This is a genomic window from Bacillus sp. FSL K6-0993 (assembly GCF_037977205.1).
Classification (GTDB): domain Bacteria; phylum Bacillota; class Bacilli; order Bacillales; family Bacillaceae; genus Bacillus; species Bacillus subtilis.
Window position 1 is genome coordinate 2,072,768 of record NZ_CP150275.1, and the last position, 112,503, is coordinate 2,185,270.

The 112,503-nt window shown below is 43.0% G+C and carries 131 protein-coding genes, 1 other RNA gene, 1 pseudogene and 1 riboswitch (1 of these 134 running past the window's edge); of the genes and pseudogenes, 37 read left to right on the forward strand and 96 right to left on the reverse strand.

All coding sequences use genetic code 11. The annotated features are described in order from the left end of the window. The 3 genes from dhaS to MHH79_RS10470 all read left to right on the forward strand — a co-directional run. On the forward strand, window positions 1-115 hold the end of the coding sequence (dhaS, locus tag MHH79_RS10460; RefSeq protein WP_100506383.1) for an aldehyde dehydrogenase DhaS. The gene continues 1,373 nt to the left of window position 1, outside the view; the window shows 115 of its 1,488 coding nt (coding positions 1,374-1,488); its start codon lies beyond the left edge, outside the window; its stop codon occupies window positions 113-115. A 100-nt stretch (window positions 116-215) separates the two neighbouring features. Next, window positions 216-2,114: a sporulenol synthase gene (gene sqhC, locus MHH79_RS10465; protein ID WP_181219366.1), complete on the forward strand. Its 1,899-nt coding sequence runs from the start codon at window positions 216-218 to the stop codon at window positions 2,112-2,114. Continuing rightward, complete coding sequence (locus MHH79_RS10470) at window positions 2,104-2,949, forward strand: superoxide dismutase (protein WP_063335168.1); 846 nt, start codon at window positions 2,104-2,106, stop codon at window positions 2,947-2,949. Before sqhC ends, MHH79_RS10470 begins: the two co-directional genes overlap by 11 nt. Before the next feature lie 32 nt (window positions 2,950-2,981). On the opposite strand, the gene MHH79_RS10475 is transcribed toward MHH79_RS10470, so the two are convergent. Continuing rightward, window positions 2,982-4,319, reverse strand: a complete 1,338-nt coding sequence (locus MHH79_RS10475) for a sodium-dependent transporter (RefSeq protein WP_015383868.1) — start codon at window positions 4,317-4,319, stop codon at window positions 2,982-2,984. A 218-nt stretch (window positions 4,320-4,537) separates the two neighbouring features. Between MHH79_RS10475 and MHH79_RS10480 the strand changes: the two genes are divergently transcribed. Further along, window positions 4,538-5,503, forward strand: a complete 966-nt coding sequence (locus tag MHH79_RS10480) for a bile acid:sodium symporter family protein (protein WP_340034337.1) — start codon at window positions 4,538-4,540, stop codon at window positions 5,501-5,503. 48 nt (window positions 5,504-5,551) lie between these two features. On the opposite strand, the gene odhB is transcribed toward MHH79_RS10480, so the two are convergent. From odhB to cdaS, 8 genes are all read right to left on the reverse strand, one after another. Beyond that, window positions 5,552-6,805 carry a 2-oxoglutarate dehydrogenase complex dihydrolipoyllysine-residue succinyltransferase gene (gene odhB / locus MHH79_RS10485; RefSeq protein WP_015383870.1) on the reverse strand — a complete coding sequence of 418 codons (1,254 nt, stop codon included), beginning with the start codon at window positions 6,803-6,805 and terminating at the stop codon, window positions 5,552-5,554. A 15-nt stretch (window positions 6,806-6,820) separates the two neighbouring features. After that, complete coding sequence (gene sucA / locus MHH79_RS10490) at window positions 6,821-9,655, reverse strand: 2-oxoglutarate dehydrogenase E1 component (RefSeq protein ID WP_340034338.1); 2,835 nt, start codon at window positions 9,653-9,655, stop codon at window positions 6,821-6,823. Window positions 9,656-9,883: 228 nt separating this feature from the next. Beyond that, window positions 9,884-11,800 (reverse strand): nitric oxide reductase activation protein NorD, encoded by a 1,917-nt coding sequence (locus MHH79_RS10495; RefSeq protein ID WP_015483338.1) that lies wholly within the window; start codon window positions 11,798-11,800, stop codon window positions 9,884-9,886. 10 nt (window positions 11,801-11,810) lie between these two features. Continuing rightward, window positions 11,811-12,725, reverse strand: a complete 915-nt coding sequence (locus tag MHH79_RS10500) for a MoxR family ATPase (RefSeq protein WP_100506380.1) — start codon at window positions 12,723-12,725, stop codon at window positions 11,811-11,813. A 63-nt stretch (window positions 12,726-12,788) separates the two neighbouring features. Beyond that, window positions 12,789-13,379 carry a superoxide dismutase family protein gene (locus tag MHH79_RS10505; RefSeq protein ID WP_100506379.1) on the reverse strand — a complete coding sequence of 197 codons (591 nt, stop codon included), beginning with the start codon at window positions 13,377-13,379 and terminating at the stop codon, window positions 12,789-12,791. Between the two features lie 92 nt (window positions 13,380-13,471). Next, on the reverse strand, window positions 13,472-14,716 hold the full coding sequence (cwlS, locus tag MHH79_RS10510; protein WP_004399265.1) for a D-gamma-glutamyl-meso-diaminopimelic acid endopeptidase CwlS: 1,245 nt from the start codon (window positions 14,714-14,716) through the stop codon (window positions 13,472-13,474). Between the two features lie 380 nt (window positions 14,717-15,096). Then, complete coding sequence (locus tag MHH79_RS10515) at window positions 15,097-16,314, reverse strand: macrolide family glycosyltransferase (RefSeq protein WP_327844575.1); 1,218 nt, start codon at window positions 16,312-16,314, stop codon at window positions 15,097-15,099. 236 nt (window positions 16,315-16,550) lie between these two features. Next, entirely contained in the window at window positions 16,551-17,174 is a 624-nt protein-coding gene (cdaS, locus tag MHH79_RS10520) for a cyclic di-AMP synthase CdaS (protein WP_080030734.1), read from the reverse strand. 265 nt (window positions 17,175-17,439) lie between these two features. Between cdaS and MHH79_RS10525 the strand changes: the two genes are divergently transcribed. After that, window positions 17,440-18,798, forward strand: coding sequence for an MATE family efflux transporter (locus MHH79_RS10525; protein ID WP_015714101.1), 1,359 nt, complete (start codon window positions 17,440-17,442; stop codon window positions 18,796-18,798). A 15-nt stretch (window positions 18,799-18,813) separates the two neighbouring features. Further along, window positions 18,814-19,662, forward strand: a complete 849-nt coding sequence (gene rsbRC / locus MHH79_RS10530) for an RsbT co-antagonist RsbRC (protein ID WP_014480032.1) — start codon at window positions 18,814-18,816, stop codon at window positions 19,660-19,662. Window positions 19,663-19,687: 25 nt separating this feature from the next. Here rsbRC and bshB2 read toward each other — a convergent pair whose 3' ends face one another. The 4 genes from bshB2 to rarD form a co-directional block, all read right to left on the reverse strand. Then, a complete protein-coding gene (gene bshB2 / locus MHH79_RS10535; protein ID WP_063335174.1) occupies window positions 19,688-20,353 on the reverse strand; it encodes a bacillithiol biosynthesis deacetylase BshB2 in 666 nt (221 codons plus the stop codon). Window positions 20,354-20,371: 18 nt separating this feature from the next. Beyond that, complete coding sequence (locus MHH79_RS10540; RefSeq protein WP_003231213.1) at window positions 20,372-20,722, reverse strand: YojF family protein; 351 nt, start codon at window positions 20,720-20,722, stop codon at window positions 20,372-20,374. Further along, entirely contained in the window at window positions 20,719-20,997 is a 279-nt protein-coding gene (locus MHH79_RS10545) for a hypothetical protein (protein ID WP_063335175.1), read from the reverse strand. Before MHH79_RS10545 ends, MHH79_RS10540 begins: the two co-directional genes overlap by 4 nt. A gap of 75 nt (window positions 20,998-21,072) precedes the next feature. Next, window positions 21,073-21,969 carry an EamA family transporter RarD gene (gene rarD / locus MHH79_RS10550; protein WP_340034343.1) on the reverse strand — a complete coding sequence of 299 codons (897 nt, stop codon included), beginning with the start codon at window positions 21,967-21,969 and terminating at the stop codon, window positions 21,073-21,075. A 98-nt stretch (window positions 21,970-22,067) separates the two neighbouring features. Between rarD and gerT the strand changes: the two genes are divergently transcribed. Then, window positions 22,068-22,541, forward strand: a complete 474-nt coding sequence (gene gerT / locus MHH79_RS10555) for a spore germination protein GerT (protein ID WP_015383878.1) — start codon at window positions 22,068-22,070, stop codon at window positions 22,539-22,541. A gap of 33 nt (window positions 22,542-22,574) precedes the next feature. On the opposite strand, the gene MHH79_RS10560 is transcribed toward gerT, so the two are convergent. Both MHH79_RS10560 and MHH79_RS10565 read right to left on the reverse strand, forming a co-directional pair. Then, complete coding sequence (locus MHH79_RS10560) at window positions 22,575-22,811, reverse strand: hypothetical protein (protein ID WP_015483340.1); 237 nt, start codon at window positions 22,809-22,811, stop codon at window positions 22,575-22,577. Window positions 22,812-22,895: 84 nt separating this feature from the next. Beyond that, window positions 22,896-24,229 (reverse strand): annotated as a pseudogene (locus MHH79_RS10565) (gluconate:H+ symporter). Window positions 24,230-24,594: 365 nt separating this feature from the next. Between MHH79_RS10565 and MHH79_RS10570 the strand changes: the two are divergent. Beyond that, window positions 24,595-24,984 carry a tautomerase family protein gene (locus MHH79_RS10570; protein ID WP_063335178.1) on the forward strand — a complete coding sequence of 130 codons (390 nt, stop codon included), beginning with the start codon at window positions 24,595-24,597 and terminating at the stop codon, window positions 24,982-24,984. Window positions 24,985-25,378: 394 nt separating this feature from the next. Here the strand turns inward: MHH79_RS10570 and yodB are convergent, their stop codons facing one another. Then, entirely contained in the window at window positions 25,379-25,717 is a 339-nt protein-coding gene (yodB, locus tag MHH79_RS10575) for a transcriptional regulator YodB (protein ID WP_004399427.1), read from the reverse strand. A gap of 129 nt (window positions 25,718-25,846) precedes the next feature. Between yodB and MHH79_RS10580 the strand changes: the two genes are divergently transcribed. Beyond that, window positions 25,847-26,455 carry a nitroreductase family protein gene (locus MHH79_RS10580; RefSeq protein WP_014477092.1) on the forward strand — a complete coding sequence of 203 codons (609 nt, stop codon included), beginning with the start codon at window positions 25,847-25,849 and terminating at the stop codon, window positions 26,453-26,455. A 42-nt stretch (window positions 26,456-26,497) separates the two neighbouring features. Here the strand turns inward: MHH79_RS10580 and MHH79_RS10585 are convergent, their stop codons facing one another. Together MHH79_RS10585 and MHH79_RS10590 are read right to left on the reverse strand one after the other, a co-directional pair. Continuing rightward, window positions 26,498-27,100, reverse strand: coding sequence for an alpha/beta hydrolase (locus tag MHH79_RS10585; protein WP_063335179.1), 603 nt, complete (start codon window positions 27,098-27,100; stop codon window positions 26,498-26,500). A 15-nt stretch (window positions 27,101-27,115) separates the two neighbouring features. Then, window positions 27,116-28,027, reverse strand: a complete 912-nt coding sequence (locus MHH79_RS10590; protein WP_340034347.1) for a ring-cleaving dioxygenase — start codon at window positions 28,025-28,027, stop codon at window positions 27,116-27,118. Between the two features lie 183 nt (window positions 28,028-28,210). Here MHH79_RS10590 and MHH79_RS10595 point away from each other — a divergent pair, with 183 nt between their 5' ends. Together MHH79_RS10595 and MHH79_RS10600 are read left to right on the forward strand one after the other, a co-directional pair. Then, a complete protein-coding gene (locus tag MHH79_RS10595; protein WP_014477095.1) occupies window positions 28,211-28,411 on the forward strand; it encodes a DUF3311 domain-containing protein in 201 nt (66 codons plus the stop codon). Beyond that, complete coding sequence (locus MHH79_RS10600) at window positions 28,411-29,901, forward strand: sodium:solute symporter (RefSeq protein WP_063335181.1); 1,491 nt, start codon at window positions 28,411-28,413, stop codon at window positions 29,899-29,901. Before MHH79_RS10595 ends, MHH79_RS10600 begins: the two co-directional genes overlap by 1 nt. A gap of 33 nt (window positions 29,902-29,934) precedes the next feature. Here MHH79_RS10600 and ctpA read toward each other — a convergent pair whose 3' ends face one another. Further along, window positions 29,935-31,335, reverse strand: coding sequence for a carboxy-terminal processing protease CtpA (ctpA, locus tag MHH79_RS10605; protein WP_063335182.1), 1,401 nt, complete (start codon window positions 31,333-31,335; stop codon window positions 29,935-29,937). Window positions 31,336-31,487: 152 nt separating this feature from the next. Between ctpA and MHH79_RS10610 the strand changes: the two genes are divergently transcribed. After that, window positions 31,488-32,189: a class I SAM-dependent methyltransferase gene (locus MHH79_RS10610; protein WP_015483344.1), complete on the forward strand. Its 702-nt coding sequence runs from the start codon at window positions 31,488-31,490 to the stop codon at window positions 32,187-32,189. 87 nt (window positions 32,190-32,276) lie between these two features. Next, a complete protein-coding gene (locus MHH79_RS10615) occupies window positions 32,277-32,528 on the forward strand; it encodes a hypothetical protein (protein WP_014477099.1) in 252 nt (83 codons plus the stop codon). Window positions 32,529-32,598: 70 nt separating this feature from the next. Here MHH79_RS10615 and ldcB read toward each other — a convergent pair whose 3' ends face one another. Together ldcB and deoD are read right to left on the reverse strand one after the other, a co-directional pair. Continuing rightward, on the reverse strand, window positions 32,599-33,420 hold the full coding sequence (ldcB, locus tag MHH79_RS10620) for an LD-carboxypeptidase LdcB (protein WP_100506373.1): 822 nt from the start codon (window positions 33,418-33,420) through the stop codon (window positions 32,599-32,601). 82 nt (window positions 33,421-33,502) lie between these two features. Continuing rightward, a complete protein-coding gene (deoD, locus tag MHH79_RS10625) occupies window positions 33,503-34,204 on the reverse strand; it encodes a purine-nucleoside phosphorylase (protein ID WP_003241589.1) in 702 nt (233 codons plus the stop codon). Between the two features lie 201 nt (window positions 34,205-34,405). On the opposite strand from deoD, the gene MHH79_RS10630 reads away from it, so the two are divergent. Beyond that, window positions 34,406-34,531 (forward strand): hypothetical protein, encoded by a 126-nt coding sequence (locus MHH79_RS10630; protein ID WP_003231174.1) that lies wholly within the window; start codon window positions 34,406-34,408, stop codon window positions 34,529-34,531. 39 nt (window positions 34,532-34,570) lie between these two features. Here MHH79_RS10630 and yodL read toward each other — a convergent pair whose 3' ends face one another. From yodL to MHH79_RS10645, 3 genes are all read right to left on the reverse strand, one after another. After that, window positions 34,571-34,885, reverse strand: a complete 315-nt coding sequence (gene yodL / locus MHH79_RS10635) for a shape determination protein YodL (protein WP_004399431.1) — start codon at window positions 34,883-34,885, stop codon at window positions 34,571-34,573. Window positions 34,886-34,945: 60 nt separating this feature from the next. Then, complete coding sequence (pgpB, locus tag MHH79_RS10640) at window positions 34,946-35,557, reverse strand: phosphatidylglycerophosphatase PgpB (protein ID WP_015483346.1); 612 nt, start codon at window positions 35,555-35,557, stop codon at window positions 34,946-34,948. 77 nt (window positions 35,558-35,634) lie between these two features. Continuing rightward, window positions 35,635-35,811, reverse strand: coding sequence for a YozD family protein (locus MHH79_RS10645; protein WP_003231166.1), 177 nt, complete (start codon window positions 35,809-35,811; stop codon window positions 35,635-35,637). Window positions 35,812-35,929: 118 nt separating this feature from the next. On the opposite strand from MHH79_RS10645, the gene MHH79_RS10650 reads away from it, so the two are divergent. Beyond that, on the forward strand, window positions 35,930-36,073 hold the full coding sequence (locus MHH79_RS10650; protein ID WP_003231164.1) for a hypothetical protein: 144 nt from the start codon (window positions 35,930-35,932) through the stop codon (window positions 36,071-36,073). Here MHH79_RS10650 and MHH79_RS10655 read toward each other — a convergent pair. The 14 genes from MHH79_RS10655 to cgeC all read right to left on the reverse strand — a co-directional run bounded on the left by MHH79_RS10655 (window position 36,070) and on the right by cgeC (window position 46,500). Continuing rightward, a complete protein-coding gene (locus tag MHH79_RS10655; RefSeq protein WP_014480050.1) occupies window positions 36,070-36,750 on the reverse strand; it encodes a hypothetical protein in 681 nt (226 codons plus the stop codon). The genes MHH79_RS10650 and MHH79_RS10655 overlap by 4 nt on opposite strands. Window positions 36,751-36,896: 146 nt before the next feature. Continuing rightward, window positions 36,897-37,121, reverse strand: a complete 225-nt coding sequence (locus MHH79_RS10660; RefSeq protein ID WP_003231160.1) for a YozE family protein — start codon at window positions 37,119-37,121, stop codon at window positions 36,897-36,899. A gap of 86 nt (window positions 37,122-37,207) precedes the next feature. Further along, a complete protein-coding gene (locus MHH79_RS10665) occupies window positions 37,208-37,486 on the reverse strand; it encodes a YokU family protein (protein ID WP_004399539.1) in 279 nt (92 codons plus the stop codon). Beyond that, window positions 37,483-38,898, reverse strand: a complete 1,416-nt coding sequence (gene ablA / locus MHH79_RS10670; protein ID WP_004399420.1) for a lysine 2,3-aminomutase — start codon at window positions 38,896-38,898, stop codon at window positions 37,483-37,485. The genes MHH79_RS10665 and ablA overlap by 4 nt, the downstream gene beginning before the upstream one ends. A 28-nt stretch (window positions 38,899-38,926) precedes the next feature. Then, window positions 38,927-39,754, reverse strand: coding sequence for a putative beta-lysine N-acetyltransferase (gene ablB, locus MHH79_RS10675; protein ID WP_174616710.1), 828 nt, complete (start codon window positions 39,752-39,754; stop codon window positions 38,927-38,929). Further along, window positions 39,732-41,042: a peptidase gene (locus MHH79_RS10680; protein ID WP_100506372.1), complete on the reverse strand. Its 1,311-nt coding sequence runs from the start codon at window positions 41,040-41,042 to the stop codon at window positions 39,732-39,734. Before MHH79_RS10680 ends, ablB begins: the two co-directional genes overlap by 23 nt. A gap of 8 nt (window positions 41,043-41,050) precedes the next feature. Continuing rightward, window positions 41,051-41,704 carry a 3-oxoacid CoA-transferase subunit B gene (locus MHH79_RS10685; RefSeq protein WP_100506371.1) on the reverse strand — a complete coding sequence of 218 codons (654 nt, stop codon included), beginning with the start codon at window positions 41,702-41,704 and terminating at the stop codon, window positions 41,051-41,053. Beyond that, entirely contained in the window at window positions 41,689-42,378 is a 690-nt protein-coding gene (locus MHH79_RS10690; protein WP_100506370.1) for a CoA transferase subunit A, read from the reverse strand. The genes MHH79_RS10685 and MHH79_RS10690 overlap by 16 nt, the downstream gene beginning before the upstream one ends. A 6-nt stretch (window positions 42,379-42,384) precedes the next feature. Then, window positions 42,385-43,719: an aspartate aminotransferase family protein gene (locus MHH79_RS10695; RefSeq protein WP_100506369.1), complete on the reverse strand. Its 1,335-nt coding sequence runs from the start codon at window positions 43,717-43,719 to the stop codon at window positions 42,385-42,387. Further along, a complete protein-coding gene (locus MHH79_RS10700; protein WP_015714119.1) occupies window positions 43,700-43,855 on the reverse strand; it encodes a hypothetical protein in 156 nt (51 codons plus the stop codon). The genes MHH79_RS10695 and MHH79_RS10700 overlap by 20 nt, the downstream gene beginning before the upstream one ends. Beyond that, entirely contained in the window at window positions 43,849-43,962 is a 114-nt protein-coding gene (yoyG, locus tag MHH79_RS10705) for a YhzE/YjcZ family sporulation protein YoyG (protein WP_003218179.1), read from the reverse strand. The genes MHH79_RS10700 and yoyG overlap by 7 nt, the downstream gene beginning before the upstream one ends. A gap of 79 nt (window positions 43,963-44,041) precedes the next feature. Continuing rightward, window positions 44,042-44,821, reverse strand: coding sequence for a spore maturation N-acetyltransferase CgeE (gene cgeE, locus MHH79_RS10710; RefSeq protein ID WP_063335190.1), 780 nt, complete (start codon window positions 44,819-44,821; stop codon window positions 44,042-44,044). Between the two features lie 28 nt (window positions 44,822-44,849). Then, entirely contained in the window at window positions 44,850-46,130 is a 1,281-nt protein-coding gene (gene cgeD, locus MHH79_RS10715) for a spore maturation glycosyltransferase CgeD (protein ID WP_309530275.1), read from the reverse strand. Between the two features lie 64 nt (window positions 46,131-46,194). Beyond that, the gene (cgeC, locus tag MHH79_RS10720; RefSeq protein ID WP_014477111.1) at window positions 46,195-46,500 is read right to left on the reverse strand and encodes a spore maturation protein CgeC; all 306 of its coding nucleotides are present in this window, start codon (window positions 46,498-46,500) and stop codon (window positions 46,195-46,197) included. A gap of 204 nt (window positions 46,501-46,704) precedes the next feature. Between cgeC and cgeA the strand changes: the two genes are divergently transcribed. Together cgeA and cgeB are read left to right on the forward strand one after the other, a co-directional pair. Further along, window positions 46,705-47,106, forward strand: a complete 402-nt coding sequence (cgeA, locus tag MHH79_RS10725; RefSeq protein WP_017697128.1) for a spore crust protein CgeA — start codon at window positions 46,705-46,707, stop codon at window positions 47,104-47,106. Window positions 47,107-47,112: 6 nt separating this feature from the next. Next, entirely contained in the window at window positions 47,113-48,066 is a 954-nt protein-coding gene (gene cgeB, locus MHH79_RS10730) for a spore maturation protein CgeB (protein WP_041517905.1), read from the forward strand. A 70-nt stretch (window positions 48,067-48,136) separates the two neighbouring features. On the opposite strand, the gene MHH79_RS10735 is transcribed toward cgeB, so the two are convergent. Then, complete coding sequence (locus MHH79_RS10735) at window positions 48,137-49,285, reverse strand: phytase (protein WP_340034364.1); 1,149 nt, start codon at window positions 49,283-49,285, stop codon at window positions 48,137-48,139. Window positions 49,286-49,655: 370 nt separating this feature from the next. Between MHH79_RS10735 and MHH79_RS10740 the strand changes: the two genes are divergently transcribed. Next, window positions 49,656-50,681, forward strand: coding sequence for a nucleoside-diphosphate sugar epimerase/dehydratase (locus MHH79_RS10740; protein WP_014477115.1), 1,026 nt, complete (start codon window positions 49,656-49,658; stop codon window positions 50,679-50,681). A 43-nt stretch (window positions 50,682-50,724) separates the two neighbouring features. On the opposite strand, the gene msrB is transcribed toward MHH79_RS10740, so the two are convergent. Both msrB and msrA read right to left on the reverse strand, forming a co-directional pair. Next, entirely contained in the window at window positions 50,725-51,159 is a 435-nt protein-coding gene (gene msrB, locus MHH79_RS10745; protein WP_021481498.1) for a peptide-methionine (R)-S-oxide reductase MsrB, read from the reverse strand. Continuing rightward, the gene (gene msrA / locus MHH79_RS10750) at window positions 51,160-51,693 is read right to left on the reverse strand and encodes a peptide-methionine (S)-S-oxide reductase MsrA (protein WP_063335194.1); all 534 of its coding nucleotides are present in this window, start codon (window positions 51,691-51,693) and stop codon (window positions 51,160-51,162) included. Between the two features lie 131 nt (window positions 51,694-51,824). Here msrA and MHH79_RS10755 point away from each other — a divergent pair, with 131 nt between their 5' ends. Then, on the forward strand, window positions 51,825-52,250 hold the full coding sequence (locus MHH79_RS10755; protein WP_004398634.1) for a MarR family transcriptional regulator: 426 nt from the start codon (window positions 51,825-51,827) through the stop codon (window positions 52,248-52,250). A 50-nt stretch (window positions 52,251-52,300) separates the two neighbouring features. Here MHH79_RS10755 and MHH79_RS10760 read toward each other — a convergent pair whose 3' ends face one another. The 7 genes from MHH79_RS10760 to ilvA form a co-directional block, all read right to left on the reverse strand. After that, window positions 52,301-53,638: an MATE family efflux transporter gene (locus MHH79_RS10760; protein WP_340034366.1), complete on the reverse strand. Its 1,338-nt coding sequence runs from the start codon at window positions 53,636-53,638 to the stop codon at window positions 52,301-52,303. Between the two features lie 71 nt (window positions 53,639-53,709). Continuing rightward, window positions 53,710-53,904 (reverse strand): protein YpmT, encoded by a 195-nt coding sequence (ypmT, locus tag MHH79_RS10765; protein WP_003230808.1) that lies wholly within the window; start codon window positions 53,902-53,904, stop codon window positions 53,710-53,712. Window positions 53,905-53,916: 12 nt separating this feature from the next. After that, window positions 53,917-54,480, reverse strand: a complete 564-nt coding sequence (locus MHH79_RS10770) for a YpmS family protein (RefSeq protein ID WP_015251867.1) — start codon at window positions 54,478-54,480, stop codon at window positions 53,917-53,919. Window positions 54,481-54,489: 9 nt separating this feature from the next. After that, a complete protein-coding gene (locus MHH79_RS10775) occupies window positions 54,490-55,257 on the reverse strand; it encodes an SGNH/GDSL hydrolase family protein (RefSeq protein ID WP_015383905.1) in 768 nt (255 codons plus the stop codon). 77 nt (window positions 55,258-55,334) lie between these two features. After that, window positions 55,335-55,916: a cytochrome c oxidase assembly accessory protein ScuA gene (gene scuA / locus MHH79_RS10780; protein ID WP_014477121.1), complete on the reverse strand. Its 582-nt coding sequence runs from the start codon at window positions 55,914-55,916 to the stop codon at window positions 55,335-55,337. 147 nt (window positions 55,917-56,063) lie between these two features. Beyond that, window positions 56,064-56,315: a DUF2535 family protein gene (locus tag MHH79_RS10785; RefSeq protein ID WP_004399020.1), complete on the reverse strand. Its 252-nt coding sequence runs from the start codon at window positions 56,313-56,315 to the stop codon at window positions 56,064-56,066. Between the two features lie 85 nt (window positions 56,316-56,400). After that, window positions 56,401-57,669: a threonine ammonia-lyase IlvA gene (gene ilvA / locus MHH79_RS10790; protein ID WP_063335196.1), complete on the reverse strand. Its 1,269-nt coding sequence runs from the start codon at window positions 57,667-57,669 to the stop codon at window positions 56,401-56,403. A gap of 248 nt (window positions 57,670-57,917) precedes the next feature. Between ilvA and MHH79_RS10795 the strand changes: the two genes are divergently transcribed. Together MHH79_RS10795 and MHH79_RS10800 are read left to right on the forward strand one after the other, a co-directional pair. After that, window positions 57,918-58,913: a sigma-54-dependent transcriptional regulator gene (locus MHH79_RS10795; RefSeq protein ID WP_015483351.1), complete on the forward strand. Its 996-nt coding sequence runs from the start codon at window positions 57,918-57,920 to the stop codon at window positions 58,911-58,913. 20 nt (window positions 58,914-58,933) lie between these two features. Then, the gene (locus tag MHH79_RS10800) at window positions 58,934-59,575 is read left to right on the forward strand and encodes a hemolysin III family protein (protein ID WP_004398522.1); all 642 of its coding nucleotides are present in this window, start codon (window positions 58,934-58,936) and stop codon (window positions 59,573-59,575) included. A 39-nt stretch (window positions 59,576-59,614) separates the two neighbouring features. On the opposite strand, the gene MHH79_RS10805 is transcribed toward MHH79_RS10800, so the two are convergent. From MHH79_RS10805 to MHH79_RS10855, 11 genes are all read right to left on the reverse strand, one after another. After that, entirely contained in the window at window positions 59,615-60,235 is a 621-nt protein-coding gene (locus tag MHH79_RS10805; protein ID WP_015483352.1) for a hypothetical protein, read from the reverse strand. Beyond that, on the reverse strand, window positions 60,236-60,742 hold the full coding sequence (gene dfrA, locus MHH79_RS10810; RefSeq protein ID WP_015383909.1) for a dihydrofolate reductase DfrA: 507 nt from the start codon (window positions 60,740-60,742) through the stop codon (window positions 60,236-60,238). Then, window positions 60,739-61,533: a thymidylate synthase gene (locus MHH79_RS10815; protein WP_327830765.1), complete on the reverse strand. Its 795-nt coding sequence runs from the start codon at window positions 61,531-61,533 to the stop codon at window positions 60,739-60,741. Before MHH79_RS10815 ends, dfrA begins: the two co-directional genes overlap by 4 nt. Before the next feature lie 83 nt (window positions 61,534-61,616). Then, entirely contained in the window at window positions 61,617-62,150 is a 534-nt protein-coding gene (locus tag MHH79_RS10820) for a phosphatidylglycerophosphatase A (RefSeq protein ID WP_014477126.1), read from the reverse strand. Between the two features lie 17 nt (window positions 62,151-62,167). After that, entirely contained in the window at window positions 62,168-62,779 is a 612-nt protein-coding gene (locus MHH79_RS10825; RefSeq protein WP_009967559.1) for a YpjP family protein, read from the reverse strand. Between the two features lie 260 nt (window positions 62,780-63,039). Further along, window positions 63,040-63,813, reverse strand: a complete 774-nt coding sequence (locus tag MHH79_RS10830; RefSeq protein WP_251217714.1) for a class I SAM-dependent methyltransferase — start codon at window positions 63,811-63,813, stop codon at window positions 63,040-63,042. Window positions 63,814-63,854: 41 nt separating this feature from the next. Beyond that, window positions 63,855-64,289 (reverse strand): bacilliredoxin BrxA, encoded by a 435-nt coding sequence (gene brxA, locus MHH79_RS10835; RefSeq protein WP_003230794.1) that lies wholly within the window; start codon window positions 64,287-64,289, stop codon window positions 63,855-63,857. Window positions 64,290-64,395: 106 nt separating this feature from the next. After that, on the reverse strand, window positions 64,396-66,072 hold the full coding sequence (ilvD, locus tag MHH79_RS10840; RefSeq protein WP_251217713.1) for a dihydroxy-acid dehydratase: 1,677 nt from the start codon (window positions 66,070-66,072) through the stop codon (window positions 64,396-64,398). A gap of 288 nt (window positions 66,073-66,360) precedes the next feature. Continuing rightward, window positions 66,361-67,494 carry a conserved virulence factor C family protein gene (locus tag MHH79_RS10845; RefSeq protein WP_063335201.1) on the reverse strand — a complete coding sequence of 378 codons (1,134 nt, stop codon included), beginning with the start codon at window positions 67,492-67,494 and terminating at the stop codon, window positions 66,361-66,363. Between the two features lie 59 nt (window positions 67,495-67,553). Then, window positions 67,554-68,171 carry an Mn(2+)-dependent (deoxy)ribonucleoside pyrophosphohydrolase gene (hdhQ, locus tag MHH79_RS10850; protein ID WP_063335202.1) on the reverse strand — a complete coding sequence of 206 codons (618 nt, stop codon included), beginning with the start codon at window positions 68,169-68,171 and terminating at the stop codon, window positions 67,554-67,556. A gap of 15 nt (window positions 68,172-68,186) precedes the next feature. Continuing rightward, on the reverse strand, window positions 68,187-68,669 hold the full coding sequence (locus MHH79_RS10855) for a glutathione peroxidase (protein WP_063335203.1): 483 nt from the start codon (window positions 68,667-68,669) through the stop codon (window positions 68,187-68,189). A gap of 342 nt (window positions 68,670-69,011) precedes the next feature. On the opposite strand from MHH79_RS10855, the gene metA reads away from it, so the two are divergent. The 4 genes from metA to cspD all read left to right on the forward strand — a co-directional run bounded on the left by metA (window position 69,012) and on the right by cspD (window position 71,739). Further along, a complete protein-coding gene (metA, locus tag MHH79_RS10860) occupies window positions 69,012-69,917 on the forward strand; it encodes a homoserine O-succinyltransferase (protein ID WP_004398721.1) in 906 nt (301 codons plus the stop codon). Between the two features lie 230 nt (window positions 69,918-70,147). After that, complete coding sequence (locus MHH79_RS10865) at window positions 70,148-71,296, forward strand: diglucosyl diacylglycerol synthase (RefSeq protein WP_015483359.1); 1,149 nt, start codon at window positions 70,148-70,150, stop codon at window positions 71,294-71,296. Window positions 71,297-71,376: 80 nt separating this feature from the next. Next, a complete protein-coding gene (locus MHH79_RS10870; protein ID WP_144052042.1) occupies window positions 71,377-71,523 on the forward strand; it encodes a hypothetical protein in 147 nt (48 codons plus the stop codon). A gap of 15 nt (window positions 71,524-71,538) precedes the next feature. After that, the gene (cspD, locus tag MHH79_RS10875) at window positions 71,539-71,739 is read left to right on the forward strand and encodes a cold-shock protein CspD (protein ID WP_003230776.1); all 201 of its coding nucleotides are present in this window, start codon (window positions 71,539-71,541) and stop codon (window positions 71,737-71,739) included. Between the two features lie 51 nt (window positions 71,740-71,790). On the opposite strand, the gene degR is transcribed toward cspD, so the two are convergent. Beyond that, window positions 71,791-71,973 (reverse strand): transcriptional regulator DegR, encoded by a 183-nt coding sequence (gene degR / locus MHH79_RS10880; protein ID WP_003230774.1) that lies wholly within the window; start codon window positions 71,971-71,973, stop codon window positions 71,791-71,793. Window positions 71,974-72,128: 155 nt separating this feature from the next. Here degR and MHH79_RS10885 point away from each other — a divergent pair, with 155 nt between their 5' ends. Next, complete coding sequence (locus MHH79_RS10885) at window positions 72,129-72,398, forward strand: DUF2564 family protein (RefSeq protein ID WP_015483360.1); 270 nt, start codon at window positions 72,129-72,131, stop codon at window positions 72,396-72,398. 27 nt (window positions 72,399-72,425) lie between these two features. Here the strand turns inward: MHH79_RS10885 and MHH79_RS10890 are convergent, their stop codons facing one another. Beyond that, window positions 72,426-72,608 carry a zinc-finger domain-containing protein gene (locus MHH79_RS10890; protein WP_004399003.1) on the reverse strand — a complete coding sequence of 61 codons (183 nt, stop codon included), beginning with the start codon at window positions 72,606-72,608 and terminating at the stop codon, window positions 72,426-72,428. Beyond that, window positions 72,601-73,281 (reverse strand): ribonuclease H family protein, encoded by a 681-nt coding sequence (locus MHH79_RS10895; RefSeq protein ID WP_100506365.1) that lies wholly within the window; start codon window positions 73,279-73,281, stop codon window positions 72,601-72,603. The genes MHH79_RS10890 and MHH79_RS10895 overlap by 8 nt, the downstream gene beginning before the upstream one ends. An 82-nt stretch (window positions 73,282-73,363) precedes the next feature. Between MHH79_RS10895 and MHH79_RS10900 the strand changes: the two genes are divergently transcribed. The 3 genes from MHH79_RS10900 to sspL are packed head-to-tail and all read left to right on the forward strand — an operon-like array spanning window position 73,364 to window position 74,621. Further along, complete coding sequence (locus MHH79_RS10900; RefSeq protein ID WP_047182776.1) at window positions 73,364-74,053, forward strand: queuosine precursor transporter; 690 nt, start codon at window positions 73,364-73,366, stop codon at window positions 74,051-74,053. Further along, window positions 74,053-74,451 (forward strand): reverse transcriptase-like protein, encoded by a 399-nt coding sequence (locus tag MHH79_RS10905; RefSeq protein ID WP_063335207.1) that lies wholly within the window; start codon window positions 74,053-74,055, stop codon window positions 74,449-74,451. The genes MHH79_RS10900 and MHH79_RS10905 overlap by 1 nt, the downstream gene beginning before the upstream one ends. Window positions 74,452-74,492: 41 nt before the next feature. Continuing rightward, window positions 74,493-74,621 carry a small, acid-soluble spore protein L gene (gene sspL / locus MHH79_RS10910; protein WP_003218255.1) on the forward strand — a complete coding sequence of 43 codons (129 nt, stop codon included), beginning with the start codon at window positions 74,493-74,495 and terminating at the stop codon, window positions 74,619-74,621. Between the two features lie 7 nt (window positions 74,622-74,628). On the opposite strand, the gene exnP is transcribed toward sspL, so the two are convergent. From exnP to kdgR, 14 genes are all read right to left on the reverse strand, one after another. Then, window positions 74,629-75,519, reverse strand: coding sequence for a 5'-3' exonuclease ExnP (exnP, locus tag MHH79_RS10915; RefSeq protein ID WP_100506364.1), 891 nt, complete (start codon window positions 75,517-75,519; stop codon window positions 74,629-74,631). A 100-nt stretch (window positions 75,520-75,619) separates the two neighbouring features. Then, window positions 75,620-75,766, reverse strand: coding sequence for a hypothetical protein (locus tag MHH79_RS10920; RefSeq protein WP_003230761.1), 147 nt, complete (start codon window positions 75,764-75,766; stop codon window positions 75,620-75,622). 74 nt (window positions 75,767-75,840) lie between these two features. Beyond that, entirely contained in the window at window positions 75,841-76,098 is a 258-nt protein-coding gene (locus MHH79_RS10925; protein WP_015383925.1) for a YpbS family protein, read from the reverse strand. Between the two features lie 64 nt (window positions 76,099-76,162). Next, window positions 76,163-79,744, reverse strand: a complete 3,582-nt coding sequence (dynA, locus tag MHH79_RS10930; RefSeq protein ID WP_340034378.1) for a dynamin GTPase — start codon at window positions 79,742-79,744, stop codon at window positions 76,163-76,165. A 175-nt stretch (window positions 79,745-79,919) separates the two neighbouring features. After that, window positions 79,920-80,009 carry a Fur-regulated basic protein FbpC gene (gene fbpC / locus MHH79_RS10935; RefSeq protein ID WP_100069434.1) on the reverse strand — a complete coding sequence of 30 codons (90 nt, stop codon included), beginning with the start codon at window positions 80,007-80,009 and terminating at the stop codon, window positions 79,920-79,922. 70 nt (window positions 80,010-80,079) lie between these two features. After that, window positions 80,080-80,586, reverse strand: a complete 507-nt coding sequence (gene bpsB, locus MHH79_RS10940; RefSeq protein ID WP_063335210.1) for an alkylpyrone methyltransferase — start codon at window positions 80,584-80,586, stop codon at window positions 80,080-80,082. Window positions 80,587-80,589: 3 nt separating this feature from the next. After that, window positions 80,590-81,687 carry a type III polyketide synthase BpsA gene (gene bpsA / locus MHH79_RS10945; protein ID WP_063335211.1) on the reverse strand — a complete coding sequence of 366 codons (1,098 nt, stop codon included), beginning with the start codon at window positions 81,685-81,687 and terminating at the stop codon, window positions 80,590-80,592. A 71-nt stretch (window positions 81,688-81,758) separates the two neighbouring features. Then, the gene (gene pbuX, locus MHH79_RS10950; protein ID WP_014477144.1) at window positions 81,759-83,075 is read right to left on the reverse strand and encodes a xanthine permease PbuX; all 1,317 of its coding nucleotides are present in this window, start codon (window positions 83,073-83,075) and stop codon (window positions 81,759-81,761) included. Further along, complete coding sequence (gene xpt / locus MHH79_RS10955; protein ID WP_046381132.1) at window positions 83,072-83,656, reverse strand: xanthine phosphoribosyltransferase; 585 nt, start codon at window positions 83,654-83,656, stop codon at window positions 83,072-83,074. Before xpt ends, pbuX begins: the two co-directional genes overlap by 4 nt. Window positions 83,657-83,746: 90 nt before the next feature. Further along, window positions 83,747-83,846: riboswitch (purine riboswitch) on the reverse strand. Window positions 83,847-83,987: 141 nt separating this feature from the next. Beyond that, entirely contained in the window at window positions 83,988-85,493 is a 1,506-nt protein-coding gene (gene ypwA, locus MHH79_RS10960; protein WP_340034380.1) for a carboxypeptidase, read from the reverse strand. Window positions 85,494-85,604: 111 nt separating this feature from the next. Continuing rightward, on the reverse strand, window positions 85,605-86,597 hold the full coding sequence (gene kdgT, locus MHH79_RS10965) for a 2-keto-3-deoxygluconate transporter (RefSeq protein ID WP_015483365.1): 993 nt from the start codon (window positions 86,595-86,597) through the stop codon (window positions 85,605-85,607). A 44-nt stretch (window positions 86,598-86,641) separates the two neighbouring features. Next, window positions 86,642-87,232 carry a bifunctional 4-hydroxy-2-oxoglutarate aldolase/2-dehydro-3-deoxy-phosphogluconate aldolase gene (gene eda / locus MHH79_RS10970; RefSeq protein ID WP_015383933.1) on the reverse strand — a complete coding sequence of 197 codons (591 nt, stop codon included), beginning with the start codon at window positions 87,230-87,232 and terminating at the stop codon, window positions 86,642-86,644. 1 nt (window position 87,233) lies between these two features. Then, the gene (gene kdgK, locus MHH79_RS10975) at window positions 87,234-88,208 is read right to left on the reverse strand and encodes a 2-dehydro-3-deoxygluconokinase (RefSeq protein ID WP_015383934.1); all 975 of its coding nucleotides are present in this window, start codon (window positions 88,206-88,208) and stop codon (window positions 87,234-87,236) included. A gap of 37 nt (window positions 88,209-88,245) precedes the next feature. Then, a complete protein-coding gene (gene kdgR, locus MHH79_RS10980) occupies window positions 88,246-89,265 on the reverse strand; it encodes a pectin utilization transcriptional regulator KdgR (RefSeq protein WP_063335213.1) in 1,020 nt (339 codons plus the stop codon). Between the two features lie 221 nt (window positions 89,266-89,486). Here kdgR and kduI point away from each other — a divergent pair, with 221 nt between their 5' ends. After that, window positions 89,487-90,314, forward strand: coding sequence for a 5-dehydro-4-deoxy-D-glucuronate isomerase (gene kduI, locus MHH79_RS10985; RefSeq protein WP_015251844.1), 828 nt, complete (start codon window positions 89,487-89,489; stop codon window positions 90,312-90,314). A gap of 1 nt (window position 90,315) precedes the next feature. Further along, window positions 90,316-91,080: a 2-dehydro-3-deoxy-D-gluconate 5-dehydrogenase KduD gene (gene kduD / locus MHH79_RS10990; RefSeq protein WP_063335214.1), complete on the forward strand. Its 765-nt coding sequence runs from the start codon at window positions 90,316-90,318 to the stop codon at window positions 91,078-91,080. Between the two features lie 41 nt (window positions 91,081-91,121). Here the strand turns inward: kduD and MHH79_RS10995 are convergent, their stop codons facing one another. After that, window positions 91,122-93,047 carry an ATP-dependent DNA helicase gene (locus MHH79_RS10995; RefSeq protein ID WP_063335215.1) on the reverse strand — a complete coding sequence of 642 codons (1,926 nt, stop codon included), beginning with the start codon at window positions 93,045-93,047 and terminating at the stop codon, window positions 91,122-91,124. Window positions 93,048-93,149: 102 nt separating this feature from the next. After that, complete coding sequence (locus MHH79_RS11000) at window positions 93,150-93,341, reverse strand: hypothetical protein (RefSeq protein WP_003246090.1); 192 nt, start codon at window positions 93,339-93,341, stop codon at window positions 93,150-93,152. Between the two features lie 163 nt (window positions 93,342-93,504). Here MHH79_RS11000 and MHH79_RS11005 point away from each other — a divergent pair, with 163 nt between their 5' ends. After that, entirely contained in the window at window positions 93,505-93,657 is a 153-nt protein-coding gene (locus MHH79_RS11005; protein WP_010327933.1) for a YpzG family protein, read from the forward strand. A gap of 52 nt (window positions 93,658-93,709) precedes the next feature. Here the strand turns inward: MHH79_RS11005 and MHH79_RS11010 are convergent, their stop codons facing one another. From MHH79_RS11010 to MHH79_RS11050, 9 genes are all read right to left on the reverse strand, one after another. Further along, on the reverse strand, window positions 93,710-94,867 hold the full coding sequence (locus MHH79_RS11010) for a class I SAM-dependent RNA methyltransferase (protein ID WP_063335216.1): 1,158 nt from the start codon (window positions 94,865-94,867) through the stop codon (window positions 93,710-93,712). Window positions 94,868-94,967: 100 nt separating this feature from the next. Then, window positions 94,968-95,349, reverse strand: an RNA gene (rnpB, locus tag MHH79_RS11015) — RNase P RNA component class B. 65 nt (window positions 95,350-95,414) lie between these two features. Beyond that, entirely contained in the window at window positions 95,415-95,711 is a 297-nt protein-coding gene (gpsB, locus tag MHH79_RS11020) for a cell division regulator GpsB (protein ID WP_003225629.1), read from the reverse strand. Window positions 95,712-95,786: 75 nt separating this feature from the next. Beyond that, the gene (locus MHH79_RS11025) at window positions 95,787-96,332 is read right to left on the reverse strand and encodes a DUF1273 domain-containing protein (RefSeq protein ID WP_063335302.1); all 546 of its coding nucleotides are present in this window, start codon (window positions 96,330-96,332) and stop codon (window positions 95,787-95,789) included. An 88-nt stretch (window positions 96,333-96,420) separates the two neighbouring features. Beyond that, window positions 96,421-96,648, reverse strand: coding sequence for a spore coat protein CotD (cotD, locus tag MHH79_RS11030; protein ID WP_010886551.1), 228 nt, complete (start codon window positions 96,646-96,648; stop codon window positions 96,421-96,423). Window positions 96,649-96,731: 83 nt separating this feature from the next. After that, complete coding sequence (locus MHH79_RS11035; RefSeq protein ID WP_003230707.1) at window positions 96,732-96,860, reverse strand: hypothetical protein; 129 nt, start codon at window positions 96,858-96,860, stop codon at window positions 96,732-96,734. Window positions 96,861-96,960: 100 nt separating this feature from the next. Beyond that, the gene (mrfB, locus tag MHH79_RS11040; RefSeq protein WP_340034384.1) at window positions 96,961-98,202 is read right to left on the reverse strand and encodes a metal-dependent exonucleaseMrfB; all 1,242 of its coding nucleotides are present in this window, start codon (window positions 98,200-98,202) and stop codon (window positions 96,961-96,963) included. 15 nt (window positions 98,203-98,217) lie between these two features. Further along, window positions 98,218-100,467, reverse strand: coding sequence for an ATP-dependent helicase MrfA (mrfA, locus tag MHH79_RS11045; RefSeq protein WP_100506352.1), 2,250 nt, complete (start codon window positions 100,465-100,467; stop codon window positions 98,218-98,220). A 102-nt stretch (window positions 100,468-100,569) separates the two neighbouring features. Next, window positions 100,570-101,076, reverse strand: a complete 507-nt coding sequence (locus tag MHH79_RS11050) for a PTS glucose transporter subunit IIA (RefSeq protein WP_100506402.1) — start codon at window positions 101,074-101,076, stop codon at window positions 100,570-100,572. 137 nt (window positions 101,077-101,213) lie between these two features. Here MHH79_RS11050 and MHH79_RS11055 point away from each other — a divergent pair, with 137 nt between their 5' ends. Beyond that, window positions 101,214-101,633, forward strand: coding sequence for an Hsp20/alpha crystallin family protein (locus MHH79_RS11055; protein WP_014477158.1), 420 nt, complete (start codon window positions 101,214-101,216; stop codon window positions 101,631-101,633). A gap of 20 nt (window positions 101,634-101,653) precedes the next feature. Here MHH79_RS11055 and MHH79_RS11060 read toward each other — a convergent pair whose 3' ends face one another. Then, complete coding sequence (locus MHH79_RS11060) at window positions 101,654-102,031, reverse strand: YppG family protein (RefSeq protein WP_340034385.1); 378 nt, start codon at window positions 102,029-102,031, stop codon at window positions 101,654-101,656. A gap of 187 nt (window positions 102,032-102,218) precedes the next feature. On the opposite strand from MHH79_RS11060, the gene MHH79_RS11065 reads away from it, so the two are divergent. Continuing rightward, a complete protein-coding gene (locus MHH79_RS11065; protein WP_003230690.1) occupies window positions 102,219-102,407 on the forward strand; it encodes a YppF family protein in 189 nt (62 codons plus the stop codon). A gap of 38 nt (window positions 102,408-102,445) precedes the next feature. On the opposite strand, the gene MHH79_RS11070 is transcribed toward MHH79_RS11065, so the two are convergent. Both MHH79_RS11070 and MHH79_RS11075 read right to left on the reverse strand, forming a co-directional pair. Further along, complete coding sequence (locus MHH79_RS11070) at window positions 102,446-102,817, reverse strand: YppE family protein (protein ID WP_063335219.1); 372 nt, start codon at window positions 102,815-102,817, stop codon at window positions 102,446-102,448. Between the two features lie 45 nt (window positions 102,818-102,862). Beyond that, entirely contained in the window at window positions 102,863-103,108 is a 246-nt protein-coding gene (locus MHH79_RS11075) for a YppD family protein (RefSeq protein ID WP_004398488.1), read from the reverse strand. A 197-nt stretch (window positions 103,109-103,305) separates the two neighbouring features. On the opposite strand from MHH79_RS11075, the gene sspM reads away from it, so the two are divergent. Next, the gene (gene sspM / locus MHH79_RS11080) at window positions 103,306-103,410 is read left to right on the forward strand and encodes an acid-soluble spore protein SspM (RefSeq protein ID WP_003225606.1); all 105 of its coding nucleotides are present in this window, start codon (window positions 103,306-103,308) and stop codon (window positions 103,408-103,410) included. Window positions 103,411-103,434: 24 nt separating this feature from the next. Here sspM and MHH79_RS11085 read toward each other — a convergent pair whose 3' ends face one another. Continuing rightward, complete coding sequence (locus MHH79_RS11085; protein ID WP_340034388.1) at window positions 103,435-104,397, reverse strand: DUF2515 domain-containing protein; 963 nt, start codon at window positions 104,395-104,397, stop codon at window positions 103,435-103,437. A gap of 40 nt (window positions 104,398-104,437) precedes the next feature. Here MHH79_RS11085 and recU point away from each other — a divergent pair, with 40 nt between their 5' ends. Both recU and MHH79_RS11095 read left to right on the forward strand, forming a co-directional pair. Further along, complete coding sequence (recU, locus tag MHH79_RS11090; protein WP_004399067.1) at window positions 104,438-105,058, forward strand: Holliday junction resolvase RecU; 621 nt, start codon at window positions 104,438-104,440, stop codon at window positions 105,056-105,058. 21 nt (window positions 105,059-105,079) lie between these two features. Then, a complete protein-coding gene (locus tag MHH79_RS11095) occupies window positions 105,080-107,836 on the forward strand; it encodes a PBP1A family penicillin-binding protein (protein WP_340034389.1) in 2,757 nt (918 codons plus the stop codon). Between the two features lie 74 nt (window positions 107,837-107,910). Here the strand turns inward: MHH79_RS11095 and MHH79_RS11100 are convergent, their stop codons facing one another. From MHH79_RS11100 to aspB, 5 genes are all read right to left on the reverse strand, one after another. Next, on the reverse strand, window positions 107,911-108,405 hold the full coding sequence (locus MHH79_RS11100; protein ID WP_340034391.1) for a YpoC family protein: 495 nt from the start codon (window positions 108,403-108,405) through the stop codon (window positions 107,911-107,913). Further along, window positions 108,402-109,061 carry an endonuclease III gene (gene nth, locus MHH79_RS11105; protein WP_340034393.1) on the reverse strand — a complete coding sequence of 220 codons (660 nt, stop codon included), beginning with the start codon at window positions 109,059-109,061 and terminating at the stop codon, window positions 108,402-108,404. Before nth ends, MHH79_RS11100 begins: the two co-directional genes overlap by 4 nt. 18 nt (window positions 109,062-109,079) lie before the next feature. Continuing rightward, window positions 109,080-109,778, reverse strand: a complete 699-nt coding sequence (gene dnaD / locus MHH79_RS11110; protein ID WP_004398499.1) for a DNA replication protein DnaD — start codon at window positions 109,776-109,778, stop codon at window positions 109,080-109,082. Between the two features lie 92 nt (window positions 109,779-109,870). Continuing rightward, window positions 109,871-111,163, reverse strand: coding sequence for an asparagine--tRNA ligase (gene asnS, locus MHH79_RS11115; protein WP_004398777.1), 1,293 nt, complete (start codon window positions 111,161-111,163; stop codon window positions 109,871-109,873). 143 nt (window positions 111,164-111,306) lie between these two features. After that, window positions 111,307-112,488, reverse strand: coding sequence for an aspartate transaminase AspB (aspB, locus tag MHH79_RS11120; RefSeq protein ID WP_015383950.1), 1,182 nt, complete (start codon window positions 112,486-112,488; stop codon window positions 111,307-111,309). Window positions 112,489-112,503: the final 15 nt, after the last annotated feature.

Below are 112,503 nucleotides of genomic sequence, written 5' to 3' on the forward strand. Positions count from 1 at the left end.
CGCGGCGTCTCCATTTGGCGGTTATAAACAGTCAGGACTCGGACGAGAAATGGGATCATATGCCTTGGATAATTACACAGAAGTCAAAAGTGTATGGATAAACCTTGAAGACTAACATGTATGTTTAAAAAACTGCTGCCTGCCAGCAGTTTTTTTCTTTCTGTAATGGCAGTAAAAGACGCTGAATATATATGCTTCTGAAGGAGTTGAGCGTGATGGGCACACTTCAGGAGAAAGTGAGGCGTTTTCAAAAGAAAACCATTACGGAGTTAAGAGACAGGCAAAATGCTGATGGTTCATGGACATTTTGCTTTGAAGGACCAATCATGACAAATTCCTTTTTTATTTTGCTCCTTACCTCACTAGATGAAGGCGAAAATGAAAAAGAACTGATATCATCCCTTGCAGCCGGCATTCATGCAAAACAGCAGCCAGACGGCACATTTATCAACTATCCCGATGAAACGCGCGGAAATCTAACGGCTACCGTCCAAGGTTATGTTGGGATGCTGGCTTCAGGATGTTTTCACAGATCTGAGCCGCACATGAAGAAAGCTGAACAATTTATCATCTCACATGGCGGTTTGAGACATGTTCATTTTATGACAAAATGGATGCTTGCCGCGAACGGGCTTTATCCTTGGCCTGCTTTGTATTTACCATTATCACTCATGGCGCTCCCCCCAACATTGCCGATTCATTTCTATCAGTTCAGCTCATATGCCCGTATTCATTTTGCTCCTATGGCTGTAACACTCAATCAGCGATTTGTCCTTATTAACCGCAATATTTCATCTCTTCACCATCTCGATCCGCATATGACAAAAAATCCTTTCACTTGGCTTCGGTCTGATGCTTTCGAAGAAAGAGATCTCACGTCTATTTTGTCACATTGGAAACGCGTTTTTCATGCACCATTTGCTTTTCAGCAGCTGGGCCTACAGACAGCTAAAACGTATATGCTGGACCGGATTGAAAAAGACGGAACATTATACAGCTATGCGAGCGCAACCATATTTATGGTTTACAGCCTTCTGTCACTTGGTGTGTCACGCTACTCTCCTGTTATCAGGAGGGCGATTACCGGCATTAAATCACTGGTGACTAAATGCAACGGGATTCCTTATCTGGAAAACTCTACTTCAACTGTTTGGGATACAGCTCTAATCAGCTATGCCCTTCAAAAAAATGGTGTGACCGAAACGGATGGCTCTGTTACAAAAGCAGCCGACTTTTTGCTAGAACGCCAGCATACCAAAATAGCAGATTGGTCTGTCAAAAATCCTAATTCAGTTTCTGGCGGCTGGGGGTTTTCAAACATTAATACAAATAACCCTGACTGTGACGACACAGCAGCCGTTTTAAAGGCAATTCCCCGCAATCATTCTCCTGCAGCATGGGAGCGAGGGGTATCTTGGCTTTTATCAATGCAAAACAATGACGGCGGATTTTCTGCTTTTGAAAAAAATGTGAACCATCCACTGATCCGCCTTCTGCCGATTGAATCCGCCGAGGACGCTGCAGTTGACCCTTCAACCGCCGACCTCACCGGACGTGTACTGCACTTTTTAGGCGAGAAAGTTGGCTTCACAGAAAAACATCAACATATTCAACGCGCAGTGAAGTGGCTTTTCGAACATCAGGAACAAAATGGGTCATGGTACGGCAGATGGGGTGTTTGCTACATTTACGGCACTTGGGCTGCTCTTACTGGTATGCATGCATGCGGGGTTGACCGAAAGCATCCCGGTATACAAAAGGCTCTGCGTTGGCTCAAATCCATACAAAATGATGAGGGAAGCTGGGGAGAATCCTGCAAAAGCGCCGAAATCAAAACATATGTACCGCTTCATAGAGGAACCATTGTACAAACGGCCTGGGCTTTAGACGCTTTGCTCACATATGAAAATTCCGAACACCCGTCAGTTGTGAAAGGCATGCAATACCTTACCGACAGCAGTTCGCATAGCGCCGATAGCCTCGCGTATCCAGCAGGGATCGGATTGCCGAAGCAATTTTATATTCGCTATCACAGTTATCCATATGTATTCTCTTTGCTGGCTGTCGGGAAGTATTTAGATTCTATTGAAAAGGAGACAGCAAATGAAACGTGAATCTTATCAAACGGAGATGTTCAATTGGTGTGAAGCCCTGAAAGATCAGATTCAAAAGCGAGGTCAGCTTGACCAGTTTGAAGATCAAATCGACAAGATGATTGAGGCTCTGGAAGATGACCAAACAACAGAAGAAGATTGGTATAAACAGGCCGCTGCCCTTTATCGGGATATTACAGAATCAGATGATACAAGTGAAAGACGCGCTTATGTTCCTATAGGGAAACACGTGCTGCCAAAGCTTCCTTACAAATACTCCGCCTTAGAACCTTATATTTCACGCGATATTATGGTCCTTCACCATACAAAACATCATCAAAGCTATGTCGATGGCCTGAACAAAGCAGAATCAGAGCTTAAAAAAGCGAGAACAACAAAGAATTATGACTTAATCACTCATTGGGAAAGAGAGCTTGCGTTCCATGGAGCAGGCCATTATTTGCATAGTATTTTTTGGTTTTCTATGCATCCAAACGGAAAACGGCGTCCTACAGGGGCATTGTTCCAAATGATAGACCTTTCATTTGGAAGCTATTCCGCTTTTAAAGAACATTTTACCCAAGCCGCTAAAAAAGTGGAAGGCGTCGGCTGGGCCATTCTGGTCTGGGCACCTCGATCAGGACGGCTGGAGATTTTAACGGCAGAAAAACACCAGCTCTTCAGCCAATGGGATGTGATCCCCCTTTTACCGCTTGACGTATGGGAGCATGCCTACTATTTGCAATACAAAAATGACCGGGCCAGCTATGTCGACCACTGGTGGAATGTCGTGGATTGGCGCGAGGCAGAAAAACGTTTTGAGCAGGCAAAAGAAGTCGTTTGGAAGCTCTATTAAAAAAAGCCCCCTTTCCCCGGGGGCTTCGTGTTTTAAAAAATCCCTACCACATGCAAAAACACGATGATGATGGCAACAGGAGATAGATATCTAATGAGCAGCAGCCAAACCGCAAACCACTTTCGTTTGAGATTGGAACCGCTTTTCAGCTCGTCAAACAAATCCTGTTTCGGTATTTTTAGCGGAACAAAAATCGAAATCAGTAACGCACCTAACGGCATTAAAATATTGCTCACAAGATAGTCGGCCGCATCAAAAATAGACAGATGAAATATAGTGACGTCACTTAAGACACCGTATGATAATGCAGACGGCACACCGACAATAAAAATCGCAATTCCGCCTAACCAAGCGAATCGTTTTCTCTTATTGACATCGCCTTTCGAAAGTACTGCGACCAAAATTTCCAGCATTGAAAAAGCAGATGTCAATGCAGCAAATAAAAATAGAAGTAAAAATGCTAATAAAAAGATAATTCCGAACGGCATTTGATTAAACACAGTCGGCAGCACGTTAAATAACAGAACCGGGCCTTGGTCTGGTTTGAGGCCGAATGAAAAGACAGCTGGAAAAATCGCAATTCCGGCCATTACAGCAACAAGCATGTTCATAACAGTTACAGATACAGCGGACTGTACCAGATTTTCCTGCTTCTCTAAATAAGCGCTATACGTTACCATGACAGATACACCGACACTTAATAAGAAAAAGGATTGTCCCATTGCATATAAAATGGTATTGGCATTAATTGCAGTTAAATCAGGCATCAGGAAAAATTTGATTCCTTCCATCGCGCCATCAAGTGTAACCGAACGCACCATTAAAATGATGAATAATAGAAAAAGCGCCGGCATTAATACTTGGCTTGCTTTTTCAATTCCGCTGCTTACCCCTTTTGCAACAACTAAAATTGTTACCACCATAAAGAGCAGTTGGCCTCCTACAGCCAAATAAGGATTTGAAATGGTACTTGCAAATATCGTATCAAAACCAGATGTTTGCGATAAACCGCCAGTGAAGCCTTTTATAATATAAATTAAAATCCATCCGCCGACGACACTGTAGAAAGATAGAAGAATAAAGCATGTCACCATGCCTAAATAACCGATCCAATGCCACTTCGTTCCTGGAGCAAGTGTTTTATAGGACTGAACGGCATCTTTCTGTGTTCTTCTGCCTATGATGAATTCACCTAACAATAAAGGCAGTCCGATTAAAACCGTAAATAAAATAAAAATAAGTAAAAATGCGCCTCCTCCGCTGGTTCCGGCAACATATGGGAATTTCCATATCGCACCAAGCCCGATAGCTGATCCTGCCGCGGCTAAAATAAAGCCGAGCTTCGAAGACCATTGATTTGCTTCCTTCACCGTATCACTCCTATTTGATCTAACCATTATAAAGGTTCATTGTAAGAATATCTTCCTATATAGTCAAGAACATTTTGATTAGTTTACATCATATATCTATAGACATCTGCCAAAAACTAATATTGAATTATTCAGAAAATTATTTATAATAAGAGAATGTTATGAAATTTGTAAGAATTTCTGCTGAAGTTCTTGATAAGTGTGTTAGGAGTGTTTTTATGGACATCATTAGAAAAATAAGTCATTTTGCAGGACAAACCTTTGGCATATGGGTCATTGTTTTTGCAGTGCTGGGATTTTCTTTCCCATCTTTATTTACGTGGATCAGTTCTTATATTACGATTTTTCTCGGCATTATCATGTTTGGGATGGGCCTTACACTGCAAGCCGATGATTTCAAAGAGCTAGTCAGAAAGCCTTGGCAAGTTATTATTGGAGTAATAGCTCAGTATACGATCATGCCGCTCGTTGCTTTCGGCCTCGCATTTGGGCTTCATCTTCCAGCTGAAATCGCAGTTGGAGTTATTCTTGTCGGCTGCTGTCCCGGGGGAACTGCATCTAATGTTATGACATTCTTAGCAAAAGGAAATACTGCCCTTTCTGTTGCGGTTACGACAATTTCTACCTTATTGGCACCAGTTATAACACCGTTGTTGATTATGCTGTTTGCCAAAGAATGGCTTCCTGTCTCACCGGGGTCTTTGTTTATCTCAATCTTACAGGCGGTTTTATTTCCGATCATTGCAGGTTTGATTGTCAAAATGTTTTTCAGAAAACAAGTGGCAAAAGCCGTACATGCCCTTCCGCTTGTTTCTGTCATTGGCATCGTTGCGATTGTCTCAGCTGTCGTCAGCGGCAATCAGGAAAATCTGCTTCAATCGGGGTTGCTCATTTTTTCAGTTGTTATCCTGCATAACGGTATCGGTTATTTACTTGGGTTTCTTTGTGCAAAGCTTTTAAAAATGGATTACCCGTCTCAAAAAGCGATTGCAATCGAAGTCGGCATGCAAAACTCCGGGCTTGGGGCTGCACTTGCCACGGCTCACTTCTCACCGCTATCTGCCGTACCAAGCGCAATATTCAGTGTGTGGCATAACCTTTCAGGTTCTATGCTTGCAACATATTGGTCAAAAAAAGTAAAAAAGAAACAAGCTGGATCCAAAAGCAGAAATCCATCACTTTAAATATGCATCAAAAAAGGTACATCACTTTATCGTGATGTACCCTTTTTATTATCCTTCTAATAAAAGCTGTTCAGGATCTTCCAGTAAATTTTTGATTGTCACGAGGAAACCAACCGCTTCTTTACCGTCTACAATTCGGTGATCATAAGATAAAGCGATATACATCATCGGACGGTTTTCGAAACGCTCTTCATCAATGGCTACAGGACGCAGCTGAATCTTATGCATGCCCAGTATACCGACTTGCGGGCTGTTTAAAATTGGAGTTGACATCAATGAACCGAAAGTCCCTCCGTTTGTAATCGTGAAGGAGCCTCCCTGAAGCTCGCTAAGGGTTAATTTATTGTTTCTTGCTTTTTTCGCAAGCTCGCCGATCTCTTTTTCGATTCCTGCAAATGTCAGGCGATCCGCATCCCGCACAACCGGAACGACAAGGCCTTCATCAGCAGCAACAGCGATTCCGATATCGTAGAATTTTTTAACGATCAACTCATCGCCTTGAATTTCTGCATTCAACAGCGGATATTTTTTCAATGCAGCCACGACCGCTTTCGTGAAGAAAGACATAAAGCCGAGCTTCACTTCATTTTGCTCAAAGAATTGATCTTTGCGGCGTTTTCTGAGATTCATGACAGCCGTCATGTCCACTTCATTAAATGTGGTCAGCATCGCTGATGTTTGCTGTACCTCTACAAGGCGTTTTGCAATCGTTTGTCTGCGGCGTGACATTTTTTGCACTTCAACAGGTTTGTCAAAGCTTTGCTGTGCTTTTTGAGCCTGAGGCTGCTGCTTTTGCTGAGGAGCCGGTTTTGATGCCGGTTTTTCGTACGCTTCGACATCCTGCTTGCGCACTCTTCCAAGCGGATCTCCAGTTGGAACTTGAGACAGGTCAATTCCTTTTTCTCTCGCCAGCTTACGGGCCGACGGAGAAGCAATCGTTCTTGATTTTGCTTCAGATTGTGCTTCCTCGCTCACCTCTTGTGCAGCTGGTTCAGCCTGTTTCTCTTCTTTTATGCTTTCCTTGCTTTCTGCTTTCTCTGTAGGAGCAGGGGCAGAACTTTCACCCGCGCCTTCTGAAATCGTACCGATAATTTCTCCGACCTGGACGGTATCACCCGAATCTTTCAATACCTCTTGAAGTACACCCGATTCTTCTGCTGTCAATTCAACATTCACTTTATCCGTTTCTAGTTCAAGCAGATATTCACCCTGTTCTACATAGTCACCAGGCTGCTTTAACCATTGGGCTATTGTTCCTTCTGAGATTGATTCTGCTAATTCAGGTACCTTAATTTCCGCCATTTTTTCATTTCCCCCTTAGTTTTTGCGAGTCAAGCTATCAGATACAATACGTTCCTGTTCTTTTTTATGAACTGTCGGATCTCCCTCTGCAGGGCTGGATCGTCTTCTTCGTCCAATATATTGAACGCTTACTCCCTCTGGTGCAATCTCTGTCAAATACGGGCTGATATAACCCCAAGCCCCCATGTTCTGCGGCTCTTCCTGCACCCAAACGATTTCTTTCAGGTTCGGAAGTTTTGTAAATAATTCTTTGACTCCTTTTGCCGGGAATGGATACAGCTGTTCGATTCTCGCAATGTGAAGCCACTCTTTACCGTCTTCTAACTTATTAAAATGATCGCTAATGTCTATAGACACTTTACCGCTGGATAATACAAGTCTGGTTACTTTTTCATAGTCATGAGAAAGTCCCGACTGTTCATAAACAGGCTGGAAGCGGCTTTCGCTGAGCTCCTGCACTTCCGACACCGTATTTGGGTTGCGAAGAAGGCTCTTCGGCGTCATAATGACAAGCGGTCTGATTTCTTCACGAAGCAGCATTTTAGCCTGCCTTCTTAAAATATGGAAATACTGTGCCGCGCTTGTCAGGTTGGCAACCGTCCAGTTGTTTTCCGCTGCAAGCTGCAGGAATCGCTCGATTCTTCCGCTTGAGTGCTCAGGCCCCTGTCCCTCGTAACCGTGCGGGAGCAGCATGACTAATCCGGATTTTTGGCCCCATTTCGCGCGTCCGGCAGAAATAAATTGGTCAAAATACACTTGAGCAGCGTTGGCAAAATCTCCGTACTGTGCTTCCCACAAAACAAGCGTTTCCGGTGAATGCACGTTATAGCCGTATTCAAAACCGAGAACCGATCCTTCAGACAGCGGGCTGTTATGAACAGCAAATGATGTGCTGCAGTCAGATAAGTGATGAAGCGGCACAAATTCTTTGCCCGTCTCACTGTCATGAAGCACAAGGTTTCTTTGGGCGAACGTTCCGCGCTCGGAATCCTGTCCTGTTAAACGAATCGGTGTTCCGTCTTTCAAAATTGAAGCAAACGCGAGTGATTCTGCCAAAGACCATTCCACTTTTCTGTCATCATCGAACGCCTTGGCGCGTCTTTCTAAAATGCGCTTTAGCTTGCCGAAAACATTAAATGACTCCGGCCAGTTGATCAATTCGCCATTCAGCTTGCGGAGCACATCAAAATCAATCGAAGTGTCCACATCTGGGAAACCGTTTGATACAGGCTCTGGAAGTTCAATTTCACAAGCAGTGTGTTCCTTTTTAGACGGAACTTTCTGATATGCATCCTCAATGCGCTTCGTTACCGATTTTTCGATGTTTTGAACAACTTCCTCGGTAAGCACGCCTTCTTTTACCAGCTTTTCAGCGAAAATTTGTTTGACGGTCGGATGCTTTCTGACAGCGTCATACAGCATTGGCTGAGTGGTTGACGGTTCATCCATTTCGTTGTGTCCATAGCGTCTGTACCCGATCAAATCAATCAGAAAATCCTTGTTGAATGTTTTTCGGTATTCGACCGCAAACTTAACTGCTGAAAGACAAGCTTCAGGATCGTCCGCATTCACGTGAACAATCGGAATTTCATAACCCTTGGCCAGGTCACTGGCATATTTTGTCGATCTGGATTCAGCGCTTTCTGTTGTGAATCCGATCATGTTATTGGCGATAATATGAATCGCACCGCCTACTTGATACCCTTTTAAAGAGCTTAAATTCAATGTTTCAGCTACAATTCCTTCCCCAGGGAATGCAGCGTCTCCATGGATTAAAATGGCCAGCGATTTTGTTTCATCTTGTACCGGGTATCCGCTTTGTGTTCGCGTTTCCTGTGCCGCTCTTGTGCTGCCTTCAACAATCGGATTGATAAATTCCAAGTGGCTCGGGTTGTTCGCTAACGTAATGCGCGCTGATTTTGTTTCAGCGTCTTGAAGCTCCCGATTCGCCCCCAAATGGTATTTGACATCCCCTGTCCATCCGTAGCTGATTCCAATTGATCCCTCAGACGGGACAAGATCTTTGTTCGGCGCATGCTGGAATTCAGAGAAGATGATTTCATACGGTTTGCCGAGCACATGTGCCAAGACATTCAGGCGTCCCCTGTGCGCCATCCCGATGTTGACGCTTGTCGTGCCTGATTTGACAGATTGTGCAATAATGTCATCAAGCACTGGAACAAGAGCGTCCAGACCCTCAATGGAAAAGCGCTTCTGCCCGACGAATGTGCGGTGCAAAAACTGCTCGAAGCCCTCTACTTCAGTCAGTCTTTCCAGCACAGCCGACAGCTTTTCAGCTGAGTTCTTCTGGAACAGCTCGCCAGATTCAATCTTTCTTGTCAGCCATTCGCGCTCTTTGAAGTCATGCACATGGTCAAATTCAAATGAGATGGTTCTTTTATACGTATTTCGTAAATACTGAATGGCTTCTAAACCGTTCGTAATGTTTTTAGGAGCGTCTTTGCAGATGACTGACGCAGGTATTGCTTTTATTTCCTCTTCTGTTAGCCCGTAATCGGATAATGGAAAAAGTTCGCTCTTTTTCTCATCCTTTCTGAGCGGATTGACGGAAGCGTTCAAATGGCCATAGGTTCGGATATCTTCTGCAAGTCTGACTGCTGATGCGATCTTTTGAATCAGATCGGCTGTAACACGTCCCTTTTCTTTTGTTCCCGAGGCCTCTTTTATATCGCTTGGCGGAGCACCGAGCTCGTCGAACATTTCCTTCAAATCCGGGTCAATGCTGTTCGGATCCTGGGTATACTGATCGTAAAGCTCCAGCGCATAGCCGAGGTTCGGACCGTAAAAATCTTCCCAATTCATTCGTTGTTTCATACTATTTTGAAACATTTGAATATTACCCCCAACTTAAATAATCAAGTGATTGATTCACTATCTTGAAATAACTTTCGAACGCTGTGTCCAAAATTATGTAATAAAAACGCTTCCAACGATATTTTACCACTGTTTGCAATTTGATTCTACCTTGATTGTTCACAAAATAGTAAAAAACCTTTATAAAAAACAAAAAATTTAATCATTCGAAAAAACAAACGCCAAAAAGCATAGGATTAAGGGCTATCCTATGCTTTTATGAAGCAGTTTTTTCAGCAGCGGATACAAAACATCCGGTAGCTGATCAACATCCGGGACAAATATACTGAATTTTCCGTACATATCCTGGATCGTCTTCATTTGCGATTCTTCTATTTCTGAGTTGGAGAGAAAAACATTTATCACTTCTATTCCTCTTTTTCGGGCTTCGATAACCGCCTCACTTGTATCGACGATCCCATTTTGTTCGTAGCCAAATGCGGCCGGCTCTCCATCTGAGAAAACAATTAAGAACTTTTGCGCCTCGCTGCGGTGCAGCATTTTTTTCGTCATCTGCCTAATTGCGTACCCGTCACGGTTATCTTCCTCTGGCTCAAGCTGCATAATCGCCGGTCCAGATTCTTGTCTTAATGATGATTGGAAGGGAATAACCGTATTGAAATAGTTTGGCTGGCTTGTTTCGGTCGCATCATTTGTGTCCTCCCAGAAACCGACAATCTGATGCGGAACCGCTACCGATTTCAACGCTTCGTGAAACAGCACGATTCCTCGTTTTGTTTCGTCCATTTTGTCGAACATGCTGGCGGAACAATCGACCAGCAATGTAAAAACTGCGTCAATTTCTGAAGACGGTTCTTGCTTTTTGTAGAATAGGCGCGGATTTCGCTCAGTGAAGTAACGAAGAAGCTTATTGTTCAGTCTCCCGGCATGAAGGTCTGTTCTCGGCAATGTTTTTTTATGCTCCAGCGTTTTTTGAATCATTTGTTTCAAACGCTTTTGATACGATTCAATCGTTTTTGCCTGCTGTTTATAAGAAAGCTCTTCTTCACTGGTTGCCGGCTGCGGTTCTTTATAAATTGGAAATGCATATTTATTTTCTTTGCCGTCAGCCATACCCGCTCCGTTCGGCTGGTCTTTTTGGGACTCCAGCGCTTCCAACTTGGAATAGTCTTTCCGTTTCGTTTGTCTGGCTGATCCTTGAACAGAGCCAAGGGCCTGATCTCCATCGTCGCCTTCCCTTGAAGCATCTTTTCCTAAATCTGATTTTGCGCCGTGTTCAATATCAAATTGAAGGAAGCTTTTAGACGGTGCTTCTGTTTCCCGGTGCCATGTCGGCATTTCTTCTTCATGGATATCCTCATCACCGTCTGATTGTTTTGGAAGCGTGATGTCATCACTCAGCTTCGGCGCTTTTTTCTCTTCTTCAAATAACGGCTGTTCTGCAGCTTTTGCGTAGTCAAGCTCAGGCAAAAAGAAGTAGGTGTTCAACATGTCTTTATCGAGCACCTCTTCAAGCCCATCCATGAGGTCCTCAACAATTTTCAGAACCTGCCGTGTCGAATCTGCTTCATACACACGCAAGAGCTGCTGCTCAATAAACGGGCGCATCAGATCGATATCTTCACGCATGGACGGAAGGGTCTCAAGCGGCGATTCCGCTGTGAGCTTGACATAGATCGCGCAAAAGAGCGCATCGGTAAAAATGCTTCGTTCCAAATTTAAGGTCAGCTGAGTTGAGAAATGTTTTCTGTACATGTCTTTTCGCTTCGCAAATACTTGTTTCGTACCCGGGCGCTCACGTTTGATGCATTCTTCGATTCTAATGTCTTCAAGCAGCATAAAGAGCTGCTTGGCAAAACTTTTAAACGTAAGATGGCGATGGATATCATTCAAAAAGTTCGAATACTCATGCAGCGAGCTATATCTTGTTCCGACTGAACGCAGGTAGACGTCGCTTTTCAGACCCGCTTCCATGTCCTCAGCTGCCCTGTCTTTCCAAAAGTGGCTCATATAGATTTTCTTTTCAAATGGATTGTAATAGGACTGAACGCCATACTCCACTTCTACCGCTTCACTCTTGGTGAGTGTTTTGGCCAAATCAGTCAGCATCATAAATAAAAATGAATCAATCGTGCTGTCGTTAAATTTGATAAATTTCATCGCAGCCCCCTCATTCAAACAGAGTTTCTGCAATATTTCGGACGGCCGCTTTTTCCCGATCATCATCAAGCTTTTCTACAATTCCCCGCTCAATGGCACGACGCGGCGGAATATAAGCAGCTAAATCACATGTATCGATTAAAGCTCTGATGGATGCCGCTTCTTCAGACACCTGTCCGTTATTGGCCTGAACGATCAAGTCAGAGGAAAGCGTGATAAATCTGTCAATCAATTTCTCGTCTTTCAAGGCTGACTGAGACATGAGCACTTGTTTCAGCAGCTCGCCTTTAATATAAGGCACATCAATGATGACAAAACGGTTTTTCAACGCTTCATTCAGAGGAACAGTTCCGACATAGCCTTCATTGATGGCTGCAATGACTCCGAAACCGCTTTTAGCCCGTATGACCTCGCCTGTAAACGGATTTGTCATCATTTTTCTGTAATCTAATACACCGTTTAAAATAGGCAGTGTTTCCGGCTTCGCCATATTGATTTCATCTATATAAAGAAAATGGCCTTCCTTCATTGCCTTTGTAACAGGTCCTGAAACAAACTCGATTGTCGCCTGGCCAGATTGATTTTCAATCGTTTTATAACCGACCAATGCCTCAGCGTCCAAGTCGACTGAACAGTTGACGCTGTGCATCGGTTTATGAAAATAGCTGGACAATGTTTCTGCCAGCTTTGTTTTTCCTGAACCTGTAGGCCCTTTCAGCAGGACATTTTTCCCCATGGCTAATGCAATAATGGCGTCAAATAAAATGGCTTCATCCTCCGCCTCATAGCCTGATGTTCCTATAAGCGATTGAAACTCTGGGGAAATAGGCTGCTCTTTATATGATAAAAGCTTTTGTTTTATATCTTCCGGCAATGTTAAGTGCTGTAGTTGAGTTGTCATAGACAGATTCCCTTTCCTATTCATATTCCATTAACGAGTATACTAAAAAAGCCCCTGTATGCTCAATACAAAAGGGCTTGGATGATATTACTGCTTCTCGTTATTTCCCAAAAGGGCTCCGCAGACAATACGCGCACCGGAATTGCCGCTTGGGTTTGTCAGATAATCGTCGGCTTGTTCATGAATAATAAATGCACTTCCGTCCTCATCGAGAATATTTAGTTTACTTCCTTTTTTCAGTGAAGTGTCAGGCGCATTCATAATGACATCTACCTTTCCATCAGCACCGACTTCAAGGTTCGGCAGATCTCCGGCATGATGCCCCATCGGATTGTTGAAGCCGTGTTCTTTGTTCAGTGGATTAAAGGGACCGCCCGCTGATTCAAAATCCGGCCTGACACAAGAACCTTTCTCATAAATATGAAAACCGAGAGAAGCACCTGGACGTAGGCTGTTTGCGGAAATATGAATATCGAGGCCTTCATCACCTGATTCTTTGATCTCTATAAAACCGACTGCTTTCCCTTCACGATTGACCAGTTGGACATGATGACCAAACGCTGACGTTTCAACCACTTTTTTTTCCGGCACCCGGTTAGGAGGGTCTGGAGGTTTTTTTTGTCCGCATCCGGCAACTCCCAGTGCCGTCAGCATCATCAACAGCAAGAGACGGTACATACTGTCTCCCCCTTGTTTTTTCTAACAGTGTGGTCAATCATTGTCTGGTATAAACAAAAAAGCCTATAAAAGGCTTTTTGTCATACTCATTTTTAAAAATAACTTCTTGCGCCCAAGTACCGCTGTTTCCAATACGAATTGCTGAGATTGGAAATGTCGACGCCCGATGAGCTTGCATGAATAAAATCACCGCCGCCTAGATAAATCCCCATGTGAGACGGGCCGGATTTATATGTGGTAAAGAAGACAAAGTCTCCTACTGACGGCTGGCTGACTTTCTGCATGACATTCCAATATCCTGCCGTACTCAATCTTGATATAGATGATACATTATTAATGAGGTAATAAATGAAGCCGCTGCAATCAAAACCGGCAGGCGTGTTTCCGCCCCATCGGTAAGGCACTCCGACATATTTTTTCGCTTCCGTTATCATTCTGTCAATCTTCGAACCTATTTGAATGTTTGACCCTGAGTTATCTTTTGGCTTTGTTGGCTTTGTCGGATTTGAAGGATTAGATTTTGATGCTCCCGAAATAGTCAGAACCTGCCCGATTTGCAGCACATCCGATGATAAATTGTTTTTATCACGGATGCTTTGGACAGTGACTCCGAGCCGATTTGCAATTTTCCACAGCGAATCGCCTGCTTTTACCTTGTACGTCGTTGTTTTTGAGGGATTGGAGTTTGACGGCTTTTTGGAACCGCTGTTTCCGTTCTTAGGTGAACTGCTTCCTTTTATTTTGAGCACTTGTTTAGGATAAAGTGTATCTGATGTTAAGCCATTTAAGGTTTTTAATTCAGCTACAGTCATATTTAAGCTGTTTGCGATTTTCCACAGTGAGTCACCAAGCTTAACCGTATATGTACTTTTTGAAGAACCTGAAGAATTGGAACCGCTGTTTTTCTTTGATCCATTTGATCCGCTTGAACTGCTTGTCCCTTTGATCTTAAGTTTTTGCCCCGGACGAATCAGGTCACTGCTCAGGCTGTTTAAGCTTTTAAGCTCAGAAACACTCATTTTATGATTTTTAGCAATCATCCATAGGGAATCACCATATGCAACTGTGTATGTTGATGTTTTGCTTGAGTTAGATGGGGATGTCGTGCTTTTTTTGCTGCTTTCAGGAACCTTAAGGCTTTGTCCGACATAAAGCACCGTTGATTTCAATTTGTTTTCGGATTTCAGAGCTGATATTGTCGTATCATACTGGCGGGAAAGTTTCCAAAGAGAGTCACCGCTTTTTACTTTTATCGTTTTTGCTTCCGCGGGTGCTGCGGCCATCGACGACCCAACAACTGCAGAAACAGCCAAACCGGCTACAATCTTCTTTTTCATTCATTCAACCTCCTAAACTGTTTTTTTTGCAAAAACAGCTAGTATTTTGTTTCCAAAAATGGCACACAACTGTTTTATCGTCAATTTTTCAGCAAGTTAAACCCTTTTCAAACATTTGGCAGCATTTTCAGCATCATTCGACCTTTTAACCTTTAAATAAACACCTCACATTTTACATAAGGAGGATATGTTTTTCGAAAGTCTAAGGAACTATTTAAGCGAGGGTAAAAATGATGGTTTTCTATTGATGAACGAAGCAGTTTCTCCTCCTTTCTTGTCTATTTTTCTAATCAATTCTCTATCGGCGTGTCAAATCCCTTCCTCTGCATTCTTATGAAATGGCAAAAAGCCTGTTCTTTCGATAAGAACAGGCTTTTACACTATGCATTTGCTGATTGAGTTTTTTGTTTTACAGCTTCAAGAATGCTATCGGCCGCTTTTTTAGAGCCGCCTGCCGCTTTCAGTGATTGTCCAATTTCTTTTGCCTTTTCAGCATACGAACGATTATTCATAACTTCTTGTATCGTCTCTTTCAGAAGGCTTTCAGATAATTCTTCTTTTTTTAACACTTTTCCTGCACCGACTTTCTCCACCTGATCTGCGACAACAAATTGGTCGCCTCCCATCGGAATGACAACGAGCGGGGTTTCAAAATACAAACCTTCACTTGTACTGTTCATTCCGCCGTGGGTCACAAATAAGCTGGCTCTTTTCAAGATCTCAAGCTGAGGGACATACGGGCGTACAATGAAATTCTCCGGAATGTCGTTTAACTCACTTGTTTTAATATGCTTGCCGATGGAGAGCACAACTTTACCGTCAAAGTCCTTACACACTTCAAGGCATTGATTAAAAAACTGCTTTTGATTATTAAAAATGGTTCCCATTGAAATAAACAGCACGTTTTCATTGTCAATCTGATCAAATGGGAATTCATTGTTTCCGGCTCTTTCTGTAATGGAAGGACCGACAAATACATATCGCTCGCCAAATCGCTCAGCCAGTGGCTGAAATCCCCTTGATGTAAAGACGATTGTCAAGTCACCATCAGCTAAAAAAACATCAAATGGCTTCTTGATCTCTGCTTGAAAATCAGCATTTAACGTTTCTGCAAGCTGCTGGTATGTTTCATAATGAGGCGAATCTTCAAGTGATCCTTTCATGTACGCTCCCATCATTTCCTTCGCAAATTCCTCATTCATCGCAAAGGTTGTACACAATGAAAATCTTGGCAGCTTCAGCATGTTGGCAATGACTTTACCCGCGAGAAGATGGTGATCATATATGACGTAATCATACGATTCATGTTTGACTTCCTCATAAATATGAGTCGCGATATCCTTACAGGCTTTCAAAAAAGCGCAGAGCATTTCTGTGAAATCTCTTTCTTCATCGCCGGTTGCGTTTTTCCCGAAGTAATCTCCCCTGAAATCATGATACTCACGAAACTCTATATCAAGGGCAGTGATTTTTTCTTTATATTCCTTCACTGCGTAGTACGTAATGTTTTCTCCCCGGGATTTCAGCTCCTTCATCACACCGATAGAGGGATTAATATGCCCTTCACCGGGGAAACCGATCATTAATACATTAGCCATGCGGCAGCCACCCTTCCTTTAAAAATTTATGTAATATTCTATACGGTACTATAAATACATAAACAGGTAAAGTATTTCACTTAATTAATATTCATCACATATAACTTTTCTACCAGTTTATATTTCCTGTCTTCAAGACAAAAAGCATTCAGCTTGAAGCGAATGCTTTAATAAAGATACGAATTCAGTCATTTTGTCTCATGATAGGATTCTTAATCAGGCCCTTTTTATTATTTTTACGTTCTTGGTGAAATTAACGGATATAATACACCGTCTTTGGCAAACGACATCTTCCCTGTTTCCTCTGAAACCACGAGCACCAGTGCATCCGTATATCCCGACATACCAAGAGCCGCCCGGTGCCGGGTTCCCAGATGGATATCCACTTCCTTCGTCGTCAAAGGGAGCACATTGGCTGCTGACACGAGTTTGTTTTCCCTCACTAACAAAGCGCCGTCATGAAGAGGGTTTCCGGGAAAAAAGATGCTTTCAATTAATGAAGAGCTGATCTCGGCGTGTAGGGAGGTGCCTTTTTGAATAAAATGTTCAACCGGGTCTGCTCTTTCAATCACAATTAAAGCTCCATGCTTATGTTCCGATAAGGCTTTAATCGCCTTGGCCAGCTCAATAAATGCCGGCGTAAATTCCTCAATGTATGATTGCAAATAAAAGGAGGATGCAATCCCCTGCATGTCCTGAAAAACGTGCCCCAAATCATCTAATTCACAAAGAAGGCACTGGTCTTTTTCGTGAAGCGTTTTCAAGATTAGAGATGCATCACCTAATATTTGCTCTAAGTACACCTGTATTTTCCCCTTGAACGCATTTTCTGATATCTGCTCATAGCGCATAGCCTTCATCTCCTGTTCAAATTTCCAACTTTTCACGAATGCTTATCTTATTGATGCACATTCTATTGGTAAAGGAGGGATGTAAAGAATGGAAATCGAAAGAATCATTCAGTATATTTGCACCTTTTTAGGCGTGATTTCGCTTTCTTTTATTTATGCCCAAATGTTTAGAAAAACGAAACCGACAAAAAAAGAATAGGCCCGGCGTTCATTGCTTTTTATACATAAAATGTTATAATTTCTCTCGTTATGAAAAAGAAACGGAGATCAATGTATGAAAGAAACTCAAAACGCCCGGGAAAAAATCAAACAGCTCTTGCACATTTTAATACCGATATTCATTACCCAAGCGGGGCTTTCTCTAATGACTTTTCTAGATACGGTGATGTCAGGGAAAGTCAGCCCCGCTGATTTAGCGGGTGTCGCGATTGGCTCAAGCCTTTGGACCCCTGTTTACACAGGACTGGCAGGTATATTAATGGCGGTCACCCCGATTGTCGCTCAGTTATTAGGCGCCGAGAAAAAACAGAAGATCCCCTTTACTGTTTTACAGGCTGTATACGTGGCCGCGCTACTTAGCATCGCCGTTTTAGTGATTGGATATGCTGCAGTTGACCTTATTCTTGGCCGATTGAACCTTGATATTCACGTGCATCAGATTGCTAAACACTTTTTAGGCTTTTTATCACTGGGAATTTTCCCTTTATTTGTTTACACCGTGTTGAGATCATTCATCGACTCATTAGGAAAAACGAGAGTCACCATGATGATTACACTCAGTTCTCTTCCGATCAATTTTGTATTGAATTATGTATTTATCTTCGGGAAGTTCGGAATGCCGGCACTTGGGGGTGTCGGCGCGGGGCTGGCATCCGCGTTAACTTATTGGTGTATCTGCATCATCAGTTTTTTCATTATTCATAAAAACGCACCGTTTTCTGAATACGGGATTTTCCTTACCATGTATAAGTTCTCTTGGAAAGCATGCAAAAATTTGCTCAAAATCGGGCTGCCTATTGGGTTCGCCGTGTTTTTTGAAACGAGCATCTTCGCAGCTGTCACGCTTCTCATGAGCCATTTTCATACAGTGACCATCGCGTCCCACCAGGCAGCCATGAATTTTGCGTCTCTTTTATATATGCTGCCGCTCAGCGTATCCATGGCTTTAACTATTGTTGTCGGGTTTGAAGCTGGTGCAGCCCGTTTTAAGGATGCACGCTCATATAGCTTAATCGGCATCATGATGGCGATCGGCTTTTCTTTGTTCACTGCCGCCTGTATCCTTTTATTCAGAGAGCAAATTGCGGGCATGTACACTTCTGACCCCGATGTGCTCCGGCTGACACAGCACTTTTTAATTTATGCGCTATTTTTTCAGCTTTCCGATGCTGTTGCCGCACCGATCCAGGGAGCACTCAGAGGGTACAAAGATGTGAACTATACGCTTGCGGCCGCTTTTGTCTCTTACTGGGTCATTGGCCTTCCGGTCGGTTATATGGTCGGTACGTTTACAAGCCTCGGTGCATTCGGCTATTGGATTGGATTAATAGCGGGACTCGCCGCCGGAGCAGTTGGGCTGTTTTTCAGGCTGGCAAAACTGCAAAAACGTTATTCGCAAAAACAACACATTTAAAAGAGGTGATCAATCATGGCAAAAAACAAAAAATTATTCGAGTATCTTTCCCAGCATGCGGAAACCATCAGTTCAACATGGTATGAAACAATCGAGGAGACTGATCCCAATTCCATTTATGCCTCAACAGACCCTGTTGTCATTCACAATTTAAAGAGCCAGAATCTTGCCTTTAACTATAAAATAAACCGTATTTTTATAGATGATGAGGACGTATACTTGCCTATACTGAAAGAATGGGCCTTTGAAGTCACACAGGATCAAGAGCATTTAAAAACTCCTATCCACTATATTATTCGGGAGTTTGTCAGAGTGAGAGATTTATATGTTTCCTATGTGAAAGAATTTGTCCATCTCAATCAGGATACTGTGAAAAGCGAAGAGGCCGAAGACCTGTATCACGCCCTTATAAAAGCGTTTGATCTTGTGATTCATATTTTTATAGAAGAAATGTACAAAAACACAAGCCTTCAGCTTCAGGCCCAAAAAGATATGATTACTGAATTGAGCGCTCCGGTCATCGTGCTGTTTCACAGCGTCGGACTGCTGCCTTTAATCGGAGATATTGATACAGTCCGCGCCAAGCTGATTATGGAAAACACACTGCATCAATGTGCGAAAAAAAAGGTGACACAACTGTATATTGATTTGTCAGGAGTAGCTGTGATTGATACGATGGTTGCCCATCAGCTGTTCAGTCTGATTGAGGCGCTTCGTTTAATCGGTGTTTCTTCAACTTTGTCTGGAATCCGTCCGGAAATCGCGCAAACAGCGGTTCAGCTAGGTTTGTCTTTCGAAGGTATTTCCTTGAGATCCACTCTCGCTTCAGCAATTGCATCGGACTTAAAATTAAAAAAGGTATAAGGCTTAAGGCCTTATACCTTTTTGATTAATCATTCCATTTATACGTCCAATATATTTCTTCTTCAAACCATGTTGCCATAACAGGTTCATTATTTTTCAATTTCTCTTCAAGCTCTCTGAGCATGCCTTCTGTTTGTGTGCGGTGAGCTCTTAACGCATTCATTTTAATATCAGCTACTTCTTTGATATCAAGTACGACATCAGCTTCGCCGAGAACCTCTTCTCTGTTGCGGGTAATGGCCATGCAGATTGTACGCGGACGGTCTTCTTTCTTTTTGCGATATAATGCACGGATAACCGCTTCCCCGCATGCATCATGGTCAGGGTGCACACCGTGTCCGGGATAAAATGTGACAATTAAACTTGGTTTTACATCATCTATGATCTCTTCCATGATATCAGCTAAATACTCATCATCTTCAAATTCGAGCGTTTTGTCACGGAGTCCAAGCATACGAAGGTCATTGATATCCATTTCTTTGCAAGCGTTGATGAGCTCTTGTTTTCTTAGCAGCGGCAACGTTTCACGATTCGCGAAAAATGGATCGCCCATATTTCTGCCCATTTCACCTAAAGTGGCGCAGGCATACGTAACGGGAATGTCTTTTTTTCTGTTTAAGGCAATTAGACCTGCCACTCCATATGATTCATCATCAGGGTGAGGCAGGATTACTAGTACATGTTCTTTCATTATTATTCACCCTTTTCTTTAAACTGTGAACGGTTTTTCGCTAATTTGCAGAGAAATAGCCAGTTTACCGCCCGGCAGGTGTCCCGCCATTAATAAACGGTTTTCTTCATCTACCGTGTATTCAGTCAAGCCTTCAGCATAAATCCAGCCTTCTTCTGTTTTCAAGCCAACGCGGTAAGGCCCGTTGCCTTTGATTTTTGCCTGATGATAAGTGACTTTTGCATTGCGGATATACGCAACAACCGTCATGTTCTTTTCATTTAAATGCGCTGAATAAGAACCTGTGGTGGTTTCTAAATGGATATATACAGGGCGGTCCGCATATCGTTCTAAAGATGCTTGCACATCTTCTTTTATGATCGCTTTCATGATTGCTCCCCTCTTTCTTCTTTTAAATACTTTGCACGTTCTGTATGTAATTTGACCAGCTGATATTTCACAGCCGGTTCGAGCTGTGAATTCACAATGCGCTGAATCGCGGCAAAATATTTTTCCAGCAGCGGTTTTCGGAGTCTTGGATGTGTTCGTCTATCCAAGAGCTCAAGATCAATCGCCTCTGCTACCGCTTCTGCGTCATCATGTGCGAGAGATCGGTTATTCCAAAGTGAAGCATAGGCTTTCACTATCTCTTTATCATTGTCCATCGTCTTGCTCCTTTATGTCTTACATACATGAAATGATTATACATAATATATGCATCAGCTGAAAAGCCAAAGGCCTCAATGGCTTTTTGACGCCCGTTTCCACTTCACTTGTGAAAACGTAAACAAGAGCAGCGCAGCCCATATACAGCTGAATGTAAAAGCCTTCGAGCTTGAAAATGGCTCATGGTAAACAAACAGCCCGATCAGAAGAGTAATGGTCGGCGCAATATATTGTAAGATACCGACTTGATACAGCGGCAGCCGTTTCGCTCCTTCCGCAAACAATAAGAGCGGCAAAGCCGTAAACACACCGGCTAAAAAGAGAAGCAGCCACGTCCCTCCGCTTTCTGCACCCGCTGGCTGAACATGTCCGCTGAACAGCAAATACCCCAATGCAATGGGCATAATCATGAATGTTTCCAGCGTTAAGCCGATGGCGCTCGGCAGGCTTGTTCTTTTTTTGCTTAACCCGTATAGCCCAAAACTGAATGCCAGCAGAAGCGCAACATAAGGAATGGAGCCGTATTGGAACGCCGAGATGATGACACCGGCTGCCGCAATCGAAACGGCCACTAATTGCAGGCGATTCAGTTTTTCCTTTAAAAATAAAATCCCAAGGAGCACTGATACAAGCGGATTAATGTAATAGCCAAGACTAGCCTCAAGCAAATAGCCATGGTTGACAGCCCATATGTATACAAACCAGTTGATCGAAATCAGGATAGAGGCAAGAAATAAAGAGAGGATCCCTCCGTTCTTTTTCAGAGAGCGCAGCTCCTGCCATCCTATTTTCCATTGCCGCAAGAAAAAAAGTACGATACACATAAAAACAAAAGACCATATAATACGATGAGCCAAAATATCAAGAGCCGGCAGCTGTTCGAGAAGCTTCCAATAGAGCGGAAACAGCCCCCACATGATAAAGGAAACGGCTGTGTAAATAACGCCTTTTTTTGTTTCTGAATATTGCATTTATATCCCTGCCTTTCTTTAGAGCATCTTATATTATATCACGTGAAAGATCTGGCGGGCATATACTATTTTGTCCGTGAAGAAAGGATGTGAAGACAATGTTTGAGTGGAACAAGTACTTTCCTTTCCACAATCAATTTTCTAAAGAGGCATTAAAAAAAGCTGATCCGAAAGAAGTTGAAACGTATGTCAATCGTGTGATGGAAAGTGTGTTCGGCAGTGATTATGCGGCTCAATTTCCTTTCCGCGATCCTCTCCCCCAAAAAGAACAGCCCGCCAAACCTGATGCAAAACCTGATGTCAAACCTGATATTGATATATTCGAAACTGCAGACCATGTGTTTGTAAAGGTGCCAATCAGCGAAGAATGGCTGGAACAAGTGAGAATCAAACACACATCTCACGAATTATGGTTGGAAAACTTCCCAAGAGCAGATCATCCGAAAAAAGTAAACCTTCCTTGTTTAGTCAAACGCAAAGGAACAAAAGCCGTCTATAAGGATGGCCTTCTGGAAGTCATGTTTCAAAAGCAGCAAGACTACAATATGTCCGAGGTAGAAATCATCCGATAAAAAACGGCCTGCAATCGATGCAGGCCGTTTTTATTAATAGAAGCCGGGATATCCCCCGTATGGCCCGCCGGCACCAAAACCGTACGGTCCGCCTCCGTATCCATAAGGGCCAGGAGGATAGGCATAGGGACGAGAATAGTTAAACAGCGCACTCCCGAGAAAACCGCCTAATAAACCGCCGACTAGAGGAGCGCCAAACAAAAAAGGACTACGCGCCGGATATCCGGCTGGACTTGGGATTCCGCGATAATACGAATGATGAGGGTACATGATTTTTTCCTCCTTTATGTCTGCCTATACGTAAAGTATTCAACAAGGAAGAAAAACGATTGGGCTACGGACTGTCTATGATTGTTACATCACAAGCCCTGCCAATAACACACAGCCTAGCCCTGTAACCGAAAGAACTGTTGTAAGCAGCGTCCAGGTTTGAAATGTTTCTTTCATGCTCAAGCCGAAAAATTCCTTTACCATCCAAAATCCTGCATCATTTACATGACACGCAATGACACTGCCGGCTCCTGTTGAAGCACCATTAACGCGGGGTTTACACTGCCAGCCTCCATAAGCGGAGCTGCCATTCCCGCGGTGGTAAGCGCAGCCACGGTAGCAGAGCCTAGACACAGACGCAGAACCGCGGCGATGGTCCATGCAACGAATAGCGGCGACATGTTTGTTTGACGGAAAAAATCAGCGACATAATCGCCGACCCCGCCGTCAATCAGCACCTGTTTAAACGCTCCTCCCCCTCCTATGATGAGCAGCATCATCGCAATTTTCGAAATTGATTCTGAAATAGATCTGCTGATTTCCTGCATAGATATTTTACGGGCATATCCCATCGTATAGAGTGCAAGCAACAGCGAAATGAGCATTGCCGTTCCCGGAGTGCCGATAAATTCTATAATGTCTTTTCCTTTTGAATGTTCATTCAATAATAAAGAAAAAACTGTTGCCATTGCCATAAAGATAACCGGGAATAAAGACGTGACAGCACTGATCGCAAAGCCCGGTGTTTCATCCAGCTGAAATTCTTTCCTCGGTCCTAACCCCGATAAGTTTCCATGCTTTTGATACGCACCAGGAAACCGTTTCATCGCAAATTTATTAAATAAAGGCCCGGCAATCACAGTTGTCGGAACAGCGATGATGATTCCAAAAAGCAGCACCTGGCCAATATGGGCACCGTATGCAACTGAGATAGCAGTTGGAGCAGGATGCGGGGGCAAAAATCCGTGAGTAACATTTAAGGCGGCGGCCATCGGGATTCCCAGATACAGAAAAGGCATTTTTAATTCTTTAGCAATCGCGTAAACAATCGGTATCAACAGAACAAGACCCACTTCAAAAAACAGCGCAATACCGATGATAAAAGAGGCAACCACAACCGCCGCCTGTATTCGTTCCTTCCCGAATTTATCAATCAGCGTAATGGCAATCCGGTAGCCGCCCCCAGCATCTGAGACAAGCCTCCCGAGCATCGCGCCAAGTCCAAACACTAAAGCTAAATGCCCCAGCTGCCCGCCAATTCCAGTCTCAATTGAAAGAACAATTTTATTGATATCCATTCCAAGTCCGATGGCTACTAAAAATGAAACGACAATCAGTGAGACAAAGGTATTTAATTTTACTTTAATAATGAGAAATAACAGAATCAGCACTCCGACAGCTACAATTAAAATCGGCATGGTACACCTCCAAAAGTGTTTTATATGATTCTCGCGACAATGTTTTGGCGCTTTTCATGCCTAGATGAACAGAAAACGCTTTCATTAATAACTAAAAAACGTCTTGGTTATATGATTGTTATCTTTTGATCAACTAATAAGTTCATACTAATCTCCTAATCAATGACTGTCAATCGTTTTTATGAGCTTGTCTCGATTATCTACCGCCTAACCCAATGATTCATTAGTTATATGTTGATTAACTTTTGGTTATATGTTATGTTTTTTAAAGTTGACTGCCAATCATTATATTTATCCATTGTCAGGAAGCAAATGAGACAATATGAGAACAGACGGATAACAACTTCACAAGAGGAGGAGTACACATGCCATTATTACGTTTTGATGTAATTGAGGGCCGTGATGAAAAATCGCTGCAATTGTTATTAGATACTGCTCACCAAACGATGGTTGAAGCGTTTGGTGTTCCGGAAAGAGACCGTTATCAAATTGTCCATCAGCATCCCGCAAACGAGCTTATAATCCAAGATACGGGATTAGGGTTTCAGAGAACCAAGGACCTGGTCATCATTAGCATGACAAGCAAAGCAAGAACCGAAAGCCAAAAGGAAAAATTGTATGCTCTGCTTGCTGAAAGGCTAGAAGAAAAATGCGGAATTTCCCCTGAAGACCTCATGGTATCTATTACTGAGAATGGTGACGCAGACTGGAGTTTCGGTCTCGGTGAGGCGCAATTTTTGAATGGAAAACTATAAGATTTCGTCTCCCCATAAAAAAGAAGAGAGAGCTCCAAAGAAGCTCTCTCTTCTTTTCATAAATGCGGAAGTCATCAGTATAGAAGCATCCAGCAATACGAAAAACCTGGATCTCCTTTTAGATCCGGTTTAAATGCCAATTGGAAGATGAATGGGTTTTGGCGTAAAATAAGATTTGCATAACAAGATAAATCATTATCCTCATTTACAACAGGCTGGATGCTATAACTTATTGATCATTTCCTATTTTATATATCCCCTTCATATGCACATGACACTTTTGCCAATCCGGAAATGTCAGTCTGTCAAATATAAAAAGTCATGTAAACGGGTGTGAACCGTACTTACATGACTCACCATGGAAACAAAGGCTCTTTTTCAGGTGCCGCTTTCCTTATTTCTCTTCTTCACACACTGTGTCACCAGGCTCGCAAAATTGATCGGCCCATGCCTGCATCTCTTGAAATACAGCTTGAAGCGCTGTTCCTTTTTCAGTTAGCGTGTAGATGACTTTGACCGGCGTTTCAGGGAGAACCTGCCGTTCGACAATCTCGTTTTGTTCAAGCTCCTTCAAGCGCTCTGCCAACATTTTTTGGCTGATCATCGGTATTGTTTCCGTTATCTCTTTAAACCGTTTCGGCCCATCCATTAGCACATGGATGATCAGACCGTTCCATCGCTTTCCCAGCAATGAAAATGCGGATTCCATTTTAGGGCACATCGTATTTCCCACAAGTCTTCATCCCTTCATCTATTGATTGACATGTATTCAATGATCCATTACAATAATCTTTCAAGTTACATTTAGTAAGCTTCTAACTTTTCTATTATCATACCACGTTTATCCGAAGGAGGAAACACTATGACGAATACTCTGGATGTTTTAAAAGCACGTGCATCTGTAAAGGAATATGATACAAATGCCCCGATCTCTAAGGAGGAGCTGACTGAGCTATTAGACCTTGCCGCTAAAGCGCCTTCCGCTTGGAACCTTCAGCATTGGCATTTTACAGTATTCCACAGCGATGAATCAAAGGCGGAGCTTCTTCCTGTAGCGTATAATCAAAAACAAATCGTTGAGTCTTCTGCTGTTGTTGCCATTTTAGGCGATTTAAAGGCAAATGAAAACGGTGAAGAAGTTTATGCTGAATTAGCAAGCCAAGGCTATATTACGGATGAAATCAAACAAACATTGCTCGGCCAAATCAACGGTGCTTACCAAAGCGAGCAATTCGCACGTGATTCCGCTTTCTTAAATGCTTCTTTAGCTGCTATGCAGCTTATGATTGCCGCAAAAGCAAAAGGTTATGACACTTGCGCAATCGGCGGATTTAACAAAGAGCAGTTCCAAAAGCAATTTGATATCAGTGAGCGCTATGTTCCGGTTATGCTAATTTCAATCGGCAAAGCAGTGAAGCCTGCGCATCAAAGCAACCGTCTGCCGCTTTCAAAAGTATCAACTTGGCTGTAAGAATATGAAAAACCTTAGTCCGAAATCCGGACTAAGGTTTTTTTATACAATCGCCTCTTTGTACCATTCACGAGCCTGTTCAGCTTCATGCTGAGTCAGCTGATGGCCCCCGTCCTGCCAGAAAACGGAGGCTGATGCCCCGCTGTCACGTAAATAGCGGTAAAGCTCTTCTGATTCTTCCTTCGTGCAAAGAGGATCGTATTTCCCGGCACCGATAAAAACAGGGAGCCCTGCCATATCAGGCAGCTCGATACCCCGAATCGGAACCATTGGATGATGCAGAATAGCCCCTTTTAACACATCTTTATAATGAAAAAGCAGGCTTGCCGCAATGTTTGCGCCGTTTGAATAACCGACTGCAATCACTCGGTCGCGATTAAACTGATGCGTTTCTGCAGCCTCGTCGATAAAATCTTTCAATTCTCTTGTCCGCACCACAAGATCCTTTTCATCAAAAACTCCTTCACTCAGACGTTTGAAAAATCGCGGCATTCCATTTTCAAGCACCGATCCTCTGACACCAAGCAAATGAGCATCAGGGTCTATAAACCGCCCCAATGAAAGCAGATCGTGTTCATTACCGCCCGTGCCATGCAACAGCAAAAGTACGTTGTCAGATGTTCCTTTTTCATAAATATGCTTCATTATAAATTCCCCCTTTTAAAGTTCAGGTAAAATGTCTGTAATTTGTTGTCTATGTTTCTCCAGCCATTCAGGCAGTTTTAAGGAAGTCCCTAGCTCAGCAAACGTTTCATCTGTCATAAAGCCCGGTTCATCTGTGGCAATTTCAAATAAGATACCGCCTTTCTCCCTGAAATAAACTGATGTAAAGTATTCCCTGTCGAGAATTTCTGACGAAGGCGGATGGTTTTCAGCAATAATCGGCAGCCATTTCGCCTGTTCCTTTTTCTTTGTCCGAAACGCTACATGGTGTACCGTACCATATCCTCCGACTCCTCTTTTTTCAGGGTGTAAATGGACATCAATGACACCGCCGACGGCCGCTGAGGTTGCCAGTCTGACAATCTGGTCTTCTTCGGCCACTTTGGTATATCCAAAGCTTTCCGTTAACAATTGTATGGTCGCCTGCGGGTCGTAGGAATATAGCAGCACACCTTTCATTCCCGTAATTGCTTCATTTGTTGTGATCCCGTCAGGCGTCCACTCGCTTTTGCCGCTTTTCGCATCCTCCATGATCGCCAGCGGAAGGTCTTCTGTATCATCAAAAATAAGACCTTTTTCACCAAACAACGTTTTTTCCTCTAGGCTCAGCCCGCTTTTCTCAAGACGCTCCTTCCAAAAAGACAGGGAGCCTGAGGGAACTGAAAAGTACACCCGGCCCGCTTGGCCTTTTCCTACCGTTCCCTGTCCGCTTCCTTGGAACGGAAAAAAGGTCATTATTGTACCGGGATCTCCGTTTTGATTCCCAAAGTAAAAATGATACGTTCCGGGATCATCAAAGTTTACTGTTTTTTTAACAAGCCTGAGTCCAAGCACTTCTGTATAAAATCGCAAGTTTTCTTGCGGATCTCTGGCGAATGCTGTGACATGGTGCAATCCTTCTGTTTTCATTTTCTCACTCCCATTTATCTCGATTTCAAGATATTTATTATTTTAAACCTTTATTCAAAAGGATGCAAACCATGTGTTTTGATTAAATAATTGAAAAAATCATTTTTTTCTAATAATTATCTTGTGATCTTTTCTTACAACTGCTATTATAGTGAGCATTATCATGTTTCAGGAGGAAAGTAAATGGTTAAAAAAGCACTTATTGTTATTCTCATTCTTTTGCCATTCGTTCAGCTTGCGCTTTTGCCGCTTGTGAATCGAATAGAACCGATTATGTTCGGCCTGCCGTTTTTCCACTTTTGGCTGCTGTTGTGGATTATTATTACGCCGTTATGCTCATTTGGCATTTATCAGATGCAAAAAAAAGATGGAGGACTTGAATAATGCAAGGGAATCTGACCGCACTTCTCATTACTGCTATTATTGTTTTAACCGTTGTCTGTATCGGCTTTCTCGCCGGAAGAGACAAATCCTCGCGCACTTCTGTGGAAGAATGGTCTGTCGGCGGCAGACGCTTCGGCGGTCTTCTCGTCTGGTTTTTAGTAGGCGCTGACCTTTATACGGCCTATACTTTCTTAGGGTTGACCAGTACTGCTTTTACAGGCGGAAGTGTTGCATTTTTCGCCATTCCTTATTCTGTGTTGGCCTACTTTATCGCCTACTTCTTCTTGCCAAAACTTTGGAAGGTTGCGAAAATTCATAAATTAACAACACTCGCGGATTATGCCCGGGAACGTTTTAACAGTAAGCTTTTGGCAAGCCTCGTTGCCATCGTCGGGGTACTCATGCTTATTCCGTACATATGCCTTCAGCTGAGCGGCATTCAAGACACGCTTCAGGTTGCCGGCACCGGATATATTAACGTAAAATTCGTTGTGATCATTTCATTTATTCTTGTTGCTCTTTACACATTCTTTAGCGGGATTAAAGGGCCCACATATACAGCCATCATTAAGGACATTTTAGTATGGGTCATTATGCTGTTTATGGTGGTGTCACTTCCTCTCATTCATTTTAACGGCTGGACGCCAATGATTGACACGTTAGTGAAGGAAGCGCCGCAAATGCTGACGATACCGGCAGAAGGACCAAAAGGCATTCCTTGGTTTATCACAGCATCTATTGTTTCCGCCCTGGCACTTTTTATGTGGGCACACGCCGCTACAGGAGTTTTTACAGCGAAAAGCGCCAATGCAGTAAGAAAAAACAGCATGTTTTTGCCGCTTTATAATATCGTGTTAATTTTGGTTATTTTTCTTGGCTTTATCGCCTTTCTTGTCCTGCCGGAAGATACAAATCCAAGGCTGGCGCTGCTGCATTTGATTCAAACATCTTACGGCGGCGTGGCACAAGGTTTTGCATATGCCACTATCGCTCTTGCTTCATTAATACCTTGTTCCATTATGGCAATCGGCGCATCGAATTTATTCGCCAACAACCTATACCGGGATTTGATTCATCCGAATGTGTCGCAAAGCAAGCTGACCCTCGTCACACGTTCAATGGTCTTTGTTGTCATCGGTCTTGCGCTGCTGTTTGGAATGCTGTTCCCGACTGCCTTAGTGACACTCCAGCTATTAGGTGTATCCGGTATGGTGCAAATCTTCCCGGCGATCGCTGTCAGCCTGTTCTGGAAAAACCAAACGAAAGAAGCGACAGTTATCGGATTATTAGTCGGCCTAGCGGTTACGTTTATTGTGTATACCACTCAATCCGCACATGGCATTTATGAAGGATTCTGGGGATTGGCCGCCAACATGATTGCTGTGGTGATCCTGAATCCGCTGTTCGTTAAAAACGCGGGATCCAATCCTGTCATTGAAGGTTTATTTGGCAAAAAACAAGACGCTAATCCAAATCAAAAGGGTGCATAAAAAAACCATACGCGGCAGCCGCGTATGGTTTTTTTACATTTCTTTTTTCAGTGTTTCAATTGCCTTTTCCATTTGCGTATCATTATCAGACAGCTTCTTTTGAAGTTCTATCATTAATCTCGTTGTTGTATCGCCAGTCAGTATGCCTGTTTCTTTCAGCTTCTCTTTTTTCTGGAACTGTTTGACGACAGATACAAAGTCCTGGTCATACGTACTGTTAATCTTTACCTTGTAACCAAGTGCTTTGAGCATTTTCTGAGCCACTTTGACGTTTGTGCCTGTATCACCTGATTTGTACGTTTTATCTGCGTCCAAATACGGCAGCTTCGCGTAATCAGGCAGCTCTGCTTTCACTTGAGGCTTGATGCCTTTTTTGTGAATCCATTCGCCGTCAGCAGTCAGCCATTTGGCAACTGTCAGTTTGACGGTAGAGCCATCATCATATTCTTTTGCCGTTTGTACTGTACCTTTGCCGAATGTCGTCTCGCCGATTAACGGTACGTTTGACGATTCATGAAGGGCAGCGGCCATAATTTCGGCTGCGCTTGCTGTACCGTCATTTACTAAAACGACGGTCGGCTTGGTCACTTTCCGTTCTTTTTCGGCCTTCATGACTTCTTTTGAACCGTTTTTGTATTCAACCTGCATGATGTTTTTCCCTTTATCAATGAACAGGTTGCTCATCGTAATCGCCTGTTCCATTAAGCCGCCCGGGTTGCCTCTCAAGTCTAAAATATAGCCTTTGGCGCCTTTTTTCTCTAAACTGTCAATCGCATCTGTCAGCTCTTTAGCTGTTGTTTCAGAGAAAGAAGTGATTTGAATTTCTCCGATGTTGTTGTCTTTCATCTCTGAATAGACAGTCTCTACAGGAATGGTATCGCGCTTAATGGAAAGATCGATATTCCCCACTCCCGCTCTGTTCAGTTCAAGCTTCACCTTTGTGCCCTTTTTGCCTCGGATTAAAGCGACGGCTTCATTTACATTCATGCCTTTTACGCTTTTTCCATTCACCTTAATGATTTGGTCCCTCGGTTTGATACCGGCTTTTTCAGCAGGTGAACCTTTAATTGGGGATACAATAAGGATTTCTCCGTCTTTCTCCTCTACTTGGGCTCCGATTCCTTCAAAAGATGCTGAAATCGTCTCGTCGAATGATTTCGCTTGCTCTTGATCCATATATGTAGAATACGGATCATCCAGTGATTGAATCATTCCTTTAATTGCTCCGTCTACTAATTTGTCATCATCTGTTTTTTGGTAATAATCACTTTTGATTTGCTCATACGCTTTATTTAATTTGTCGAACTTGCTGTCTCCTGTGCTTGCTGATTTTTGGCCCAGGATACTGGAATTGCCCGTAATAAATAAAGTAAGCGCCGAAGCGACAACTGCAGTGATCAGCACAATAAAAAACAGTTTTAATTGCCGTTTCAATTAAACACCACCTTTTTCTTCTTACATTATTATCATGGACGAATTCTTATTCGTCAACTCGGAGCAGAAATGAAAGAGAAACGCCCTTCTTTTGCTTTTCATAAACCTATGTCTTTATACGACATATGATAAGGAAAAAGGAGGATTCGATATTGAGCCGATATTTAGAAATGCTGTCCTTATTCGGTGTCGCAGGGGCGCACCCAGGCGGGCTGGCTTTTTCAAAAGCGGTCTTGCAAAAGGCTGCGCCCTCCCCGGATCAGCCGATTCTTGATGCCGGATGCGGAACAGGGCAAACGGCGGCTTATTTAGGACATTTGCTGTATCCTGTAACAGTCGTTGATAAAGATCCTATTATGCTTGAGAAAGCGAAAAAAAGATTTGCGAATGAAGGGCTTGCCATCCCTGCATATCAGGCGGAGCTGGAACATCTCCCGTTTTCTTCTGAGTCCTTTTCCTGCGTCCTGTCAGAATCGGTCCTCAGTTTTTCACGACTGACATCCTCTCTTCAAGAAATTTCAAGAGTTTTAAAACCCGTCGGGATGCTGATTGGTATCGAAGCTGCTTTAAAAAAACCGATGCCCCCTGCAGAAAAGAAGCAAATGATGGATTTTTACGGATTTACTTGCTTACATGAAGAAAGCGAATGGCATAAACTCCTAAGATCCTATGGCTTTCAAAAAACAGAAGCGATGACACTTCTTCCGGAAGACATGGAATTTGAACCAACCACAGAAATGGATTTATCGCAAACGATTGATCCCATCTATTACGATACGCTTCAAACACATTATCAGCTCATGCAGTTATATAGTGAGTACATGGGTCATTGTATTTTTATCGCGTACAAGTAAAACGGCGTATCGCCCCCTGTTTTCGTCCAACCTTTTTTTCCTATCTATCATATGCTGATAGAAAGTCAGGATAGGAGGGGAACAATATTGGAGAGATATTATCATCTTTGCAAAAACCATCAAGGTAAAGTCGTCAGAATTACAGAGAGAGGCGGGAGAGTTCACGTCGGCAGAATTACCCGTGTAACAAGAGACAGAGTTTTTATAGCTCCGACCGGCGGAGGGCCAAGAGGTTTCGGTTACGGATATTGGGGCGGTTATTGGGGATACGGAGCAGCTTACGGTATTTCCCTCGGTTTAATTACAGGGGTCGCTCTTGCTGGTTTATTCTTCTGGTAAGCATATAACAAATGCTAGATTCACCAGACACAATGAAGCCCGCTTATCTAGTATAAGCGGGCTTTTCATTTTAAATTTTCTTCACTTTTTCAAAGTACTCTTCAAGCGTTAAATCATTATCTTGGATGACCTTTGCGGCTTTTTTGCCTACATAGCGCAGATGCCATGGCTCATATTCATATTTCGTGATATCTTCTTTATTTTTCGGATAGCGAATGATAAAGCCATATTTATAAGCATTGTCCTGCACCCATTTCCCGTCTGCCGTGCTTCCGAACGCTTCATTTAGCTCAAAGCCATTGCTCCGGCTCGAAATGTCCATCGCAAGGCCTGTTTGGTGCTCGCTTTCACCCGGGTAAGCGACCGCTTCCTTTGCCTTCTTTTCCCCTTTTAGGCTTACTTCATTGTCAAAAATGACTTTCTGTCTGTCATACGAACGGTACCCTGAGACAGCTGCCAGTTCATAGCCTTCCTTTTTGGCAGCATTGAACATTGTTTTTAATGCGTCGGCCGCTTCTTTTCTGATGTAACGTTTTTGAATCTTTTCTTCAAAAGAAAACTCTACATCAGGTATGACAAGATCGCTAGGTTCATAGTTTCCGGGCAGTGCATATTGTTTATTGACAAGCGCGAGTACATTTTCTGGATTTTGAATGGTTTCCAGACCATCGACTTTTTTAATATCATTGAAATACTGGCTTTCCAATGAAAACTCACTGTTTTGAGTGTTTGATTTTTTGCTGTCAGCTGTTTTTTGTTCTGTTTGCTTTGTTTCTGCTGTGGTTTTCGTATCCTTTTGAGCATCTCCGTTCGACATGCTGCAGCCGGCTCCGACTATTGCCGTTACACTCAGAGCGGCAGCCAGTGAGAACCATTTACCGGACTTTTTCATATTACATTACCTTCCTTTTATCAATCGTTTCCGCATTCATAAAGAAGAGGCTGCCGGCACCCAGCACGCCTCTTGATATATTTTATTGTGATACGGAATGTAAAGCCACTTCTATCATATCATGAAATGTCGTTTGACGCTCTTCCGCTGTCGTTTCTTCTCCTGTTAATACGTGATCACTCACGGTGAGAATTGACAGGGCTTTTCTTCCGTGCTTCGCTGCTAATGTATACAATGCAGTTGTTTCCATTTCAACGCCAAGCACACCGTATTTTGCAAGTTTTTCAATTTGCGAATCGTCGTTGTAGAACTGGTCAGCTGTAAATACGCTTCCTACAGTCACCGGCACACCTTTATCCTTTGCGGCATCATAGGCATTTTTTAAAAGCTCGAAATCTGCGCAAGGCGCAAAATCAATGCTTCCAAAAGCGACTCTGTTCATTTGTGAATCAGTTGAGGAGGTCATCGCCAAAATGACGTCTCGCACTTTGACATCTTTTCGAATAGCGCCGCAAGAACCGACTCTTATTAGATTTTGCACATCGTAGCTTTGAATTAATTCATTCACATAAATTGAAATAGACGGAACGCCCATTCCCGTGCCTTGTACTGAGATTTTTTTACCTTTATATGTACCCGTAAATCCATACATGCCTCTGACTTCATTGTAGCATTCTACATTTTCAAGATACGTTTCTGCAATAAATTTTGCTCTGAGAGGATCTCCCGGCAAAAGCACTGTATCCGCAATTTGTCCTTTTTCAGCACCTATATGTACACTCATCTCATATCCTCCTGTAAATCTAAATTATCATCCAGCCCGTCCATTTTACAACGAATGTCATGATGAAACAAACTTCAGCATTGATTATAAAGGAATATGTCGAAAAAAGAAATGTTCGAGGATCTGTTAGGCACTTCCTCAGAAAAACGGATAATCGGGGTGTTAATTTGAAAACCTAACCGCAGGAAGGAGGGGTGGGACATGGGTAAAAAACATCGCAACCGGATCACCGGCCAAAAAAAGAACAATCATATACCTGAAAAAGATATCATTGCAGCTGAAGAAGCACACGGGAAAGAATATTCTGCTGCCAAACGCAAGCCTTAAAACTGCAGAAAACTGCGGGTTTCCGCAGTTTTCTTTTCATTATGTCGTTTGTACAATCAGACGATTGATTTTCCTCCAGCCGGCGGGAAGCAGTTGATAATATGTTTTCCCTTTTCTGCCTTCATCAATCAGGATCACGTCCCCTGTGGCCATGAATCTTGCATCATAATCACTCGGAACAGTGTCGAATACATTAAACAAAGAGAATGCTCTTTTCAGCACGTCTTGATGATCGCTCCCGTTCAGTTCAGTTCGATAGACGGCTCTGTAGCCCTTTTTTTCGCCAAACCGGGGTGTCTGAAATATTGTCACGTCATAGGAACAAGACTTCTTTTTAAACACGGATAACATCATCAAGATCCCCTCCCTTTTATTTCTTTAACATATTGGCGTTTTTGCTGTGTTTTCCTCTCTCTATTTTTGTCGAAACCGCTTAATCTTTTCGTCAAAACCTTTTACTAGGAAAAACAGAAGCAAGCCGAGACTAAAGCCTCCTAACACATCTGTCACAAAATGAACCCCCAGATACACTCTGCTTATGCCGACTAAAACAGTAATTACACCGGCTATGATATATACCATTTTTTTATGCTTGGACAAAAACGGGAGATGTTTCACTAAAAAGTAAGCAATAACAGGATAGACACAAGCAGCATTCATGGAATGGCCGCTCGGAAAACTGAAGGATGATTCATGAACCAGCGGTGCAAAATCAGGCCTCACTCTTTCGATCCATTCTTTTAAGACTTTGTTTAACAGCCGATCTGTGCCGAATACTAAGAGCATCAACAGGCCGTCCCATGTTTTTCTGTAGAAAAACAGGCCTGCTCCAATGATGACAATTAGAGGGAGCAGAAAAGAAGAAGCACCAAGATGCGTGATCCCCGTCATGACTTCATTAAGCCATGGCTGACGGATCAAAACAGCTGCCCTGCTTATTGCTTCATCTGCAGATTGAACAGCATTTGTATGAATGGCCGCAGCTAGAATGAGAAAGAAAAGAAACAAACTAACGGGCTTGTACAATTTTAACCACCTCAATTTTTTCAAAAGTCATAGAACATGAATAATAAAACCGGAGCTGACCGCTCCGGTTTTAAGCCTCACTCATCTTCATCCAGCTCTTCATCTATCATACATTTTTCTATCAAATAATCAAAGGTAATATCAGCGATTTCAAACAGCTCATCCTCACTCGGTATGTAGCCCCGTCTTGCAAGCTCTCTGTAAAAAAATTCAGCGATTTCTTCCGTATCAATCACAAGATCTATTTCTTTCATCTCCGTACCGCCTCCTTTTTTATGTTTTATGAAAAAACAGGCTGAATTATACCCGGTGTTCTAAACAATTCTTTCAGTCATATATTGAATAAAAAACGAGCCATGGGAGGCTGACGCTATGATTGCTAAAATGATGGAAGCACTGGACGGAGAAAGATTTGATATCATAATGGAAAAAACGCTCAAAGGAATGACGCGTGTGATGATTTGGGGCTGTCTGCCATATTTTTTATATGTCTTGATCCGTATGTTCACAAACTAACTGAAATGCTCTTTTAAACTTTCCAAAACAAACATCATCATGTCTTTATATTCTTCATCATGAAACATTTCGTACAGAATTTTGTAGTCATTATAAATATCCAGAAGCTCATCAACAATTGACACAGCAAGGATGTGAAGGGTATCTTGATCTTCATCATCGCCTTCAAACTGAAGAAGAGCAGACGATGCGATATCTTCGCCGATCTCATGGCCAGTTTCTCCGACATAATGGACAAACAACAGCTGATGCACAAACTGGTCCATTTCATATTTTCTAAGCACCAGCGTGAGATCCTCTTCCTCCGTTTCAAGCCACTCTCCATCCTTTAAACGGGTCAGCTCATAAATGATATCTTCCCAGCCATCTTCTAAATATCTCCAAATTTCTGTTCTATGGCCGATAATGCGAAAGAGTTCTTTTCCATAGTCTTTTACATAAACAACGTCCCCAATAAGGAATTCATACTCAATATCAAGCTTCTCCATGTCGACAATGACACCCTCATAATCTTTATAAAGCTGAATAGATGATTCAAAGTATAAAACTTCGTTATGATTGACTTCATAAAGATAGTGTTTATCAATTTGGTGTACTTTTGTGATGGTGCCGACTGTTCCATACATAATGACGACTACGATATCCCCTACTTGGAATTTCGGTTTATTTTGCTTCATGGTGTCTCCCCCTCGCCGCAACATTTCTCATACGCTATCGTATGCCGGGTGAAGCCAATTCGCATGGGCATGAAAACCAAAGGAAATATCCAATTATGGCATGGGAGACATAAAAAATCCGCAGTGATCTGCGGATGAAACAGCTATTATCTGCCGTGCACTTCAGACTCGTATTGATCCCAAGCTTCATCAAACGTCGCCATCGTGTGAAGGTAATCAGCATTCAGCTCCAAATATGAACTGATTTCATGATAATCGGTTGATGTTTTTGGAAAGCTGTGATCCTCATACGCCTGATTGGCAAATTCACTGATGCTGTCCTTCGGCTTAGGGTGTCTGTATTTCAATAAATAGTGATAAAAGGATTTCATGGGTTTCCCCTCCTGGTGTCTGTCTTTTGTTGTTCTATTATACAGTTCAAGTGTAAAATTACAACAAAAGAATACTGAAACATGACTCAGGAGAAGTCAAAATAGTTGCGTTTCAAAATTCTTTCTGTCTCCATGAGCTGCTGATATGTCAGGCTTTCAGGCAGTTTTTTTGTTTGAATTAAAAGCAGCTGATCCTCAATCTCCTTAACCGTGTTTTCCTCTTGATAGGTCATACCGCAGGAAGAACATACCATGGCAGGGGTGTCTGTCAGTTCTATAGCCCTCGTTCCATCAGGGAGCTCCCAGTACACCGTGTTCCTGCCGGGTACCGCTTCAAGCTCGCCGCACCATTCGCATGTTTTCATGAAGAATCCCCTCCGCATTCAGTCTCTTTCTGTTTTTTCTGCTGCGCCAAAAATTTCTTTTCTTTGAGCTGATCTCTTTTCTCACGCCGATCTTTTAATGTTTCATGCTCCGGATTTGCGATGTATGCCTCTCTCCTTTTGATTCTGTCTACATTTTCAGGTGTAAACGAAACTTCTTTGTCAGCAAAAATGGCACTCAGCCCGATCGGCTCCTTTTTGTCAGCGGTTTCAGGGAAAACGGACTCAAAATAGGCGTCTGCCTGATTGGGGATATAATTCTCTGGTTCCGGATATGACGTAATCACACCTTCAAAATTTCTTAAGATCACTTTGTCAGGACTTTGTGACAGGACATAGTTTGGCTGCAGGGCGATTTTACCGCCGCCGCCTGGTGCGTCAACGACAAAGGTAGGAACCGCATAGCCTGAGGTATGACCTCTCAGCCCTTCAATGATCTCCAAACCTTTGGAAACAGGAGCTCTGAAATGCCCGATTCCCTCTGACAGATCACATTGGTAAATATAATAAGGACGGACTCTGATTTTTACCAAGTCATGCATGAGCTTTTTCATAATTGGAACCGAATCATTAATACCTGCTAATACGACAGCCTGATTTCCGACCGGCACTCCCGCGTTCACCAGCTTTTCACATGCCTCAACGGATTCTTCTGTCATTTCGATGCTTGTGTTAAAATGGGTATTCAGCCAGACCGGATGATATTTTTTCAATATCTCGCACAGATGATCGGTAATGCGCTGCGGAAAGACGACGGGCGCTCTTGTTCCGATTCTGATGACTTCCAGATGCGGAATGCTGCGCAGCTCTTTTAAAATATATTCTAAAATTTGGTCGTTGATGAGCAGCCCATCACCGCCTGAAATTAAACAATCGCGGATTTCGGGTGTTTCCCGGATATAAGCAATTGCAGCATCAAGCTGTTTTTTTGGGACGCCCATTCCGATTTGTCCGGAAAAGCGCCTTCTTGTGCAGTAGCGGCAGTACATGGAACATTGATTCGTGACAAGAAACAGCACACGGTCGGGATAGCGGTGTGTCAGACCGGGTACCGGTGAATCTTCATCCTCATGAAGCGGGTCTTCCAGATCGTATTTTGTTTTGTGCATTTCTTCAGAAAGCGGCACAGACTGCATGCGTACCGGGCATCTCGGATTGTCGGGGTCCATTAAAGAAGCATAGTAAGGTGTAATATTTAAGGGGATCGTTTTGGTAGAAATTCTGACGCCTTCCTCTTCATCCTCGGTCAGATTGATGACTTTCTTTAAATCATCTAACGTTCTTACAGTGTGTGTCAGCTGCCAAAGCCAATCGTTCCATTTCTCTTCCGGAACGTCCTTCCATAACTCGATCTCCTTCCAATGCCGTTTCGGTTTATACCATTTGTTTTTCAAACGAACTCCTCCTCGCGCATATTTTGACTTACAGTTGCTTGCACCAAATATTCATGTTTTCAAGGCCTTCGGCTATAAAGCAATTATTGATCAGCCTTCCGCCATACTGATAACCTGAATGGTACAACACAGCATTCATCCCAAAAGACGAAGCACGGGCGAGAGAAAATACATGAAAGATATCCTTTCCAGCCATTTCTTTTTCTAACGCCTCGATTAAAAAGCTTGTTAACGAATGGCCGCGATATTCCGGCAGCACAGCGCAATCGGTTATTTCTGCATGCCCAAGCTCTGGATTGATTTCTGCGCTTGCTGCGCTGATCAGGCGGTCATGATCAAGCATGATATAATACACCGTATTTGCATTCATCGTCTTTTCAATATAAGCGGGGTCAAATACCGGGGTTGGGTACGTGCGGAATACTTTTTTATACAGCATCGATAGCTGGTACATGTCGTTTGTTTCTGCTTTTCTCATCGTAAAAACGGGTGTATTGTCGTTGCGAAGACGGGGCGCTGTGCGATATATGGCTTCGATGATCTCCTGTTCCTCTGTATAAGAATCTGTTTGTCTCCGGCTTTCTGAAAGGTAACGTACCATGACACAAGCCGAATAGCCGAGATAATAGCCCTTTAGATAGCCCTCCGGCGCAAATAATTGTTTGGCAAGGATCAGCTCATCATGCTGCTTCGCATAGACAATGATTTTTTCTGCATTCTCTTCTTTTGCCGCTGCCACGATATCCGGCAGGGCCTTCTCAATGGCTCCGTCATAACGGACCACTCTGATTCGTTTATTAAAGCCGTCATGGTCCAAAACTGCTGTGACACCGCTACTCTTTATTGACTTGAGCATCCGCATCCTCCCCATCTGTATGAAGCCCGCACCAATCCATGACAAAAAGTGCAATAATTTTAGCAGATTCTATCATGGCTTCAACCTCAATGTATTCATTGGCCTGATGAGCCGTTTTTGTTTCCCCCGGCCCGAAAACGATTACTGGTGTATCTCCTGCATGGTACAAAAGCCCCCCATCCGTTCCCCACGGGGAAGCCTCAATAATCGGCTCTGTCTGTTTCATTTTTTGATAGGCTGATTGCAGCACATAAATTAAAGGGTGATCATCAGGTAAATCGTTCGGCAGCCATTGAGCACCAAACCATTCGACTTGTACGGGATGGCGTTTAAACCATTCGTCATGGTATTCTAAATCCTTCAGCCAGTTTTCCAATTCAAGTTTTACAGCTTCTGGTTTCTCATGGGGAGCAATTCCGCATCTCCCTTCTATGACGACACGGTCTGCAACTGAAGATGGCCAGGCACCGCCTGAGATGGTGCCGATATTCACCGGTACCGGTATTGGGATATTGTCATACAGCGGATCTGAAATTCTCGCATTGCGGACTTTCTCCAGCTCTTGTATCGCTGTGATAACGTGCATGCTTTTTTCAATCGCGCTTACCCCTTCGTAGCGTGTGCCCCCATGTGCGGATAATCCCTTCACAGTGATCCGAAACCACATCGAACCCTGCTGCTTAATAAATAGTTTCATATTCGTCGGTTCAGGAATCAGCGCCCCGTCAGCACGATAGCCTCTCATGATGGCGGACAGTGTACCGGCGCCGCCGCACTCTTCATCTACAACACTCTGAAACAATACATCTCCCTTCAGTTTGACATCGCAGGCGTGCAGGGCTTCTAAAGCAAAAAGAAGGGCTGTATTGCCTCCCTTCATATCCGTTGAGCCGCGGCCGTATATTTTACCGTTTTCTTCGACAGCTTGATACGGTTCATACTTCCAATCCTTTACGCTTCCTTCAGGCACAACATCGATATGGCCGTTCAAAATCAGGGACCTGCCTCCGCCGGCTCCCGTTTTTTTAGCCACGATATTCGGGCTCTCATGAAAATCGGATCGGTTAGATTTAAAGTAGGGATGCTGTTTTAATTGCTTTATGCTTGGCTCCCATACATCAATGTCCATATGAAATTGCCGCAGCTTTTCAAGCACAACAGCTTGGGCGTTAAACTCTGACCCCAATGTGCTTTTTTCCCCAATCAGCCTTTTGAGAAGACGAATGGCTTTGGCCGAATGCTGATCAAGCCACCCGATTACTTTTCTTTCAATGTCTTGCATCCTCATTCCCCCTTTTAAGAAAAAGGCATATCTATTTTGATTTCAGCTTCTGTCAGCCTCGTCACCTCATCGATTGTCGAGCCATTCATCAGCTCTTTTAAAATGAAGTGATGGCTATCGACCTCAAGAACCGCTTTTTCGGTAATAATCAAATCTACACAGCCTGCAGCAGTTAATGGCAGCGTACATCTTTCTGTTAATTTAGGCCTTCCCTTTTGATCTGTATGACTCATGACGACAACCACTTTTTTCGCTTTTTGGGCAAGCTCCATCGCCCCGCCCATACCAGGCACCTTTTTTCCCGGAACAAGCCAATTTGCCAAATCTCCTGATTGGCTCACCTGCAGGGCGCCTAAAATCGTAATGTCAATTTTGCCTTTTCTGATCATCGCAAAAGACATGGTTGTATCAAAATAAGACGCCCCTTTTACAGCGCGGACAGGATATCCTGCGGCGTTGCATAAATGCGCATCCTCTCCTCCCTTTTCGGGACTTTCTCCAATGCCAAGGACACCGTTTTCCGCTTGAAACATGACCTGCATGTCAGGCGGCAAAAAGTTCGGTACCAAGGATGGGATACCGATACCGAGATTCACAATCATGCCCTGCTTAATTTCAGTAGCAGCCCGTTTTGCAATCTGTTCTCTTTCTGCTACTCCCAAGCCCATTTCCACTTCACTCCCTCGCTTCGTACAACCCCCTCAACAAAAACCCCCGGTGTGACAATCATTTCTTCAGAAATCTCACCTTTCGGAACGATACGCTCAGCTTCGGCAAAGGTTCTCCTGGCGGCCATTGCCATAAGCGGATTCATATTGCGCGCGGTTTTGTCATACGTTAGATTGCCGAATTCATCTGCAATGTAAGCATTGATGAAAGCAAAATCAGCCGTCAACGCCTCTTCAATCAAGTATCGTTTTCCCGCCACTGTTACGATGTCCTTTTTTTCGCAAACCATTGGATTATCAATGCCCACATCGGTTAAAATACCGCCAAGCCCCGCTCCGCCGGCGCGGATCCGTTCCGCAAGCGTTCCCTGAGGTGAAAATTGAACCTCTAACGTCCCCTCTGTCATCTGTTTTCCGGCTACAGGATTGGAACCGATATGCGAGGCGATCAGGGTTTTGACCCGTTGATTAACAATAAGCGGGCCGATCCCGATATCCGGGAAACCGGCGTCATTGCAAATCACAGTTAAATCCGTTACACCGCTGTCCAATATCGCTTCAATCAATGAAGGAGGCGACCCGACTCCCCCAAAACCGCCAAACATCAGAACCGATCCAACTCGAACATCTGCAATTGCTGTGTCAATGCTGATTGCTTTTTGAAATAGCGCCATTTAATGTCAATCCTTTTTTAAGTTTTTTTCTACCGCTGCAACTGTTTCTGAAAAAATAGAGATAAGCTCTTCCATTTCACCGTCTGAAATGGTAAAAGGAGGAGCAATAATGACAGCATCTCCTTCTCCACTGTCTATTCCAGCTTTGGAAGGATAAACAATCAGCCCGCGTTTTTTCGCCTCGCTGACAATAATCTGGGTTACCGCCTGCTCTGGCGGGAATACTTTCTTCGTTTTTTGGTCTGCTACAAATTCAACGCCTAATAGCAGTCCTTTTCCGCGCACATCACCTATAATGCCGCTTTGAGATGCCGCCTCATCAAGCTTTTTCTTCAACACAGCGCCCTTTTTTTCTGATTGTTTGATCAAGCCGTGCTTTAACACATATCGCAAAACTTCAAGAGCAGCTTTGGCTGAATAGGGATGTGCACTATATGTGTGACCGCTCATAATCACACCTGACCCTTGTTTTATCGTTTCAATAATAGAATCAGATACGACGGCAGCTGCAATAGGCGCATACCCCGCACCGAGTCCCTTCCCCAGTACAGCAATATCAGGTACGGTGTCCCAATGCTCTGTCGCGAGCATCCTTCCTGTTCTCCCAAGCCCCGTCATCACTTCATCTGCAATAAAAAGCACATCGTGTGTGCGGCATACCTCACTTAATCTCTCATAATATCCCGGAGGCGGAGTAATCGCTGCTCCTGCAGCACCAATAATAGGCTCAGCCACAAAGCCGGCGATGAATTGGCTTCCGATTCTTTTGATCATAGTGTCCAGTTCATCAGCTGCAGTCTGAACAAAGTCTTCTTCCGTCTCATGATTCAGCCGATAAATATGTGGAGCTGAGATAGCTGGATACCGCTCAATGAGATGGGTGAACCGGTATCTCCTTTCATAAAAACCAGACAATGAAAGCGCTCCCAAAGTTATTCCGTGGTAACTGCTCCATCGAGACAAAAAGATGGATTTTTGTGGTTGCTTTTTTTCCTGCCAATACTGAATGGCGATTTTCATAGCTGTTTCTATCGCTTCTGATCCGCTGTTGACAAAAAAAGACCAATTCACATCTCCGGGCAGCTCCTGTGCCAAGAGAGCGGCTAATTGCTCGGCGGGCTCACTCGTAAACTGTGAGCGGTAAGCAAAAGACACCTGATCAAGCTGTTCTTTCAGCTTCTCAGCCACATCACGAACTCCGTGGCCGATATTACATGTCACCGCACCTGACGAGCCGTCGAGATATTTTTTTCCGGTCTGATCATAAACATATGAACCCTTCGCATAACTGACAACCGGATAGGCCGAGCTAAGCTCTGGCTTAATCAAATAACTGCTCATGCTCCCACCTCAAAACCCCTTTTACCATATTGTATGAGTGTCCAAATGGCGGCATGACGTTCCCCGCAAAAACTTTTTCACATAAAAAGAGCCTTCCTAATAGGGAAGGCTCTTTTGGAATTTCAGCATCTAGCAAATAAAAGCGGCTCCAACAATAATTAATAAAATGAACAAGACAACAATTAACACAAATGTATTTGTCCCGCAGCCAAATCCGTAACCGTACCCAGAGTATCCATACATACTGTTTTCATCCTTTCTTATCACGATATACGGCATTTTATGCGGGCCAAGTCCCAAATGGTTTGTGCAAACGCCTATTTCATGTAAGGAAATAATGAAATACAGTATGCACCCGCTCATATTTTTTAAACGTCAGCTTTTCGTAAAACTGAGTTGCACCGTCAGTGCTTGCAGCCACTAAGTAGGCTGCTTCCATTCCTAGTGATTTGGCGATGGACAGCATTTCTTTCACTAAGATACTGCCGTAGCCCTTCCTTTGAAACTGATCTAAAATTGCCACTTCTTCGATTTTAGCCGTTTTCTCTTGATGATCGACAAACAGCTCGCCGCATCCAATGGGAACTTTCTGTGCCTGGTCGCTGTAACAAACAACAAGAATGATTATACCTGCTTCATAGAAAGGATATTTTCTTTTTAATTTTTGTTCAGCGATTGCTTCTCCAATATAAATGGAATCGTAAATTTTCATAATAGAAGATCCGTCGCTAAGACTTTTCGCCGTCCCCCATGCGGTTAAAGGATGTCCCATCTGCCTCTTCCAGTCACTAAGCTTCATGTCATATAGTAGCTCATCCTCGACGACAAAACCGCTTTTTACAAGCGACTGCTTCAAGCCGAGCGGAAAAACATGCTGCGGCGACGCTTTTAAATGGAGATAATTCGCATCAAGCAGCTTTGGTACGGAGGGTAAAAAGTTAAGTAACCGCTCCAATGGAAACGTATCATGGAGCTGAACAAAGTTATGAGAAAAAATTTGCGGAAGCTGCGGATCTCTGTATACGCTGTAATGATCAAACGATGCCGATTCAGACGTTAACAATATATATTGATGTTCCGTTTTTGAATAATGTCCTGTCATGAACGTCTCCTTTTTATGACCTATACCTTTACTCTGTTGCAATATTCAATTTCTTTATAATCTCATCGTACACCGGATAAAACGGCTTTCCAATTGGAAATTGCTGAATATTTCGGAAAGAAGCGGAGATTGGCTTCTGATGTAAAAAAAACTTCCTTGTTACTTGTTCACTAATCGGGTGAAAGACGCCATTTAGAAACAAAAACGGCTCGCGTTCGATGAAAAACAGACGTCGGCCAGGCGGATTTTTGATCAATTCAGATCGTTTCCACGTAATCGGCGGCCCTTCCGGAAGCGTCGCCATCTCTTCTTTTCCAATTGTCACTATGTCTTTTCTTTGAAATTGATAAAATTGCAACGCATACTGGTCCACAATTCGCCTTTTTTTTCCGGCCTCGATATAAAATATTGCAGGATGGTCAGCTTCCTTTACTAAAATATAATTCGGAATGTTTAAAATTTTGCCAATCCTATATTGGAATAAATAGGGGTCTGGAACAGCGACAGTCCGATTTAGATACAAAAAACCCCACTTTTCTCCAACAGGATGCCTTACACCCTGATCAAAAAAATACACATTTTGATCTGAACCTTTTACAAAAGAGCCGTCAATCAAATCGGCGGGCAGAAACCGATATGCATTTTGAAATGAATCTGGGGTTTTATAGGTTGTGTCTAATACTTCATTTATCGGCAGAAATGGGGTAAAGTTGTTGAGTCTCGCCCAAAAAATTGCGTCGCCATGATTCCAATGCTTCATATCATCATCCCAGTAGCCTCCAAATTTATAGTGGATGAGATTAAGTAACGAACGGCGATGCATGACGGAGCAATGATCAACTTGAAAAGCGGCCTGATCAAGCACTGCATTGGCATTTCTGTAGAAATGTGAGATTTCCTCTCCCCTTTCGTTTACATGTACAACTTTTTGTTTTGAATAGACCGCCTGCGCTTCAGGCTTATGTGAAAACTCTTGCACCATACGGCTCAGCCGCTCAGGATGATAAACAGTGTCGTCAGTAAGATAGGAAATGTAATCGCCGTCTGTAAATGGGAGCGCACTGTTAATTAATGTGGCATAACGGGCTGTTTTTAATCGATCTGCAGGATGCACGAAACTGTTATGGTATTGAATGCGCCGGTCATGGAGATACTTGTGAATCACCGCAGTTGTTTCTGCATTCGAATGATCATCCATGATAAAAAGCTCCCAAAGATCATGCGTTTGCTGTATCACGCTTTCGATCGCTTTTTGCAAATAATCGGGTTTGTTGTAACTTGTTAAAATAATAGACACTTTCTCTCCCATCTATACCGCCTCCCGCCGTCAAACATAAAAACGGCTCCGCAGCAAGCAGAGCCTCTGGCATCATTTAAAAAGCACCCCAGCTTACAACACTTGAGAGTGAAACATGAGATCTCGTGTTATTTAACGGGTTTTGGAAAATAACCAAATCAGTCAGAACTTCTTTTACGATGACATTTTGAAGTGTATCTCCGTTGATCAAATTGACTTTTGAAACCGGTACGCCCAGCTCTTTTGCAAAAACTAGCTGGCGTCTGAGGTCAGATGGATTTCCTTCAGAAGACGATTGACGTATCAGCAGAATCAGCAAAAGCAAAATAAAATGCAGTTCATCTTGGTTTTCTTCTCGATCCACTTGTTTCTCTAAATCCAAATCATCCCTCTCCCTTATCCTTATCTCTGTTTCACAATATGTGCGACTTCGATTTATGGTATAGGCTATGTCCACTCCATTAAAAAATCAGCATTTTCCTTAAATAGATGAAAAATAGATCAGGTACGGCGTTCGACTCATACCAAATAACAGCCGGAAGAATATGATTAACGTGAGTTCACTATCGAATAGGAGGTGTGTGTAATGAGCTCTGAAAATGCACAGTTAAAAAAGGATTTAATTAAAGCCGTTTTAAGTCCTTTATTTCCAACTGCAACAGAAGGAGGAGAAAACATGGATAGTAATCTTAAAGACTTGCTTGAAGCTGCCATCGATCAAAGAGTAGATGAAAGTGAGACGGTTACGGCAGAATCTCTTTTAGACCCTTCCCTTCCGGCAAGATGGATTTTTGCCAGAGTTACGCCAGGCACGACAATCAGCATTGTAACCGATTCGGGAGACATGATCGGGCCGGTTGTCTTCGTTGCTTTCGATCAGGTTCACGGGATCGTATTTGTAACACAGGAAAGCTCCGTCACTCCAGCAGGCCAAGCTACAACATTAATTGATGTAGACAAAGTAGAAAGCGTTACGTTCTTTTCATAACATCCGATGAAAGTGTTGTATATCCAGTCGGGATACGGAGGAATATATTGTTATTTTAATCGCTGGGCTGAAGAATGTTTTCGGAACACTCATACAGAGTATATGTCTGCAGATACACTTGAAGCAGAAACTTTGGTGAAGATCGAAACGTTTCAGCCGGACTTCGCACTCTTGATGGTTGGAGACCGCGTTCCTCACGACTGGCTGACCTGGTTAAAGGGTAAGGGTATCCCCGTATATGTTTGGCTGACCGAAGACCCATTTTATATGGATATCAGCCTACAGGTAATCAAGCTCGCTGACGCCATATTAACGATTGAACAAAATGCCGCTCTCTATTATCAAGGGCTCGGCTACCAGCACGTCTATTATGTTCCGATACCAGTTAATCATCGGCTGTTTAAAAAAATGGGCACCGAACATTCCTATCATTCAAATCTGTTAATCATCGGCTACCCTTACCCTAATCGGGTTCAGCTTATGAAAGAAGCGGTCCATCTGCCATTCACGGTTCGGGTAATCGGCAAGGAATGGAGAAAATATCTGCCTAAAAAAGTGCTCAAACAGCCGCATATTGATATCGTCAGCACATGGGTTCCACCCGAACAGGCCGTTCATTATTATAATGGGGCAGACATCGTAATTAATGCGCATCGTCCCTATCATTTTGCTTTCAACCAAAATACTATGCGCATCAAAAATGCCAGTTTTAATAACCGAACGTTTGATATCGCTGCATGCGAAGCATTTCAATTAACAGATTTACCCGCGGCGCATCCTTTTTCATCCTTTATTTCTTATCACGGCATGAACGACTTTAAGGAAAAAGCCGCTTTCTATATCAACCACCCTGAAGAACGGCAAAAAGCTGCAGCAGCCAATTATAAAGAGACCGTACCCGCATTTACGTTTGATGAGCTTCCTGCAAAACTAAAAGCGATTCATCTGGCGCTTTCTTGAAAAATCGTTCATTGCTATGAACGATTTTTTTATTCATAGAAAAAAGCAGCTGTACAAGCTGCTTTCTATTCTAGCCGTCAGAACGGTCTTTCAGCTTCCTCGGATTTACCTGTTTATGAAGATCAGGCATTTCGCCGAGATGCTGTGCAATTTGTTCCCACGATACAATTTTGAAATTTTGATTGACGGCTTGTCCGTTATCGATATTTTCGCCGTCCTGCGCCACAAAAATCCCGTACGGATATTTTGGGCCAAGTCCGAAACCGAGAACATCAATACCATCCGTGTCACTAGTACCGTCTATCTTCTCGCCATCTGTAATCTCAAAGTTGGCTACATAGCGATTTTTCCCCTGCCGTTCATACATTACATAGCTGTTATTTCCTTGACTTGAAGCCATGAGATATCCTTTGCCATTTGGTGCATAATAGATTGTCAGTCCTTCAATATCAGCTGTCAAATGATCTCCTGTCGCACGGTCAACAACCTGCCCCTTTGACCCTCCGCCGGGCTCAGCGTTAAATTTCCAGATGGCCTCATCTTCCTCTGCTATGTATAGGTTCCCATACTCATCATCCGCAACAAGGCCTTCGGTCTGAGAATTCAACTTAAATTCACGCACCTTTTTCCCTGTTACATAACCCTTTCCACCATCAACAATTTCATACTGCTCAAATTCCCCTTGTTTGCCTGTCACTAATGCGTAAAATGCTCCTGTTTTCTGGCTGTGATACAGGCCGAATCCATAAACCTCAGAAATATTGGTGGAAATAGGATGTTTTGGATCTGTAATGCTTTTCAATTTTCCTTTATCCCCGTCTATTGCATATACTTCAATTGTATTTTTTCCTTCGGACCGGTTGGATGCGGCAGCAATATCAATTTTTTCGCCGTTCAATGGAAAATCATAGCGCAGATCGACATTATTGAGCTTGCCAAACTCATAAGAATGAAGCTGTTTTCCGTCTAAATCATACACGACGAGCCCTGACTTCTTATTTGTCGTAATCAACTTGCTTTTTTCCGGGTGTTTTTCATGAACCCAAATGGCCGGGTCATCTGCTGCGTCATCGCCAGATGCGACCGGATCTGTCTCCGTGTGTGCAGTCACTTTGAAATAATGTTCCTCATTCACATAATGAGCCGACACCGAGGTTGCTGTCAGGCTAAGCAATAAACCCGCGGCAGTGCTTAGCAGCATTGTTTTTGAAACCTTCATTTGGTACCCTCCTCTTTTATCACTATCACTACTATTGTAAAATATATACAGGTGATTACCGTGAGGAAAATGAACCTTTTTTTATAGGTTTTCTGACTCACAAACAACTTTTCCCTAAAGAGGCACGTGAGATGGACTTTGCCAGATTTACTTTTGCGGAGCGAAATAAAAATATGTAGAATATTTAGTACATTGTTTATTTAGTTTCGTTGTTCCTTAGTTACGTCCGTTTTTCCATTTTCTATTAAAAAAGAACACTTTGTGACATGATCATTCCCCTAAATTTTGTTTTATTGGTTGCTTTCATTAATTCGATTACAAAGTTGAACATATGATGCATGGTAGAGAAACGAGAGTTGGAGGATAAGCCATGCCTAAACAGCAAACAGCAGAACTAAAACCATTTTTCCATAACAAAACAGTTTTAGTCACTGGCGGAACGGGTTCAATCGGGAGTCAAATTGTCAAACGCCTTTTGCTGCTTACACCTAAACAGGTGATTGTATTCAGCAAAGACGACAGTAAACAGTATGTCATGAGCCAAAAGTATGCGGAGGATAAGCGGCTATTATTTGTACTCGGAGATGTACGCGATCACAGAAGGGTGAATCAGGTGATGAAAGGCGTCGATATCGTCTTTCACGCGGCTGCGCTGAAACAGGTTCCGACATGTGAGGACCATCCATTTGAAGCGATCCAGACCAATCTCATCGGCGGACAAAATGTGGTGGAAGCTGCCCTTTCACACCGAGTGCAGCATGTCATTAATATCAGTACAGATAAAGCTGTATCTCCTGTGAACACAATGGGTGCCACCAAGCTGTTATCTGAAAAGCTGTTTCATCAAGCAAACCGCCACGTCCAAAACAAAGGAACCTTGTTTTGTTCGGTCCGCTTTGGAAATGTTCTCGGTTCCAGAGGTTCGGTCATCCCCATATTATTTGAACAGATGATGGAGGGTGAACCTCTGACCATCACAGACAAAAACATGACCAGATTTTTCATGTCAATAGACGATGCAGCTACATTGACATTACAATCGGCTGCTATTACAAAAGGCGGAGAAACCTTTATTTTCAAAATGGAATCACTGAAACTTGAAGAACTGATTCATGGGTTTGAAGAATATGCATCGCAGCACGGGCTCCCGCGGCCGGCTGCAGTAGAAGTGGGCAAGCGTCCAGGTGAAAAGCTTCACGAAGAATTAACATCTCCACATGAAATTGAATCACTGTATGAATGGGGCAACCTTTATGCGATCCTTCCAGAGCCGGAAAAACATCCTGACTTTCGCAAAGTCAATCTGCCTGGGTATCAATCAGATCAAGCCCCGCTTATTACGAAAGAAAGAATTGCTCAGATTATTGAAGAATTGCATCAAGAGAAAAAGGCATAAAAACAAGCCTGTCTATCCATTAGGCAGGCTTGTTTTTAACACTTTATTTATTAAAGAGATGCAGATAGCTTTCGTATCCTTCTTCTTTTAGCTTATGCTTCGGAACAAACCGCAGCGCTGCTGAATTTATGCAGTAACGAAGTCCGTTTGGCCCCGGTCCGTCATTAAATACGTGGCCAAGATGAGAATCAGCAGTTCGGCTTCTTACTTCTGTGCGAATCATGCCGTGGCTCGTGTCCAGTTTTTCTTCCACTTCTTCTTCTTCAATCGGCTTTGTAAAGCTTGGCCAGCCGCAGTGGGAATCAAATTTATCCTTGGATGTAAACAATGGCTTGCCTGACACAATGTCTACATACAAGCCTTCTTCCTTATGATCCCAATATTCATTTTGAAATGGCGGCTCCGTGCCGTTATTTTGCGTTACTTCATATTGCATGCGATTTAATGACTTCATTTTTTCTTCTTTATTGTACGCCATTTATTTAGCCCCCCAATGCTCGCTGATAAATCCCGCTCGTCCGGAACCTGTCCGGTAGCGCTGATAATGTGCTGGATTCTTTTTATAAAAATGCTGATGGTAGCCTTCCGCTTCATAGAAAGGTTCAGCTTTTAAAATGTCCGTTACAATCGGATCTTTAAAGATGCCGCTTTCCGCCAGACGTTGCTTGGAAGCTTCCGCAAGCCCCTTTTGTTTATCATTATGATAAAAAATGGCTGCGCGATAGGAGCTGCCGCGATCAGCAAACTGCCCCCCGGCATCTGTCGGATCGATTTGCTGCCAAAATAATTCAAGCAGTTTTTCATAAGGGAATACATCAGGATTAAACGTGATTTGAACGGCTTCACGATGTCCCGTCGTTTCACTGCACACCTCTTCATACGTAGGGTTTTCAGTATGGCCGCCTGTATACCCGGACACCACTTTTTCAATTCCCGGCTGTTCGTCAAAAGGTTTAACCATACACCAAAAACAGCCTCCTGCAAATGTGGCGATTTCTTTTTTTTCAGACATACTGGTGCCTCCTTTGTTAATACGTGGTATTATTATATTATAGCATGTAAAAATAGAATGAAAATGATTCTGCTTTTCAATAAAATCTATAGGTTTTAAGCAATATGCTTATGTAATGGAGGTTCACAAATTTGAAAGTAAGAACACAGATGATGTACGATATGGAAACTTTACTCCGTAAAGTCTTTAAACAAATACGCAACGAAATCAATGAAATTCTAGATAAAGAGCTGTCACGGAATGAATTTACGATTCTGCGGATCCTCAGTGAACAAGGGCCCAAAAAAGTTACCGAATTTGCGCCTATTTTAGAGGTATCGGCAAGTCACATTACGGCTGTGACTGATGCGCTGGTAGAAAAGGAATGGATTACGAGAATCAGATCGAAGGAAGACAGACGCATCATCCGCATTCATATCACTGAAGCGGGTGAAAAAGTCCTTCAGCATTTCAACGAGAAAAAAACAGAATATTTCTTTAAACGCTTTGACTGCTACACTGATGCTGAACTTGCCACGTTAATCGAGCTCTTCAGCAAACTTGATAAAAAACGGTAAAAAAAAAGCACATACCGATATATAGGTATGTGCTTTTCGCAGTGCTTCACTTATTTTTCAGTAAACAGCTTCATTGCTTTCCAGCGGCCATATCTATAATACAAAAATGCCGCGCAGCTGCTAAATAAAAAACTCATTCCGATTCCAAGCCCGATTCCTTTTTGTCCAAGCCAAGCTGAAAATAGAGCTGTGAAAGGATATCTCAACACCCAAAACGAGATCAAATTTAATACCAGAACCTGCAGCATCGCTCCCGCGGCCCTGACGATTCCGTTCAGCACAAAATTAATCCCAATAAAAGGGTAGAAAAATGCGATCCACTTCAAATATTGTTCACCAAATGCGACCGCATCAGGCTCACTGATAAATAACCTTATGAGATATTTACCAAATACCCAAATCATAACCGCAATCACCAGCATGCAGGAAATAACAGCCATCACACCCAGCCTTGCAATTGTTCCCACTCTTTTTTCGTTTCCGATTCCAATATTTTGCCCTGCCATACTGTTGACGGCCGTACCGGCAGCCATTGCTGGAAGCGTGATGATGCTATCAAGCCGCTGCACCGCGCCAAAGCCTGATACCACGTGATCCCCGTATGAGTTAACAACACTCATAATCGCCATCATACCGCCTGTAATCACCATCATCTGCAGACCTGCCGGAATCCCGAGTTTCAAAATCAGCGCGGACTCTTCCCACTTGGGCATTCTCGGAATCGAGAATGGCACAAGCTTGTGTTTGATGACATAAAACAACCCATACAGAAACGCAATGCCCTGTGACAAAATCGTTGAATAAGCTGCTCCCGCTATTCCCATGCGGAACACAGAAATAAAGAGCGGCGCAAGCACTGTATTCAGTACAACAGCAAACGCAATAAACCGGAGAGGTGTCTTGCTGTCGCCCAGCGCACGAAGCACAGTACTGATAAAGTTATAACCAAACAAAAATAAAATGCCGATAAATTGAATCTGTAAATACGTCTCAGCAAGCGGTATCATTGACTCCGGTGTTTTTAGAAGACGCAGCAAAAGCTCTGAGAGAAAAAAACCGGCCGCGCCGAATCCAATGCTTAGGCCTGTTAATAAAACAACAAAAGCGTTAATATACGACGCCATTCCTTTTACATCATCTTTTCCTTTTTGCTGAGATAAAATTGTTAACGTCGCATTGTTAAGACCCAAAATAAAAGACAGCACGGTCAAAACAATCGTGCTTGATACCGCGGCTGCCCCAAGGGCTTTTCCCCCCAGTAAATTGCCGATCCACAAGCTGTCTATAAATTGAAAGGAAACCTGCAATGCGTTTCCAAGCATAATAGGCATTGAAAACAGTACAAGCTGTTTCAGCACGTTCCCCTGTGTAAAATCGTATGCTTTCATCTTTTCTCCTTGTGTTCTCAAATTTTCTTCGGACCGCACGAAAAAAGAGACGTTGTTTCATGTCTCTTTTTTCATGACTTATCGGTTTTTTTTCGGTCTCGCATACCGAATGTAAACACCATCACACTTAGAAACAAGGCACAATAGGAAACATTCAAATACATTTGATCCATGTCTTCAGCGGCCAGATGATGATAAGCAAGCCAGCCGAAGTACAGGGAAAATGTAAAGGATAATAAACTGAAATACTGGTAAATCCGTTTCATTTTCAGTCACCTCTATTGTTTAGGATGGTAATAGGAAAACTCAATTTCATCTTTTTCTAAATTTATCTTATCCGCTTTGACATACATTCCATTCGTTAAAGGCATTTCTGACAAACGCACTTCAATGCTTTTATCTCCGGGGTGAACATGGACAAATGACGGCAATTCATAAAAGCTGTCCATATAATTTAACACAAAGCTAATTGGTATACTCAATTTCCCTAACGAAAATTTCGTGACATTCAGCTCTACATCACCGTTTTTTTTCACGGTCGGCTCAAAAGCGATAAACGCATCAATAGACGTGGAAAATGCCTTGATTTTCCCTGCGACATGAACATCATCATCAATCTCTACTTTATAATCAAGCTTGTTTGATGCTTTGTCGTTTAAATATGAGTTAACAAACGCAGCTAATGATTCTTTTGTGCTTGTCACTTGAAATCCATACTCGCTCTCAGATGAATCCTTCACCTGAGCCTGTTCCCCCGGGAGCAAAACAAGTGCCACAAACCCGGCCGCGAGGATAAAATTGATTGCAAGCAATATAAAAAACAGTCGCTTCCACTTATTCATGCTGTCACCCTACTCTTTCGGTAATCCTTCTTTTTTAATGGCTTGATAGACGCGCTTTGCGATAAGAGAATAACCCGTACCATTAGGATGAAAATCATCTTCCTCAGAAATTCGGCTGCTGTCACTTTTTTGATTGAACAAATCTTCGATATGAATGATTTTTGCATGTTTATCTTTTTTCAGCTCTTTTTCAGCAATATGGTTCCAATCCGTGACGACACCATTTATTTCATTTAGTTCTGATAATGTAAACGTAAACGGATTGTACATGCTGACATAAATCAGCTCAGCGTGATCATTCAGCTCGCGAATTTCAGAAATGATTTTTTCAAAGCGCTTTTCGTACGGTTTTTCCGCTTCCTGAAACGGTTCAACGGTTAATTGCAGAAAGTTTTGGCGAAGGATTTTCATCAAATCATTACCGCCAATTGTAAAAAAGACATAATCTGCGTCCTTTATGCCTTTTTGAACCTTTTTATCTTTTAGTTTTTCTAATAAATCATCCGAACGGTTCCCTTTTACAGCATAATTTTTCACGTCGACCGTTTTGACTTGTTTATCTGACCGGATAGAATCCGCCACCTTGCCGACATATCCCTTTTCGTCGGGATCTCCGACTCCTTCTGTCAGCGAATCTCCGACAGCCGCTATGACAATGTGTTCTTTTGTTTTCGTTTCATGGGCTTTTTGTTTTCCCTCAGATGATGTACGTATGCTCGTACACGCAGTAAGAAGCAAAATCAAACTGGCCATGATTGAAAAAATGCGCAGCTTCAATCTTGTTGCTCCTTCCCATTCTACTAGTGGAAAGTGTATCATGTTTTAGAAGATTTGCAAATGCCTAGTCTTCTAGCTTACTTGAGTGTACTGGCTGACTTCACATCGGAAATGATATCATCGTACGGTGTATTCTCTACTCCATTGTAATCTTTCAGCACCTTACCGTCCGGACCTACCAAATAAAAAGAAGATTGATGAATCACTTGGTCCTCTCCCTCCGGCTTCTTTACGATCGCTTTAAAGCTCTTAAGTGCAAACTCCTCAATCTCACTCTGGCTGTATCCCGTGAGAAAATCCCAGTTATCAAAAGATAATGGATAATTTGCGGCAAATTTCTTCAGCTGTTTCGGCTTATCGTTTTCTGGGTCAACACTAAATGATATGATGCGGACATCTATATTTTCGGCTTTCAGTTTTTTTTGCAGATCAGTCATATGAGCGGTCATTGGCGGACATATAGTTTCACAATTGGTAAAAATAAAATCCGCCAGCCATACTTCTCCTTTTAAACTCTCTAAAGAAACGTTCTTGCCGTCTTGGTTTTGAAATGTAAAAGGCTCCACCTCGTAATTAAGCGGATTTTTAATCTGCTGTCCTCCGCATGCACACAAAAACAGAAAAAACAGCCCAGCCGTTAACCCCTTGATAACCTTCATGACATCCACCCTTTCCAGCCAACATAAAAACGCTTTCTAAAACCGTCCTTACTGTCCCATGTTTGTATTCGATACTGAGCAAAAAAAATCCTGCATGCCTCCCCATTAACGATTACAAAGGAGGGCATGCAGGTAAAAAACGGCATGTTACGCGTTGTGCTTTAACACCTCTTGATGAAATACAGCCTGATAATCTGCCCACTTCATCCGGCGCTTCATATAATGTCGGAAAGAATACACTTTTGCCCTGCTGTTTGATGAAAACACTTCTTTTAAGTAGAATTGCAAATGGTGATGTAACATAAAGAAATAGTGCTCATCTTCCTTTAATACAGGTATTTCTGTCACTTTCACCTGAATCCCGTCACCGCGTTTGAACTCTAGGCTTTTGAGTAACAAGCTATCAATCCTCTTTTTTGTTTTTCTTCTATTATATATGATGCCAGCCGGGCTGTCTGTCATTTTGCGCGGTTGTGTAAAAAAATTAGATTAGCAAATGGAACAAGTCCTCATCCTTGTTCACCTCTACATAATGAAACGGTTTTTTGTTCATCCGTTCAATCAGCGGCCCATAATCGGCTTTGTTCTGCAGCTCGATGCCGACAAGAGCAGGTCCGTTGCTTTTATTATTTTTCTTCGTATATTCAAACCTTGTAATGTCATCATTCGGCCCGAGGACTTCGTCAAGAAATTCGCGGAGCGCCCCCGCTCTTTGCGGAAAGTTGACGATAAAATAATGCTGAAGACCTTCAAAAATCAAGGAACGCTCCTTCATTTCCTGCATTCTTCCGATATCGTTATTGCCCCCGCTTACCACACACACCACATTTTTTCCTTTAATTTCATTCTTGTACAAATCAAGCGCTGCGACAGAAAGAGCTCCAGCCGGTTCAGCAACAATCGCACATTCGTTATATAATTCAAGAATGGATGTACATACTTTTCCTTCAGGCACAAGGAGAATGTCATCAACGACAGATTCCAGCGTCCGGAAGGTTTCCTCGCCAATTTTTTTAACAGCCGCCCCATCTACAAACTTATCAATTTTATCAAGTGTGACGACATGCCCAGCTTTATTTGATTCAAAATAGGATGCCGCTCCCGCCGGCTCAACAGCAATTATCTTTGTATCAGGAGACACGTTTTTCAAATATGTACCTACCCCAGAGAGAAGGCCGCCGCCTCCGACACTTGCAAAAAGAAAATGCGGTTCTGTATCAATGTCGTTTAAAATCTCGACCGCGAGCGTTCCCTGTCCGGCCATCACATCCGGATCATCGAACGGATGGATAAACGTCCGAGATTCCGCCTCACAGCATTCAACAGCGCTTTTATACGCGTCGTCAAACGTATCGCCTGTCAAAATAATATCGATAAATCCTTTTCCGAATAGTTCAACTTGAGATACTTTTTGTCTCGGTGTAGTAGACGGCATAAAAATTTTCCCGTGAATGCCAAGATGTTTACACGAAAATGCCACACCTTGAGCGTGGTTTCCGGCACTTGCACACACAACTCCGTTCTCTGTCTGCTCGCTGGAAAGCTGTTTCATTTTATGATAAGCCCCTCTGAGCTTAAAAGATCTGACAACTTGCAAGTCTTCTCGTTTTAAATAGATATTGCATTCATATCTCTCAGAAAGTCTGTCATTCCTCTGCAAAGGTGTGTGAATGACAACGTCCTTTACGTTTTGGTGAGCCTTCAAAATGTCTTTCACTTGGATGAGAGAGTTTTCTTTAAGCAACGGTTTCATGTACAGATTCCTTTCTTGTTTTAAATCCCTATTTAATATGCCATTATAACACGAATATTCAAAAAATAAGACAATTATTTTTATTTAATAATTAAAAAAATACAGACTATGCCCACCACATCTTGTGGTAACTTCTGTTCAACCATTATCCTGCAGAGCCAAGAAAAAAGATGACCGTAAAATAAAGGGTGTTTTCAACCAAAAGGCATGATATAATGAAACCAATTAGAACCAAAAGGAGCCAATTGATGAATAGTGCACCAAAACTCAATACATTTCAACATCTAATCGGAGAACATCAAACTTTCCTGGAAGCGAAGCGAATCGCCAAGCAGTTCTCGTTATCAGAGCTTCCTGTCTTAATAACAGGAAAAATCGGAACAGGCAAAAATCACTTCGCACATGCCATACACTTGGAATCTTCGAGAAGCAATGAACCGTTTATAATCGTCAATTGCAGCACCCATTCGGAAGAAACCCTTATTCATGAGCTTTTTGGCCCTAACGGAAACACAGGTGTTTTTCAAAAAGCGGTACGAGGAACCCTTTTTCTTGATGATATATGGTGCATGCCTGCTTCTGTACAAGCTCAGCTGTTAAAAGCGCTTGATTCAGACACGGAGAAACCGCGAATGATCTGTGCTTCTGCAGACCGATCCGTGGAACATACCTTCAGGCAAGACTTATTCTACAGACTGAACATTTTAACGCTCACACTGCCCGAATTATCGGAACGAAAAAGCGATATTCCGCTTTTGACACAGCATTTTCTCTCAAATTCCGATCAGCAAATGTTAATCGATCCCTCCGTTTTTCAGGTGCTTGAGAAGCATACATTTGAAGGCAATGTCAGGGAATTAAAAAACGCTGCAGATTATATGGCGGCAGTATCAAGCGGAGGAACGATTCAGCCATATGACCTGCCGCCATATATTAGAGGCGCGATAGACGGAAAAACGTCGAAGAAAAAAGCGAAGCTGCTGACTTTAATGGAAAAAGCTGAGTTTTTATTTATTTTGGAAACAATAAAAGTATTGAACGAAAAAGGAGAACCTGCCAGCAGACGGATCATTTCTGAACACAGCAAAAATACCCAAACCTCGTTAACTCCTCAGCAGGTCAGAAGCCGTCTCGACTATTTGGAGAAAAAAGATTATGTCACCAAAAGCCGCGGACGCGCAGGCACAAAAATTACCTTTGAGGGCTTGAGCTTTATAGAGACGTTAAAAAATCAAATGATCTAGCGATCGAAAGGAGAATGTACTTGTTTACAATCAAAGAAGAGATCGCCAATGCGATTACACACGGCATCGGTGTCCTCTTATCCATCCCAGCATTAGTGTTTCTAATCATATTTGCGGCTAATTACGGGTCTGCATGGGACATTGTCAGCTTTACAATATTCGGTGTCTCTATGCTGCTGTTATATTTGAGCTCCACCCTGCTTCACAGCATCACACATAAAAAAACGAAGGACATTTTGGAGATTATTGATCATAGCGCGATTTACGTACTCATCGCCGGAACCTACACGCCTTTTTTGCTTGGGCCGCTGAAAGGCACACTCGGCTTTACCCTGTTGGTTATCGTATGGTCACTTGCCCTAGGCGGAATCGTTTTTAAAATTTTCTTCGTGAAACGGTTTATCCTATTGTCAACCTTCGTGTATTTAGTCATGGGGTGGCTGATGATTATTGCAGTTAAACCTTTATATGCTTCACTGAGCGGAGCAGGATTCAGCCTCCTTTTTCTCGGCGGCATTTTATACTCTGTCGGAACCATCTTTTACATTTGGAAAAAGATCCCCTTCCATCATGCCATTTGGCACAGCTTTGTATTGGGCGGAAGCGCTGCTATGTTTTTCTGCGTGCTCTTCTATTGTGTAAAGGTGCCGTTCCTTTCGTAACAGTAACAGAAAAGCGCAGTCTTCACGACTGCGCTTTTTTTATGCACGTAATTGTTTTTCATTGGCAGGTATATAAGCTTTTGAAAAGGACAATTCAATGTCTGCCGGTTTTAAGCGTTTAAAAAACGAGCCCTTTTGCATGTTATCTGTTCCTTTCGTTTCCACCATCACCAACGGAAGATGATAGCGGGCCGCAAGCTCTACAGGATCAATAGAACCATCTAGTGAAAGAATCAGGCTTTGTCCCTTTTCCAGCTGTTTTTTCACATCTTCATATACCTTTTCTGAATCACCGTCTGAAATCACATCCATCCGATCCAGCCATTGCCCGATAAAAGGCAAGCGGAACACTTTTGGGTTGGCGATAAAGCCGGCCGGTTCCTCAATATATCCAGCAATTAAGGCCAGTTCAGCCAAACGCAAACGGGGATGCACATACAAAACAGGACCGTGTGGTATTGGCTCTGGCTGATGGATCGTCACAACTGAACCGGAGATGCCGATACAGCCTTCCAAAAACGCCTTTGGCTGTTCGTACACAAGAGTCATCTGTTTTTTGTATGACAGACGGGGATCGAGCATTGTTTGATTAAATAATTGTTTCATATTTTTTAACAGCATATACACAATATAAACCACTAGAAGGCTGTAGCGAACCAATTAAAATCCTCCCGCTTTAGAAGAATTCTTTTTTTCATACATTAGAAATTCGTAATCATACGGGTTTTTTTCGTCTTTGATCCCCTGCTCAGAAGAAACCAGCTTCCAATTGGATTCATCAAATTCAGGGAAGTGACGGTCACCCTCAAACTCGTGATGAATTTTCGTCATATACAGTCTGTCCGCATAAGGGAACAGGTCCGTATAGAGCTGAGCTCCTCCGATCACAAAGCATTCTTCAGGGCCTGAACAAATGTCCAGTACATCCTTTAATGAACTGACAACCGTGCATCCCGGAAATTCTGAAGCCGGCGCTGAGGTAACGACAATATTTTTCCGATTTGGAAGCGGACGTCCGATCGATTCAAATGTTTTCCGGCCCATAATGATTGAATGGCCCGATGTTACTTTCTTAAAGTATGCAAGATCATTGGGCAAATGCCACGGCAAATCATTGTCTTTGCCGATAAGCCTGTTGGCATCCATCGCAAAAATGAATGAAATCATACGCTGACCGCCCCTTTTATATGAGGATGCGGATCATAATCCTTGATGATAAAGTCCTCAAATGCAAAGTTAAAAATAGAATCAACCTTTCTGGCGAAACGAAGCTTCGGAAGCGGTCTAACATCTCTTTCCAGCTGCAAATTGACTTGTTCAATATGATTTTGATAGATATGAACATCACCAAATGTATGGATGAACTCGCCCGGTTCAAGCCCAGTCACATGAGCAATCATCATGGTTAGCAGGGCATAAGATGCAATATTAAACGGCACACCTAAGAAAACATCGGCAGAGCGCTGATAAAGCTGACAGGACAGCTTGCCGTCAGACACATAGAATTGGAACAGGCAATGGCACGGCGGCAACGCCATTTTATCAATTTCACCAACATTCCAGGCGCTGACGATTAAGCGTCTGGAGTTCGGATTTGTCTTAATATCTTCAATAAGACGGGAAATTTGATCAATGGTTTCTCCATCAGCTCCCCGCCAAGAACGCCATTGGGAGCCATATACAGGTCCAAGTTCACCGTTTTCATCAGCCCACTCATTCCAGATCCGCACTCCGTTTTCCTGCAGATAGCGTACATTCGTATCTCCTTTTAAGAACCACAGCAGTTCATGCGCAATTGATTTAAAGTGGAGTTTTTTAGTGGTGAGCATCGGAAAGCCTTCCCGTAAATTAAATCTCATTTGATATCCGAAAGTGCTGATTGTTCCGGTCCCTGTCCGGTCTCCCTTTTTCTCACCATGCTCTAAAACATGTCTGCATAAATCCTTATACTGTTTCATTTTTTTCATCCTTTAAAAGTAGTCTTCTAGTAGTGTAACACAATAAAAAATCATTTCTGAACCCAGAAATGATTTTTTTATAGTCAGCTGACGACAGGCTTTTCATCCTGTTCTTTTTCTTCATCTTGCAGATCCTGATGCGTATGTGCAATTCTGCTCGCCGCTGCTGCAGCAAGAGCTGCCACAATATCATCCAAAAAGGTATGAATACCGTCTGGACTTTCATCAAGTTCCTTAATAATTCCAATCTTCTCTTTATCCAAATAACCGAAATTGGTCAAACCGATCGACCCGTACACATTAACGATTGAAAGCGGGATAATTTCATCTATGCCGTAAAGCGGTTCATCCGTTTCAACAAGGTGCTGCAGGGGCTCGGGGAGAAGCTTCTGTTCTGCAAGCTGATCGAGTGCAAGGCCTGTCAAAACAGCATGAATAATTTCACGTTTGTTCAGGACTTTTTCTACATTCTCAATGCAAACACTGAGCGGCAGATTTGGATTGTATTTTTCCTGAAGTTTTTGAACAATCCGCGCAATATCTTCTATCATAACGCCCCGTTTGTTCAGCATATCCTTTGTTATATCGACCATTTCATTCATTGTGTACTTTTTCATGTCTAATGGCATCTCCTTTAGGCACTCATCCAGTTGGGAGGCGTGTTGCGGTCCCAGTAAATGCTCCCAAGCTCATGATGTGATTGAAATCCATCTTCTGCTGTATGATAATGAAAATTAAACCAGTAGCCGTCATGAGGCGGGTGGTCTCTTCGCACATGGAATCTGAGAAGATCTTCTCCAGTTGTCCGATTGTAAACGTTGAAAATTTTTTCCGTTTTGCCCGCTGAAGGCATGCTTGAGATCACAACATCTTGGTACGCCTCATCATCTTGCAATGTCGCTAAATAATCACTAATCACATTTTCGATTTTTGGCAGGATCTCTTTCCGATAGTCATCCTCAATGACCGGAGCGATTCTGCTGCCGAATTTTAAAAAGGACTGATCCTCAGCGCTGTCAAGGAGCTGTTCCTTGTACGATTGAAAAAGCAGTTCAGGATCTCGCCTGTCATCCGACTCATCATCGTACAGGTCATGCTCATCATAAAAAGCGGTGTAATCATTCTGCTCAAGACTGCTCGGCTGTCCGGAAGGCTTGTCCGCCATAAGGGCAGCCGGAGGAGATACGAGCCCGAACGTTACAATGGTAAATAAAACCACAAGGGTCTTTCTCATCCACAATTTCATGACTGCTTATTCCTCTCTATTTTATTGTCATGTTTCTCTTATTTTAGCACATCCAAAACATGCAAGTCATGTACTATATGAAACTGAAATGCAAATTAGGAGATTCGTTGCTATGCACTTTGTGTAAAAACGCTTACAATATTCCATGAAAGGAGGCTTTCCGCATGATTGACGCTCTGTTTGCCACAGTTTCACTCTTAACATTGTTATACTTTGTCGTCATGGAGGTCACCGATTAACAGAAAGCCCGTGATATGAAATCACGGGCTTGTTTGAATGACGCCATAATGGAACAGTGCTGTCTTTCTTTTCATGACGTTAAAACCAAACTGTTCAAACCGCGGGCTTTTCCAGTGGTCTTTTAGCACAACGCTTTTTCTGGCGACTCGTACCGCTTCATTGATACACCCTTCGTGCAAAACTGAATCCTCTGCCAAATCGCGTAAAGGTGCGATGCCATCAGAGGTCTCTACAGGTTCATGAAACATTGGATCGAAATAAACCACATCAACAGAGTTGTCAGGAAGCTGCTTGATGTATTCTAAGCAATCACCATTCTTCACCTGGATTCTTCTCATCGCAGCTTGAAGCTCTTCTATACCCGTTTCCCATGAATGCAGCCCCATCCTCACTAAAACAGACATAAGATGGTTTTTTTCAATCCCAACAACAGAACCCGTTTCGCCTACCGCCATACTTGCGATAATGGCATCTGACCCCAGCCCGAGTGTGCAATCTAAAAACGTATCTCCTTCAGATAAGCCGGCAGCCCGAAGCATAGGCTCTTGCTCGCCCCGTAAAAAGCGTTTGGCTCTGAACATCGCTGTATTCGGATGAAAAAAGAATTTGGCACCTTGTTTCGTATACAGCTCAAACCGCTCTTTGCCGACCACAAGCAAATCACGTTCAGCTGACTTCAGCAGGTGTTCAACCGTTTGTTTATTCCGGCCGCAGTATGGCATATTTAGCTCTTTAGAAAGCTGCTTTGCGGTTTTTATGGTGTGTTCAGACGGTCTATAGCTTGTTGTTATCATCTTCTGTACCCCCAAAAAGAAAATGCCCGGAAAACGGGCATTTAGCAGTGCGCATCGAAGGCAGCAGTCAGGTTTTTCATAATTTCTTCCATATCGTGTCCTTCAATTTCATGACGCGGAATAAAATGTACGACTTCTTTGCCTTTCAAAAGAGCCATTGATGGTGAAGAAGGCTCCTGGCCAGTAAAATACTCACGCATTTTCGCAGTAGCTTCTTTATCTTGGCCCGCAAAAACAGTCACCGTATTGTCAGGTGTTTTGTCATTCTGGAGGACTGCCTGCGTAGCCGCAGGACGCGCAAGGCCTGCCGCGCAGCCGCATACAGAGTTAACGACTACAAGAGTTGTGCCCTCTGCCTTTTCCATAAAGTTTTCTACTTCTTCCGCTGTTGTTAACTCTTCAAAACCTGCTCCAGTCAGCTCGCGGCGCATCGGTACGACAAGCTGGCGCATGTATTCTTCATAAGCCATTGACATAAAAAAAGCCCCCTCTAGTATCCTTCATCTGAAGTAAAGGATACTATAGAGAGGGCCGGATTTCAAATGTTCACGCCTTAAAATAAAAGAAAGTGTCCCCAGCTATCTAGATTTTCATAATACCGCCGGTGTTGGCACTTGTCACAAGTTTAGAATAACGTGCCAGGTAGCCGGTTTTCACTTTCGGTTCAAAACCTTTCCAGTTCGCTTTTCGTTTTTCCCACTCTTCTTCTGGCACTTGTACATCCAAGATACGTTTTTCAATATCAACGATAATATGGTCGCCGTTTTCGACAAAGGCAAGCGGCCCGCCCTCAGCAGCCTCAGGTGATACGTGGCCGATTGAGAGGCCACGGGAAGCTCCGGAAAAACGTCCGTCCGTAATCAATGCCACTTTTGGTCCGAGTCCCATTCCAACGATTTGGGATGTTGGCGCCAGCATTTCCGGCATGCCAGGTCCGCCTTTTGGCCCTTCGTATCTGATGATGACAACGTCGCCTTCTTTTACTTTTCGGTTGATAATGCCGTCAAGCGCCTCGTCCTGAGAATCGAATACGACAGCCGGCCCTTCGTGTCTTGTAATCCCATTCTGTACGCCGCCTGTTTTAATGATAGCGCCGTCCGGAGCTAGATTACCGAATAAAACAGCAAGGCCACCCTTTTCAGTGAATGGTTGATCCAGCGGATGAATGACGTCATAATCCTTTACTTCATGTCCGGCAATGGTTTCTCCAAGAGTTTTTCCTGTAACAGTCAGCGCATCTAAATGAAGCGCTCCTTCTTTCTTGGAAAGCTCATTCAGAGCCGCTGACACGCCGCCCGCTTCATGAAGATCTTCAATAAACACATCCGATGCAGGCGCCAGCTTGGCCAAGTGCGGCACACGCTCAGCGACTTCGTTAATGCGTTCTAAAGAGTATTCAACGCCAGCTTCGTTTGCAAGGGCAAGCGTATGAAGAACGGTATTTGTAGAACCTCCGAGCGCCATATCGAGTGCAAACGCATTATCAATCGCTTTTACTGTAACGATATCACGCGGTTTGATATCTTTGCGAATCGTTTCCATTAATTGCGCAGCCGATTTTCTCACAAACTCTTTGCGTTTCGGAGATGTCGCCAGAATGGTTCCATTACCCGGCAAGGCAAGACCAAGTGCTTCTGACAGACAGTTCATTGAGTTCGCCGTAAACATGCCTGAGCAAGACCCGCACGTTGGGCATCCGAACTGCTCTAGTTCTTGAAGCTCGTTTTCGTTGATTTTCCCTGCTTGGTAGGCGCCTACCCCTTCGAATACTGAGGAAAGGGAGATTTTTCGCCCGTCACTTGTTCTTCCTGCCGCCATCGGTCCGCCGCTGACAAAAATCGTCGGAATGTTGATGCGCATTGCCGCCATAAGCATTCCCGGTGTGATTTTGTCGCAGTTCGGAATACAGACCATTCCGTCAAACCAGTGTGCGGATACAACCGTTTCCACAGAGTCTGCGATAATTTCACGGCTTGGCAGCGAATATCTCATACCGATATGCCCCATTGCGATGCCATCATCTACCCCAATGGTATTAAATTCAAACGGCACGCCCCCTGCTTCTCTGATTGCTTCTTTTACGATTTTCCCAAACTCCTGCAAGTGAACATGACCGGGAACGATATCAATGTATGAATTACACACCGCAATAAACGGCTTGCCGAAATCCTCTTCTTTTACCCCTGCTGCACGAAGCAAACTGCGGTGCGGAGCTCTATCGATTCCTTGTGTGATCATATTACTGCGTAATTCTGCCATGGTGATCCTCCTAAATTCTTTCAATTGTTTGATTGGATTTTATTTTGACAATTTTCAGTTTATTTATGGGCTGTTTTTGCAAATAAGATAAATACAGGCCGCCCTCAGCTTGTTTTGTTCTTTCATGTTTTTATATTTATATAGCTTTCTTTCGATTTGAACCCTCCAACTATTAATATTGTTACTTACTATAAATAGTTTTCGGATATTTTTCAACAATATTCGAAATAATTTTTATAAAAAGTGAATTCACATAAAAAAGGTGCATGATCTGCACCTTTTTTATCTTTATTCGCCTTTTTTTCTGCTTTCCGTCATTTGTTTCCAAACAGAACCTTTTGCTTCTTCTCCATGCTCAATACGTTCAAGCGCCATTTTGACTTGAAGGCTGACCTCAAATTCGGGGTCATCTTCGGCAGCGCGCAAAGCTTCAATTGCACTTTCATCGCCGACTTCGTACAGGAACATGGCCGCACGCCAGCGAACAAGCTTGCTGGAGTCGCTTAACGACTTGATCATAGCAGGAATGGCTTGAGGATCGCCAATATCAGATAGGCAGTCTCCTGCCGTTCTTCTGACTGATACAGCTTTGTCCTCAAGTGCTTTATACAATAGAGGAAGAACATCAGGTGTTTCAATCATTCCTAAGTACACAACAGCCTGTCTTCTGATGGACACCTTTGGATCATCCAATGCCTTCTGTAAAACCGGGATATCCTCTTCTTTCGGATCCATCTGTTCCAAGTGTGCATAACGCTTTTTCCAGTCCTCATCATCCAGCATGTCAAACGTTACTTTATACGCTTTGCGCTGTACAGCTTGTTTTGCTTCGCCCTTTCCTTGAGCGGCTGCTTCAGTCAGTCGTTTCAGCCGTTCATCACTGTATGCCGCCTGAAGCTCTTCTGTCACGTCATGGCCGATTTCATCAAAGTCACCGAATCTGACACCTTGTTCTTTCCAAGCCCGCTCAAACACAACATTGGAAGCTTCAGATCTAAGTTTTAAGATCGCCTGCTGAAAGCGTTCAGGTAAGCCGAAGCGTTCTTCCCGCTCTCCATCGGTTAATTTAACTTGCATAGGAATGCCGCTGAACATCTGCACAAAAACTTTTACCTCTCCAAAAGATTCTTGATCAGAACGATTTTCTTCTGCGCTTTCAGCACTTTCCATCCCAAATGCAGTGCGGACTTGCGGTAAAATGTCTTTCCAGTCGTATCTTGCATTCCGTTCAACAGCAAGAAAATCTGCGACGTGATATACCCCTTTAACTCCATCTATTTTAAGGATTTCCGCTATAACAGGCGGTGCGCCTTCTGCTTGCTCAGGTTTATAGTTATTGCTTTTACCCGCCGGAAGCTCTTCCGTTAAGATGACTTTCATTGTATTCGGGCTTGGTGTAGGTTCAATTGATTTTATCTTCATGATCGTCCTCCTATAGCATATCTGTGACTTATTCTATCATAGTCGCTCCAAGCCTTCTATTACGACGTTTTGGCATCAATCCCGGGTATTTCTTTTTCTAATTGGCGGACAAACTGAAGCATAAAATTGTGTCTTTCTTCTGCCAGTTCCCGTGCAGTGTCTGTATTCATCATATCTTTCAGCCGCAGCAGCTTATGAAAAAAATGAGCATAGGCGCTTCGATCATCTCCATAAAGGCCATGCCCGTTTGCGCCCGCAAACATGAAAGCTCTCGCAATGCCGACAGCACCAATCGCATCAAGTCTGTCAGCATCCTGTACGGCTTTTCCCTCAATTGAGAGCGGCTCCTTAGCCAGCTTTTCCCTGTCTCGAAAGGACATCCTTGTTATAATATGAATCACTCTGTCTGCATTCTCTTTTCCTACTCCGAAAAAAACGAGCTGATCATATACTTCGCTCACAGAAAGCCTGACCGTGTCAGGCAGCTTCACATCAATTAAATCATGAACCAAAGCCGCCGTTTCAACAATGAACAAATCCGCTTTTTCCTTTTCTCCAATATACGCTGCAAGATCTGCTACTCTTGATACATGATGCCAATCATGTCCAGAGCTTTCCTTAGTCAGGATAGATTGAACCCATGCCCTGATTTGCTCTGCCTGCTTCAATTCCTTCACAAAAACACCCTCTTTTTATTGCTCTAATAGCTTCACGATATCGTCTTCCAGCTCTTTCGGATTTGTATTTGGTGAATAACGGCCAACGATTTCTCCATTTCTATCCACTATAAATTTCGTGAAATTCCACTTGATCGCCTTAGTTCCCAGCATCCCTTTCGCATGTTCTGTCAAATACACAAACAGCGGGTGGGCGTTTTTCCCGTTTACATCCACTTTTGAAAACATAGGAAATGTAACACCGTAATTTGTTTCACAAAATTCCTGTATGTCAGCCTCTTCACCAGGCTCTTGGTTCATGAATTGATTGCAGGGGAACCCTAAGATCTCCAGCCCATCCTGCTTATATGTATCATATAATTCCTGCAGCTGCTTCAATTGGGGAGTAAAACCGCACTTACTTGCTGTATTCACGATCATCAGTACCTTTCCCGCGAAAGGCTGAAGTGTCATGTCTTTCCCTGTGATTGTACGTACCTTCATATGATAAATAGACATGTAAGTCCCTCCTATGTCCCTGGTGCTGATTATTTTACCTTTTTTAAATCGCAATTCAAAATGTAAACATCAAATAAGAACTCATAAGAAACTTAACGATATGAGCGTCCGTTCATTATCAATTCATATGGCTCATTTTTTATCTTATCATTCTATAAAACATTACAATTCCCTCTGACATCTTTGAAAATCATTTTACTGTGAAACCAAAAGGCGTGTCAGTGCGTTTTATTTAAAGAGTTTTCTGTTGTTTCCCCCTCAACACGTATAGATAGATTGAAAATTGGCGTGAAAATTCCTATAATGAAGAAAATTAAACGGGGAAATAATGGAGGTGGCACGTTGCCTATTAATATACCAACACACCTGCCGGCAAAACAGGTGCTTGAAAGTGAACATATATTTGTAATGGATGAAAGCAGAGCATTTCATCAGGATATCCGGCCGCAAAAAATTATTATATTAAATTTGATGCCGAAAAAAATCCAAACAGAGACTCAGCTTCTCAGATTGCTTGGAAATTCGCCTTTACAGGTTCATTTCACATTTTTAATCCCAAGCACACACACGCCGAAAAATACTGCGAGAGAACACCTTGACGAATTTTACACGACTTTTTCCAATATCCGTCACAAGAGGTTTGACGGCATGATTATCACCGGTGCGCCGATCGAGCATTTGGCGTTTGAAGAGGTTTCATATTGGGAAGAGCTCAAGGAAATTATGGAGTGGAGCAAAACAAATGTCACTTCAACCTTGCATATTTGCTGGGGTGCTCAAGCAGGTTTGTATTACCATTACGGTGTGGAAAAAATTCAAATGCCGAAAAAAATCTTCGGTGTGTTCGAACATACCGTTCTTTCAAAACACGAAAGATTGGTAAGAGGTTTTGACGAGCTATACTACGTGCCGCATTCCCGGCATACAGATATAAATATGGAACAGCTTCAAGCAGTGCCCGAGTTAAACATTCTTACCGCATCAAAGGAAGCCGGGGTTTGCTTAATTGTGTCTAAAGACGAAAAACAAGTCTTTTTGACAGGGCACCCTGAATATGATACAAATACGCTTCTTCAAGAGTATGAAAGAGATTTGGAACGAAACCTTTCTACTGTCGAGGCACCTAAACATTATTTTGCAAAAGGCAGCAACGAGCCAGTGAATCGCTGGAAAGCGCATGCCACATTATTGTTTATGAATTGGCTGAATTATTACGTTTACCAGGAAACTCCTTATGAATGGGACTAATTTTTCTTTTTTTAGTGATACGCTGAGCAAAAAATATGATAAAATACATCTGATTCAGTCTGCGTATAACAAAAATTTAAAATACTGGAATCCAAATCATTTAAAATTAGCTTAACTTTTTCACTGCATTAATAAATCGATTATGTATTTGTGTTATGTTTATGTATAGACAATAACTCCTTACGATGCATGAAGCTTGCTTGTTGTTGATTACATTGAGGTGAATTTACTTGAATACCAATAAAAGAGTATTAATTTTGACTGCAAATTACGGAAATGGACATGTGCAGGTAGCCAAAACACTTTATGAACAATGTGTACGGCTCGGCTTTCAGCATGTAACAGTTTCTAATTTGTACCAAGAGTCAAATCCGATTGTTTCAGAGGTAACTCAATACCTTTATTTAAAAAGCTTCTCAATCGGGAAACAGTTTTATCGTTTGTTTTATTACGGAGTTGACAAAATCTATAATAAACGTAAATTCAATATTTACTTTAAAATGGGTAATAAAAGATTGGGCGAACTTGTCGATGAACATCAGCCCGATATTATTATTAATACATTTCCGATGATCGTCGTGCCTGAATACAGACGCCGAACTGGAAGAGTCATTCCTACCTTCAACGTTATGACTGATTTTTGTCTTCATAAAATTTGGGTTCACGAAAACGTGGATAAATATTATGTGGCGACAGATTACGTGAAGGAAAAACTGCTGGAGATCGGCACTCATCCAAGCAACGTAAAAATCACGGGAATTCCAATCAGGCCGCAATTTGAAGAATCCATGCCGGTTGGCCCGATATATAAAAAGTACAATCTTTCACCAAACAAAAAAGTGCTTCTGATCATGGCAGGTGCTCACGGTGTATTAAAGAACGTAAAAGAGCTGTGCGAAAACCTTGTCAAAGATGACCAAGTGCAAGTGGTTGTCGTGTGCGGGAAAAATACGGCTTTAAAAGAATCTTTGAGTGCGCTTGAGGCGGAAAATGGTGACAAATTAAAAGTTCTGGGCTATGTGGAGCGCATTGATGAGCTATTCCGGATCACAGATTGCATGATTACCAAGCCTGGCGGCATTACTTTGACAGAAGCCACAGCCATCGGTGTGCCTGTCATTCTGTACAAACCCGTGCCTGGCCAGGAAAAAGAAAATGCAAACTTCTTTGAAGACCGCGGAGCTGCCATCGTCGTGAACCGCCATGAAGAGATTCTCGAGTCAGTCACTTCCCTTCTTGCAGATGAAGATACCTTGCATCGCATGAAGAAAAACATTAAGGACCTTCATTTAGCAAACTCCTCTGAAGTGATTTTAGAGGATATCCTGAAGGAATCAGAAATGATGACTGCCAAACAAAAAGCCAAAGCACTATCTTAATGGCGTACTAGAGAGCATACGAAAATCGTGTGCTCTTTTTATTTATATTCAGCCATTAATAAAAGCGGTTACATTTTTTTATGAAACTTGCCCTTCTTTTGAAAAATAAGCCGTTTCACAACTTGACGGGTGCTCCCAGATGGTGTATAGTTGAACCATCATTTAACAATGAATCAACGTTAAATGGTGACAAAATTTTTTTTAGCACACGGGTGCTACAGTACTAGGAGGAATTAAGCAATATGCAAAACGGTAAAGTAAAATGGTTCAACAACGAAAAAGGATTCGGCTTCATTGAAGTTGAAGGCGGAGACGATGTATTTGTTCACTTCACAGCTATCGAAGGAGATGGATACAAATCATTAGAAGAAGGACAAGAAGTTTCTTTTGAAATTGTCGAAGGTAATCGTGGACCTCAAGCTTCTAATGTTGTAAAACTCTAAACTCAATACATGATGATGAGATGACAAATAGAGGAGAGGCATTCGCCTCTCCTATTTGATTTTCATCTGGATTTCAATCGCCAAAATGTTTTGTTTGCACCTCTGTTCAATCTCTTCAACATACTTTTCCATTGACGGTTTTCCTTTTTTCGCGATATCCGCCAGTTCTTCTAAATCACTGTATATTTCTATAAATGTTTTGTGAAGGATCAACTTCAAGTCTTTATCATCCATAGCTGCGTACCCCTTCTCTATCAAGATACCTCAAATAGTAAAACAGTCCTATTTATTCTGGTTCAATAGTTATATCGGCTTATTTTTATTTTCTTTTCTATTTTGGTACATAAATTTCAAAAAAACTCTGCAAAATAATGGCGGAGGTGTTTTTGGTGACTTCAGAATTTCATAATGAGGATCAGACTGGCTTTACGGATAAGCGGCAGCTGGAACTAGCGGTGGAAACAGCGCAGAAAACAACAGGAGCTGCGACGAGAGGCCAAAGCAAAACATTAGTCGACTCTGCATACCAAGTCATTGAGGATGCTAGAGAACTGTCACAATCTGAAGAGCTGGCAGCTCTCGATGATCCTGAATTTGTAAAGCAGCAACAGCAGCTGCTAGATGACAGCGAGCATCAGCTCGATGAATTCAAAGAATAAAAACCGCAGCTTCTGCGGTTTTTATTTTTAGTGATTGGTTAAGACATCTCCGTATTGTTTCAGCTTTTCACCAACCGTACATTTATTGATACAAAATGAATGCGCATAAGTTTTGCCAAATTCTTTGCGAAACTGCTTCTTAATAAAACAGTCCTTGCAATATTCATCGTGCAGTTCTGTCAGTTCTTTAAAGATCATTTTCTTATCCAATTTCGTCATCTCCGTTACGGTCTAATTTCGTGTGGCTTTCTACGAATTGATGGGATAGAATTTTTTTAGCGAGGCCGTCAGCTTCCTGATTGTCTTTTCGTTGTATCGTTTCGTAGGTTGGAGTAAGCTTCAGCGATTCAAGGAGTGCTTCTATTTTGTCGAGCCATTCATTATGAGATGGATCATAACAAGGCCAGCTGCCGTCAAGCTGATTCAGCACAACAAGCGAGTCCCCTTTGATTGTAATTGAATTTCTGCTTGCCCCAAGCTCTCTTACTTCTCTTATTGCTTCATAAAGCGCTGCGTATTCAGCTTCATTATTGGTTTTCAGCCGGAAGCTTTTATTTTTTCTCAAGCGATGCCGGATTCCTCCCAATGAATAATAGATGACGATCCCGAGACCGGCCAATTCGCTCTCCTTATCGAAACTGCCGTCAAAATAAACAGTAATGTCATCAGGCTCTTGAGCAAGCTCCTCTGTCAGCTTTTCCAATTCCTTCAGCGTCCAGCTGCCGCCTTTCTCGTCTTCGAATTCTAGCTCCTTCATGTATGGAAAACGGCCAAGTTCTCTGGCGAGCATACGTGCCTGCTGTGCTGTCAGCCAGTCTTCGCTAAAAAATGAGACGGATCCCGTTCCTTTTGCTTCTATTTTCAAATGCGGTCTGAGCTTCATTACAATCACCTTACCATTCATTAGTTGCCGGGCTTATGCTATAATCAAACCAATCTTACCCCGGAAAGGAAGCTTTTTCATCTTGTTTAATAATTCGTTTTGGATCTTTTTTGCGATCATTCATTTTATCATTGTTCTTTTATTTTATAAAGGATTTGGCAAAATGGGACTGTTTGTTTGGATCGGTTTTGCGACAGTCTGCGCCAACCTCCAAGTCGTCAAAACAGTCGAACTGTTTGGCTTAACAGCAACACTCGGGAATGTGATGTATGGCACAATCTTTTTTGCGACAGATGTGCTGAATGAAAAATACGGACCAGCTGAAGCCAGAAAAGCGGTATGGCTCGGATTCTCAACGCTCCTGACGCTGACATTTGTCATGCAGGGCGTGCTGCTTTTCGAACCGGCTTCCAGCGACATATCACAACCAGCGCTGGAAACGATCTTCGGATTCCTTCCGCGAGTTGCGTTAGGAAGTCTGCTTGCCTTTATCTTCAGCCAAACGCTGGATGTTTATGTATATTCGGCAATTAGAAGGATATTTCCTTCTGATCGGCTTTTATGGCTCAGAAACGGCGGCAGTACAGCAGTCAGCCAGCTGTTTGATACATTCATATTCACTGCAGTCGCCTTTCTCGGCATTTATCCGGCAGGCGTGTGGCTTCATATTTTTATTTCTACATATTTGATTAAGTTTGCGGTATCTTTGATTTCATTGCCTTATGCATATGCAGCCAAAAAAATGATACCTAAAGACGAAAGGAGTTCATAATGCCTACAGAAATATACGTAGACGGAGCAAGCGCTGGTAATCCCGGGCCTTCCGGTATCGGCATTTTTATCAAACATGAGGGAATAGCAGAATCCTTCTCTATTCCAATCGGAGTGCATACAAATCAGGAAGCGGAATTTCTTGCATTAATTGAAGGGATGAAGCTATGTGCAACGCGCGGGTATCAATCGGTTTCCTTTCGAACCGATTCAGATATTGTGGAACGCGCCACTGAGCTTGAAATGGTTAAAAATAAAACGTTTCAACCGTTCGTAGAAGAAATTATCCGATTAAAAGCGGCATTCTCTCTTTTTTTCATCAAATGGATACCGGGCAAGCAAAACCAAAAAGCCGATCTTCTGGCAAAAGAAGCGATTCGGCTGAATGAAAAGAATTAAATCTTGATCATTGGTTCATCCTAATGGCGAGGTGAACTAACATGAAAAAGAAAGATAAAGGCCGGCTGACCGGCGGTGTTACTCCGCAAGGCGACCTGGAAGGCAATACACATAATGACCCTAAAACAGAGCTTGAGGAAAGAGCAAAAAAAAGCAATACAAAACGCTAGAGAAGATCTAAACGATCTCTCTAGCGTTCAGCTTTTCAAGCATACGCTCAATTCCTTTGATTTGGTGGCGGCGAAGCATGTCAGCCGCCTGCTCCATTTGCAAATTAAATAAAGCGTCTTTCAGTGTGCAGGCCAGCGGCACTGAGCAATGAATTTCCGCAAGCTTCCTCGACATCTCCAAATCGCTTAAACCTTGCTGAATTTTTCCCTGCTGTCCTTTTGGAAGAAGAGAAAGATTTTCCAATAAACGGTCAATCGTTTCGTATTCACGAATCAGTTTGTAGGCTGTTTTTTCTCCAATCCCTTTGACTCCGGGATAGTTATCACTGGAATCTCCCATAAGCGCTTTAATATCAATCAAAGCCTTCGGCATTACGCCTGTTTCTTCATAAAAAATCTCTTTTGTATAGACTTTATAATTTCCGATTCCTTTTTGAAGCAAAGCAACGCTTACTTTATCCGTTAACAGCTGAAGTAAATCTCTGTCCCCTGTTACGACCGTAATGTCCGCTTCATTCGCAAATAAATCGGCAAGAGTACCGATACAGTCATCCGCTTCATAGCCGGCAAAGCCAATATTCATGATTCCAAGCTCTGCGGCTGCTTCCTTTGCCAAATCAAACTGCGGAATCAGCTCCACAGGCGGCGCGCTGCGGTTGGCCTTATAATCTTGGAACAAGTCATTTCGGTACGTTTTGCTCCCCATGTCCCAGCAGCAGACGACGTGTGTCGGCTGGAATGTTTCCACAGCTGTAATCAAATGCTTTAAAAAGCCGTTGACGCCGTTCGTCGGCACCCCGCTGTCATTTATCATAAAGTTGCGATGTACGGCCGTGGCAAAAAAGGCCCGGAATAAAAGAGCCATGCCGTCAACCAGCAATAGTTTATTATTATTCATCAAATAACTCCCTTTTCTTTCATTCCTTCTATTTTATCATAAAGCAGCCCAAAAATAAAAAACAGTATCTCTTTAATGAGAGATACTGTTTGGATATTTATCAATCGTTGTGTCTTTTGTTGCTGGCGATCAGCTTTTCAGCTTCGCGTCCTGCGTAAGAGTCAAAATGGGTTTGAAATCCGTTTTTCTTTTTGGCATTGTTATTCGCCTGTGCATTTCTGTTTCCGAGCTTTGTTCTGCCCAACATGAATCCCCCCTTACGTCGGATGCATATAGTATATGCTTCCGGCAGGAGGTTCACTCGCGACAGGATCATCCAGCTTACATGCGGCTTACGTATTCTCTGACCATTTCTTTTGATACAAGCCGTCTTGTCGGGACGATACCTTTTTTAGCGAGCTGATTCATTTGCTCGGTAATTTCATTAATTGCATCTGTAGTATAAGGCTCATCGTTTTTGCATTTAGCAACAGCTTCTTCAATCGCCAATTCACGCAAATTTTCAAGACGCATAAATGCTTTGATATGCTCGTGCTGTTTTGATGAATGTGCTGAAATTGCTTTATGTACCTCTGACATTAATCGTTCATCTCGCTTTTTTCTATTTAGTCTATCATGACTTGAAATACAAGCCAACTGAATTTTACATTTTTATTGTATTGTCTGAATTTTTCCAGGAGATGCACGCCTGGTACGCCATTTCAATCTCTTTCGCATGTTCCCCTTCCGCATATCCTCTTAAATATGTCTCTTTTTGATCCGTTATTTGCGCGATTGCTTTTTCACCCATATCTTCCTGTAAGCGTCTGAGGTGAGCAGTGTAATGAGAGATCAGGCTTTCTTCTTCATTTTTTATCCATGCCTCTGTGATTTTCGTAAGTTTCATCCGTACAGCTTCGATAAAGGCCGATTTTCCTTTATGCTCAAAAAACTGCTTCGGTGATTTGACCTCTTTTAGTTCCTGCTCAAAAGCACGTTCTTCTATTTCTGGTTCAACTTCCTTCAACTGTATGCCGTTCGAATGCTGATCACCCGCATAAACGGAAAAATAACCGTCCTCGTTTAATGTTTTTTGAAATTGATCCAGCCATTCTTCATTGATATGCCTTTCGATGAAACCGCTCATGCGAACATCAAGCGTTTTGATTTCCTGAATATATTCAAATTGATATTCATGTAAGGCTGTTGTCATCGCCTTACTGACGTTCTTTTTCCAATCCCCGTTTTGCAGCCCGGGATGAAATGCCGATTTTAATAAATCATTTGCAAAATATGATAATCGCTGTGTAATGTGATATAGCTGCTCTCTTGTATCTTTTTTTACTTTTTCAATGATGGTTTCTGAGTTCCGCCGTTTCTCGATATCGGCCGCTGTCCGCTCAAATGACAGCATAAGGCGCTGTTTCTGCGCTTCCTTCTCTTCTCGGGACTGATGCTGGGATTGGTGAAGCTGAAAAACAGTTTCGCATAGTTTGTCTGCCTCCGAACTGAGCTGCGCTGCTGACGCTTTTTTTACATCCACTTCGATAAACCGGTCTAAGTGTTTTCTTACTTTCGAGAACTGATTGTAAAATGACTCCGGTTTTCCCATCAGTTCCTCCTTACTTGATACGGTAAAGAGCTGCGGCTCATAAACCCCTTCTTTTACAAGCTCTGCGCTGACATAATCGGTCACTGTTTCGAGCTCTGTTTTATCTTTTGCAAGGTCTGCAGCATTAATAATAAAAAACATTTTATCCATGCTAAGCGATTCTTTCACAAGTCCAAGCTTTCGCAAAAATGAACGGTCTCCTTTTGAAAAAGAGTGCTGATAGTAAGTCATATAAAAAAATGCATCAGCATCTTTGATATATTGGAATGCCAGTTCTGTATGCCGTTTATTCATGCTGCTCGCGCCGGGTGTATCAACGATCGTAATCCCTTTTTCAGTAAGCGGACATGTATAGTAGACCGTTACCTCTTTCACAGCACAGGCCGTTGTTTCCTCTGCTACATACGGCTTTAATTCAGAGAGCGGAATCGTTAATTTCTTCTGTTCCTGTATATACTGCTGATACTTCTCGTATGCAAGCAGAAAATTGCTGATCAATTTCACATGTTCTTCCTGCAGCCTGTTTTTTTTGACTGCCTTTTCCCACTTCTCTGTGAAGGAACGGCCTGCCGGTTCCTTTGGTATTCCGGTGAGCTGTAAAATTTCAGCCGTTATGTCATCCTCTGTCTTAAACACTACATCCGCTGTTTTGTTTAAGTTTCCATTGATTGGCTTTGTGATCTTGTTAATTGTCGCTGTGGTTGGAGTTGGTGAGGATGGCAGCACTCTTTCGCCGACAAGCGCATTGGCAAATGATGATTTCCCCGAGCTGAAGCCTCCAAAAAGAGCGAGTGTAAATTTCCGTTCCTCAAGCCTTTTCACCCTTTCACGAAACGCTGAAGTTTGCTTTAACAACATGCTGCATTCGCCTAAAAGGTCAGACAAAGTGTAAAAGCGTTTGATTTGGTCTTGAAGCGGCATTTCTTGTTCCATTTTGATTTCTGATTTCGGCATCGGCTGCGCCGTCAGCTGGCTTCGGCCTTGTTTCTGCTCTGGAGCCGCCACTCTTGTTTTCTTCGATTTAAACCATTCTGTGTCTATATGCATTGGGCATGCGGACTCTTCTTCCCAAATGGCCCAAAGGCGATCGGTTTTCTCTCGGGCATTATTCTCTAAACGAGCTTGTTCTTGAAGAAAGACAAGTTTTTCTGATTCTTGGACGAGCCGGTCGTTAATCGTTTGCATGTCTTTGGAAACACGCTCTTTCACCATAGCGGAGAGCACCTTTATGATGTCTGCGGCTTCTCTTTTCGCCTCTTTCCGGATGAGCTCTGCCAAGTCTTTTGTATATTGCAATACATATTCAGAAGAAAAGGCTGCACCATGCTTGACCGCGCGTTCAATGATGCTTATATCAAGCGGTGTGCGATAAGCCTGAATCAGCTTTTCACTTTCAGCGGTATAGACATCAAATGCCTTGGCGAGTTTATGAAGCGTGTCTATCATATGCCAATCCGCTTCGGCCTCTGTTCGTTTTGCCACATCAGAGAAAAAAGCATTCCGCCTTTTATCTCTTTCCTGTGCAGTTTTCGCTTTAGAAAAGAAAAAGCCGGTTTTAAAAGAAGGCTCTTGTGATTCTAAAAATGCAGCCGCCAATTCACGCATTTCAAAAGGCGTCAGGTTGGCGTTTTTTAAAATACGATTGATTTCTTCCTGCATCCTCTTCTCTGCCTCAGTCGTTTGTTTTTCGGCCTCATCCAATTGATCACGCAGCGATTGGACCAGTCCAGTTTGGATATTAAGCTGTTCAGCGAAACTCGGAGCGCCTGTTTCGTCTTTCTTCAGCATTTCCGTATGTTCCTTTAGCAGATTACGGACTTTTTGTTCGGTTAAAGCCTGCATATTGCTTTTTGATTGCTGTTCTATTCTTCTTAACTCTTCTCTCAGGGCCCCCATCTGATTGAACGGGTGATCCGGTTCTGTTACTGATGTAAAATAGAGCGCTTCTCTTGAAATCCCTTCATTGCAGAGCATCTCCACTACCTGCGCTTTATAGTCTCCAAATTTCGTCTCCGTCTCATCATGGCGGTCAATTTGATTGACGATAAAATACACATTCGGAATGCTTTCTTTTATTGATCTGAGAAACTTTACATTTTCCTCAGAGTGCACGTGATTATAGTGAACGACGTAAAACAGCGCATCCGCCTGGTGAAGAATAGAAGCAGCCGATAGAAAATGCGCATCATCAGTTGAATCTATCCCTGGTGTATCAATATACGCAACCCCGGAATCGATCTCAGTATACCTGTCAAAAATTTCGACGCTTTCAATCTGTTCCCCGTCTTTACAATATTGCTGCACCTTGTCTTTCTGGTAAGCCCCTTCCAGTTCAGCACACGCTCCGTCTGTTGTATGAAGCCGAACTCGCTCTTCCCCGTTTCTGATCACAACAAGGTTAGCGCTTGTCGGAATCGGGCTTGTCGGCAAAATATTCTCCATTAACAGGCAGTTGAGCAGTGACGATTTTCCCGCTGAATAATGCCCGGTAAACGCGATATAAACCTCTTCATCAGCCGCTTTTTTCATGACCGCAGCCAGTTTAGCAGCCCTTTGTTCATCTTGATTCTCAATAAATTGCTTATAAAGTTCCCCAGTTTTATGCAAAAGCTCTTTTCTGTTTTGATCTGTCATAAGTCTGAACCCCTTTGTGCCGTTTCAATTGTGAACCTTTTTCGAAAGATCTGAATTCATTCCCTTTTCATTTTACACAAGAATAAACCAAATTTCTTTAGGAGAATAGAAAAAAGCCGCCATTACGGCAGCTTCTATAAAAGAAAATCTGCAACTTTTACAAGTTCCAGATTCATCAAACAGATTTATTAGAGATTCCTTTTAATACAAAACCAATTAATACACTATATGTACAAACCGCTCCAAGCAAAAACAGCATTGTCATTTGCTTCACCATCCTGATTGAGAATCTTTTTCAAATTCATTTTAACATGGTTGAGAATGATTTTCAATCGCTATTTTACGCTGTATTCCTGTAATGCTTTGTCTTCTGCGCGAATTCTGACGCTTAACAACACGGCATTGAAAATGGAAAACAGACACATGGTGACGTATGCATGATAAAGCAGCGGAATCAGCAAAATTTCGAGTATAACAACGGCATAGTTTGGATGTTTCATCCATTTATATGGACCTTTTTTTACAAGCTCTACACCTGGAACAACAAGGATTTTCGTATTCCAATATGCCCCTAAGGAACAAAGCGCCCAATACCGTACGATCTGTACGCTTAAAATAACTGCAGCGATACCGAGCCACCAGCTGGACGGCTGTTTATTCATCAGCAGCACTTCGGCAATTAAGGACAGGAAAAAAAGGATATGCATCGTAATGATATACGGATAGTGGCTCTCGCCAAATTCAATTGCTCCTTGCTTCTTTACCTTTTGTTCGTTTTGCCTGGCCACTGCCATTTCTGCTGCTCTTTGAACAATGAGAATGGCGATCAACAACCAAAACATGAGTCAGGCCCCCTTTTCCCAGCTGAATAATAGCAACTCTGATGAGAAACCCGGCCCTAATGCGCCAATCATTCCTCGTTCAGCTTCCTTTTTATGTCCGTTCTGCAGATGGTCTTTTATCACATACAAGATTGTGGCTGAAGACATATTTCCGTGCTTTTGCAAAATGGTTTGCGCAGATGAAAGCTTTTCTGACGACAGCCCGAGACTTTTGATGTATGCATCGATCACTTTTTTTCCGCCTGGATGAGCCAAAAAAACACTGATATCATGGAATGACAGCTTATGTTTGTCCAAAAAAATCTGTACATTTGTTTTGAGCCATTTTTCCACCAAGGTCGGAATGTCTCGTGAGAAAATGACTTTGAATCCTTGATCGGTAAAGTCCCAGCCCATGACATCTTCTGATTGTTTCATCAAAACAGATTGGGCGTCCATTATCTTCGGCGCAAGCTTCAGCTTTGACATCCTGCGGTCCGCCTTCTCTCCGCATAATAAAGCTGCGGCAATGCCGTCACCAAAAAGCGAGGTGCCGATCAGATTGCTTTTTGTTTTATCTTCCGGCTGGAATGTCAGGCTGCACAGCTCGGCAGCAATGACAAGCACAAAAGCCTCAGGATACGCTTTGCAATATTCGGCTGCACGCGCAAGTCCGCTGGCTCCTCCTGCACAGCCAAGCCCCCAAATCGGAATCCGCTTCGTATATGGAGAAAACGGAAGTTCATTCATAAGCCGCGCCTCGATAGTCGGTGTGGAAAGACCTGTACTGGAGACGAAAAAAACAGCTTCCACTTTCTCATAAGGAATGGCTTCTTGAAAAAATTCCGGATGAGAAAGGCACTCACGAACAGCCTCTCTGCTATGTTTAAGTGTTTCTTCTATGTATATTTGATTTTTTTCTTCAAAGCTGTGCCCCTCTTTATACCATTCAATCGGCTTAACAAACTGTCTCGAATGGATTTGCCCGTTTTTGAAGGAGGATAACAGCCGGTCAATATCCTTAAAAGAATGCTGAAACATATAGCGGGCGAACTCGGCCGCTTTCTCTTGGTTTACATTATACGCAGGAAGACTTGTTCCAATGGATAAAATAAACGCCATGCGATCACCTCTTTGCATACATTGTGCCGCAACAATCTTTTTTATATGCAAAAAACTCCGCCGCGGCGGAGTTAGACTGCTGTTTTTTGTTCAGCGAGGTCAGCTTCTTGTTCTGTTTTTTTGGCTTTAGAAAAAACGTTATATACAATATTTAAGACGACTGCAGTAAAGCTGCCCGCCACAATGCCATTCGTTGTAAGCAGCGTTAAGGCACTCGGAAGCTGTTTGAAAATATCCGGCACAACGGTCACACCGAGCCCCAATCCCACTGAGCAGGCAACAATCAGCAGATTTTCCTGTTTCGCAAAATCAATGCGGCTGAGCATTTTAATTCCGTAAGCGATCACCATTCCAAACATCGCCACCATTGCACCGCCCAAAACAGCGGATGGAATAATGGTCGTGAAAGCAGCGATTTTTGGAAACAGCCCAAATGCCATTAGGATCACACCTGTGACCACAATGACGGCATTTTTTTTGATCCCTGTGAGCTGAACAAGCCCGACATTTTGAGAGAATGCCGTGTAAGGAAAAGCGTTAAAAATACCGCCCAGAAGCACAGCCAGTCCTTCAGCTCGATAGCCTTTAGACAAATCTTTCTCTGTCAAACGGCGGTTTGTCAGGTCACCTAAAGCAAAGTAAACACCAGTTGACTCCACAAGGCTGACAATTGCAACGATGGACATCGTAATGATAGGCGCTGCATGAAAAGACGGCGCGCCGAAGTAAAATGGCTGAATCATTTGAACAACTGCCGCGTCCGAAACATTATCAAATTGAACTTTCCCCATAAAATAAGCGATGAAGGTGCCAATCAAAATACCGATCAAAATCGAGACGGACTTGATAAAGCCTTTTGTAAAACGGTATAGAAGCACAATGATACTCAACACGATAAAAGCAAGAGCAAGATTGGAGAGATCTCCGAAATCTGCACTTCCTTCTCCGCCGGCCATGTTATTCATGGCAACCGGCATCAGTGTAATACCGATAATCGTAACAACAGAGCCTGTCACGACCGGCGGAAAAAACGATACGAGCTTTCCAAAGAAAAATGAAATAAGAATGACAAGAATGCCTGAAGCGATAATGCTACCGTAAACTGTTGAAACCCCATATTCAGATCCAATCGCAATCATTGGCGATACAGCCGTAAAGGTACAGCCAAGCACTACCGGAAGCCCGATCCCAAAAAATCGGTTGCTCCACACTTGCAGAAGTGTAGCCACACCGCACATAAAAATATCAATCGATACTAAGTAAGTCAGCTGCTCGACAGTCAGTCCCATTGCTTTTCCAACAATCAGAGGAACGACAATGGCGCCGGCATACATGGCAAGAACATGCTGAATCCCTAAAGACAGCGTTTTGCCGAATCCATTTCTCATGAATGAACCTCCTGTACGAAGGACACTTTTCCTTCTTCTAAAGACTGAATTCTTGCCAGAGATTCCACTCGGTAGCCCAGTTTTACAAGTTCTTCTCTTCCCGGCTGAAATGACTTTTCAATAACAATGCCAATTCCCGCAATAGAAGCTCCCGCTTGCTTCACAATCGACACAAGCCCGTGCGCTGCCTGTCCATTTGCCAAAAAATCATCGATAATCAGCACATGATCCTGATCCGACAGGTGGGTCCCAGACACTGCAATTTGGCTTTCTGTTTGCTTCGTAAAGGAATATACAGACGCTGTCAGCAAGTTGTCGGTGAGTGTTAACGATTTATGCTTTCTCGCGAAGACAACTGGCACACCCAGCTTCAAGCCCGTCATTACAGCGGGAGCGATACCTGATGATTCGATTGTCACAATTTTGGTAATACCGTCTTTTGCAAACCTGGACGCAAATTCGTCACCAACTCTCTGCATAAGCAGCGGATCAATTTGGTGATTCAAAAAAGAATCCACTTTCAATACCTGATCAGATAATACGACGCCTTCTTCCTCTATTTTCCGTTTCAGTGCTTCCATCTTGTCTTACCTCCGTTATGAGAATAAAAAAAGCATTGCCCGCTCAAATAAAGAGCAAGCAATGCTGATATCACAAAAAACCGTACACGTGCGGTTCCATTGCTCACCCATAGTCGGACATTTACGGTGCCCGGTAGAAACTTGCGTGCCATATCCACGCGATTATATGAGTGTTCCTATTATATTGTAATAAATTATATCAAGATTCTAATCCCTTGCATAGGCTGAAAATAAAAATTCACGAACTTTATTTTTGTTTTTTTAGATATCATTCGTATTTCAAGGGAATCCGATATAAAAGAGCCTGACGACCGCGCCGCCAGGCTTTTGATTATGACAGATAGAGATTTGAATATTTGTTTGATAAATAATCAATTAAATAGCGAACATTCAGCTCTTCTCCTGTTGCATCTTTAATAATGTCTAACGGCTTTTTCCGTTTTCCGTGAATGTGCACCTTTTCCGTCAGCCATTGCTTTATCGGATGGAACTCTCCTCTTTCCAAGAGAGCGTCAAATTCAGGGAGATCCCCAAGCATTTTTTGTTTCAGCTGAGCCGCATACATGTAGCCGAGCGCATAGGATGGGAAGTAGCCGAAATCTCCCCCTGCCCAATGGACGTCCTGTAAAATCCCCTCTGCGTCGGTCTGCGGTGTAATCCCTAAATAATCTTGGTATTTTTGATTCCAAAGCGACGGCAGATCTTCCACAGACACTTCATTGCTGAAAATCGCTTTTTCAATTTCATAACGGATGATGATATGAAGAGGATACGTCAATTCATCCGCTTCGACCCTGATAAATGAAGGTTTTGATTCATTGATTGCCCGGACAAAATCATCCAGGGAGATGTCCTTGAACTGTTCAGGTGATGCTTCTTGAATCTTCTTATAGTACGGTGTCCAAAAATGCTTGTTGCGGCCGATAAAATTCTCGTAAAATAATGATTGCGATTCATGAATTCCCATTGATGCGCCGTCTGACAAATTCGTGCCACTGAGTGCTTCATCAATATTTTGCTCGTATATCGCGTGCCCGCACTCATGAATGGTGCCAAAGATCGCCGTCCGGAAATCTTTTTCATCATATCTCGTCGTGACCCGAACGTCTCCTCGGTTCAGCGTAGTTGCAAACGGATGAACGGTTTCATCAAGTCTTCCTCCATCAAAATCGTAGCCAAGCTCCTGTAAAAAATACAGACTGAGCTCTTTTTGCTTTTCTTTCGGGAACGCTTTTGTAATAAAGCTTGTATCTGGTTTATTTCCGGAAGCTGTCACCTGTTTAACAAGAGGGATAATCGCTTCCTTCAGCTCAGTAAACAGCTGATCAAGCACCTTTACCGTGACGCCGGGCTCAAACAAATCAAGCAATGCATCATAAGGATGCTCTTGATATCCCCAATACGTAATAAAACGTTTATTGAATTCAATCAGCTGTTCTAAATAAGGAGAAAACAGGCTGAAATCAGATTTTCCTTTCGCTTCCTCCCACGCTGTTTCTGCCTTTGAACACAGAATCACGTATTCTTTGTATTCAGCCTCAGGGATTTTCTTATTCTCTTCATACTCTTTTTTCGCCAGTTCCACTGCTTTTTTCGTATCTTCCGACAAGTCATCAAATCGTTCATACAGGACATCGATAAGCTCCTTCATTCGATCTGATGTTTGGATATTGAATATATCTGTTGAAAGCTGGCCGATACTTTCGGCACGATCCTCTGAGCCGTTTTTCGGCGCGCCTGTTCTGGAGTCCCAGTGCATTAACGCAGCTGCTTCGCTGTAATGTGAGATTCTTTTTAAAAGATCAAAAAATTCTTTTTCATATGTATGTATCTCCATATCCATTCCCTCCCTATTCTAGCCGTTCCATTACAGGCTAATGGAAGGGGGTATGAAAGTCAAATTGTTTGTATAAAAGGCTGCCGGTATGTTTGGCGGCAGCCTTTTTATTCAGTTGATCGTCATTTGATTTTTTGGCGGAGGTGTTCTCCGCTTTTTCTTCTTGATTTTTTTATCTACCCACACTGTTGCCAGCGGGGTTAAGAGCGAGGTGACAATAACACTTGTCGCGATGATTGCAGTTGCCGATTCAGCAACTGGCGCAAATGATGCATTCGCTTCAGCTAATGCGTATGGCACAGCTACAGCAGCCCCCGCCGTAGAAGAAGCGGCCACTCCCGCGACACCATCTCCCCGCGCAATAAAACGATCAAGCAAAAACAAAGAACTGCCCGATAAAATGACGACAGAAACTCCGATAAAAATGCCGAGCAGCCCTGATTGGATCAGCATTCCAAAATTCAAGGTATTGCCGAGCGAAAAGGCGAAAAATGGAATGATCGCCGGCACAACCTTGCTGAATAAGTCTCTGAGATCGTGATCCAGATTTCCAAGTATACATCCAAGTAAAAACGGGATGACTGTCGCTGCCAGCGTTTCCCATGGGAATGCGGCAAGTCCCGTCACACCAAACGTCACCATGGTCATAAAAGGACCAGATTCTGTACTGATAAAGGCGAAAGCGCCCGCATCCTCTTTTCTTCCCATGTGATTCATGAGCGCCAAATACAGTCCGCCGTTCGTTTCATTCATTACCGCGACAATTGCTAAAACAGAAAGGCCTGCAAAAAAGCCGGATTGTATGCCTTCGTCAGGTATAAATTGCGCTGCGATCACGCCGAGCAGCGCCGCAAATCCGACCTTTCCCAATAATAACGTGATTCCTTTTCTTGCGATATAGCCTGAAGAACGAAAATCAATCGTTGCTCCTACGCAAAAGATAAAAACACCCAGTATCGGCAGCGTTCCGGTAATCAAAGCACCCGTAAACCCTCCAAAGAACTCCGCTGTTCCAGGCGCAAACGTGTTGAGCGCCGCTCCAAGAAATAGCGGAATAATCATCATTCCGCCAGGTACCCGTTCAATTGTCGCCTTGATTTTCATATTGTGGATTCTCCCATCCTCCGGTTATGAAAAAACAATTCCACTTACACTTGGAAAACAGCCTGCAAATCCTCTTTTGAACAGCTGCCCAGCTGGCTGCCGACTCCGACGGCGCCAGCTCCGGCTCTAAGCCAATCCGGCACTTCAGACGGATGTATCCCGCCTGTCGGAATAAAGGTCACCTGCGGGAAAGGACCCGCTAAATTTTTCATGAACGGGATGCCAAACACACCGCTTGGGAACAGCTTTAATGTCGTAAAACCGAATGTCAGCGCTTCCATAATTTCGCTCGGAGTCAAGACGCCGGGGATATAATGTGTCTTTACAAAAGATAGATGTTCAGCAAGATCAGCTGAAAAACCCGGACTGACAATAAACTGCGCGCCAGCCTCAGCAGCTTCCCCAGCTTGCTGCGCGGTGATGACCGTGCCCGCGCCAATTAAAATATCTTCCCTATTACGGAAGGATTCGATAATATCTGATGCCCCGGGGGTCGTATACGTCACTTCAACTGCACGAATCCCTTTATCTAATAAACTCTCAATCTGCTGACAGGCCTCCTGCTTATCCTTTGAACGAATGACTGCAATCAGCTTTGCTTCTTTCAGACGGTTTTCAACGACTTTGGACTCCATATTAATAATCCCCTTTCTTTTGGTGAACCGTTCTTTGAGCAGATAAAAAAGAAGCTAATTTCTCCCTGGTCGGCAAACCGTCCATATCCCCCGGTGCCTGCACTTGCAAAGCGCCAATCGCATTTCCCCTTTGCACCGCATCCTTGTACGACAAACCGTCTAGGATACCGCTGATTACACCGACTGCAAATCCGTCTCCGGCGCCGACCGTATCAACCACCCGGTCGACCCGGCAGCCTTCTAGAAATCCTTCACTTGTCCCCGTTTTAAAGTAAGCGCCTTCTTTTCCGAGTTTAATAGCGACAAAGCTGGCACCTTTTTTCAAATAATAGTCGGCAATGCCTTCAGGTGTTTTTTCTCCGGTCAATAGCTCTCCCTCTGCGATACCCGGGAAAAACCAGTCTGCAAGCCCAGCCAGATCATTGATTGTGTGTACCATTGTTGCTTGATCAGGCCAAAGCGAAGGTCTTACATTAGGGTCGAATGAAATGGTCTTCCCTGCGTTTCTCATGTCGTTCATGACATGATACGTGAAGTCTTTCATCTCGGCTGATAAAGCAGGCGGAATGCCTGTCACATGCAAATGGCCTGCGCATTGAAAATAATCTCTCGGATATTCAGCTGAAGTTAATGTGCTTGCAGCTGAGTTTTTCCTATAGTAGGTAACTTGCGGGTCGCCTTCTTTCACTTTTGACTTCAGCAGCAGCCCGGTGGGATTTTCGTCCTGCGAGCGGATCACGCGGGACACATCCACTCCCTCTTTTTTAAGTTCCTGTACAATAAACGTTCCGAGCTGATCATTGCCGACCTTGCTCATCCATCCCATTCGGAATCCGAGTCTGGCAAGGCCGCAGGCGACATTGCTTTCTGCTCCGGCAAGCCCTTTAGAAAAAGTGGATACTTCATGAAGGCCTCCATACTCATTTGCGTAAAACATGGCCATTGATTCCCCGAATGTCACCGCATCAAGCTTCATCTCTTCCCAACCTCCTCTTAGTTGAGGGCCCCTAGGATTAAAGTGACTTTCTCATGATGACTTTTGCCTCTAATTCAATGGTTTGAGGCGCTCCTTTGTCACCTTCAATCCTTTTTAATACACGTTCCATCGCCGTCCTGCCCATATCATGTGACGGCTGGGCGATCGTTGTAATGCCTGGACCGATCAGTTTATACCATTCCGTATCATCGAACCCTGCAATCCCTATATCTTGAGGGATGCGCAGGCCAAGCTCTTCCATACAGCTGATGATTTTCAGCAAAATCAAGCCATTCAAAGCCAGAATCGCTTTTTTTTGCTCCGGCATTTCCTTGTGAAAAGAACGAAGCGCCGCCTTAAGCTGCTCCTTGTCCTTTACGTCAATTTCATGCAATCTGACAAGCCCGTTCACATTATGAACCGAAGCCATTTCCTGATACACAGCTGCTCTTTCTGCACGAGGGCTGATAGAGGAAATCGGTTCGGTAAACAGCGCGACATCAGTATACCCTTTGCTGTAAACCTTCTGAAGAATCTCTTTTGTGATCCATCTGTTATCAGTCGTTACGGTATCCAGTTTCAGAGCCGGCAGTTTCCGGTCAATTAAGATTGTTGGAATTTGCTGTTCAGCAAAAGCGCGCAGTATATCCTTGTTTTCCCCTGTTGCGTTTAAAATCAAGCCCTCAACCGAATGGGCTTCTAGCTTTAAGAGCATTTCCCGCTCTTTTTCAGGACTGTTATCTGTGTTGCACACCATAATGCTGTATCCATATTGATCACAAACCTCTTCGACTCCCCTGAAAGCAGCGACCGAAAAAGGATTTGTAATGTCAGCCACAACAAATCCGATTAACTTGCTTTTTTTTATTTTCAAACCTTGTGCCATTTTACTCGGCCGATAATTCAATTCTGCGATTGCCTTTTTAATGTTTTTCACTTTTTCAGGAGAAATCGCGTCAATTTTTCCGTTAATATAGCGGGAAACTGTCGATTTCGAAACTCCTGCACATTCAGCTACATCTTTGATGGTTGTATGGCCTGTTGTTTTCTTTTTCATTCAAGTGCTCCTGTATCTCTTATATTTGAAACCGATTTCAAAACCGTTACAACAAAAGAATACCATAATTTTAAAATTTGGAAAGAGTTTTTTTAATAATGTATTAATTCATTATTTTTTCGTTGACTCTTTTCGCTATTTATCCTAAAATTTTCTTTGAAACCGTTACCAAAATATTTTCATTCAAGTGATGCTGAAATCCTAACCAAGGGGGAAATATAATGGAAAATCGTTATTCTGTACATCCTGAACAAGTAAAACGCTTTACAACAGAGGAGCTTCGCAGTCATTTCTTAATGGATCCTTTATTTACAGAAAACAAACTTACGATGTATTACTCACATGAAGACCGGGTTGTCATCGGCGGAGCGGCTCCAGGGCAAAGTGAACTGAAGCTTGATGCAGGTGATTTTCTAAAAACAGACTTCTTTTTGGAACGGCGTGAAATCGGGATTATTAATGTCGGCCAGCCTGGTGCCGTTAGAGTCGGCGATGATGAATATGTGCTTCAAACAAAGGATTTTCTCTATATTGGAATGGGCAATCAGGATGTATCGTTTTCAAGCCTGAACGGGGAAAAAGCGAAGTTTTACTTCGTCTCCGCTTGCGCCCACAAAAGCTATCCGACACAAAAAGCCGCCCTAGCTGAACTGACGCCGGACCGCCTTGGTGATGATGCAGCGTCTAATGTCAGAAGTCTGTACAAAGTCATTCATCAGGATGGCATTAAAAGCTGTCAGCTGATGATGGGAATAACGATGTTAGATCAAAACAACAACTGGAATACCATGCCAGCACACGTTCATGACCGTCGGATGGAGGCTTATCTTTATCTGGATCTTGAAAAGGACTCAAAGGTATTTCATTTCATGGGCCAGCCGGACGAAACACGCCATCTTGTTGTTGGAAATGAGCAGGCTGTCCTTTCTCCCGCCTGGTCTATTCATTCTGGCGCAGGAACATCAAACTATAGCTTTGTGTGGGCGATGGCTGGAGAAAATTACACATTTACGGACATGGATCTCGTTCCGATGGATGGGCTGAAATAAGATGGGTTATCTACATGACGCCTTTTCATTAGAAGGAAAAACAGCGCTGGTGACAGGCCCGGGAACAGGGATCGGTCAAGGAATAGCCAAAGCCCTAGCCGGGGCTGGCGCTGATATTATCGGCACATCACATAAGAGCAGTCTGTCTGAAACACAGCAGCTTGTGGAACAGGAAGGCCGGACATTTACATCTTTTACATTGGACATGAGCAAGCCGGAAGCGATAAAGGATTCTGCAGCTGAGCTGTTTGAAAACAGGCAGATCGACATCCTTGTCAATAATGCCGGCATTATTCATCGGGAAAAAGCGGAAGATTTTCCAGAAGAGAACTGGCAGCACGTACTGAATGTCAATCTAAACAGCCTGTTTATTCTGACACAGCTTGCTGGCAGGCACATGCTGAAAAGAGGTCATGGAAAGATTATTAATATTGCCTCTCTCCTGTCTTTTCAAGGCGGCATCCTCGTTCCGGCTTACACCGCGAGCAAACACGCTGTTGCCGGTCTGACAAAATCATTTGCAAATGAGTGGGCAGCGTCAGGTATTCAGGTCAACGCAATCGCCCCAGGCTATATTTCTACTGCGAATACAAAGCCTATTCGGGATGACGAAAAGCGAAATGAGGACATTTTAAACAGAATTCCTGCCGGCCGCTGGGGCCAAGCGGATGATATCGGGGGGACTGCAGTCTTTTTGGCATCACGTGCTTCAGATTATGTAAATGGACATATTTTAGCAGTTGATGGCGGCTGGCTTTCCCGCTGACAAATAAAAAAAGCTGACGAACGATCGTCAGCTTTTTTCCATTACATCATGTGCGGTTCAACAGGCAAGACCTTTTTGACCTCATCAATGATGCGTTCATTTTCTCCGCCAGCGTAAATGTGAATCGAGCCGCTGTCTTGATTCGAGCGAATCAGGCGCCCGATGCCCTGCCGTACACGTAACAACATATATGGCAGATCAACTTCTTCGAACGGATCTTTTTTCGCTCCGTTGCGCTTCGCTGTAAATACAGGATCGTGTGGCGGGAATGGCAATGACCAAATGGTAACATTCTTCAATGCGTCACCGGGAATGTCGAGTCCTTCCCATAAGTGAACTGAACAAAGTACTGTTTCCTCTTCCTCTTGGAATTTCTCCACTAAGCTGCTGATTTCCTCATCACCTTCAAAGAAAATTGGATACGGCAGCTCCCAAGCCGCCGACAGCTCTTTAAACTCGTTTAATTCTTCAAAAGAAGGGAAAAGCACCAGCGTTCTTCCTTTGTAACGTTTGATTGTTTCAATCGTTTCAGCCGTTTTTTGTTCAGCGGCCATATCTGTTTTTGCGTATAGATTAATACTCATTTGCTCGTCATAATCGTAAGGAGAATCAACCGTTAATGACAAATAATCATGAATCCCAAGACTGTCGGCAATATAATCAAACGAACCGCCTTCTGACAGCGTAGCAGAAGAAAAGATATAAGGAATTTTCTTAGAAAACACTTTTTCGCCAAGTACTTCTGCTACCGTTCTCGGCATCACGACAAAAGTTGATTCTGCTTCCTTTTTCTCCAGCCAGCTGATCGCATCCTTTTGATATAGAGATAATGAATACGCCATTTGTTCAACATATTCTTCCACTACTGACAGCTCGTATTGATCAATCGTATACATTTCAGACTCAAATACAAGTGCCTCACCGATTTTATCAAGTAAACGGCAAAGCTCGTCCGCCGCCTTTTTGACACGCTGGTCATTTTTTATTTCTAAACGGTGTGAACCGGCTACTTCCTTTGATTCTTCAGAAAGAACATAGAAAAATTCGTCGTTTGCGTGAAGCGCATCTTCAATCAATTCTGCAAACTCTTCTCTGATGTCATTTTGCAGCAAACGTTCTAAAAACAATTCAAGAGTAGACTGCTTCACTCTATAGGTTAGCGCTTTTTGCGCAGCAAACTCTAACAAATGCCCCTCATCAAATACAACTGCACTATGGTCAGGCAAGAGCGGCAGCTGGCCCTCTCGCTTGCGTGATTCCTCCGTCCATACATGCTCCATATAAAAATCATGGGAACAAATGATTAAGTCCGTTGACTTGCGGTAGTAATCTCTGGAAAGTGTCAGACCGCATCTGTGTCTCATATCACAAGTCAGACAGTCCTGAAACGAGTCGTAGCTTACGTCAGACCACTCTTCATTCGATAGATTTGCGTACTGCTTACGGTCGCCATACGGATAAAAGCGCTGCATCGCCTGTGATTCGTGGACAAATGACGGTAACGACTCATAAAGATCCAGCCATTTATCATCATCAGAACGCTGCATTGTTTTTTCAAGCTTCTTCAAGCATAAATATTGCTCATGTGATTTTGACAGCCTTGTATCAATTTTCAGATCAAGATGCTCAGCCAGCTTAGAAATATCGCCCTCTTTTTTCACCAGCTGTTCAATTAATGTTTCATCTGCACAAGCGATGATGGCGGGTTTTCCGACATACCTTGCATAGCTGATTGCAAAAAGAAGATAAACCAGCGTTTTCCCCGTTCCCACTCCAGCTTCGGCGAACATGACTTTTTTCTCTTTAAACGCCCGCTCCAGCTGAAAAGCCATAAATACTTGCTCGTCCCGAAGATCAAACCCTTTTTCGGGAAGGATATCGTAAAACACGTCACCAATCCAATTGTTCAATTCTTCATAAAAATTCTTTGTTTTCGTTAAAGAAAAAGGCAAACGTGATGTTGTCACCTAGTTCCAACCCCCAACTATTCGACATTCAGACCACCAATAATATCATTTTCCGCTGATGAATACAATAAAAAAACTTGGCATTGCCAAGTTTTTTGCAGTTTACTTACGATTGATCACATGCGACGATAAAAAAGGATGGTCTGTTGAATAAATATGTTCTACCGCTTTTTCTAAATCAGTTTGCGCATGCGAAATCACAGACGGAGACGAATCAGTCCCGAGCTCCTTCAGCTCGTTTGCTGTTGCGTCAAGCGCCCTTTGAATAAGATTAAAATGTTCGCTGTTCAGCATGAGATCACCTCTGATGGAAATAATCATCATTGTATGCGAACTTTTCATTTTATATACATGCTTTACCGCATGTTATCACCGAAACATGCACAAACTACACTTGATATTCCGTCTCCGGATTATCCGTCTTATCAACAATATTCTATCAGGGAGTGATGTTGACATGAGTTATAGAAACCGATTAGATCAGCATTCTGAACTGTTTCATCACAATTGGACGCGGCCTAAACGTTCTAAGTCTCAAGTAAACGGTCACACTGAAATGTCCCAAACCAACATTATATTGAGAAGCAACGCGAAAGCTCACCGTTGGTAACGATAGAATAGGGCTGAAAGATGAAAGAAGACGCATGCAGAGCGTCTTCTTTTTATGCGTTTTCTGTTTTCTTGCGCTGCGGTCTTACTTTTGACCAATATTGATAATAATCCGTTTTAATAAACCCGTTAAAGAGCTTTCGTTTCTTCGTTGCTTTTCTGCCATATGCTTCCTCAAAATTTTCATTTGATGTCAGCATATACACAGACCAAGTATCAAGCGGCTCGAACGCCTTCCCCATTTCTTTGTACATCTGCTCAACGGCTTTTTTCTCGCCGAGACGCTCTCCATATGGCGGGTTGCCGACAATTACGCCAAACTCCAGATTGGTGGTAAAATCTTTGACCTGCATCTGCTTGAACTGGATTAAATCTCCCAACCCTGCTTCCTCTGCATTTTCTTTTGCGATTTCAACCATGCGGTGGTCTATGTCGCTTGCGAAAATTGTAAGCGGCTGGTCATAATTTGCCTTTTCTTCGACTTCAAGCCGCGCTTTGTTCCACAGATCTTTACCGATCCATTCCCAATCCTCTGATACAAAATCGCGGTTGAATCCCGGGGCGATGTTTTGGCCGATTAGCGCCGCTTCTATCGCGATTGTTCCGGAGCCGCAGAAAGGATCAACAAACGGGCGGTCCGGCGTCCAATTGGTTAATTGCACCAAAGCGGCAGCAAGTGTTTCTTTAATCGGCGCACCGCCCTGATCGACACGGTATCCACGTTTGTGAAGGCCTGTCCCTGATGAGTCCAGTGTAATCAAAGCCTGATCTTTCAATAAAGAAATTTCGACTTTATACTCAGCACCTGTTTCTTCAATCCAATCATTGGCTTTGCCGGACTGCAGCTTGAGCTTTTCGACAATTGCTTTTTTGACGATCCGCTGACAGTCGGGAACGCTTGCAAGTGTTGATTTTACTGATTTTCCGATGACAGGGAATTTCCCGTTTTCAGGTATAAATGAGCGCCAGTTAATCGCTTTCGTTTTTTCAAACAGTTCATCAAATGTTTTCGCTTTAAAAGAAGCAACCTGAACCTTTATGCGGTCGGCTGTTCTAAGCCAAAGGTTCGCACGGCAGATGGCAAGTGCATCACCTTCAAAAATAACTTTCCCGTTATCAACCCTGCATTCGTATCCTAAATCTCGTACTTCCTTTGCGACAACAGCTTCAATGCCCATCGGCGCCGTTGCAATTAGTGTATACTTCTTCATCGTATCACCCTGTCTTTTAAAACTTTTCTCTTTTCAAGATAAAAGCTCTCCTTATACGGGAGAGCTTGTTTTCATCATTTTAAATGTAAGTGGTCTAACGTTCTGTAAGCCATGTTTTGTTCCGTCGTACTGCAAACGGCTCATCACCTCGTACTCAGGCGGCAATCATCTATCTACAGAAAGCATTCTGTCCTTCTCTCCGTTGAATTCCGTTAAGAAGGTTCCCCTACCAAAATTTGGGTTTCTCGCTCGAGGGGTTTACCGCGTTCCACTCTCACCATTTCTAGTGAGACTTCGTCACTGTGGCACTTTCAAGGATACTCAGCCATATCCGAAGGACGTAGGCTTTTTTCCTGCCGTCAGCCTCTAAAGGCTGCCCTAGCTTATGACTTCGCTAGGCACGAACACTACGGGCATCTCAGCACCGTGCGAGCATGGACTTTCCTCTACAGATTCAAGATCTGCAGCGATTACCCGAACGTTAAGAACATGAATTATTATATAACAACTGATTACAATTTACAAGCGCCATTTTTTTCAAGCGTGATCAATCATAAAGCTTGCTGCCAAAAACGTGTTTTTCTAAGTTAGACAGCCGTTTTAAAATATCAAAGTTTGTTGTGTTAGATTGCACAGGCTGTTTTTTGCTGGCTTCTTCAAGCTGTTTTTTCAGCTGCAGATTTTCCTGCTGCAGTTCTTCAATTTCTTGATGGAAGGTTTCATAATCCTTAATAATCATATCTAAAAATTTGTCAACGTCTTCTTGCTTGTAGCCTCTAACGCCTGTTTTAAATTCTTTTTCCAAAATTTCTTTCGCAGAAAGCTTTACTTTATCAGCAAGCATCTTTTTCACCTCGTATCGTGAATCATCACATATATTTTTTCAGAAATCTGTACGGTTGTCAAATTTCTCTTATTGCTATGAGTAGCTGTCTTCCTCTACTGTCACTCTCAAGTCATCCATTGTAATAAAGTAGATGGGATAGCCATCCTGTTCGCGCCTTTTTTCCGCTGTCCCAAGCATATACTTAGGGGAGCCTTCCTTTTCCGGGTCATATAAAAGCAGAAGCCCGTCGGACTTATCAATGAAGAACTGATTTTTTTGTTTGAATTGAAGCGGGCTTTCATAAGGACGGTGAGTCAGGCTTGCTTCATAGTCTGCCTGAGCCAGAACTGCTTCATACTGTTCCTTATTCGGTTCTTTCCAGTTCTTTTCCTGCTCGTAAAATGGTGTGATGACAGCTACCTTTAAGTCAGGGTATTCTTCCTGCAAATCATATGCAGCTTCTGCCGCCCACAGCTCCGCTCCAAACTGGCCCGAAATTAAAATCCATTCTAATCCTTCATCCAAAAAAGCAATCAGCCGGTTCTTAATGGCTTTTTTTATGTAATACAGCGCCTTGTCATCCTGCTTAAATATCCCGAGTTCAAACGGTTTATAGCCCGTTATTGCCAATACTTTCATCATTTCACCTGCTTTAAAAAATGGGGCTCCCGTGGGCCCCATTTGTTGTGCTGCATTGTTTACACCATCAAGCTGCACGTTTTCCATACTAGTAGTCGCAGCAAGGTTTTCCTGCTTGAAAATGCTGATGCGTAGCCGGGTCAACATTTGAGAAAGTGTGTGGAAAGTAGTGAACGTGCTGAAAATGCTGGTGGTTTACGTTTGTTGTATGCTGTGGGTGAATGTGCGGCACGATAGTCTTCGAAAACGTATGGTGTTCACAGCAATGAGTAGGATGGACAATTGGCGCCATCATATGCGGTCTGCAGTGATGCATGATAAAATCCCCTTTCCATAAACTTTATTACAATACTAAGCTATGAAAAATAAGGGGTACATGTTCTGATGCAAAGACCTATTTTAAAAGTGTGCAATTAAGCTGTCTTTAAAGTTTGAAAACACAAAAGCAATCAAAAATACCACAACAAAGAACAAGTAAAAAACACCCTTATACATACCAACTCTCCCTTTAAAAATAACTAACGTCATTTTACAGGATTCGCCGCTATTCTACAACAAAATCAATGTGAATTCAGCAAAAAAAATTCATGGCGAAACAAGTCGTCTTTTGCGCTTTCCCGGGGAATATTTAAGAGGAATATTTCCTCTTCAGCCGGGCAATTCTCACATGCAGTTTTTCAGTTTCTTTCTCTGATAAGCATGCCGCATCGCTAAGCAATTGCTCTGCTATTTGCAATGCTTTTCCGAATGCTTTTTTCTTATGCTCAAAATATTTCGCGAGCTCTATTACAGCAGCGTATCTGCACTTCTGGTTTTGCGAGCGGGACAGCTTTTCCCAAAGCGCCACTGCTTCTTCCAAGCGGTTTTGTTTTTTGTACAGGAGCGATAAATCCAGCCGTGCACTGTCCTGGTCCTCAAACGATTTTTCTATAAGCCTTTCCAACTGCTTGATCGCTTGGTCCGTTTCTTTATGAGCCATAAACCATTTCGCCATAGCATAGGCTTCACTGTGTTCTTTTGGCGCATGTGATTCTGAAAGGATTTTTTTAGACATATGGATGTACAATGAAATGAGCGATAACACATCCATTTCATTATGATGCAGGACACCTTTTAAAAGATCCGGCTCTTGTGCCTTGATAAAATGAAAGTAAAGCATTGGCGCCAAGTAGCCCGGTGTGTCTTCTAGTCTGCGGATGCCGAGCTCCTCTTTTTCAACCGTGCCAAGAGATACGCGGTCCATTTTGTGTTTCCACAGGCGTCTAGCTCCATGCAAAAGATCAAAGTGGCCAAACTCCGGAAGCCTCGGAAGTCTGTCACGGATCAAGGTGTGCCTTGTTTTCACCTGCGGCCAATCAAAGGCTTTGCCGTTGTAGGTCACAAGTGATGTAATGTCAACCTCGCTTAAAAAGCTTTGGTACAAGGCGACTTCGTTCCCCGGTTTGGGCAAAAGATGCTGCTTGACTGTCACTCGGTCTTCATATACTCTCGCATGCCCAAGCAAAAAAATGGTATTCCCAGCTCCACCCCCAAGACCGGTTGTTTCTGTATCAAAGAAAAAGAGGTTGTTTTTGTTATACCCTTTTGCTGACAATGTATGCGACAGGCTGCTTTGATTCCACAGTGTGATCACTTCCTCAAGCTCAGAAAAGCTGTATAACCCATGGCGGTGAGAAAGCGGATATTCCACTTCTCTGATGAGGCAATATTCATCTTCGAAGATGAAAGGCTTCATGCCAAAAGCCTCCCACTCTTCTAAAAACGGGATGTCATCAAAGTGGTTTTCTTGTTTGCCTGCTTCTATTTTTTGTTCTCCTTCATCGAGCACCATGTGCTTTTTCATCCGCTGGAGTTTCCCTTTTAATGACATATCCGGCCTCCCTCCTTACGACATTTGATCCAACAGCTGCAAAATTCTTTCCTTTGCTTTTATCCCTTCTATTTCCGTACCTATACAAGACGGACAGCCGTCATGACAAGGACAATGTGCAATCAGTTGTTTCGCCGCTTCATTAATGTCTGAAAAACGTTTAAAGACTTCCTCCGCCAAACCGATACCGCCCGGATAATGATCATATAAAAATATGGTTGGCAATCCGGTATGGGCTGCTTTAATTTGAGAAACAACATGAACATCATTTCGATCACACATGATATACACAGGGACAATATGCTGCAGCACATTCGAGATGCCAAGAAGCAGCTGTTCCAGTGTCTTTTCCCCGATTTCTTCATCCGCTGTTTTGATTTCGAGCCAAGCTGCACTTGTATGCAGTTCTTCTTCCGGCAAATGAATAGGTCCAGACCCAATATTTTCAAAAGTGGTCATTTTTATTTTTTTAAAAATGGTCGGCAGGGCATTGACAGTGACGTCTCCGTAGTGCAATGACGTACGGCTTTTTTCTTTCGTTTTATCGGTTTCTAATACCTTCAGCTGAACTGCCAGGTTTGCATCCGTATAATATTCGACATCGACTTTTCTGACATACGCCTTTTTATGGTCCCAATCGAGCTTCTCAACTTGATACTGAACGCCTTCATGCAAATAAATTGCTTCATCATGTAAAAGCGTCATCGCACTAAAACGGTCCATTTCACCGATAATCCTTACATTTGCAATATCCGACTGATCAACTATAACGACATTTTCCTGGGAGGCGGAACGCAAACTGATGTTTGAAGCAGGAAACGACTCACTTGCCCAATGGTACCGTTCGCCGTTGCGGTGAAGAACAGCCTCTTCCTGAAGATACTCAAGAATATCACTGACTTCCATGACTCCAAATTCTTCATCAGCTCTAAAAGGAAGCTCATAAGCCGCACACTTTAAGTGGTCTACTAAAATAATCAAATTCTCCGGATTGATTCTTGCAGATTCCGGCGAACGATTAAAGAAATATTCAGGATGCCGCACAATATATTGGTCAATCGGTGTTGAATTGGCTACCATGATAATCAAAGATTCACCGTGTCTTCTGCCGGCTCGTCCGGCCTGCTGCCAAGCACTTGCAACACTTCCTGGATACCCCGTCATTACACACACTTGCAGCTGGCCGATATCAACACCAAGCTCTAAGGCATTCGTACTGACCACTCCTAAAATGTCGCCTTCTCTCAGGCCTCTTTCGATTTCTCTTCGCTCTTTCGGCAGATAGCCTCCCCGATAGCCTCTGATTGATTTTGTTCCAATCTCTTTTTTCACAAGCTCCTGAATATGGCTTAAAATAATTTCCACCCGAACTCTGCTTCTGGCAAAAACAATGGTCTGCACTTTGTTTTTAAGGAACTCTTTCGCCAGTTCATTCACTTCTGCGGTTGCGCTCCTTCTAATATTCAGCGGTTTGTTCACAATTGGCGGATTGTAAAACACAAAATGCTTGCGTCCGCTCGGTGCGCCGTTGTCATCGACCAGCCGCATCGGTTTGCCTGTCAGCTGCTCTCCCAATTCCTTTGGGTTGGCAATTGTTGCGGAAGTACAAATAAAAACCGGATCACTTCCATAAAACCGGCAGATCCGCTTTAGCCGCCGGATCACATTTGCCACATGGCTTCCGAACACACCTCGATACGTATGAAGCTCATCAATGACGATATACTTAAGGTTTTCAAACAAACTGACCCATTTCGTATGATGCGGTAGAATGGCAGAATGCAGCATATCGGGGTTTGTAATGACAATATGACCTGCTTTTCTCACCTTTTGTCTGATTGCCGGAGACGTATCCCCGTCATATGTAAAGCTTTTAATATCAATGCCCATTTCATCAATAATTTCATTTAGCTCGCTCTTCTGGTCTTGTGCCAGCGCTTTAGTCGGAAATAAATATAACGCCCGGTTTGTTTCATCTTGGGCGATGGACTGCAGGACTGGGAGGTTGTAGCATAACGTTTTTCCTGATGCTGTTGGCGTTACGGTAACGATGCTTTCTCCTTTTTGCACATATTGAAAAGCGGAATATTGGTGAGTATATAGTTCATCAATGCCCCTTTTCGAAAGGGCCGCTTTGATTCTCTCGTCTATACTTTCGGGCATAGGCCTTGTTTTTGCTTCCCGAGGCTCAATTTCATGCCAATTCACAACGTTTTCATTTCCTTTTAAATCAGAAATGAGTTCAGTCAGTGATTTCTTTTTCATTCTTTACACCTCTTTGTCAAGTACAGTTTACCGAATATTTGTTTGCATGGCTAGGTGCAAATTTTATACAGTTGAATAAAAAAAGCAAGGCATACGCCCTGCTTATTTCGCTTTTATTGTAAGGAGCTTTGATTCGCCTTTACGAGCAGCCTTTTCGCCTGCCGGCACAATTGATCCTACAGCCTCACCATTCATTATTACGATTGGGATGACTGTACTGCTCGCTTTTTCTTGTATTAATTCCAAATCACATGTAATCAGCGGGTCACCGACCTTCACTTTATCCCCTTCTTTAATGTGGGCAGTAAATCCTTCTCCGTTCATATTGACTGTCTCCAGCCCGACATGAATTAAAAGCTCAATTCCCGAGCGAGTCCGAATGCCAACGGCGTGTTTGGTGTGGAAAATCTGAATGACTTCACCTTCAGCGGGAGAAACGATTTCACCGCTAGAAGGTTCCACCGCTATGCCTTCTCCCATCATTTTCTGTGAAAAAACAGGGTCCGGCACATCTGACAGGTCCATTACTGTACCGTCTGCCGGAGAATAAATAACCTCTTCTGTCACCTTTTCCTGAGTTTTGCCCATTCCGAATAATTTTTTCAGCAATGTATTTTCTCCCTTCTCATTCACTTCAACCGTTATCCCTTCATTCACCACTATTTAACCACACTTTCAATTTTGCTTCAATTTATAACAACATCTGGCATAGACGCATAATCTGTTTAAAAAAGGCGGTGGCGAATTTGGAATTCCATGATGACAAAAAGAACGAACTGCAAAAGAAAGAAGAAATCATAACGGAGGCAATCGACACTCTTTTTCAATCCTCAGCGTTCGGCAACCTTATAAACGGATTTCAGAACCTGATCAACTCGAGTTTAAAGGATGTGCAGACGACCATACATGTCAGAGAAAAAGATACTGGGCTGTATATCGATATTACCATTCCGGCGACGTTTCGAGATGGCGAGATCGTCGTTGATGTTAAATCGAGGTATCTCCATGTAACACTCCAAGAAAAACAGAAACACCAAAATGAGGCTACCTTTACAAGCATGACAAGAACGGTTCAGCTGCCTTATGAAGTTCGCCAAGAAGATATGGAAACGTCTTGGAACGAGCAGACAATGACACTTTTCTTTCCAAAAAATAAGCATGAATGAACGATTCATTCATGCTTCTATCATTTAAAAAAGCTGGTAAATCCCTTTATTAAAGATCCGACCTGATTCATTGCACTCATTACTTGACCTGTCGTATCCATCATTTTATTAAAATCAAATTGCCCATTGGCTTTTTTGAACTGCGACATAATGCTTTGAAATTGCGAAGGCTGCTGTTGATTAGGCCTTGGGATAGGATAAGGGTTAGAAAATACAGGCGGCTGCATAGGCATAGGCTGGATCGGAGCATAGGGCTGATAATAATCCTGCTGTCCATAATGCTGCTGAGGCAGTTGTTGCTCTAAATAACCGGGTGCAGCCTGCTGATAATATCCTTGCATTTGCTGAGGATAATAAAAGCCCATTTGCCGAGGATAGCTTCGAGAGCTCCTGTTCATTGCGATTCCCCCCTAAACACAACATATTTCTCTTCTATATATGTATGAATGACTTCTATTGTTTGTGTCACAAGTGATGATTAGCATTTGTCAAATTGTGTCGAAAGTTTAAATTTTTTAAAAACAGAAAAAAGTCGAATCATTATGGTACCATATTTTCAATACAGATGAGAGGGGATGCACCATAATGAACGTATCATACTTAAGCAAACGTTTTGCAGAAATGAAGAAATATGAAACAGACTGTATGAATAAACTGATGGACTTTGCCAAGTTCCTCTATATTCAAGGACATCTCAGCATAACTGAGTTTCGTAACAGTATGAAGGTTCTCGAAGCAAATGGAGCAGAAAGCCCGGCATATGAGATGAATTAACGTCCGGCCCCCTATAAAAACGAAAAGAAGACAGCCTTTTACCGGCTGTCTTCTCTTGCAATTTCATCCTTTACTGCGTGCAATGTATAAAGGACTGACTCAGTGATGTCCTTGAATCGTTTTTTATGAATATGATGAACATATGATTGAAGGACCAATTCCAGGAAATTATCCTTTACAGTCTCAATTTGCTCTTTATGCACATATTTTGGCCGGCGGGCTTTTATCAATTCAAGAGCACCCTCTGCCCAGCGAGCCGCCAGTTCATCATTCTCTTCAACTGCAGGCTTTATCGTCTCAAAAAAATCATAAGAATGATTACTGTTTTTTCCTTCCTGATACCGATCAGCGCCTTTTTCAGCAACTTCAATCATTTGCTCGGTCATTTCCAGCAATGTTTGTGATAGCAATACCTTTCACCTCAATGCCTATCGTACCAAATTTCACTCACAAATTCAGCCGATGCGGTATACCTTCTCAAACGCATACCTGTGTTCAGGCGATTGATACAGCTCATTTATACAAATATGAAGATCTATGATTTCTTCTTCAAGCACACTTAGGCGATCGTTTTCCGTTTCCCGCATCTCAGCCTCTAATGCATTTACAGAATGATTCAGGCTTTGCTCAGCTCGCGTTAATTCATCTTCTATATCAGAAAGCATACGGAGAATATCTGTCTTGCATACATAACCGGACATTCGTGTACCTCCCTTTCTTGTCTCTCCCGGTTAACATTCTTTGCTCTCAAGGCTCTTTCCTTCCTCATGACAAAACTAGAAGCAAATCGCCAAACAAACAGGTATTCCACGAAAAGCTGAAGTTTTCGACAAAAACACCCGCAAAAATTGTATGATCCTCCTCCTTAATGCAAACGATACTTGTGAGGAGGTGCCGTATGAAAACAAGACCGAAAAAAGCCGGCCAGCAAAAAAAGACTGAATCAAAGGCAATCGATTCTTTAGATAAAAAATTAGGCGGCCCGAACCGCCCTTCTACGTAAGAAGCAAGGAATTTCCTTGCTTCTTTATTTTTTCAGCCACTGCTCCACCGCGAAAAGCGCATGAAGCTGGCGCTTTTTATGTAAATACCAGTCTGTCAATTCAATCTGCTTCGGCAATTCCTCGCGCCTAAAGAACGTTTTCTTTATCTTTCCATGAAACCAATCTGTTTTCGTTCCGTCTAATGAGTGGATTAACTCAGGGTAGCATGTCCTTAGCATAGGAGATGTTCTTTTTGTAATCCCGATCATCTTTTCCATATCAAAACGGGAACCTGTGTGCGGCACTGTGTGCAAAAAGTGATAAAAAGAGGAGAACAATTCTGGCTTGAACAGCAATTGAGACAGCTGCTCTCCCAGCCTTATCCTTTCCTCCGCCTTTGAAAAGCGTTTCACTGAAATGCCGTAAAGAAACCCATTTGAGGAAGGAAAAATAACGGTGTTAAAATGCAACCAATCACTTAAATAAAAAGGAATCGTGTCAAAAACATTCTTTTTAAACGAAGGATTTTGTATAATAGGTGTTTGGATAGTGTTTTGTTCATTTATAATGAGGGCATACATTAGCCGCTCCGTATTTCGCTCATGCCAAAAACGGGTCCATTCTTCCGTCATAAATTGTGAGACGCCAAACACATGCAGCAGATGAAACAGCGGTTTCCCGACTCTTTTTGACCATTGGTATAATAGAAGCTGCGGATAGGCATCCGAAAAAATAAGCCAGTTCGCTCTTTCATAGGCTAAAAAGAACCATTTTTGCTGTCTTTCACGGAGTCCAAGCTGAAACAGACTGCCTTTTAAGTCAGTCATTGACCAGCCTGCATTACGAGAAACGAAAGAAGCCAAAAGCGACCATTTGATTTCCGGATGACGGTCGTAAAATGCTTTATAAGCATTTGTTCTTGAAATGTTATCCGCGTTTTTTATTTTTGTCTGCCGCTCAATCCGGCTCAGAAGCTTTCTAATGGTCTGTTGTTCTTGCACGTTCATTCACTTCCGTCATGATTAGTTTAATAAGGAGGATGAGAAAGTGATTCGGTATCCTAACGGAAAAACATTTCAGCCGAAACATTCGGTTTCATCCCAAAACAGTCAGAAAAGGGCCCCGTCTTACAGTAATCGCGGAATGACCCTCGAAGATGACTTAAACGAAACGAATAAGTATTATCTGACAAACCAAATTGCCGTTATACACAAAAAGCCGACACCTGTTCAAATTGTAAATGTCCATTATCCAAAAAGAAGTGCCGCAGTGATTAAAGAAGCTTACTTTAAACAATCGTCGACAACAGACTACAATGGGATTTACAAAGGGCGATATATTGATTTTGAGGCGAAAGAAACGAAAAACAAGACCTCTTTCCCCCTGCAGAATTTTCATGACCATCAAATCGAGCATATGAAGCAGGTAAAGGCTCAAGACGGTATTTGTTTTGTTATTATATCCGCTTTCGACCAGGTTTATTTTTTGGAAGCCGATAAGCTGTTTTATTTCTGGGACAGAAAAGAAAAAAACGGCAGAAAATCAATTCGAAAAGATGAGTTGGAAGAAACAGCTTATCCGATTTCTCTTGGATACGCACCCAGAATTGATTATATTAGTATTATTGAACAGCTTTATTTTTCGCCATCATCTGGTGCGAAAGGTTGATTAACGAAAGGTTGAGATGTTATGTCAGATCAATTTAACAGCCGTGAAGCTCGACGAAAAGCGAACAGCAAGTCGAATCCTTCACCGAAAAAAGGCAAGAAACGAAAAAAGGGCGGATTGTTTAAAAAGACCCTTTTCACTTTACTCATTCTGTTTGTTTTAGGCGTAGTCGGCGGTGCTGTTACATTTGCCGTCATGGTTTCTGATGCGCCGTCCCTTGATGAAAGCAAATTGAAGACGCCTTATTCATCAACGATTTATGATAAAAATGGAAAAGAGATCGCCGAAGTCGGCGCCGAAAAACGGACCTACGTCTCGATAGATGAAATTCCCGATGTTGTAAAAGAAGCCTTTATCGCGACAGAAGACGCTCGTTTTTATGAGCACCACGGGATTGACCCTGTCCGTATCGGCGGTGCTTTAGTTGCCAACTTTAAAGACGGCTTCGGGGCTGAAGGCGGAAGTACGATCACCCAGCAGGTCGTCAAAAACTCCCTTCTTTCACATCAGAAGACGTTGAAACGGAAGGTGCAGGAAGTATGGCTTTCGATTCAGCTGGAGCGCAATTACTCTAAAGATGAAATTTTAGAAATGTATTTAAACCGGATTTATTTTTCTCCTAGAGCATACGGAATCGGAAAAGCGGCGGAAGAATTTTTCGGCGTTACAGATTTAAGCAAATTGACTGTCGAACAGGCTGCGACGCTTGCAGGAATGCCGCAAAGCCCGACAGCGTACAATCCCGTTAAAAACCCCGATAAAGCGGAAAAACGACGGAACATCGTACTCAGTCTGATGAAAAAACAAGGATTTATTTCTGATTCTCAATATAACAAAGCGAAAAAAGTGGCAGTGAAAGACGAAGGCGTCGTGTCACAGAAGGAATATGAAAAAGCAAGTACAAACAAATACAGCGCATTTGTTGAAGAGGTTATGAAGGAAATTGATGAAAAATCTGATGTCGATCCATCTGCTGACGGATTAAAGATCTATACGACATTAGATACAAAAGCACAAGATAAACTAGATGAATTAATGGACGGAGACACCGTCGGATTTACTGAAGGCATGCAGGGCGGCGTTACCCTTCTCGATACGAAAACCGGAGAAGTGCGGGCGATTGGCGCCGGAAGAGATTCTACGGTTGGTGGCTATAATTACGCGACCCAAGCCCAGAGACAGCCTGGGTCTACCATTAAACCTATTCTCGACTACGGTCCAGTGATTGAAAATAAAAAATGGTCAACTTACGAGCAAATTGATGACTCAGCTTACACTTATTCAGATGGAACACCTATCCGAGACTTTGACCGTTCCTATAAAGGGGTCATGTCTATGCGTGAAGCACTGGCACAATCTCGTAATATCCCTGCTTTAAAAGCATTCCAAGCAGTCGGCAAAGATGCCGCGGTAGACTTTGCCAATGGACTTGGGCTGGGATTAGATAAGGATACTGTATATGAATCCTACTCTATTGGAGGATTCGGAAAAGGGAATGTCGGTGTCTCTTCACTGACAATGGCAGGAGCATACAGCGCGTTTGGAAATAACGGAACGTATAATGAACCGCATTTTGTAAAGTCTATTGAATTTAACGATGGCACAAAGCTTGACTTAACACCAAAATCAAAGTCAGCAATGAGCGATTATACTGCGTTTATGATTACAGATATGCTGAAAACAGCTGTTAAAACAGGTACTGGACAGCTCGCCCAAGTTCCGGGAGTGGAAGTTGCAGGTAAAACAGGTACAACCAACTTTGATGAAGCGGATATGCAAAAATACAATATCGCACAAGGCGGTGTACCAGATTCATGGTTTGTAGGATATACACCTCAATATACCGCTGCTGTTTGGACAGGTGTAGATTCTCAAAATAAGATAGGAAAAAAATCTTTAAATAAAACAGAGCAACAGATTGCAAAGCGCATATTCGCCCAGCTCATCGCCGATGTCGATGACGGAAGCGGATCATTTGAGAAACCTGACAGCGTAGTGGAAGCCTCTGTAGAAAAAGGCTCAAACCCTGCAAAACTGGCAGGGCCAAATACGCCAAGCGATAAGAAGCTCACAGAGTACTTTGTTAAAGGCACAGCTCCTTCTACTGTTTCTAAAACATATGAGAAAGAAGAAAAAGAGGAAACAGCTAAACTGTCTGGTTTAAACGTGAAATACGATAAAGACAATCAATCTTTAACGTTAAGCTGGAATTACGACGGTGATGCGACCTTTGCTGTTAAGCAATCTGTTGACGGCGGCAGCTACTCGGAAATTCAAAACAGCTCTGCAAAAGAGGCAGTCATTTCGGGTGTGCAGCCAGGATCTGTGTACAAATTCGAAGTAACAGCCGTCAGTGATGATGGCAAAAGTACAGCTTCCACATCTTATGAGGTGCCAAAAGCTGAAGACGATGAAGATAAAAAAGACCAGCAACAAACGGATGATGAAAAACAAGATGAGAAGACTCAGGATGATACACAAACTGATGATTCTCAAAAAGATGACGGTCAGACGGATCAAGATCAGACAGATGATTCAACAAATGATCAAGACAAAAAACAAGACAACACGAACACCAATCCGTCTGACAACAGTAACCAAGACCAATCTAACAATAGTAATAACAATAACAGTAATAACAGCAACAACCAGGATACGTCGGATGGTGATTCGAACTCAGATACGAATGACTCAACAGGTACTGACACGAATAAAAATAAAACAGACACATCTAATAAAACACAAACAAACTCATCATCAATTGAAAAAACAAATTAACCAAAAAAGCCGTCACCTTTGGGGTGATGGCTTTTTTGGTACAAATAAAAAACCTCCCGTTTTAACAGGAGGTTTTATCGATTCATCGCATGATATTTATAAAAATGCTTTTTCATTTCGGTAATCAGCTCGTCAAGCTGAATAAAGCAATGGTATTGGGTCGGCTTAAGAAGAATAAATTCCACTCGTTCAGCCCAATTAATCGGCTTTGCGGGATACGATTTCTCCCGCAGTTCTTGCCAATTGAGCGATTTCATCGGCTCACCTGCTGTCCAATGTAACGAAGCCAGCAAACACACAATGCCCTTTAACATTTCGTTTTGGTCACATCTCGATTTTCGTGTTTGAAAGACCGGGAGAAGTGATTCTTTGATGTCATCCCACACTTCAAATAAAAGCGGAACGTATTTCCCGCTGTCCTCCCATGGCAAATCGCCTTGTAATTCCGTGCAAAAATCAAAATACACCGGATTGGTCTGCAAGGTTTTCTTCATATCCGAGGAACTCTTCTGGCCAAGACTGCGCAAGTATTGCTCATAGGAAGCCAACACTTCTTTTGCTTGCGTCATCGTTTCACCAGTCCTTTTTTATCCCTCTTCTGCCCTTCTCTGCACAAAGAAAGCAGCGGACACTCCGCACAGCGCGGAGATTGGGCTTTACAGTGATATCTGCCGAAGAAAATAAGCCGGTGATGCGTAACGGACCAGTCTTCTTTGGGAACCTTGCGCATCAGCGTCTTTTCAACTTCCAGAACCGAGTCCTTCCACCGGCAAATGCCCAATCGTTTGCTGACTCTCTCCACATGGGTATCTACGGCTATGGCCGGCACGCCAAACGCAACGGATACCACTACGTTTGCGGTCTTTCTCCCGACCCCTGGCAGTTTGACAAGCTCATCGCGGTCTCTCGGCACTTCTCCGCCGTAATCCTCAATAATCATTTTACTCAGCTTTTGAATATTTTTCGCTTTATTACGATATAAACCGATTGATTTAATATCCTGCTGAACCTCTTCCAGCGGAACAGCCAAATAGTCTTCCGGCCGTTTATATTTTTGGAATAATGTTTTGGTCACTCTGTTTACAAGTGCATCTGTACATTGCGCAGATAAAGCAACAGCCACCACTAATTCAAAAGGATTGGAATGAACCAGTTCACACTCCGCATGAGGAAACATGTCACCAATCTTGTCTAAACAGAATTCAATTTGTTTTAGATTTAACACGATTGTCACCTTTTCACTTTATTGTTCAAGCCAATTGTAAAAAGGAACCTGCCTTTTATACTCTTTTTGCGGTTCATTCTGCTTTGCTTGTACACGCCGGAATTTTTGGCTGTGTATTTTTGCCTGCTCCACAGTTTTAAGCCCGTTTTTCTTCCATTCAAACAAAATCCGGTCAATGTAGCGGAAACTGAGTTTTCCTGATAGTACAGCCTCTTTTAACGCGTGTTTGATCAGTTGTGCGTCATGCTGATCCTGATCCTGCCAGATCGCCAGCGTTTCACACTCCAAAGGCGATAACGGCCTTGCGAACTCTTCCTCAAAAATGGTATAAAGGCTTTTTTGTTCCCCTTCTGCTTTTCTTTCCTGTGTTTGATTCTGTGCAAGCTGAATATACTCGTACAGCTTCCCCCATAAAGGCTGAAGAGAATATTTCTCAAATTTGATGCCGTTTTGATCCTCGCATTCTTCAATAAACAGAAAGCCTTTTTGAATAAACATCCGCAATCTGTTTGTGCATTCTTCAACAGAAATTGACATACCTTCCTGCAGTTGATTCGGTGTAGGAAAATATGATCCTTTTTCTAAATGCATTTTAATTTTTAACAGCAGAATAAGTTCTGTTTCATTAAGCCCAAGCTGTTTATAATGCGTGAGCAGAAGATTGGGAATGGTTGATGTTCCCTGCTCCTGCATATCAATAAATTGCTGTTTTTTCATCGTCACACCTCTTACTGTAAAGGATTGTGATTGCCCCTTTACTGTAAAAAGTCTCCCTTGCAGGAGACTCTTTTTTGCTTCATTTGAATGTATTACGGATACAGACGGTTTAACAGTCTTGGGAACGGGATCGTTTCACGAACGTGAGGCGCTCCGCTGATCCAAGCTACTGTCCGCTCTAATCCAAGGCCGAAGCCGGAATGAGGAACTGATCCATATTTTCTAAGTTCAGCATACCATTTATATGCGTCAGAATCCAGTCCATGTTCTTTAAGACGCGATTCCAAAAGTTCCATATCGTGAATCCGTTCAGACCCGCCGATGATTTCTCCATAGCCTTCCGGCGCAATCAAGTCAGCGCAAAGCACAACGTCCTCACGGTCAGAAGCCGGCTGCATATAGAACGGTTTTAAGGACGTCGGATAGCGAGTGATGAATACCGGTTTGTCATAATGTTCAGCAATCGCTGTTTCATGAGGCGCTCCGAAATCATCTCCCCACTCGATATCGTCAAAGCCTTTTTCTTTCAGAAATTCAATCGCTTCATCATACGTGATTCTTGGGAACGGGGCTTTGATTTGCTCAAGTTTTGACGTGTCTCTTCCCAATGTGTTTAATTCAATTTTACAATTCTTAAGAACTGATTGTACGATGAAAGAAACGTAATTTTCCTGTACTTGAAGGTTTTCTTCAAATTCTACAAACGCCATTTCCGGTTCGATCATCCAGAATTCGATTAAGTGACGCTTTGTTTTAGACTTTTCCGCTCTGAATGTCGGTCCGAAAGAGAATACTTTTCCTAAAGCCATTGCCGCAGCTTCCATGTAGAGCTGGCCGCTTTGAGACAGATATGCATCTTCATCAAAGTACTTTGTCGCAAAGAGTTCTGTTGTTCCTTCAGGTGCGCTTCCAGTCAGAATCGGCGGATCCACTTTTACGAAGCCTTCGTTATTAAAGAATTCGTAAGTCGCGCGAATGATTTCATTACGGATTTTCATGATCGCATGCTGGCGCTTTGAACGCAGCCATAAATGTCTGTGATCCATCAAAAATTCCGTTCCGTGTTCTTTTGGTGTAATTGGATAATCGGTCGCTTCGTGAATGACTTCAATATCTGTCACAGCAAGTTCATATCCAAGCGGAGAACGCTCGTCCTCTTTGACAATCCCTTTTATATAGAGCGACGTTTCCTGCGTCACTGATTTAGCTGTTTGGAAAATGCTTTCTTCCACTTCCGCTTTTACTACGACACCCTGAATAAAACCGGTACCGTCCCGAAGCTGTAAAAACGCAATTTTCCCGCTTGAACGCTTATTAGCGACCCAAGCTCCGATCGTTACTTCCTCACCTACGTGCTTGTACACTTGGTTGATTGTTGTTTTCAACATATTTCCCTCCAAAACAAGAAAGACATTCGGAAGCTCATTGCCCCGCGAACTCTTTTATCATCACTTTATTATACCCGCTCTTAACTAACCGGGTCAATGCAGATAAAAAGCGGCTTTTCTGTCAGCCGCTTTTTGATCTGTTAGCTATGTTTTTCTACAAAACGCTTGATTCTTTCAATAGCTTTTTCAAGAAGATCTAACGATGTTGCATAAGAAAGACGGACATTCTCAGGAGAGCCAAATCCGGATCCTGGAACAATCGCAACTTTTTCCTCCTCGAGAAGCGCTTTAACAAATTCATCTACATCTTTGAAACCGCAAGATTGAGCTGCCTCTTTTGCATTCGGGAACAAGTAAAAAGCACCTTCCGGCTTCACGCAGCTGAACCCTGGGATTTCTATGAGCTTTGCATAGATCGTATTTAATCTATGTTCAAATGCTTCTCTCATTTCTTCCAATGGCTCAGAAGGCCCGTTATAAGCCGCAATCGCTCCGTACTGTGCGATTGATGTCGGGTTTGACGTGCTGTGGCTTGCAAGGTTCGTCATCGCTTTAATAATGTCTTCAGAGCCTGCCGCATAACCGATTCTCCAGCCTGTCATGCTGTGGGACTTCGATACGCCGTTTATAATGACCGTTTGTTCTTTCAGTCTGTCTGACAGCTGTGCAATGGAAACATGTTTCTTTCCGCCGTATGTAAGTTTTTCATAAATTTCATCTGACACAATCAAGATATCATGTTCGAGGCACACTTCACCGAGTGCAGATAGTTCTTCTTCCGTATACATGACACCAGTCGGGTTGCTTGGAGAGTTAATAACGATTGCTTTTGTTTTTTCCGTAATTGCATTTTTCAGCTGCTTAGGCGAAATTTTGAAGTGATTTTCCTCAAGCCCTTCTACATAAACAGGCTTTCCGCCAGCGAGTTTCACCTGCTCCGGATAGCTTACCCAGTAAGGCGTTGGAATAATAACTTCATCTTCTTCATCCAAAATCACTTGGAAAAGGGTATACAGAGCATGTTTGGCACCAGTGCAGACAATAATTTGAGACGGTTTGTATTCAATATTCTGGTCGCGTTTAAATTTCTCTGCAATGCTGTTTTTCAGTTCAGCCAAACCACCGGAAGGCGTGTATTTCGTATGGCCCTCGTTCATCGAACGCACAGCGGCATCAATAATATGCTGCGGTGTATTGAAGTCAGGTTCTCCTGCTCCTAAGCCGATGACATCATGGCCTGCGGCTTTCAGTTCTTTCGCTTTCGCTGTGATTGCCAGTGTGGTTGATGGTGTTAATGCGGATACTCTTTTTGCCAGTTTCAACTTGAACTCCCCCTA

Excerpts from the sequence above, each read along its gene's own strand:
- MHH79_RS10680 (WP_100506372.1), bottom strand. The coding sequence starts at position 41,042 with ATGAGGATGCAAGACATTGAAAGAAAAGTAATCGGGTGGCTTGATCAG.
- ablB (WP_174616710.1), bottom strand. The coding sequence starts at position 39,754 with ATGCTCAAGTCAATAAAGAGTAGCGGTGTCACAGCAGTTTTGGACCAT.
- brxA (WP_003230794.1), bottom strand. The coding sequence starts at position 64,289 with ATGTCAATGGCTTATGAAGAATACATGCGCCAGCTTGTCGTACCGATG.
- MHH79_RS11065 (WP_003230690.1), top strand. The coding sequence starts at position 102,219 with ATGAACGTATCATACTTAAGCAAACGTTTTGCAGAAATGAAGAAATAT.
- msrB (WP_021481498.1), bottom strand. The coding sequence starts at position 51,159 with ATGGCGTACAATAAAGAAGAAAAAATGAAGTCATTAAATCGCATGCAA.
- bpsA (WP_063335211.1), bottom strand. The coding sequence starts at position 81,687 with ATGGCGTTTATTTTATCCATTGGAACAAGTCTTCCTGCGTATAATGTA.
- MHH79_RS11010 (WP_063335216.1), bottom strand. The coding sequence starts at position 94,867 with ATGAAGAAGTATACACTAATTGCAACGGCGCCGATGGGCATTGAAGCT.
- exnP (WP_100506364.1), bottom strand. The coding sequence starts at position 75,519 with ATGAATAATAATAAACTATTGCTGGTTGACGGCATGGCTCTTTTATTC.
- yodL (WP_004399431.1), bottom strand. The coding sequence starts at position 34,885 with ATGATGTTATCCGTGTTTAAAAAGAAGTCTTGTTCCTATGACGTGACA.
- MHH79_RS10795 (WP_015483351.1), top strand. The coding sequence starts at position 57,918 with ATGAATAGTGCACCAAAACTCAATACATTTCAACATCTAATCGGAGAA.
- MHH79_RS10495 (WP_015483338.1), bottom strand. The coding sequence starts at position 11,800 with ATGAAATTTATCAAATTTAACGACAGCACGATTGATTCATTTTTATTT.
- MHH79_RS10515 (WP_327844575.1), bottom strand. The coding sequence starts at position 16,314 with ATGGCTAATGTATTAATGATCGGTTTCCCCGGTGAAGGGCATATTAAT.
- dynA (WP_340034378.1), bottom strand. The coding sequence starts at position 79,744 with ATGACAGATCAAAACAGAAAAGAGCTTTTGCATAAAACTGGGGAACTT.
- MHH79_RS10655 (WP_014480050.1), bottom strand. The coding sequence starts at position 36,750 with ATGAAGCAAAATAAACCGAAATTCCAAGTAGGGGATATCGTAGTCGTC.
- sucA (WP_340034338.1), bottom strand. The coding sequence starts at position 9,655 with ATGTTTCAAAATAGTATGAAACAACGAATGAATTGGGAAGATTTTTAC.
- MHH79_RS11100 (WP_340034391.1), bottom strand. The coding sequence starts at position 108,405 with ATGACGCAAGCAAAAGAAGTGTTGGCTTCCTATGAGCAATACTTGCGC.
- MHH79_RS10855 (WP_063335203.1), bottom strand. The coding sequence starts at position 68,669 with ATGTCTATTTATCATATGAAGGTACGTACAATCACAGGGAAAGACATG.
- MHH79_RS10505 (WP_100506379.1), bottom strand. The coding sequence starts at position 13,379 with ATGTACCGTCTCTTGCTGTTGATGATGCTGACGGCACTGGGAGTTGCC.
- MHH79_RS10895 (WP_100506365.1), bottom strand. The coding sequence starts at position 73,281 with ATGAAGCTCAGACCGCATTTGAAAATAGAAGCAAAAGGAACGGGATCC.
- rsbRC (WP_014480032.1), top strand. The coding sequence starts at position 18,814 with ATGGCAAAAAACAAAAAATTATTCGAGTATCTTTCCCAGCATGCGGAA.
- kduD (WP_063335214.1), top strand. The coding sequence starts at position 90,316 with ATGGGTTATCTACATGACGCCTTTTCATTAGAAGGAAAAACAGCGCTG.
- odhB (WP_015383870.1), bottom strand. The coding sequence starts at position 6,805 with ATGGCGGAAATTAAGGTACCTGAATTAGCAGAATCAATCTCAGAAGGA.
- xpt (WP_046381132.1), bottom strand. The coding sequence starts at position 83,656 with ATGGAAGCACTGAAACGGAAAATAGAGGAAGAAGGCGTCGTATTATCT.
- ilvD (WP_251217713.1), bottom strand. The coding sequence starts at position 66,072 with ATGGCAGAATTACGCAGTAATATGATCACACAAGGAATCGATAGAGCT.
- kdgT (WP_015483365.1), bottom strand. The coding sequence starts at position 86,597 with ATGAAAATCAAGGCGACAATTGAACGGGTACCTGGCGGAATGATGATT.
- MHH79_RS10905 (WP_063335207.1), top strand. The coding sequence starts at position 74,053 with ATGCCTACAGAAATATACGTAGACGGAGCAAGCGCTGGTAATCCCGGG.
- MHH79_RS10540 (WP_003231213.1), bottom strand. The coding sequence starts at position 20,722 with ATGAAAGCGATCATAAAAGAAGATGTGCAAGCATCTTTAGAACGATAT.
- MHH79_RS10870 (WP_144052042.1), top strand. The coding sequence starts at position 71,377 with ATGAAACTTGCCCTTCTTTTGAAAAATAAGCCGTTTCACAACTTGACG.
- degR (WP_003230774.1), bottom strand. The coding sequence starts at position 71,973 with ATGGATGATAAAGACTTGAAGTTGATCCTTCACAAAACATTTATAGAA.
- cspD (WP_003230776.1), top strand. The coding sequence starts at position 71,539 with ATGCAAAACGGTAAAGTAAAATGGTTCAACAACGAAAAAGGATTCGGC.
- MHH79_RS10665 (WP_004399539.1), bottom strand. The coding sequence starts at position 37,486 with ATGAAAACATGCGAATGGTGCGGCGAGCTTGAAGCGGTACCCGGCAGG.
- ypmT (WP_003230808.1), bottom strand. The coding sequence starts at position 53,904 with ATGAAACGGATTTACCAGTATTTCAGTTTATTATCCTTTACATTTTCC.
- cgeB (WP_041517905.1), top strand. The coding sequence starts at position 47,113 with ATGAAAGTGTTGTATATCCAGTCGGGATACGGAGGAATATATTGTTAT.
- ldcB (WP_100506373.1), bottom strand. The coding sequence starts at position 33,420 with ATGAAAAAGTCCGGTAAATGGTTCTCACTGGCTGCCGCTCTGAGTGTA.
- scuA (WP_014477121.1), bottom strand. The coding sequence starts at position 55,916 with ATGAAGGTTATCAAGGGGTTAACGGCTGGGCTGTTTTTTCTGTTTTTG.
- sspM (WP_003225606.1), top strand. The coding sequence starts at position 103,306 with ATGAAAACAAGACCGAAAAAAGCCGGCCAGCAAAAAAAGACTGAATCA.
- bshB2 (WP_063335174.1), bottom strand. The coding sequence starts at position 20,353 with ATGAAAGAACATGTACTAGTAATCCTGCCTCACCCTGATGATGAATCA.
- MHH79_RS10480 (WP_340034337.1), top strand. The coding sequence starts at position 4,538 with ATGGACATCATTAGAAAAATAAGTCATTTTGCAGGACAAACCTTTGGC.
- msrA (WP_063335194.1), bottom strand. The coding sequence starts at position 51,693 with ATGTCTGAAAAAAAAGAAATCGCCACATTTGCAGGAGGCTGTTTTTGG.
- MHH79_RS10820 (WP_014477126.1), bottom strand. The coding sequence starts at position 62,150 with ATGAAAAAGTACACAATGAATGAAATGGTCGATATAACAAAGGATATG.
- rarD (WP_340034343.1), bottom strand. The coding sequence starts at position 21,969 with ATGCAATATTCAGAAACAAAAAAAGGCGTTATTTACACAGCCGTTTCC.
- pbuX (WP_014477144.1), bottom strand. The coding sequence starts at position 83,075 with ATGAGAAATGGATTCGGCAAAACGCTGTCTTTAGGGATTCAGCATGTT.
- MHH79_RS10690 (WP_100506370.1), bottom strand. The coding sequence starts at position 42,378 with ATGGCGCTATTTCAAAAAGCAATCAGCATTGACACAGCAATTGCAGAT.
- MHH79_RS10650 (WP_003231164.1), top strand. The coding sequence starts at position 35,930 with ATGATTGCTAAAATGATGGAAGCACTGGACGGAGAAAGATTTGATATC.
- cgeD (WP_309530275.1), bottom strand. The coding sequence starts at position 46,130 with ATGGGAGAGAAAGTGTCTATTATTTTAACAAGTTACAACAAACCCGAT.
- sqhC (WP_181219366.1), top strand. The coding sequence starts at position 216 with ATGGGCACACTTCAGGAGAAAGTGAGGCGTTTTCAAAAGAAAACCATT.
- MHH79_RS10660 (WP_003231160.1), bottom strand. The coding sequence starts at position 37,121 with ATGAAATCCTTTTATCACTATTTATTGAAATACAGACACCCTAAGCCG.
- MHH79_RS10580 (WP_014477092.1), top strand. The coding sequence starts at position 25,847 with ATGACGAATACTCTGGATGTTTTAAAAGCACGTGCATCTGTAAAGGAA.
- kdgR (WP_063335213.1), bottom strand. The coding sequence starts at position 89,265 with ATGAAAAAGAAAACAACAGGCCATACAACCATCAAAGATGTAGCTGAA.
- MHH79_RS10585 (WP_063335179.1), bottom strand. The coding sequence starts at position 27,100 with ATGAAGCATATTTATGAAAAAGGAACATCTGACAACGTACTTTTGCTG.
- fbpC (WP_100069434.1), bottom strand. The coding sequence starts at position 80,009 with ATGACAATGCTGTTTTTGCTTGGAGCGGTTTGTACATATAGTGTATTA.
- cgeE (WP_063335190.1), bottom strand. The coding sequence starts at position 44,821 with ATGACAGGACATTATTCAAAAACGGAACATCAATATATATTGTTAACG.
- bpsB (WP_063335210.1), bottom strand. The coding sequence starts at position 80,586 with ATGTTTTGGTTGTTGATCGCCATTCTCATTGTTCAAAGAGCAGCAGAA.
- MHH79_RS10595 (WP_014477095.1), top strand. The coding sequence starts at position 28,211 with ATGGTTAAAAAAGCACTTATTGTTATTCTCATTCTTTTGCCATTCGTT.
- MHH79_RS10630 (WP_003231174.1), top strand. The coding sequence starts at position 34,406 with ATGGGTAAAAAACATCGCAACCGGATCACCGGCCAAAAAAAGAACAAT.
- deoD (WP_003241589.1), bottom strand. The coding sequence starts at position 34,204 with ATGAGTGTACATATAGGTGCTGAAAAAGGACAAATTGCGGATACAGTG.
- kdgK (WP_015383934.1), bottom strand. The coding sequence starts at position 88,208 with ATGAAGCTTGATGCGGTGACATTCGGGGAATCAATGGCCATGTTTTAC.
- MHH79_RS10815 (WP_327830765.1), bottom strand. The coding sequence starts at position 61,533 with ATGAAACAGTATAAGGATTTATGCAGACATGTTTTAGAGCATGGTGAG.
- MHH79_RS11060 (WP_340034385.1), bottom strand. The coding sequence starts at position 102,031 with ATGAACAGGAGCTCTCGAAGCTATCCTCGGCAAATGGGCTTTTATTAT.
- mrfB (WP_340034384.1), bottom strand. The coding sequence starts at position 98,202 with ATGTCATTAAAAGGGAAACTCCAGCGGATGAAAAAGCACATGGTGCTC.
- yoyG (WP_003218179.1), bottom strand. The coding sequence starts at position 43,962 with ATGTATGGATACTCTGGGTACGGTTACGGATTTGGCTGCGGGACAAAT.
- MHH79_RS10925 (WP_015383925.1), bottom strand. The coding sequence starts at position 76,098 with ATGTCAGAGGTACATAAAGCAATTTCAGCACATTCATCAAAACAGCAC.
- cdaS (WP_080030734.1), bottom strand. The coding sequence starts at position 17,174 with ATGAAGGCTATGCGCTATGAGCAGATATCAGAAAATGCGTTCAAGGGG.
- ilvA (WP_063335196.1), bottom strand. The coding sequence starts at position 57,669 with ATGAAACCGTTGCTTAAAGAAAACTCTCTCATCCAAGTGAAAGACATT.
- MHH79_RS10760 (WP_340034366.1), bottom strand. The coding sequence starts at position 53,638 with ATGAAAGCATACGATTTTACACAGGGGAACGTGCTGAAACAGCTTGTA.
- MHH79_RS10685 (WP_100506371.1), bottom strand. The coding sequence starts at position 41,704 with ATGGGCTTGGGAGTAGCAGAAAGAGAACAGATTGCAAAACGGGCTGCT.
- sspL (WP_003218255.1), top strand. The coding sequence starts at position 74,493 with ATGAAAAAGAAAGATAAAGGCCGGCTGACCGGCGGTGTTACTCCGCAA.
- gpsB (WP_003225629.1), bottom strand. The coding sequence starts at position 95,711 with ATGCTTGCTGATAAAGTAAAGCTTTCTGCGAAAGAAATTTTGGAAAAA.
- eda (WP_015383933.1), bottom strand. The coding sequence starts at position 87,232 with ATGGAGTCCAAAGTCGTTGAAAACCGTCTGAAAGAAGCAAAGCTGATT.
- MHH79_RS10645 (WP_003231166.1), bottom strand. The coding sequence starts at position 35,811 with ATGAAAGAAATAGATCTTGTGATTGATACGGAAGAAATCGCTGAATTT.
- MHH79_RS11000 (WP_003246090.1), bottom strand. The coding sequence starts at position 93,341 with ATGCTGAACAGCGAACATTTTAATCTTATTCAAAGGGCGCTTGACGCA.
- MHH79_RS10470 (WP_063335168.1), top strand. The coding sequence starts at position 2,104 with ATGAAACGTGAATCTTATCAAACGGAGATGTTCAATTGGTGTGAAGCC.
- MHH79_RS10545 (WP_063335175.1), bottom strand. The coding sequence starts at position 20,997 with ATGGACAATGATAAAGAGATAGTGAAAGCCTATGCTTCACTTTGGAAT.
- cwlS (WP_004399265.1), bottom strand. The coding sequence starts at position 14,716 with ATGAAAAAGAAGATTGTAGCCGGTTTGGCTGTTTCTGCAGTTGTTGGG.
- MHH79_RS10560 (WP_015483340.1), bottom strand. The coding sequence starts at position 22,811 with ATGTACCCTCATCATTCGTATTATCGCGGAATCCCAAGTCCAGCCGGA.
- MHH79_RS10920 (WP_003230761.1), bottom strand. The coding sequence starts at position 75,766 with ATGTTGGGCAGAACAAAGCTCGGAAACAGAAATGCACAGGCGAATAAC.
- mrfA (WP_100506352.1), bottom strand. The coding sequence starts at position 100,467 with ATGAAAAAGAAATCACTGACTGAACTCATTTCTGATTTAAAAGGAAAT.
- MHH79_RS10695 (WP_100506369.1), bottom strand. The coding sequence starts at position 43,719 with ATGAGCAGTTATTTGATTAAGCCAGAGCTTAGCTCGGCCTATCCGGTT.
- MHH79_RS10590 (WP_340034347.1), bottom strand. The coding sequence starts at position 28,027 with ATGAAAACAGAAGGATTGCACCATGTCACAGCATTCGCCAGAGATCCG.
- MHH79_RS10525 (WP_015714101.1), top strand. The coding sequence starts at position 17,440 with ATGAAAGAAACTCAAAACGCCCGGGAAAAAATCAAACAGCTCTTGCAC.
- MHH79_RS10740 (WP_014477115.1), top strand. The coding sequence starts at position 49,656 with ATGCCTAAACAGCAAACAGCAGAACTAAAACCATTTTTCCATAACAAA.
- gerT (WP_015383878.1), top strand. The coding sequence starts at position 22,068 with ATGTTTGAGTGGAACAAGTACTTTCCTTTCCACAATCAATTTTCTAAA.
- MHH79_RS10600 (WP_063335181.1), top strand. The coding sequence starts at position 28,411 with ATGCAAGGGAATCTGACCGCACTTCTCATTACTGCTATTATTGTTTTA.
- MHH79_RS10735 (WP_340034364.1), bottom strand. The coding sequence starts at position 49,285 with ATGAAGGTTTCAAAAACAATGCTGCTAAGCACTGCCGCGGGTTTATTG.
- MHH79_RS11025 (WP_063335302.1), bottom strand. The coding sequence starts at position 96,332 with ATGAAAGTATTGGCAATAACGGGCTATAAACCGTTTGAACTCGGGATA.
- kduI (WP_015251844.1), top strand. The coding sequence starts at position 89,487 with ATGGAAAATCGTTATTCTGTACATCCTGAACAAGTAAAACGCTTTACA.
- MHH79_RS10570 (WP_063335178.1), top strand. The coding sequence starts at position 24,595 with ATGCCATTATTACGTTTTGATGTAATTGAGGGCCGTGATGAAAAATCG.
- cotD (WP_010886551.1), bottom strand. The coding sequence starts at position 96,648 with ATGCATCACTGCAGACCGCATATGATGGCGCCAATTGTCCATCCTACT.
- MHH79_RS11005 (WP_010327933.1), top strand. The coding sequence starts at position 93,505 with ATGAGTTATAGAAACCGATTAGATCAGCATTCTGAACTGTTTCATCAC.
- ypwA (WP_340034380.1), bottom strand. The coding sequence starts at position 85,493 with ATGGAGATACATACATATGAAAAAGAATTTTTTGATCTTTTAAAAAGA.
- MHH79_RS11075 (WP_004398488.1), bottom strand. The coding sequence starts at position 103,108 with ATGTCCGGTTATGTATGCAAGACAGATATTCTCCGTATGCTTTCTGAT.
- MHH79_RS10770 (WP_015251867.1), bottom strand. The coding sequence starts at position 54,480 with ATGAATAAGTGGAAGCGACTGTTTTTTATATTGCTTGCAATCAATTTT.
- cgeA (WP_017697128.1), top strand. The coding sequence starts at position 46,705 with ATGAGCTCTGAAAATGCACAGTTAAAAAAGGATTTAATTAAAGCCGTT.
- MHH79_RS10830 (WP_251217714.1), bottom strand. The coding sequence starts at position 63,813 with ATGATAACAACAAGCTATAGACCGTCTGAACACACCATAAAAACCGCA.
- dfrA (WP_015383909.1), bottom strand. The coding sequence starts at position 60,742 with ATGATTTCATTCATTTTTGCGATGGATGCCAACAGGCTTATCGGCAAA.
- MHH79_RS10825 (WP_009967559.1), bottom strand. The coding sequence starts at position 62,779 with ATGAAATTGTGGATGAGAAAGACCCTTGTGGTTTTATTTACCATTGTA.
- MHH79_RS11085 (WP_340034388.1), bottom strand. The coding sequence starts at position 104,397 with ATGAACGTGCAAGAACAACAGACCATTAGAAAGCTTCTGAGCCGGATT.
- MHH79_RS11035 (WP_003230707.1), bottom strand. The coding sequence starts at position 96,860 with ATGACGTTAGTTATTTTTAAAGGGAGAGTTGGTATGTATAAGGGTGTT.
- MHH79_RS10500 (WP_100506380.1), bottom strand. The coding sequence starts at position 12,725 with ATGAATAGGAAAGGGAATCTGTCTATGACAACTCAACTACAGCACTTA.
- MHH79_RS10845 (WP_063335201.1), bottom strand. The coding sequence starts at position 67,494 with ATGAAGATAAAATCAATTGAACCTACACCAAGCCCGAATACAATGAAA.
- MHH79_RS11095 (WP_340034389.1), top strand. The coding sequence starts at position 105,080 with ATGTCAGATCAATTTAACAGCCGTGAAGCTCGACGAAAAGCGAACAGC.
- dnaD (WP_004398499.1), bottom strand. The coding sequence starts at position 109,778 with ATGAAAAAACAGCAATTTATTGATATGCAGGAGCAGGGAACATCAACC.